117 protein-coding genes, 4 tRNA genes and 1 pseudogene (2 of these 122 cut by a window edge) are annotated in these 114,520 nt (G+C 43.8%); 81 read left to right on the top strand and 41 right to left on the bottom strand.

The window, feature by feature from the left end:
- On the bottom strand, positions 1-90 hold the beginning of the coding sequence (locus ASULF_RS02170; protein ID WP_015590060.1) for a phosphoribosyltransferase. Its footprint begins 609 nt before the window's first position; only the first 90 of its 699 coding nucleotides appear in the window; the start codon lies at positions 88-90; its stop codon lies off the left edge, out of view.
- A gap of 55 nt (positions 91-145) precedes the next feature.
- The gene (locus tag ASULF_RS02165) at positions 146-1,105 is read right to left on the bottom strand and encodes a phosphate signaling complex PhoU family protein (protein ID WP_015590059.1); all 960 of its coding nucleotides are present in this window, start codon (positions 1,103-1,105) and stop codon (positions 146-148) included.
- Positions 1,106-1,259: 154 nt separating this feature from the next.
- Between ASULF_RS02165 and pstS the strand changes: the two genes are divergently transcribed.
- The 4 genes from pstS to ASULF_RS02145 are packed head-to-tail and all read left to right on the top strand — an operon-like array spanning position 1,260 to position 4,837.
- The gene (pstS, locus tag ASULF_RS02160) at positions 1,260-2,306 is read left to right on the top strand and encodes a phosphate ABC transporter substrate-binding protein PstS (RefSeq protein WP_048098272.1); all 1,047 of its coding nucleotides are present in this window, start codon (positions 1,260-1,262) and stop codon (positions 2,304-2,306) included.
- A 14-nt stretch (positions 2,307-2,320) separates the two neighbouring features.
- Entirely contained in the window at positions 2,321-3,223 is a 903-nt protein-coding gene (gene pstC, locus ASULF_RS02155; RefSeq protein WP_015590057.1) for a phosphate ABC transporter permease subunit PstC, read from the top strand.
- On the top strand, positions 3,216-4,088 hold the full coding sequence (gene pstA, locus ASULF_RS02150) for a phosphate ABC transporter permease PstA (RefSeq protein WP_015590056.1): 873 nt from the start codon (positions 3,216-3,218) through the stop codon (positions 4,086-4,088). The genes pstC and pstA overlap by 8 nt, the downstream gene beginning before the upstream one ends.
- Complete coding sequence (locus ASULF_RS02145; protein ID WP_015590055.1) at positions 4,085-4,837, top strand: phosphate ABC transporter ATP-binding protein; 753 nt, start codon at positions 4,085-4,087, stop codon at positions 4,835-4,837. Before pstA ends, ASULF_RS02145 begins: the two co-directional genes overlap by 4 nt.
- A gap of 147 nt (positions 4,838-4,984) precedes the next feature.
- Here ASULF_RS02145 and ASULF_RS02140 read toward each other — a convergent pair whose 3' ends face one another.
- Both ASULF_RS02140 and ASULF_RS02135 read right to left on the bottom strand, forming a co-directional pair.
- On the bottom strand, positions 4,985-6,001 hold the full coding sequence (locus tag ASULF_RS02140) for an AI-2E family transporter (protein WP_236609700.1): 1,017 nt from the start codon (positions 5,999-6,001) through the stop codon (positions 4,985-4,987).
- On the bottom strand, positions 5,982-6,701 hold the full coding sequence (locus ASULF_RS02135) for an RNA methyltransferase (protein WP_236609699.1): 720 nt from the start codon (positions 6,699-6,701) through the stop codon (positions 5,982-5,984). Before ASULF_RS02135 ends, ASULF_RS02140 begins: the two co-directional genes overlap by 20 nt.
- A gap of 202 nt (positions 6,702-6,903) precedes the next feature.
- On the opposite strand from ASULF_RS02135, the gene hisH reads away from it, so the two are divergent.
- Positions 6,904-7,497 carry an imidazole glycerol phosphate synthase subunit HisH gene (hisH, locus tag ASULF_RS02130; RefSeq protein WP_015590052.1) on the top strand — a complete coding sequence of 198 codons (594 nt, stop codon included), beginning with the start codon at positions 6,904-6,906 and terminating at the stop codon, positions 7,495-7,497.
- On the opposite strand, the gene ASULF_RS02125 is transcribed toward hisH, so the two are convergent.
- Positions 7,494-8,048 (bottom strand): ribbon-helix-helix protein, CopG family, encoded by a 555-nt coding sequence (locus ASULF_RS02125; protein WP_015590051.1) that lies wholly within the window; start codon positions 8,046-8,048, stop codon positions 7,494-7,496. The genes hisH and ASULF_RS02125 overlap by 4 nt on opposite strands.
- A gap of 127 nt (positions 8,049-8,175) precedes the next feature.
- On the opposite strand from ASULF_RS02125, the gene ASULF_RS02120 reads away from it, so the two are divergent.
- Positions 8,176-9,552, top strand: coding sequence for an NAD(P)-dependent malic enzyme (locus ASULF_RS02120; protein WP_015590050.1), 1,377 nt, complete (start codon positions 8,176-8,178; stop codon positions 9,550-9,552).
- Between the two features lie 41 nt (positions 9,553-9,593).
- Entirely contained in the window at positions 9,594-10,247 is a 654-nt protein-coding gene (gene npdG / locus ASULF_RS02115) for an NADPH-dependent F420 reductase (protein WP_015590049.1), read from the top strand.
- 154 nt (positions 10,248-10,401) lie between these two features.
- Here the strand turns inward: npdG and ASULF_RS02110 are convergent, their stop codons facing one another.
- Positions 10,402-11,532, bottom strand: coding sequence for a 4Fe-4S binding protein (locus tag ASULF_RS02110; protein ID WP_015590048.1), 1,131 nt, complete (start codon positions 11,530-11,532; stop codon positions 10,402-10,404).
- A 254-nt stretch (positions 11,533-11,786) separates the two neighbouring features.
- Here ASULF_RS02110 and ASULF_RS02105 point away from each other — a divergent pair, with 254 nt between their 5' ends.
- The 9 genes from ASULF_RS02105 to larE all read left to right on the top strand — a co-directional run bounded on the left by ASULF_RS02105 (position 11,787) and on the right by larE (position 22,112).
- The gene (locus ASULF_RS02105; protein ID WP_015590047.1) at positions 11,787-12,473 is read left to right on the top strand and encodes an FmdE family protein; all 687 of its coding nucleotides are present in this window, start codon (positions 11,787-11,789) and stop codon (positions 12,471-12,473) included.
- A gap of 61 nt (positions 12,474-12,534) precedes the next feature.
- Positions 12,535-12,888 (top strand): ABC transporter ATP-binding protein, encoded by a 354-nt coding sequence (locus tag ASULF_RS02100; protein ID WP_015590046.1) that lies wholly within the window; start codon positions 12,535-12,537, stop codon positions 12,886-12,888.
- A 1-nt stretch (position 12,889) separates the two neighbouring features.
- On the top strand, positions 12,890-13,909 hold the full coding sequence (locus tag ASULF_RS02095) for a methyltransferase (protein ID WP_015590045.1): 1,020 nt from the start codon (positions 12,890-12,892) through the stop codon (positions 13,907-13,909).
- 174 nt (positions 13,910-14,083) lie between these two features.
- Positions 14,084-15,097: a phosphoribosylaminoimidazolesuccinocarboxamide synthase gene (gene purC, locus ASULF_RS02090; RefSeq protein WP_015590044.1), complete on the top strand. Its 1,014-nt coding sequence runs from the start codon at positions 14,084-14,086 to the stop codon at positions 15,095-15,097.
- 9 nt (positions 15,098-15,106) lie between these two features.
- A complete protein-coding gene (gene carA / locus ASULF_RS02085) occupies positions 15,107-16,195 on the top strand; it encodes a glutamine-hydrolyzing carbamoyl-phosphate synthase small subunit (RefSeq protein WP_015590043.1) in 1,089 nt (362 codons plus the stop codon).
- A gap of 11 nt (positions 16,196-16,206) precedes the next feature.
- Positions 16,207-19,449 carry a carbamoyl-phosphate synthase large subunit gene (gene carB, locus ASULF_RS02080; protein WP_015590042.1) on the top strand — a complete coding sequence of 1,081 codons (3,243 nt, stop codon included), beginning with the start codon at positions 16,207-16,209 and terminating at the stop codon, positions 19,447-19,449.
- Positions 19,449-20,213 (top strand): nickel pincer cofactor biosynthesis protein LarB, encoded by a 765-nt coding sequence (larB, locus tag ASULF_RS02075; protein ID WP_015590041.1) that lies wholly within the window; start codon positions 19,449-19,451, stop codon positions 20,211-20,213. The genes carB and larB overlap by 1 nt, the downstream gene beginning before the upstream one ends.
- Positions 20,210-21,310: a formate--phosphoribosylaminoimidazolecarboxamide ligase gene (locus tag ASULF_RS02070; protein ID WP_015590040.1), complete on the top strand. Its 1,101-nt coding sequence runs from the start codon at positions 20,210-20,212 to the stop codon at positions 21,308-21,310. The genes larB and ASULF_RS02070 overlap by 4 nt, the downstream gene beginning before the upstream one ends.
- A gap of 25 nt (positions 21,311-21,335) precedes the next feature.
- Entirely contained in the window at positions 21,336-22,112 is a 777-nt protein-coding gene (gene larE, locus ASULF_RS02065) for an ATP-dependent sacrificial sulfur transferase LarE (protein WP_015590039.1), read from the top strand.
- A 440-nt stretch (positions 22,113-22,552) separates the two neighbouring features.
- On the opposite strand, the gene icd is transcribed toward larE, so the two are convergent.
- The 3 genes from icd to ASULF_RS02050 all read right to left on the bottom strand — a co-directional run bounded on the left by icd (position 22,553) and on the right by ASULF_RS02050 (position 25,550).
- On the bottom strand, positions 22,553-23,788 hold the full coding sequence (gene icd, locus ASULF_RS02060) for an isocitrate dehydrogenase (NADP(+)) (RefSeq protein WP_015590038.1): 1,236 nt from the start codon (positions 23,786-23,788) through the stop codon (positions 22,553-22,555).
- A gap of 83 nt (positions 23,789-23,871) precedes the next feature.
- A complete protein-coding gene (locus tag ASULF_RS02055) occupies positions 23,872-24,552 on the bottom strand; it encodes a TIGR00153 family protein (RefSeq protein WP_015590037.1) in 681 nt (226 codons plus the stop codon).
- On the bottom strand, positions 24,549-25,550 hold the full coding sequence (locus tag ASULF_RS02050) for an inorganic phosphate transporter (RefSeq protein ID WP_015590036.1): 1,002 nt from the start codon (positions 25,548-25,550) through the stop codon (positions 24,549-24,551). The genes ASULF_RS02055 and ASULF_RS02050 overlap by 4 nt, the downstream gene beginning before the upstream one ends.
- 230 nt (positions 25,551-25,780) lie before the next feature.
- On the opposite strand from ASULF_RS02050, the gene ASULF_RS02045 reads away from it, so the two are divergent.
- From ASULF_RS02045 to ASULF_RS02030, 4 genes are all read left to right on the top strand, one after another.
- Positions 25,781-26,677 carry an ABC transporter ATP-binding protein gene (locus ASULF_RS02045; RefSeq protein WP_015590035.1) on the top strand — a complete coding sequence of 299 codons (897 nt, stop codon included), beginning with the start codon at positions 25,781-25,783 and terminating at the stop codon, positions 26,675-26,677.
- The gene (locus ASULF_RS02040; RefSeq protein ID WP_015590034.1) at positions 26,674-27,591 is read left to right on the top strand and encodes an ABC transporter permease; all 918 of its coding nucleotides are present in this window, start codon (positions 26,674-26,676) and stop codon (positions 27,589-27,591) included. Before ASULF_RS02045 ends, ASULF_RS02040 begins: the two co-directional genes overlap by 4 nt.
- On the top strand, positions 27,588-29,270 hold the full coding sequence (locus ASULF_RS02035) for a COG1470 family protein (RefSeq protein WP_015590033.1): 1,683 nt from the start codon (positions 27,588-27,590) through the stop codon (positions 29,268-29,270). Before ASULF_RS02040 ends, ASULF_RS02035 begins: the two co-directional genes overlap by 4 nt.
- A gap of 1,167 nt (positions 29,271-30,437) precedes the next feature.
- Positions 30,438-30,650 carry a hypothetical protein gene (locus tag ASULF_RS02030; RefSeq protein ID WP_144060467.1) on the top strand — a complete coding sequence of 71 codons (213 nt, stop codon included), beginning with the start codon at positions 30,438-30,440 and terminating at the stop codon, positions 30,648-30,650.
- A gap of 288 nt (positions 30,651-30,938) precedes the next feature.
- On the opposite strand, the gene ASULF_RS02025 is transcribed toward ASULF_RS02030, so the two are convergent.
- Genes ASULF_RS02025 through ASULF_RS02000 form a run of 6 tightly spaced genes read right to left on the bottom strand, consistent with a single transcriptional unit; the run spans position 30,939 to position 33,956 of the window.
- Positions 30,939-31,829, bottom strand: coding sequence for an ATP-binding protein (locus ASULF_RS02025; protein ID WP_015590032.1), 891 nt, complete (start codon positions 31,827-31,829; stop codon positions 30,939-30,941).
- Between the two features lie 4 nt (positions 31,830-31,833).
- Positions 31,834-32,622, bottom strand: a complete 789-nt coding sequence (locus tag ASULF_RS02020; protein WP_015590031.1) for a nucleotide-binding protein — start codon at positions 32,620-32,622, stop codon at positions 31,834-31,836.
- Positions 32,619-32,912: a hypothetical protein gene (locus tag ASULF_RS02015; protein ID WP_015590030.1), complete on the bottom strand. Its 294-nt coding sequence runs from the start codon at positions 32,910-32,912 to the stop codon at positions 32,619-32,621. Before ASULF_RS02015 ends, ASULF_RS02020 begins: the two co-directional genes overlap by 4 nt.
- Positions 32,872-33,297 carry a NifB/NifX family molybdenum-iron cluster-binding protein gene (locus ASULF_RS02010; RefSeq protein ID WP_015590029.1) on the bottom strand — a complete coding sequence of 142 codons (426 nt, stop codon included), beginning with the start codon at positions 33,295-33,297 and terminating at the stop codon, positions 32,872-32,874. The genes ASULF_RS02015 and ASULF_RS02010 overlap by 41 nt, the downstream gene beginning before the upstream one ends.
- 29 nt (positions 33,298-33,326) lie before the next feature.
- On the bottom strand, positions 33,327-33,674 hold the full coding sequence (locus tag ASULF_RS02005) for a NifB/NifX family molybdenum-iron cluster-binding protein (protein WP_015590028.1): 348 nt from the start codon (positions 33,672-33,674) through the stop codon (positions 33,327-33,329).
- A 60-nt stretch (positions 33,675-33,734) separates the two neighbouring features.
- Positions 33,735-33,956: a hypothetical protein gene (locus ASULF_RS02000; protein ID WP_015590027.1), complete on the bottom strand. Its 222-nt coding sequence runs from the start codon at positions 33,954-33,956 to the stop codon at positions 33,735-33,737.
- A 1,251-nt stretch (positions 33,957-35,207) separates the two neighbouring features.
- Here ASULF_RS02000 and ASULF_RS01995 point away from each other — a divergent pair.
- From ASULF_RS01995 to ASULF_RS11840, 3 genes are all read left to right on the top strand, one after another.
- Positions 35,208-36,635 carry a sulfite exporter TauE/SafE family protein gene (locus ASULF_RS01995; RefSeq protein ID WP_015590026.1) on the top strand — a complete coding sequence of 476 codons (1,428 nt, stop codon included), beginning with the start codon at positions 35,208-35,210 and terminating at the stop codon, positions 36,633-36,635.
- 62 nt (positions 36,636-36,697) lie between these two features.
- Positions 36,698-37,180, top strand: a complete 483-nt coding sequence (locus ASULF_RS01990) for a DUF22 domain-containing protein (protein WP_015590025.1) — start codon at positions 36,698-36,700, stop codon at positions 37,178-37,180.
- A 163-nt stretch (positions 37,181-37,343) separates the two neighbouring features.
- On the top strand, positions 37,344-37,484 hold the full coding sequence (locus tag ASULF_RS11840; RefSeq protein ID WP_169336378.1) for a hypothetical protein: 141 nt from the start codon (positions 37,344-37,346) through the stop codon (positions 37,482-37,484).
- A gap of 267 nt (positions 37,485-37,751) precedes the next feature.
- On the opposite strand, the gene ASULF_RS01985 is transcribed toward ASULF_RS11840, so the two are convergent.
- Positions 37,752-38,228, bottom strand: a complete 477-nt coding sequence (locus tag ASULF_RS01985; RefSeq protein WP_015590023.1) for a DUF22 domain-containing protein — start codon at positions 38,226-38,228, stop codon at positions 37,752-37,754.
- A gap of 110 nt (positions 38,229-38,338) precedes the next feature.
- Between ASULF_RS01985 and ASULF_RS01980 the strand changes: the two genes are divergently transcribed.
- From ASULF_RS01980 to ASULF_RS01935, 13 genes and pseudogenes are all read left to right on the top strand, one after another.
- Positions 38,339-38,524, top strand: a complete 186-nt coding sequence (locus tag ASULF_RS01980) for a hypothetical protein (protein WP_015590022.1) — start codon at positions 38,339-38,341, stop codon at positions 38,522-38,524.
- A gap of 163 nt (positions 38,525-38,687) precedes the next feature.
- Positions 38,688-38,990 carry a hypothetical protein gene (locus tag ASULF_RS01975; RefSeq protein WP_015590021.1) on the top strand — a complete coding sequence of 101 codons (303 nt, stop codon included), beginning with the start codon at positions 38,688-38,690 and terminating at the stop codon, positions 38,988-38,990.
- Positions 38,991-39,134: 144 nt separating this feature from the next.
- Positions 39,135-39,677 (top strand): ribbon-helix-helix domain-containing protein, encoded by a 543-nt coding sequence (locus ASULF_RS01970; RefSeq protein WP_015590020.1) that lies wholly within the window; start codon positions 39,135-39,137, stop codon positions 39,675-39,677.
- Between the two features lie 40 nt (positions 39,678-39,717).
- Positions 39,718-40,941, top strand: a complete 1,224-nt coding sequence (locus tag ASULF_RS01965; protein ID WP_015590019.1) for a DHH family phosphoesterase — start codon at positions 39,718-39,720, stop codon at positions 40,939-40,941.
- The gene (locus tag ASULF_RS11665; protein ID WP_144060568.1) at positions 40,922-41,077 is read left to right on the top strand and encodes a 4Fe-4S binding protein; all 156 of its coding nucleotides are present in this window, start codon (positions 40,922-40,924) and stop codon (positions 41,075-41,077) included. Before ASULF_RS01965 ends, ASULF_RS11665 begins: the two co-directional genes overlap by 20 nt.
- 21 nt (positions 41,078-41,098) lie before the next feature.
- A pseudogene (locus ASULF_RS12385) lies at positions 41,099-41,254 on the top strand (hypothetical protein); the annotation flags it as partial.
- A gap of 32 nt (positions 41,255-41,286) precedes the next feature.
- On the top strand, positions 41,287-41,430 hold the full coding sequence (locus ASULF_RS12155) for a hypothetical protein (RefSeq protein ID WP_236609698.1): 144 nt from the start codon (positions 41,287-41,289) through the stop codon (positions 41,428-41,430).
- A 66-nt stretch (positions 41,431-41,496) separates the two neighbouring features.
- Complete coding sequence (locus ASULF_RS11255) at positions 41,497-41,715, top strand: hypothetical protein (RefSeq protein ID WP_052312073.1); 219 nt, start codon at positions 41,497-41,499, stop codon at positions 41,713-41,715.
- Between the two features lie 107 nt (positions 41,716-41,822).
- A complete protein-coding gene (locus ASULF_RS01955) occupies positions 41,823-43,922 on the top strand; it encodes an ABC transporter substrate-binding protein (RefSeq protein ID WP_015590016.1) in 2,100 nt (699 codons plus the stop codon).
- Between the two features lie 252 nt (positions 43,923-44,174).
- Positions 44,175-45,176 carry an ABC transporter permease gene (locus ASULF_RS01950; RefSeq protein ID WP_015590015.1) on the top strand — a complete coding sequence of 334 codons (1,002 nt, stop codon included), beginning with the start codon at positions 44,175-44,177 and terminating at the stop codon, positions 45,174-45,176.
- Positions 45,177-45,200: 24 nt separating this feature from the next.
- The gene (locus ASULF_RS01945) at positions 45,201-46,337 is read left to right on the top strand and encodes an ABC transporter permease (protein WP_015590014.1); all 1,137 of its coding nucleotides are present in this window, start codon (positions 45,201-45,203) and stop codon (positions 46,335-46,337) included.
- Positions 46,334-47,314, top strand: a complete 981-nt coding sequence (locus tag ASULF_RS01940) for an ABC transporter ATP-binding protein (protein WP_015590013.1) — start codon at positions 46,334-46,336, stop codon at positions 47,312-47,314. The genes ASULF_RS01945 and ASULF_RS01940 overlap by 4 nt, the downstream gene beginning before the upstream one ends.
- A 5-nt stretch (positions 47,315-47,319) precedes the next feature.
- The gene (locus ASULF_RS01935) at positions 47,320-48,288 is read left to right on the top strand and encodes an ABC transporter ATP-binding protein (protein WP_015590012.1); all 969 of its coding nucleotides are present in this window, start codon (positions 47,320-47,322) and stop codon (positions 48,286-48,288) included.
- Here ASULF_RS01935 and ASULF_RS01930 read toward each other — a convergent pair.
- A complete protein-coding gene (locus ASULF_RS01930) occupies positions 48,282-48,824 on the bottom strand; it encodes a hypothetical protein (protein ID WP_015590011.1) in 543 nt (180 codons plus the stop codon). The two genes, ASULF_RS01935 and ASULF_RS01930, sit on opposite strands and share 7 nt — an antisense overlap.
- Before the next feature lie 101 nt (positions 48,825-48,925).
- On the opposite strand from ASULF_RS01930, the gene argJ reads away from it, so the two are divergent.
- The 5 genes from argJ to ASULF_RS01905 all read left to right on the top strand — a co-directional run bounded on the left by argJ (position 48,926) and on the right by ASULF_RS01905 (position 52,164).
- Entirely contained in the window at positions 48,926-50,089 is a 1,164-nt protein-coding gene (gene argJ, locus ASULF_RS01925; RefSeq protein ID WP_015590010.1) for a bifunctional ornithine acetyltransferase/N-acetylglutamate synthase, read from the top strand.
- Complete coding sequence (locus ASULF_RS01920) at positions 50,086-51,327, top strand: NAD(P)/FAD-dependent oxidoreductase (protein WP_015590009.1); 1,242 nt, start codon at positions 50,086-50,088, stop codon at positions 51,325-51,327. The genes argJ and ASULF_RS01920 overlap by 4 nt, the downstream gene beginning before the upstream one ends.
- A 64-nt stretch (positions 51,328-51,391) precedes the next feature.
- Positions 51,392-51,464, top strand: a tRNA-Val gene (locus ASULF_RS01915).
- Between the two features lie 365 nt (positions 51,465-51,829).
- Positions 51,830-51,903: transfer RNA gene (locus tag ASULF_RS01910), tRNA-Phe, on the top strand.
- Positions 51,904-51,984: 81 nt separating this feature from the next.
- The gene (locus tag ASULF_RS01905) at positions 51,985-52,164 is read left to right on the top strand and encodes a hypothetical protein (RefSeq protein ID WP_048098083.1); all 180 of its coding nucleotides are present in this window, start codon (positions 51,985-51,987) and stop codon (positions 52,162-52,164) included.
- 384 nt (positions 52,165-52,548) lie between these two features.
- Here ASULF_RS01905 and ASULF_RS01900 read toward each other — a convergent pair whose 3' ends face one another.
- A complete protein-coding gene (locus ASULF_RS01900) occupies positions 52,549-52,848 on the bottom strand; it encodes a hypothetical protein (RefSeq protein ID WP_015590008.1) in 300 nt (99 codons plus the stop codon).
- Positions 52,820-53,281 (bottom strand): radical SAM protein, encoded by a 462-nt coding sequence (locus ASULF_RS01895; protein WP_048098082.1) that lies wholly within the window; start codon positions 53,279-53,281, stop codon positions 52,820-52,822. The genes ASULF_RS01900 and ASULF_RS01895 overlap by 29 nt, the downstream gene beginning before the upstream one ends.
- 183 nt (positions 53,282-53,464) lie before the next feature.
- On the opposite strand from ASULF_RS01895, the gene ASULF_RS01890 reads away from it, so the two are divergent.
- The 7 genes from ASULF_RS01890 to ASULF_RS01860 all read left to right on the top strand — a co-directional run bounded on the left by ASULF_RS01890 (position 53,465) and on the right by ASULF_RS01860 (position 59,786).
- Positions 53,465-54,349 carry a dihydroorotate dehydrogenase gene (locus tag ASULF_RS01890; RefSeq protein ID WP_015590006.1) on the top strand — a complete coding sequence of 295 codons (885 nt, stop codon included), beginning with the start codon at positions 53,465-53,467 and terminating at the stop codon, positions 54,347-54,349.
- A 10-nt stretch (positions 54,350-54,359) separates the two neighbouring features.
- The gene (locus ASULF_RS01885; protein WP_015590005.1) at positions 54,360-55,070 is read left to right on the top strand and encodes a dihydroorotate dehydrogenase electron transfer subunit; all 711 of its coding nucleotides are present in this window, start codon (positions 54,360-54,362) and stop codon (positions 55,068-55,070) included.
- 109 nt (positions 55,071-55,179) lie between these two features.
- Positions 55,180-56,118 (top strand): NOL1/NOP2/sun family putative RNA methylase, encoded by a 939-nt coding sequence (locus tag ASULF_RS01880; protein ID WP_015590004.1) that lies wholly within the window; start codon positions 55,180-55,182, stop codon positions 56,116-56,118.
- A gap of 1 nt (position 56,119) precedes the next feature.
- Positions 56,120-56,530 (top strand): methyltransferase RsmF C-terminal domain-like protein, encoded by a 411-nt coding sequence (locus ASULF_RS01875; RefSeq protein WP_015590003.1) that lies wholly within the window; start codon positions 56,120-56,122, stop codon positions 56,528-56,530.
- Between the two features lie 95 nt (positions 56,531-56,625).
- Positions 56,626-57,978, top strand: a complete 1,353-nt coding sequence (locus ASULF_RS01870; protein WP_015590002.1) for a COG1361 family protein — start codon at positions 56,626-56,628, stop codon at positions 57,976-57,978.
- A 3-nt stretch (positions 57,979-57,981) separates the two neighbouring features.
- On the top strand, positions 57,982-58,650 hold the full coding sequence (locus ASULF_RS01865) for an ABC transporter ATP-binding protein (RefSeq protein ID WP_015590001.1): 669 nt from the start codon (positions 57,982-57,984) through the stop codon (positions 58,648-58,650).
- A gap of 8 nt (positions 58,651-58,658) precedes the next feature.
- The gene (locus ASULF_RS01860) at positions 58,659-59,786 is read left to right on the top strand and encodes an ABC transporter permease (protein ID WP_015590000.1); all 1,128 of its coding nucleotides are present in this window, start codon (positions 58,659-58,661) and stop codon (positions 59,784-59,786) included.
- Between the two features lie 2 nt (positions 59,787-59,788).
- On the opposite strand, the gene ASULF_RS01855 is transcribed toward ASULF_RS01860, so the two are convergent.
- The 5 genes from ASULF_RS01855 to ASULF_RS01835 are packed head-to-tail and all read right to left on the bottom strand — an operon-like array spanning position 59,789 to position 66,692.
- A complete protein-coding gene (locus ASULF_RS01855) occupies positions 59,789-61,351 on the bottom strand; it encodes an ATP-binding protein (RefSeq protein ID WP_015589999.1) in 1,563 nt (520 codons plus the stop codon).
- Positions 61,352-61,377: 26 nt separating this feature from the next.
- A complete protein-coding gene (locus ASULF_RS01850) occupies positions 61,378-61,848 on the bottom strand; it encodes a hypothetical protein (protein ID WP_015589998.1) in 471 nt (156 codons plus the stop codon).
- A gap of 4 nt (positions 61,849-61,852) precedes the next feature.
- Positions 61,853-62,728, bottom strand: coding sequence for a DNA double-strand break repair nuclease NurA (locus ASULF_RS01845; protein ID WP_015589997.1), 876 nt, complete (start codon positions 62,726-62,728; stop codon positions 61,853-61,855).
- A gap of 7 nt (positions 62,729-62,735) precedes the next feature.
- On the bottom strand, positions 62,736-65,390 hold the full coding sequence (locus tag ASULF_RS01840) for an AAA family ATPase (protein ID WP_015589996.1): 2,655 nt from the start codon (positions 65,388-65,390) through the stop codon (positions 62,736-62,738).
- 12 nt (positions 65,391-65,402) lie between these two features.
- The gene (locus ASULF_RS01835) at positions 65,403-66,692 is read right to left on the bottom strand and encodes a metallophosphoesterase family protein (protein ID WP_015589995.1); all 1,290 of its coding nucleotides are present in this window, start codon (positions 66,690-66,692) and stop codon (positions 65,403-65,405) included.
- Positions 66,693-66,790: 98 nt separating this feature from the next.
- Between ASULF_RS01835 and ASULF_RS01830 the strand changes: the two genes are divergently transcribed.
- Complete coding sequence (locus ASULF_RS01830; protein WP_015589994.1) at positions 66,791-67,660, top strand: LEA type 2 family protein; 870 nt, start codon at positions 66,791-66,793, stop codon at positions 67,658-67,660.
- 44 nt (positions 67,661-67,704) lie between these two features.
- Here the strand turns inward: ASULF_RS01830 and ASULF_RS01825 are convergent, their stop codons facing one another.
- From ASULF_RS01825 to ASULF_RS01805, 6 genes are all read right to left on the bottom strand, one after another.
- Positions 67,705-67,971 (bottom strand): elongation factor 1-beta, encoded by a 267-nt coding sequence (locus tag ASULF_RS01825; protein ID WP_015589993.1) that lies wholly within the window; start codon positions 67,969-67,971, stop codon positions 67,705-67,707.
- A gap of 24 nt (positions 67,972-67,995) precedes the next feature.
- Positions 67,996-68,157, bottom strand: coding sequence for an HVO_2753 family zinc finger protein (locus ASULF_RS11470; RefSeq protein WP_015589992.1), 162 nt, complete (start codon positions 68,155-68,157; stop codon positions 67,996-67,998).
- Positions 68,158-68,162: 5 nt separating this feature from the next.
- Positions 68,163-68,780 (bottom strand): amino acid kinase family protein, encoded by a 618-nt coding sequence (locus tag ASULF_RS01820; protein ID WP_015589991.1) that lies wholly within the window; start codon positions 68,778-68,780, stop codon positions 68,163-68,165.
- Complete coding sequence (locus tag ASULF_RS01815; RefSeq protein WP_015589990.1) at positions 68,777-69,739, bottom strand: hydantoinase/oxoprolinase family protein; 963 nt, start codon at positions 69,737-69,739, stop codon at positions 68,777-68,779. The genes ASULF_RS01820 and ASULF_RS01815 overlap by 4 nt, the downstream gene beginning before the upstream one ends.
- 126 nt (positions 69,740-69,865) lie before the next feature.
- Positions 69,866-70,651, bottom strand: coding sequence for an MEMO1 family protein (locus ASULF_RS01810; RefSeq protein WP_015589989.1), 786 nt, complete (start codon positions 70,649-70,651; stop codon positions 69,866-69,868).
- Positions 70,652-71,926: 1,275 nt separating this feature from the next.
- On the bottom strand, positions 71,927-72,406 hold the full coding sequence (locus ASULF_RS01805) for a helix-turn-helix domain-containing protein (protein ID WP_015589988.1): 480 nt from the start codon (positions 72,404-72,406) through the stop codon (positions 71,927-71,929).
- 111 nt (positions 72,407-72,517) lie between these two features.
- On the opposite strand from ASULF_RS01805, the gene ASULF_RS01800 reads away from it, so the two are divergent.
- From ASULF_RS01800 to ASULF_RS01760, 8 genes are all read left to right on the top strand, one after another.
- Positions 72,518-73,495: an ABC transporter substrate-binding protein gene (locus ASULF_RS01800; RefSeq protein WP_015589987.1), complete on the top strand. Its 978-nt coding sequence runs from the start codon at positions 72,518-72,520 to the stop codon at positions 73,493-73,495.
- A 33-nt stretch (positions 73,496-73,528) separates the two neighbouring features.
- Positions 73,529-74,284 carry an ABC transporter permease gene (locus ASULF_RS01795; protein WP_015589986.1) on the top strand — a complete coding sequence of 252 codons (756 nt, stop codon included), beginning with the start codon at positions 73,529-73,531 and terminating at the stop codon, positions 74,282-74,284.
- Positions 74,275-74,994, top strand: coding sequence for an ABC transporter ATP-binding protein (locus ASULF_RS01790; protein WP_048098080.1), 720 nt, complete (start codon positions 74,275-74,277; stop codon positions 74,992-74,994). Before ASULF_RS01795 ends, ASULF_RS01790 begins: the two co-directional genes overlap by 10 nt.
- Before the next feature lie 51 nt (positions 74,995-75,045).
- Complete coding sequence (locus ASULF_RS01785; RefSeq protein WP_015589984.1) at positions 75,046-75,378, top strand: hypothetical protein; 333 nt, start codon at positions 75,046-75,048, stop codon at positions 75,376-75,378.
- Between the two features lie 368 nt (positions 75,379-75,746).
- Positions 75,747-76,706, top strand: a complete 960-nt coding sequence (locus ASULF_RS01775) for a putative sulfate exporter family transporter (protein ID WP_015589983.1) — start codon at positions 75,747-75,749, stop codon at positions 76,704-76,706.
- A complete protein-coding gene (locus ASULF_RS01770; RefSeq protein ID WP_015589982.1) occupies positions 76,703-78,919 on the top strand; it encodes a PAS domain S-box protein in 2,217 nt (738 codons plus the stop codon). Before ASULF_RS01775 ends, ASULF_RS01770 begins: the two co-directional genes overlap by 4 nt.
- Positions 78,920-79,016: 97 nt before the next feature.
- Positions 79,017-80,483: a YeiH family protein gene (locus ASULF_RS01765; protein WP_015589981.1), complete on the top strand. Its 1,467-nt coding sequence runs from the start codon at positions 79,017-79,019 to the stop codon at positions 80,481-80,483.
- Between the two features lie 48 nt (positions 80,484-80,531).
- Positions 80,532-81,371, top strand: a complete 840-nt coding sequence (locus ASULF_RS01760) for an outer membrane protein assembly factor BamB family protein (RefSeq protein ID WP_015589980.1) — start codon at positions 80,532-80,534, stop codon at positions 81,369-81,371.
- Between the two features lie 23 nt (positions 81,372-81,394).
- Here the strand turns inward: ASULF_RS01760 and ASULF_RS11660 are convergent, their stop codons facing one another.
- A complete protein-coding gene (locus ASULF_RS11660) occupies positions 81,395-81,580 on the bottom strand; it encodes a hypothetical protein (protein ID WP_144060466.1) in 186 nt (61 codons plus the stop codon).
- A 241-nt stretch (positions 81,581-81,821) separates the two neighbouring features.
- Positions 81,822-83,087 carry an amidohydrolase gene (locus ASULF_RS01750; RefSeq protein WP_015589978.1) on the bottom strand — a complete coding sequence of 422 codons (1,266 nt, stop codon included), beginning with the start codon at positions 83,085-83,087 and terminating at the stop codon, positions 81,822-81,824.
- A gap of 166 nt (positions 83,088-83,253) precedes the next feature.
- Between ASULF_RS01750 and ASULF_RS01745 the strand changes: the two genes are divergently transcribed.
- The 6 genes from ASULF_RS01745 to ASULF_RS01720 all read left to right on the top strand — a co-directional run bounded on the left by ASULF_RS01745 (position 83,254) and on the right by ASULF_RS01720 (position 86,632).
- Positions 83,254-84,222: a tyrosine--tRNA ligase gene (locus tag ASULF_RS01745; RefSeq protein WP_015589977.1), complete on the top strand. Its 969-nt coding sequence runs from the start codon at positions 83,254-83,256 to the stop codon at positions 84,220-84,222.
- A gap of 78 nt (positions 84,223-84,300) precedes the next feature.
- Positions 84,301-84,537 (top strand): translation initiation factor eIF-1A, encoded by a 237-nt coding sequence (gene eif1A / locus ASULF_RS01740; protein ID WP_015589976.1) that lies wholly within the window; start codon positions 84,301-84,303, stop codon positions 84,535-84,537.
- A 63-nt stretch (positions 84,538-84,600) separates the two neighbouring features.
- Positions 84,601-85,410, top strand: coding sequence for a serine protein kinase RIO (locus ASULF_RS01735; protein WP_015589975.1), 810 nt, complete (start codon positions 84,601-84,603; stop codon positions 85,408-85,410).
- Positions 85,411-85,415: 5 nt separating this feature from the next.
- On the top strand, positions 85,416-85,970 hold the full coding sequence (locus ASULF_RS01730; protein ID WP_015589974.1) for a KH domain-containing protein: 555 nt from the start codon (positions 85,416-85,418) through the stop codon (positions 85,968-85,970).
- Between the two features lie 371 nt (positions 85,971-86,341).
- Positions 86,342-86,425 (top strand) — tRNA-Leu (locus ASULF_RS01725).
- Positions 86,426-86,496: 71 nt separating this feature from the next.
- A tRNA-Trp gene (locus ASULF_RS01720) sits at positions 86,497-86,632 on the top strand.
- Positions 86,633-86,725: 93 nt separating this feature from the next.
- Here the strand turns inward: ASULF_RS01720 and ASULF_RS01715 are convergent.
- Complete coding sequence (locus tag ASULF_RS01715; protein WP_015589973.1) at positions 86,726-87,022, bottom strand: hypothetical protein; 297 nt, start codon at positions 87,020-87,022, stop codon at positions 86,726-86,728.
- A 176-nt stretch (positions 87,023-87,198) separates the two neighbouring features.
- Here ASULF_RS01715 and ASULF_RS01710 point away from each other — a divergent pair, with 176 nt between their 5' ends.
- Genes ASULF_RS01710 through ASULF_RS01700 form a run of 3 tightly spaced genes read left to right on the top strand, consistent with a single transcriptional unit; the run spans position 87,199 to position 91,537 of the window.
- Positions 87,199-88,854 (top strand): DUF2070 family protein, encoded by a 1,656-nt coding sequence (locus ASULF_RS01710; protein ID WP_015589972.1) that lies wholly within the window; start codon positions 87,199-87,201, stop codon positions 88,852-88,854.
- A 50-nt stretch (positions 88,855-88,904) separates the two neighbouring features.
- Entirely contained in the window at positions 88,905-90,377 is a 1,473-nt protein-coding gene (locus tag ASULF_RS01705; RefSeq protein WP_015589971.1) for a 2-isopropylmalate synthase, read from the top strand.
- Positions 90,378-90,415: 38 nt separating this feature from the next.
- Positions 90,416-91,537, top strand: a complete 1,122-nt coding sequence (locus ASULF_RS01700; protein ID WP_048098078.1) for a formate--phosphoribosylaminoimidazolecarboxamide ligase family protein — start codon at positions 90,416-90,418, stop codon at positions 91,535-91,537.
- A 337-nt stretch (positions 91,538-91,874) separates the two neighbouring features.
- On the opposite strand, the gene ASULF_RS01695 is transcribed toward ASULF_RS01700, so the two are convergent.
- Positions 91,875-92,252 carry a 30S ribosomal protein S8e gene (locus tag ASULF_RS01695; RefSeq protein WP_015589969.1) on the bottom strand — a complete coding sequence of 126 codons (378 nt, stop codon included), beginning with the start codon at positions 92,250-92,252 and terminating at the stop codon, positions 91,875-91,877.
- Positions 92,253-92,427: 175 nt separating this feature from the next.
- Here ASULF_RS01695 and ASULF_RS01690 point away from each other — a divergent pair, with 175 nt between their 5' ends.
- Entirely contained in the window at positions 92,428-92,877 is a 450-nt protein-coding gene (locus ASULF_RS01690) for a VOC family protein (RefSeq protein WP_015589968.1), read from the top strand.
- Positions 92,878-92,916: 39 nt separating this feature from the next.
- Here the strand turns inward: ASULF_RS01690 and ASULF_RS01685 are convergent, their stop codons facing one another.
- The 3 genes from ASULF_RS01685 to dnaG all read right to left on the bottom strand — a co-directional run bounded on the left by ASULF_RS01685 (position 92,917) and on the right by dnaG (position 95,858).
- A complete protein-coding gene (locus ASULF_RS01685) occupies positions 92,917-93,357 on the bottom strand; it encodes a DUF1634 domain-containing protein (protein ID WP_015589967.1) in 441 nt (146 codons plus the stop codon).
- A gap of 9 nt (positions 93,358-93,366) precedes the next feature.
- Positions 93,367-94,377 carry a sulfite exporter TauE/SafE family protein gene (locus tag ASULF_RS01680; protein WP_015589966.1) on the bottom strand — a complete coding sequence of 337 codons (1,011 nt, stop codon included), beginning with the start codon at positions 94,375-94,377 and terminating at the stop codon, positions 93,367-93,369.
- A gap of 218 nt (positions 94,378-94,595) precedes the next feature.
- Positions 94,596-95,858 (bottom strand): DNA primase DnaG, encoded by a 1,263-nt coding sequence (gene dnaG / locus ASULF_RS01675; RefSeq protein ID WP_015589965.1) that lies wholly within the window; start codon positions 95,856-95,858, stop codon positions 94,596-94,598.
- A 226-nt stretch (positions 95,859-96,084) separates the two neighbouring features.
- Between dnaG and tfe the strand changes: the two genes are divergently transcribed.
- On the top strand, positions 96,085-96,612 hold the full coding sequence (tfe, locus tag ASULF_RS01670) for a transcription factor E (RefSeq protein WP_015589964.1): 528 nt from the start codon (positions 96,085-96,087) through the stop codon (positions 96,610-96,612).
- A 1-nt stretch (position 96,613) separates the two neighbouring features.
- On the opposite strand, the gene serB is transcribed toward tfe, so the two are convergent.
- A complete protein-coding gene (gene serB / locus ASULF_RS01665) occupies positions 96,614-97,771 on the bottom strand; it encodes a phosphoserine phosphatase SerB (protein ID WP_015589963.1) in 1,158 nt (385 codons plus the stop codon).
- An 85-nt stretch (positions 97,772-97,856) separates the two neighbouring features.
- Here serB and hdrA2 point away from each other — a divergent pair, with 85 nt between their 5' ends.
- Genes hdrA2 through ASULF_RS01645 form a run of 4 tightly spaced genes read left to right on the top strand, consistent with a single transcriptional unit; the run spans position 97,857 to position 103,488 of the window.
- Positions 97,857-100,202 carry a CoB-CoM heterodisulfide reductase HdrA2 gene (hdrA2, locus tag ASULF_RS01660; protein ID WP_015589962.1) on the top strand — a complete coding sequence of 782 codons (2,346 nt, stop codon included), beginning with the start codon at positions 97,857-97,859 and terminating at the stop codon, positions 100,200-100,202.
- Positions 100,192-101,508 carry a 4Fe-4S binding protein gene (locus ASULF_RS01655; protein WP_015589961.1) on the top strand — a complete coding sequence of 439 codons (1,317 nt, stop codon included), beginning with the start codon at positions 100,192-100,194 and terminating at the stop codon, positions 101,506-101,508. The genes hdrA2 and ASULF_RS01655 overlap by 11 nt, the downstream gene beginning before the upstream one ends.
- Complete coding sequence (gene coaBC / locus ASULF_RS01650) at positions 101,465-102,667, top strand: bifunctional phosphopantothenoylcysteine decarboxylase/phosphopantothenate--cysteine ligase CoaBC (protein ID WP_015589960.1); 1,203 nt, start codon at positions 101,465-101,467, stop codon at positions 102,665-102,667. The genes ASULF_RS01655 and coaBC overlap by 44 nt, the downstream gene beginning before the upstream one ends.
- Positions 102,664-103,488, top strand: coding sequence for a pantoate kinase (locus tag ASULF_RS01645; RefSeq protein ID WP_015589959.1), 825 nt, complete (start codon positions 102,664-102,666; stop codon positions 103,486-103,488). Before coaBC ends, ASULF_RS01645 begins: the two co-directional genes overlap by 4 nt.
- 26 nt (positions 103,489-103,514) lie before the next feature.
- Here ASULF_RS01645 and cysS read toward each other — a convergent pair whose 3' ends face one another.
- Both cysS and hxlA read right to left on the bottom strand, forming a co-directional pair.
- The gene (gene cysS, locus ASULF_RS01640; RefSeq protein ID WP_015589958.1) at positions 103,515-104,957 is read right to left on the bottom strand and encodes a cysteine--tRNA ligase; all 1,443 of its coding nucleotides are present in this window, start codon (positions 104,955-104,957) and stop codon (positions 103,515-103,517) included.
- Between the two features lie 20 nt (positions 104,958-104,977).
- Entirely contained in the window at positions 104,978-106,279 is a 1,302-nt protein-coding gene (gene hxlA, locus ASULF_RS01635; RefSeq protein WP_015589957.1) for a 3-hexulose-6-phosphate synthase, read from the bottom strand.
- 92 nt (positions 106,280-106,371) lie between these two features.
- On the opposite strand from hxlA, the gene ASULF_RS01630 reads away from it, so the two are divergent.
- The 7 genes from ASULF_RS01630 to ASULF_RS01600 all read left to right on the top strand — a co-directional run bounded on the left by ASULF_RS01630 (position 106,372) and on the right by ASULF_RS01600 (position 111,874).
- Positions 106,372-107,184 (top strand): hypothetical protein, encoded by an 813-nt coding sequence (locus ASULF_RS01630; protein WP_015589956.1) that lies wholly within the window; start codon positions 106,372-106,374, stop codon positions 107,182-107,184.
- 57 nt (positions 107,185-107,241) lie between these two features.
- On the top strand, positions 107,242-107,811 hold the full coding sequence (locus tag ASULF_RS01625; RefSeq protein ID WP_015589955.1) for a pyruvate ferredoxin oxidoreductase subunit gamma: 570 nt from the start codon (positions 107,242-107,244) through the stop codon (positions 107,809-107,811).
- A complete protein-coding gene (locus ASULF_RS01620) occupies positions 107,805-108,095 on the top strand; it encodes a 4Fe-4S binding protein (RefSeq protein WP_015589954.1) in 291 nt (96 codons plus the stop codon). The genes ASULF_RS01625 and ASULF_RS01620 overlap by 7 nt, the downstream gene beginning before the upstream one ends.
- A 12-nt stretch (positions 108,096-108,107) precedes the next feature.
- Positions 108,108-109,283, top strand: a complete 1,176-nt coding sequence (locus tag ASULF_RS01615; protein ID WP_015589953.1) for a transketolase C-terminal domain-containing protein — start codon at positions 108,108-108,110, stop codon at positions 109,281-109,283.
- Positions 109,280-110,155, top strand: coding sequence for a thiamine pyrophosphate-dependent enzyme (locus ASULF_RS01610; protein WP_015589952.1), 876 nt, complete (start codon positions 109,280-109,282; stop codon positions 110,153-110,155). The genes ASULF_RS01615 and ASULF_RS01610 overlap by 4 nt, the downstream gene beginning before the upstream one ends.
- A gap of 151 nt (positions 110,156-110,306) precedes the next feature.
- Positions 110,307-111,086, top strand: coding sequence for an inositol monophosphatase family protein (locus ASULF_RS01605; RefSeq protein WP_015589951.1), 780 nt, complete (start codon positions 110,307-110,309; stop codon positions 111,084-111,086).
- Between the two features lie 8 nt (positions 111,087-111,094).
- A complete protein-coding gene (locus tag ASULF_RS01600; RefSeq protein WP_015589950.1) occupies positions 111,095-111,874 on the top strand; it encodes an NAD(+)/NADH kinase in 780 nt (259 codons plus the stop codon).
- On the opposite strand, the gene ASULF_RS01595 is transcribed toward ASULF_RS01600, so the two are convergent.
- Positions 111,875-112,342, bottom strand: a complete 468-nt coding sequence (locus ASULF_RS01595; RefSeq protein ID WP_015589949.1) for a hypothetical protein — start codon at positions 112,340-112,342, stop codon at positions 111,875-111,877.
- A gap of 114 nt (positions 112,343-112,456) precedes the next feature.
- Here ASULF_RS01595 and ASULF_RS01590 point away from each other — a divergent pair, with 114 nt between their 5' ends.
- Positions 112,457-112,759, top strand: coding sequence for a hypothetical protein (locus ASULF_RS01590; protein WP_015589948.1), 303 nt, complete (start codon positions 112,457-112,459; stop codon positions 112,757-112,759).
- A 76-nt stretch (positions 112,760-112,835) separates the two neighbouring features.
- A protein-coding gene (locus ASULF_RS01585; protein WP_015589947.1) for a 2-oxoacid:ferredoxin oxidoreductase subunit alpha crosses the window boundary here: on the top strand, positions 112,836-114,520 show its 5' portion. The gene runs 157 nt beyond the window's last position; only the first 1,685 of its 1,842 coding nucleotides appear in the window; it begins with the start codon at positions 112,836-112,838; its stop codon lies beyond the right edge, outside the window.

Genomic DNA, 114,520 nt, shown 5'->3' with positions numbered 1-114,520 from the left:
ATCCTCTTTTACCTGCTCTGCAACTCTTCTGCAGAGAATGTCCATGTAATTCCAGTTCGTCACAACACATTTGAACTTATCTGGAAGCATACCACCCACCATTCGTTGGAGGAATTTTTCAGATTTAAGGGTTTCTAATCTCTAATCAGGCACTCAGATTTATCGCAACTTCTGCGATGTCAGCAGAGTAGTTGAGAATTCTGAAGAAACTGTCGAGTATCGTTTTCATGAGCAGAGCCTCTCTGACCTCCATGTCCAGAATTTTTTCATAGTAGCTCTTCTCCTTTTCCATGTACTTGGATACCATGCTGAGAGTTTCCTCTGCAAGCTCCGCATCCTCTCTGTGGAGAGAGAAGATGGCCATCTGAACCGTCTCTCTGGCAAAGTTGGCAATCTCACACATCTCTGGAACGGGTTTTTTAAGTAACAAAAGCGATTCAGCGATTATTGCTGAGTGGTCAGCTATCCTCTCAAGAGCCCTCACAACAGTCCTGTATTCCATTGTCTTACCGTCCAGCTGGAACTTTTCCTTTAGATCAGAATAGTTTTCTGCAAGCTTTAGAAGCCTTAAAGCAAGAAAGTGTAGCTTATCTGTCTCGTTCTCTCTCGCTATTATGGTGGTGCAGATGTACTTATCGAAGTTCTCAAATGCCAAGCAGAAATCCGAAAATATACTTTGACAGATCTTTGTTATCCTGTCTATTATCTCTATCGGCCTGAGCCTCTCCGTATCGAGAAAAACCTCAATCTGTATTTCACTTCCCAAATCTTCCATTATCTCAACACCTATAAGGATTTCAGAGGCTATGGATATCGCATTTCTCTGCTCGTTGCTGTATATCTTCACAGAGATGGAGTCGTACCCGGCAACATAGTAAGAGATTATCCGCCTTATCAGCGAGTCCATGTTCGCCTCTCTCAGATCTATGCTTGCATACTTTCTTGCTCTTACTGCCTCTTTTGGATATATTACTATTCTCTCACTACCAACATCCATGAAAACCTGATCTCCAGCCTTCAGCCCATTGGAGACTATCCAGTCTTTCGGCAGCGTGATGAGGTAACTGCTCTTACCGCTTGAGAATATCTTCCTGACCTCAACCATGATGTTCCGTCAACCCGATTATATTTAATCAATTTGGTATATACCAGTATATATTGTCTAACCAGTATATGCCAATATATAGTTTGACTATCTTATATTGAATATTGAGACAATGGATATGTATCCAACTCATGAGGGCTTTTCGGGGATAGACATGAGGAGAATCGAGAAAATAGTTATCCTAGTTCTGATATCAATCACAATTGCCGGGTGCACAAGCACCAATGAAGTTACCATAATAGGGAGTGGAGCAACTTTTCCTCAGCCACAGATCGAGAAATGGATTGACTCATACAAAAATGTCAGAATCGAATATACTGGAAAAGGGAGTGGTGGAGGTCAGAACGACTTCAAAAATGGGCTTGTTGACTTTGCATGCAGTGACCCACCTCTAAAAGAGAGCTTATGGAGGGAGCTTGAGAGCAAGGGTCAACCACTTCAGTTTCCGATAATCGTCGGTGCGGTTGTGGTTGTGCACAACATTCCGGGAGTTGACGAGCTGAAGCTAACGGGAGATGTTGTTGCAGACATATTCATGGGCAGGATAGAGTACTGGGACGATGAAAGGATAGTGTCCCTGAATCCATCAGCAAACCTGCCACACGAGAGGATCATTGTCGTGCATAGGAGTGACAGCAGCGGAACGACATCAGTTTTCACAGAGTACCTGAGCCTTTCAAGCGATGACTGGGCTGAGAAGGTGGGTTCCGGAAAGACTGTAGAGTGGCCCGTTGATGAAACTGGTAGAGGAATAGGTGGAAAGGGCAATCAGGGAGTCGTTACAGCAATCAAGAACAACAGGTACTCCATAGGATACACTGAGCTTGCGTATGTTTACAAAGAGAATCTCAAAACAGTTGCACTGAAAAACAAGGCTGGAAAGTTCGTTACAGCCTCAGAAGAGACGATAAAATCTGCAGTTTCGAGAGTTAGCTACAGCATACCCTCTGTAAGAGAGGGCTACAAAGAAAACCTCAGAGCTATGCTCAATGCAGATGGCGAGAAATCTTACCCCATAGTTGCGTTCAGCCACATGATAATATGGGACAGCTACATCGACAAAGCGAAAGAGAGGGCTATCAAGGATTTCGTAAAGTGGATTCTCACCGACGGGCAGAAAGACGAGAACATCGTCACCGGATATGTTGGTTTGCCGAACGAGCTTGCTGAAAGGTTGCTCGAAGAGCTAAATTTAACTTAAATTTTTGGGAGCATATGGAGAGGTTCAAGCTGGGCTTGCTACCCTTTACAGCCATAATTTTCGGAATATTTGTGCTGATGCTATCAGTATATATCATAAACTCAGTAGAGGTCTTCCACAGACAGGGACTGAGCATCTACACAACAAATCAGTGGGTAGCTTCAGAGGATCCAGAGAAAGAAAGGTACGGTGTCCTATCAGCAATATATGGAAGCCTTTACACATCAATCCTCGCCGTCATCTTCTCACTTCCACTCTCCATATCCTTCGCTGTCTTCGTTATAGATTACGCTCCAGAGAGGCTCAAAGAGTGGCTCATTATAATGAACGATATCATGGCCGGGATGCCAACAGTGATATACGGAATATGGGGGGCTTTTATACTCATTCCATTTCTCAGGGACTTCATAATGTATCCGCTGTACAGACTGTTGTCATTCATACCTCTTTTCTCCTTCGAGCCACTGTCGGGATACAGCTATCTGTCAGCGGGAATACTGCTTGGAATTATGGTCACACCCTTCGCGTCCTCAATCATAAGGGAGGCATACAGAATGGTACCATTCACATACAGGGAAGCTGCATTCAGCCTCGGAGCCACGAGGTATGAAGCTACAAAGATTCTGCTCGGATACATCAAGCCAGCAATTGTGGCTGGAATCATCCTCGCTTTCGGAAGGGCTATTGGGGAGACCGTGGCTGTTAGTCTGGTGGTTGGAAACACATTCAACATACATCCGAGCCTTTTCGCTCCCGGATACACGATATCATCTCTGATAGCAAATCAGTTCGGAAATGCGTTCATTTACAGGTATATGACGAGTGCGCTGTTTTCTGCAGGTTTATCGCTTTTCTTGATAGGCCTAGCAGTCAACATACTCGGAATGTATATGCTGAAGAGGTGGAAGCATGGATAGCCCAAAAAATGCAACAAACAGTCTAACAAACAGCCTAACAATCAGAATCATCAAAGAGAAGATTTTCCTCATCAGCATAGCCGTGTTCACCGCTGCAGCAATAATACCTCTTTTCCACATAATCTACAGCGTAATCGTGAGGGGCATTCCTGCTCTGAGCATAGAGTTTCTTCTGGGTTCACTACCCGCACCAAACGATGGGCTCGGTGGGATAGGCCCCGCAATAGCTGGAACCTTCGTCCTCGTATTCCTCTCATCGCTAATAGGTTTGCCCATAGCAATTCTTGCAGGAATATACTCTGCCGAATATCCCAACAGCATTCTTGGCAGGCTGACAAAAACCCTCTTACAGATCATGCTTGAGTTTCCGACGATACTTGTTGGTGTTTTTGTGATGCAGGTTGTTGTGATTCCAATGGGATCTTACTCAGCATTAGCTGGAGCTTTTGCCCTTGCAATCGTCATGATGCCGTATGTTGCTATCTCAACTGAGGAAGCTTTGAAAGAAATTCCGTTCACCTACAGAGAGGCCGGATTTAGCCTAGGACTGTCGAGATTCAAGGTTGTCTTTCATATACTGATGAAGATGGCAAGAAAGGGTATCCTAACAGGAGTTCTGATCGGAATGGCAAAGGTTGCTGGAGAGACCGCTCCTCTGCTGTTCTCCGCTGGGGGCTCGAGCAGGATATACTTTGCTGGTTTGGATAAACCTGTTGGAGCGATTCCACTGCTAATCTACAATCTAATCCAGCAACCCTACGAAAATTACCACCAGATCGCATGGGGGGCTGCCTTAGTGCTCATGTTAATCTTCCTTGGGATCTTCATCCCGATAAGGTTGAAGATTAAGGAGGTTAAGCTATGAACGCAATAGTTACCGAAAATCTTCACATCTATTACAGGAGTAGCCATGTGATAAAGGAAATAAATCTCAAGATTCCTGAGAAAAGGGTATTTGCGATAATGGGCCCAAGTGGGTGTGGAAAATCTACCTTTCTAAGGGCATTAAACAGACTGCTCGAGTTGAATGAATCTGCAAGGGTAAAAGGAGATATCAGGCTTTATGGTAAGAGTATCTTTGAAATGAATCCAGTTGAGGTAAGAAAGAGAATAGGTATGGTTTTTCAGCAAGTAAACCCTTTTCCTCACCTGAGCGTTTTCGACAATGTTGCAATAGGATTGAGGCTAAACAGGGTTTTAAAGTCTAAGAAAGAAATCATGGAGCGAGTTAAGTGGGCTTTGAAAAAATCTGCACTTTGGGATGAGGTCAAAGATAGGTTAGAAGCTCCTGCAACATCTCTAAGCGGTGGGCAACAGCAGAGATTGTGTATTGCAAGAGCCTTGGCTTTAAAACCTGAAGTAATCTTAATGGATGAACCTACAGCCAATCTCGATCCAGTAGCTACAGAAAAAATCGAGGATTTGATATACGAACTGAAAAGAGATTATACGATTGTTATTGTAACACATTCTCCTTCACAGGCTGCAAGAGTGTCCGATTATGTCGCCTTCTTGTATATGGGAGAGCTCATAGAAGTCGGAGAGGTTGAACAGATCTTTGAGAATCCAAGAGAAAAACTAACGGAGAGGTATCTAACTGGAAGAATTGGTTAAGTAGGGTGAAGGTTATAAAAGGCTTGAAAGAAGGTTGAATGAAGTTATGGAAGTCGCACGCAATGCATGACCTCGGCAAGAAAAGGCTGATATCCATTGAACAGGGCAAGAGGTCTGGGTAAAGTAAGAAAAAGTGAGATGAAAAAGCTATCTCGTGTAGATGTTGTATATTGCTGTAACCAAACCGGCTATCATCGGGGCTAAGAAGAAACCCGTTACTCCAGCAACCATACCTCCCCCAATGAAAGACAGGAGGATTATCAGAGGATGAATTCTTGATGTGTATGACAAAAGGTATGGCCTGAGAATGAGCTCCGGAAGTATGTAAAGAAAGATCGCACCCAGAACAATGAACCATATCGCAGCATGCACGCTCTGCAGGGCTATGTAGATCGTAACCGGAATTAAAACCATCCACTCAGCGAAAACCGGTATCAAAGCTGCGAGGAAAATCAAGCCAGATAGGAGGGCAGTGTATGGAATGTTGAATGCCAGGAAGAAAGGTATGCTTGCTATACCTATCAAAACGGCAACAGCGAAATTCCCAAACCACAAGCCCAGAAAAACGTTGTCAACTTCCTCTATGAAGTTGCCGAACTTGGTTCTGTACTCATCCGGGATTATTCTCAGGGATTTTTTGATGAAGGTGTCTCCATCAGCAAGGGCATAAAAGCAAACGACCATCGAGATGAAGAAGTTCATGACAAATGAGATTATCTTGAAAGTGAGGTCTATCGCGCTCATTTGCAAAATGTTCTTGGAAATGAAGGAAAGTATATTCGGTATGAAGGACTCGATCTGCTTTATATAGTACTCGCTCAGGCCAGAGTCCTTGAGGATGTCTATTATCTGATCCTGAAATTCTTTCTGGTGGGTTATGATGTTCGCAGCCTGCATTATTCCCTGAAATATTCCATAAAAGAGCAGAATTGAAACAGGGACGAGAATAATCAGGGTTGCTATGAGGGATGATACGTTTTTGTTCATTTTAGTGTCCAGCTTCTTTTTGATCGGCTTCGCAACATAAGAGAAAGCTACTCCCATCAGTATTCCATCTAGCAAGGGGGAGAAGAAGTACACCATCAGTGAGAGGGTTGCGACTATCCCGATAAAGAGCATCAAAATCCATTTGTCCGGCTTGATCCTATCGCTTCTCATTTCCATCGAATCTTCCCAATTTTTCAATGTATTCTTTAATCTTCCTCACAACACCCAGGTAGGTTGTATATTCGTTTTTGGTCATCAAAGCCCTTGAATTCACTCTCTTCAGCATCAGCAGCGTTCTCGGTATTCTGTGCTTCGGATACCTCACAACATTGAGTAAATCTTCGAAGTATGATATAAGCCTGTCTATCTCGGCATTTTTAACATAGCATTTCTCCTCGATCTTATAAGCTTCTCCCCTTAGCTCATAAAGAAGCACGGCCACAGCATGACTCACATTCATGACCGGGTATTCCGGGCTGGTTGGAACTGAAACCAGCACATCACACAGCTTTATCTCCTCATTGTAAAGCCCATAGTCCTCCCTGCCAAAAAGAATCGATATTGATGGTGCCTTACCCTTCAAATGCTCTGATAGCTCATCCGGATAGAAAACCGGTTTTCTTAGATATGTTTCATCGCTTAAAGTTGTTATTCCAGTGGTTCCAACAACGAGGCTCTTTTCCGATAGATAATCCTCCAAGTTTTCCACAATCAGAGCATTCTCAAGCACATCTTTCGCGTGGCTTGCGGTGATGTATGACTCATCGGAGACGTTGCAGTTGTACAGCACCAGATTCTTGAAGCCGAAATTTTTCATAACCCTCGCTACAAAGCCTATGTTTTCCGGGGTTTTCAGTTCAACGAGGCAGACATCCATGACCATCTGAATAGCTTTATCGCAACAATATTTTTGATTTTTGTTGTAGAACTGCTATTTGTTACGGGTATTGCCTTTGATCCACTTTGGTTGTTCTGGTGTGTTGCCTTAGCTTACGCTGGTTCTGTTGGCTAAAGTTATTTCATAATAGTCCCAGCACCTTCCCGAAATTTTTTTAAGTCTCCGAAATCTCTTCTCTAAAGTGATCTCGATTGTTGATTATGGTGTAGGGAATCTAAAGAGTATAAAAAAAGCCCTTGAGATGGTCGGGGCAAAAACGAAGATAACAAGAGATTTGGAAGATCTGAAGAACTCTTCTGGAATCGTTCTGCCCGGTGTGGGTGCTGTTAGGCCGGCAATGGAGAAACTAAAAGAATTGAAGGAATTCATAAAAAGCACGGATGTACCTGTGCTGGGAATCTGCCTTGGAATGCAGTTGTTCGCAACCCTTAGCTATGAAGGCGGAGAGGTTGAATGTCTGAACATAATTCCCGGAGTCGTTAGGAAATTCCAGGATGATGTTGGAAAGATCCCGCACATGGGGTGGAATCAGATCGAGATCGTTAAGGATAATGAACTACTGCATGGAATAGAGAGTGGAACATTCTTCTATTTCGTCCATTCCTACTTCCTTGAAACTGAAAAAAGCTTCATTTTAACAGAAACAGATTACGGCATTTCCTTTGCCTCAGCAGTAAGCAAGGACAATTACTATGGTGTACAGTTCCATCCGGAAAAGAGTGGAGATGACGGAATTAAGCTCCTCGAGAACTTCTACAGGATCTGCAGGGCTTAATCCTTCTTTCTAACTTTAACGATTCTCAATTTTCCATATCCTTCATAGATCTCAACCGGATTATTCTGAGCTTTAAAGAGATTCTCGAGAAAGACTTTGAGGAACTTTTGAGATGTGTGCGTGGATAAAACGAGCGTGTAGCATCCCTCTCCGTCTATCTTGAGTCTGAACCAGTTGCCAACCTCCATGTATCTTAAGATATCATAAACATCGGTCATGCCCTTGTTCAGATACTGTATCCCATGCTCATAGCCTATCCTCTCCATAATTTCCCAGAATTCTTCCGATGAGTTCCTGTTCAACTCCTCCCACATCGCAGTCCAGTGCTCTATATCGACAATACAGTGCTCTCCATCGGAGAGAAAGTCCGTGTATATCTTTGTCACATCCGGTGTAATTCTTGTTGTCGCATTCTCAAGTTCGAAATATGTATTTATGGCTCTTCTTATAATTTCAGAAACAGTTGTGTTCTTTTTTCGGACGAGTATATTGAGCATCTCTTCCGTCTTTTTGTCAAGAGCTACCGAAACTCTCGTGTACTTTTTGCTCATTAGAGTTTTCCTGAGATATATAGTTAATAAAGTTTATGCATAACGCGTACAATTTTCGATACTTTATTAAAAAATTCGGGAAAGCGTTATTTAGTTAATAATAAAACATTGTAAATAGGTGGAAGATATGAAGGTTACAGTCGAAGAATTGCTGGAAAAAGCTAAACTTCCTGAAAAAATCTCAAGCTCATGGCATAAACACTACAGAGGTAAAATAGAGATTGTTCCGAAATGTGCTATCAGAGACCTAGGAGATTTCAGTGTGTGGTATACTCCCGGAGTTGCGAAACCTTGCTTGGAAATAGCAGAGGATCCTGAGAAGGTGTACGATTACACGAACAAATGGAATACTGTTGCAATCGTCACAGATGGCACAAGAGTTCTCGGTCTCGGAGATATTGGACCTAAAGCTGCCCTTCCAGTTATGGAGGGAAAGGCATTGCTGTTCAAGTATCTGGGTGGGGTTGATGCGATTCCTATTGTTCTGGATGAAAAGGATCCTGACAGGTTTATCGAGGTAGTCAAGGCTATCTCTCCAACATTTGGAGGTATCAACCTGGAGGATATATCCAAGCCAAAGTGCTTTTACATCCTCGACAGGCTCAGAGAGGAGCTTGACATCCCGGTATGGCATGATGATCAGCAGGGTACAGCCACAGCAACTCTCGCAGCAACACTTGGAGCCTTGAAGGTTGTTGGTAAGAAACTTTCAGAAGTTTACATATCAGTAATAGGTGTTGGAGCCGCAAATGTCGCAGCCGTGAGGCTTCTGATAAAGGCTGGAGCGGATCCAAAGAAGATATTCATAGTTGACAGCAAGGGAATTCTGCATCCAAACAGAAAGGATATCGAGGCCGGGAAAGATAAAGATCCATACAAGTGGAGATACTGCCTCGAAACGAACGGCGAGGGCAGAGAGGGAGGGATGGCAGAGGCAATTGAGGGGACGGATGTGCTGATTGCAGCGAGCAAACCGGGCCCAGGAGTTATCAGGAAGGAATGGGTCGAGAAGATGAATGATGATGCCATCGTTTTCCTTGAGGCGAATCCAATACCAGAGATGTGGCCGTGGGAGGCTAAGGAAGCTGGAGCGAGGATAGTCGGGACTGGTAGAAGTGACTTTCCGAATCAGGTGAACAATTCCTTGGTGTTCCCAGCAGTTTTCAGGGGTGTTCTGGAAGTCAGGGCGAGAACGATAACCGATGAGATGGCAATCGAGGCTGCAAAAGCCCTTGTGGCTTATGCGGAGAGAAAGGGTTTGAGCGAAGATTATGTGATACCAAAAATGTCAGAGCCAGATGTCTTTCCAGAAGTTGCCACAGCCACAGCAATGAAGGCTATCGAGCAGGGAGTTGCAAGGCTGAAGCTTTCGAAAGAAGATGTTTATGAAAGAGCAAAAGACATAATACTCACAACCGAAGAAAAAATAAAAATGTTGATGGAAAAGGGTTTCATTAGTAAGCCCCCGAACGGGGTTGAACTCAACCTGTCCGTGATAGAATAATTTGAGAGACCAAAGCCAACCAAAACCATATCGGTGGTTCAATGAAGATAGCCCTGATAGGAGGTACTGGGCATTTAGGAAGAGGTTTGGCCATTCGCTTGGCCATGAACGGCTACGATGTTATAATTGGATCCAGAGGGCTTGAAAAGGCGAAGAGGGTTGCTGAGGAGTACAACAGCGTACTCCATAAAATCAGTTCCGCAAGAGTCAGGGGGCTGGCCAATGAGGATGCCGCTGAAGAGTGCGAGATAGCCATTTTCGCCATCCCATGGAGGCACGCTTTCTCAACCGCTGAAAAGCTGAGGGGCAAGCTTAAAGGTAAGATTGTGATCTCACCGCTCGTGCCAATGGAAAAGGATGGAGATGTCATGAGAATTTCCAAACTTCCCGAGGGGTCTGCAGCACAGAAGCTCGCTTCAATCCTTAAGGACAGCACTGTTATCTGCGCGTTCAACAATGTCCCGGCAGAGAGGTTTGCAGATCTGAATTCAAAGTTCGACTGGAGCGTTGCTGTTTGTGGAGACGACGATGATGCGAAGAAGAAGGTAATTGAGATCATAAACTCAATAGACGGGCTTGAAGCATTTGATGCTGGGCCTTTATCCATATCCTCATTCGTGGAGGGTATAACTCCACTCCTGATCAACATCATGCTCAGAAACAAGAAGAAAGGATTGGGTGTTAAGTTTTCATGATATTTTCATAATCATTTCCTTTGGAGCCATTGACAAATTTATTTGATTCTATATTAAGTTCATTTGATGAACGCGGCAATATGGCTAACAGCCATGGAAGTTCTGAAAAAGAAAAAACCTGAAATGGTTGAGGAATTCGAAAACTAGAAAAAATTCAAGTTTTTACCTCCCTTATTGTTATTGCTCCCGCAGGGCAGTTGGATGAGCATACTCCACACGCCGTGCAGGCTGATGAATCTACAACCACAGCCTTCCCGTGAGCGAGGTCAATCGTCAATCCTCCCTTGATTAACGGGCATAGAGAACTGCATATCCCGCAACCAAAGCAGTTATCGTTAACAGCTATAACAGATTTCTTGTTTACCTTCTTTCCATTCAGATGAATCTCAAGCAGATTTACATCATCGCTCAGTTCTCTCTCGATCTCTATGGCTCCAGCAGGACAGGAGTTCTCACAGACACCACAGAAGTTGCATCTATCAAGGAAGATAACCTCTTTTTCAGGTGTGTATCTGTACTGAATGGCCAGATTCGGGCATATCTCTTTGCAGATTGAGCAGTCAAGCCCGTAGCATTTCTCAGCCTTGAAGTGCTGTCTACCCTTGAACAGCCTGTTAACCCTTATCGCATTCTCTGGACAAACCTCTGCACAGATCCCGCATGTCGCACATCTGCTTTCATCAACCTCAACACGCCCTTCAAGAACATTACTTGCCTGGAGTCTGCATGAATCGCAGTGTACAGAGATAACATCCTTCGGGCAAACAGCAGAGCAGATCTCACAGTATATGCACCTATCCTCATTAATTTCAGGCCTGTCAGATACAGAAATTGCCTTCGTCGGGCAGAACATCACGCACAACCTGCAGTTGATACATCCATCCCTGATTTCGATCTTTCCTCCCCTTATCTTCCCGATGTTCAGCTTTCTCTTAACCGATATGGCATCATGTGGGCAGTTCTGCATGCACAACCCACAGTAGGTGCATTTGCTGTCATCTACACTTACCTTCTCGAATTCAAGCTCTTTTTTAAGGATTTCCGTAAAGATTCCCTTCTTTCCATCTCGCTTAACTGCCAGAGCCCCATACGGGCAGAAATCAGAGCATGTTCCGCAGAGGTTGCAGTTATCGCCTACTTCCGCAGTAAATCCCCCATCATCCCTGAAAACAGATATCGCGTTTCTTGGGCAAACAGATGTGCATATCTGACACCCCCTGCAGAGTTCGCCACTGAAGTATAGCTCTGAATTTGATTTCCTGTTGAGAAGTTCAGTTTGCACCATTACGCAACCGTGCAGTTATGCAATTTAAAAATTTAATCCGGTAATTATAAATGATTCACAACCAGCGAGGGTTTAATAAATACTGTAATTAAAATTAATGTTAATTGACTACCCTTTTTCATCGATTGTGTAAACCAAATTAGAAATATTACATCAAGCACAAATGCAACACCAATTTTGATACTAAATCATGGTAATTTTATGACTCCGTAGCAAAACATAAAACTTTTTTAATACCAAATTCAACTTAGGGTATGGGAAAAGATGATGATGTATACAGACTCATAGAAACTGCAAAGCAATTTCACGGCCATATCTGTCCATTTCTGGTTCTCGGGATTAAAGCATCAGTTATAGCTCTAAATAAGCTTGGAATAGATAGAGCCGAATATAAAGAGAGCGTTGGAGAGGAAATACTGGCTATTGTTGAATGTAACAACTGTTTTGCTGATGGTGTTCAGATAGCTACCGGCTGCACATTCGGGAACAACAGCCTGATCTACGCTGATATTGGAAAGAATGCCGTTACTGTTGTTAAAAGAGGAGAGTGGAAGGGTATCAGGGTTTATGTTGATGCTGAAAACATCAGGAGCAAGTACTTCCCAAAAGATGTACTGGAGCTGTTTGATAGGGTCATCGTCAGAAGAGAGGGAGACGAAAAAGAGCTAGAGGAATTCAGACAACTGTGGGAGGATATCGGGAGAGAGCTTGCTGGAGTTCCTGAGGAGGATTTCTGGATTAAGGAAGTTAATGTGAAACCAATAGAGAGGGCTCCAATTTTCAACAGTCTGAGGTGTTCAGTCTGTGGAGAGCTTGTAATGGAGACAAAAACAAGGAAAGACAGGGATGGGAAGGTTTTCTGCCTCGCCTGCCTGGATCATGTTCACAGCGTTGTTGGAAGGGGTATTGAACATTTCAACCCATTTGAGGTGATGAAATGAAGAGGTTATTGCTTGTTTTGCTCATTCTCTCGGTTGTAATGCTTGGCTGAAAATTAATGAGTTGAGTGGAGGAGAGCTGCAGAAAGTTGTTATAGCAAGAGCTTTAGCTCAGGAGCCGAAGATTCTCCTGCTCGACGAGCCGACAAACAACCTCGATCTCAAAAACCAGATCGAGCTTATGGATATTCTCAGAAGGATTGCTGAGGAGAGAAAAATTTCGGCAATTCTGACCATGCATGATCTCAACCTCGCTTCCATATACGCTGACAGAATAATCATGGTCAAAAATGGGAGGATTGTCGCAAATGGTGGGAGCGAGGTTCTGAATGAGAAGAATATAAGGCAGGTTTATGGGATCTCTGTTTCCGTTTTTGAAAAAGATGGAAAGAGGTTGATAGTTCCTGTGAGGTGTTAGAATGGAAGCCGTATATCGCTTTAACGAGCTTTTTATGGAACCTCCTGAAGAATTTGAGCCTTTCTTTGAGGACATTCTGAATGGGTTCAGGAAGTTCTTCCTGTTCAAAAGTGCCGTCGATGTAGGAATATTCGACATGCTTAAAGAACCAAAAACCCTGCACGAAATTGAATCGAAGACAGGATTCAACAACAAGATCCTCTTCCTGTTTCTTGAGAACCTTGTTAAGCTCGGGTTGTTGAGGAAAGATGGCGACAGATATGTGAACAGCGAGATGGCCGATAAGTTCCTGACAGATTCTCCATACTCCCAGCTGTACTATGTCAGGAATGCCATGGAGAGTTCGCTGATATGGCTCAACTTACCCAAAGCCCTGAAAGGTGAGCAGACAAGATTCAACATCGAGAACTTCTTTTCCCAGAGAATCATACACTCATTAGCACAGAACTCATTGCTCGGTGAGTTGCAGAGCACTGTTAAACTCATCTCTTCACTAAATTTCTTCAGAAAGGCAAGAAAGCTCCTAGATCTCGGAGGAGGGCATGGGCTTTATTCAATAGCGTTTACAATGCTGAATGAGAATCTGAAAGCTTATGTTTTCGATCTGCCAGATGTTGTAGAGGAGACAAAGAAGTACATAAGGAAGTACAATGCCAGAAGGGTTGATGTTATACCCGGAAACTTCTTCACGGATGAGCTCGGAGAGGATTACGACATCGTGTTCTCATCCTACAATCCAGGAGGGAAAAGGGCTGAACTGATTCCAAAGATATGGAGATGCTTGAAGAATGGAGGAATTTACATAAACCGGCAGTGTTTTCCCGAGTCCGACATAGATCTCGCAGATCTGCACTGGAATCTGTGGAACTTCGGAATAGAGAAGGGTCTGAAGGCCTATACATTTGAAGGAGATCTGAGCCTTGAGGGATATATAAACGCTTTAGAGGATACCGGCTTTGAAATACTGAATGTTTTCAAGATGAAAGATGATGTGAAGATGATCGTTGCGAGGAAGCTATAGACTTTTCTTTTTAAATTTTTATCTCGAATTCCAGAAAATTCCAGAAATTTTTAAGAAATGGGTAGCCAGTAGCCAATCAGATCAGCTAAAGAACAGTAAACATAAAACTGGTAAACATAAAACCCACCGATAATGGAAAAACATTTATTAAACAATTCACAGCAATCAATCTGGATGGGCAGTGTGAAAGATTTAAGGGTTATAGAGCATCCAGACGGTGAAAAAGCTGGAGTTGGAGTCTTCACTTTTTCAGATAGATACTCAGTTTTCGATTATGGAGAGATGCCCGACAAAATCGATGGAAAAGGTGCATCTCTCTGCCTGATCTCAGCCTACTTCTTCGAGAGGCTTGAAGAAGAGGGGATCGAGACGCATTATTTAGGACTGCTTGACGGAGAGAAGGTAAAGAGAATAGACGAGATTGAAAAGCCAGTAAATGAGATGAAAGTCAAGCTCTTCAGAGTTATAAAACCTCATAAGAACAATGGATACGACTACTCAGCCTTTAAGGAGGGTTTGAAGAACTATCTGATCCCGCTTGAGGTTATCTACAGAAACAAACTTCCTGAGGGTTCGAGTGTGTTCAGGAGACTTGAGAGAGGAGAGTTAAAGCTTGAGGATCTCGGCTTGAAGGAGAAGCCCGTTCCGGGCATGAAGTTAGAGCGACCAATAATCGACTTCAGCACCAAACTTGAAGATGAAGATCGATACCTCTCAGTTCAGGAAGCCAAAGAGATTTCCGGACTTGGAGAGAACCTTGAGAAGCTGATAGATTTAACGATGAAGATAAATGATATTATCACCAGGAGAATGGTCGAGATAGGCATCGAGAATGAGGATGGAAAGGTTGAGTTTGCTGTTGATGAGAAGGGCAGCATAGTTCTCGTTGATGCTGTCGGTACACCTGATGAGTGCAGGTTCAGCTACGATGGTTTCGAGCTGAGTAAGGAGATACTGAGAAGGCATTACAGAAAAACATACTGGTACAAGAGGCTGAGAGTTACAAAGGGAACCGAGAACTGGAGAAAGGTTATGGGAAGACCGCCCAACCTGCCCGAAAATCTCAGGGTTGCGGTATCGAACATGTACAAGGCCATCGCAAACGAGGTCATTGGCAGAAAGATATTCGATTGTCCAAGCCTGAAAGAGGTTGTGAAAGAGCTAAAGGAGATAAAGGAGTCCACTTAGGGTGATTCGATGAGTGATGAAATGAAGGGTGCCCTTGCACTCGAAGATGGAACCTTCATCGAAGGTTATGGTTTTGGAGCTGAAGGCTATGTTGAGGGTGAGCTCGTTTTCAACACCAGCATGACCGGTTATGTTGAAGCCCTTACAGATCCAAGCTACGCCGGGCAGATTTTGATGATGACATATCCGCTGATAGGCAACTACGGTGTCTGCGAGGAGGACTTTGAGAGCGATGGCATAAAGGTTGAGGGCTTTGTGATAAGAGAACTCTGCAGAGTTCCCAGCAATTGGAGGTGCAGAAAAAGCCTTGATGATTTTCTAAAGGAGTACAGCATTCCGGGGCTTGAGGGTGTTGACACAAGGGCTTTAACGAGAAAGACGAGAGTATATGGAGCGATGAAGGCTGTTCTCGCAGTTGGAGATTACGATAAGGATCAGATGCTCAAAAGGGCTGTTGAACAGCCATCTATAACCGAAGTAGATTTGGTTGACAGGGTATGCGTCAAAGAGCCAAAAAGGATTGAGGCTGATGGTAAGCTGGAGGTCGTTCTGGTTGATTGTGGCATAAAGAACAGCATAATAAGACAGCTTGTAAAGCGCGGGATTAACCTGACCGTGGTTCCATACAATTATCCTGCCGAGAAGATTAAGGAGCTTAATCCCGATGGTGTTTTCATCTCCAATGGTCCGGGAGATCCAATGAGGGTTAAGCCAACGATTGAGACGATAAGAAAGCTCGCAGGAGAATTTCCGATGGCGGGTATATGCCTCGGCAATCAGCTTGTGGCCTTAGCTCTGGGAGCCAAAACCTTCAAGCTCAAGTTTGGCCACAGAGGTGCCAACCAGCCCGTTAAGGATTATGAGACCGGGAGGGTTTTCATCTCAAGTCAGAATCACGGTTTTGCTGTGGATGAGAAAAGCCTTGATGGGACTGGCTTGGAAGTTACCCAGCTCAACTTAAACGATATGACCGTAGAGGGCATGAGGCATAAGGAATATCCACTCATCACGGTACAGTACCATCCCGAAGCTGGTCCCGGGCCACATGACACATACTTTTTCTTTGACAACTTCCACAGGCTTTTAAAGGAGTATTGAGAGGGAGAGCGATGCCTAAAAGAGAGGATTTGAGAAAAATAATGGTTATCGGTTCAGGACCAATTATAATAGGTCAGGCTGCAGAGTTCGACTATTCCGGAAGTCAGGCCTGCAAGGCTCTGAAGGAAGAAGGCTATGAGGTCGTGCTCGTGAACTCGAATCCAGCAACGATAATGACCGATCCGGAGATGGCAGATAAAACCTATATCGAGCCCATAACCGCTGATTTTGTTGCCAAGATTATCGAAAGGGAGGTTCCGGATGCCATTCTTCCAACACTCGGAGGACAGACAGCACTGAATGTTGCCGTTCAGCTTGGGGAGCTTGGTGTGCTCGACAGGTACGGCATAGAGCTGATAGGAGCGAAGCTTTCTGCTATAAAAAAGGCTGAGGACAGAGAGCTGTTCAAGAAGTCCATGGAGAAGATTGGGCTTGAGGTTCCCAAAAGCGACACGGCAAACAGTGTTGATGAGGCGCTGTCGATAGCAGAGGAAATTGGATATCCGGTTGTTATAAGACCTGCTTTCACGCTTGGTGGAACTGGCGGAGGGATAGCTTTCAACAGAGAGGAGCTGAAGGATATCGCTGAGAGAGGCCTTGAGATGTCGATGATCAACCAGATCCTAATTGAAGAAGGAGTTATTGGATGGAAAGAGTACGAGTTGGAGGTCATGAGGGATCTGGCCGACAATGTCGTGATAATATGCTCAATCGAGAACTTCGATCCGATGGGAGTCCACACGGGAGACAGCATAACGGTTGCTCCTGCCCAAACTCTCACGGATGTCGAGTATCAGTATCTCAGGGACTCGGCAATCAAGATCATAAGGGAGATTGGAGTTGAGACCGGAGGCAGCAACATCCAGTTCGCTGTGAATCCTGACAACGGCAGGGTTGTTGCGATAGAGATGAATCCGAGAGTTAGCCGATCATCTGCTCTGGCTTCGAAGGCAACCGGATTTCCGATAGCCAAGATTGCCGCAAAGCTTGCTATTGGATATACGCTCGATGAGATACCGAACGATATAACGAAGGAGACGCCAGCCAGCTTCGAGCCCACAATAGACTATGTTGTCGTCAAAATCCCGAGATTCGCTTTTGACAAGTTCCCAACAGCCGATCCAACCTTGGGCAGCCAGATGAAGAGCGTTGGAGAGGTCATGGCAATCGGAAGAACTTTTGAGGAGGCTCTGCAGAAGGCCCTGCGGAGCCTTGAGATTAGGAGATACGGAATCGGATGTGATGGTAGGGACAAGGATCCGAGCATGGATCACATACTGAAGAGGCTCGCCTCTCCTCACCCAAGCAGGATATTTTACATAAGATATGCCCTCCTGAAGGGTCTGAGCGTTGAAGAGATTTCAAGGCTGACGAAAATTGACCCATGGTTCATAACCAAGATAAAGAACATACTCGACCTTGAAAATGAGCTTAAAGAACTCTCGAAGAAGTACACGATAGAGGATTTGCCGAGGAAATACCTGCTGAAAGCGAAGAGATTTGGCTTCTCAGATGTGCAGCTCGCGTACATCTTCAAAACAACGGAGATGGAAGTGAGAAAGAGAAGGAAAGAGCTTGGAATCAATGCAGTTTACAAGATGGTCGATACTTGTGCTGCAGAGTTCGAGGCTAAAACTCCATACTACTACTCAACATATGAGGATGAGAATGAGGCCATACCGAGCAACAAAAAGAAGATCATGATCCTTGGTTCAGGCCCTAACAGGATAGGACAGGGAATAGAGTTCGATTATACCTGCGTTCACGGTGTTTTCAGCCTCAAAGAAGATGGTTATGAAACCATAATGGTAAACTGCAATCCTGAGACAGTTTCAACAGATTACGATACCTCTGACAGACTTTATTTCGAGCCAATAACCTTCGAGGATGTTTTGAACATATACGAAAATGAGGGAGCTGAAGGTATCATCGTCCAGTTCGGCGGGCAGACACCACTCAACATCACAAAAAATCTTGAGAAGGCTGGTGTCAGGATTCTCGGAACATCTCCGGACTCCATAGATATTGCTGAAGATAGAGAGAGGTTTTCAGACCTCATAGAGAGACTAGGTATTCCTCAACCTCCCAACGGAATTGCGTTCAGCCTTGAAGAGGCGAGGGAGATCGTCAAAAAGATAGGCTTCCCTGTTCTCGTCAGGCCATCGTATGTGCTTGGAGGCAGAGCAATGGTCATCGTCTATGACGAGCAGAGCTTCGAGAACTATGTTGCCGAGGCTTTCGATGTCAGCGAGGACAAGCCCGTGCTGATAGACAAATTCCTAGAGGATGCGATCGAGGTTGAGGTTGATGCCCTCTGCGATGGCGAGGATGTGCTGATTGGGGGCATAATGGAGCATGTCGAGGAGGCTGGAATCCACAGCGGTGACTCCGCTTGCGTTTTACCACCAATATCCCTCACTAATGAGCATATAGAGACGATCAAAGACTACACGAGGAAAATAGCCCTGGCTCTAAACGTGATTGGCCTGCTGAACATACAGTACGCGATAAAAGATAAGGTTTATGTGCTTGAAGTCAACCCGAGAGCGAGTAGGACAGTTCCCTTTGTCAGCAAAGCCACAGGAATTCCGCTTGCGAAAATAGCGGCAAAGCTCATGACAGGCAAGAAGCTCAGGGAGCTTGGAGTTAAGGAAGTTACTCCAAAACATGTTGCTGTGAAGGAGGCAGTGTTCCCATTCAATAAACTGCCAGGAGTTGATCCAATACTCGGACCTGAAATGAAAGCTACTGGAGAGGTTATGGGCATAGACTACGACTTCGGGCTTGCTTACTACAAGGCCGAGCTTGCAGCAGGTATGAGGCTGCCAACCGAGGGGACGGTTTTCATAAGCGTTAAGGAGGCTGACAGAGCCAAGATCCTTGAGGTTGCGAGAAAACTGAAGGAGATGGGATTCAGGATCCTCGCAACATCCGGAACTGCCACCTATCTGAGAGACAACGGTGTTGATGCCGAGGTTGTGCTGAAGGTCAGTGAGGGCAGACCAAATGTCATCGATGCGATCATAAACAGGAAGATCGACTTCATAATCAACACTCCTTCAGGAAAGAGGGGCAAGACTGAGGGATTTCTGATCAGAAGGGCTGCAGTCGATCACAACATTCCATACATAACCACGATAAGCGGTGCCAAGGCCGTTGTCAGGGCGATAGAGTCCATAAAGAGGAAAGGCTTTGAGGAAGTTATCGTTAAATCGATTCAGGAATACCACGAGGAGATAAGAGAGGGAATGTGATGGACATCAAAGAATTCAGGAGAATCCTTGAGATCGCAAAAGGCAAGCCAGATTTTATGGATGAACTTAACAGATTCTTCTACGAGCAGATAGAGGATTTCGCCAAGCTCGATCACCTCAGAATAGAGAGGGCCGGAAAGCCTGAAGCAATCTATGCTGAAGGGAAAAGCCCTGAAGAGGTCGTGAAGATAATAAAAAACGCCCTCAAACACCTGAAGGGTGTTCTGGTTACGAGAGCAAGCAAGGAGCAGATTGAGGAGATAAAGAAGGAGTTCAGAGACCGCAAGCTTGACATCTCTGAGAGATCAGGAACTGTTATTGTCGGAGAGAAGAGGGAGGTTATAGGAAAGGTCGCCATCATCTCCGCCGGAACATCTGACATTCCTGTTGCTGAGGAGGCTGTCAAGACATGCGAGTTTCTCGGGCTGGAGGTTAAGAAGTACTACGATGCCGGAGTTGCTGGAATACACAGGCTGATAAAACCCATCAAAGAGATAAACAGCGATAGTGTTGATTCCGTTATAGTGGTAGCAGGTATGGAGGGTGCTCTGCCATCGGTTGTTGCAGGACTTGTTGATGTTCCTGTAATTGCTGTTCCAACCTCGATTGGATATGGTGTTAGTTTAGGCGGTTTAACCGCTCTCTTCTCAATGCTCCAGAGCTGTTCCTCCGGAGTTGCGGTTGTCAATATAGATAACGGTTTTGGAGCGGGTGTTTTCGCTTATCTTATAAGCAGAACAATTCGTAAAAGGTTGAAATCATGAAAGAGCTTGATAGGTTAAGGAAAGAAATACTGGATGTTTTGAACTCGTATGATCACGAGAAGATAGCAATAGCAACCCTCGGCAGCCATTCAGCCCTGAACATACTTAAAGGAGCTAAGGAGGAGGGTTTCAGAACCGTATGCATTTGCAGAGAGAAGGAAAGGATAATTTACGAAAGCTTTGGTGTTGCTGATGAGATAATTGAAATAGATGATTATTCAGATTTACTCAGAAAAGACCTGCAAAGAGAGATTGCAGACATGAACGGAATTCTGATCCCTCATGGATCATTCAACGCATACATAGGGAAACTGGATGAGCTCAAGCTTCCGATATTCGGCAACAGGGAGCTTATGTACTGGGAGACCGTGAGGGAGATGCAGGACAGATGGCTGAACTCTGCCCTGAGTTCTGCCGGATTGAGGACTCCGAGGATAATTGAAAGGCCGGAGGATATCGATGGTTTGTGTATAGTCAAGTTTCCGGGAGCGAAAGGCGGCAAGGGATACTTTCTTGCCACAGGATATGATGATTTCCTCCAGAAATCCGAACAGATGCTTAAGCAGGGTTTGATAGAGGAGAAAGATCTGAAAGAGGTTTTCATTCAGGAGTACATAGTTGGAGCGAATGTCTATTTCTCTTACTTTTACTCTCCAGTTTTCAGCAGGGTGGAGCTTATAGCAGTCGATAGGAGATACGAGTCAAATGTGGATGGACTTGGAAGAATTCCGGCTGAGATTCAGATGAAAATGGAATTTTCACCAACATATACGGTTGTAGGAAACTATCCCGTTGTGCTGAGGGAGAGCCTGCTCTCTCAGGTTCTTAGGGCTGGAGAGGCTGTGGTTGAGGTTTCAAAGGAGATAGCCTATCCTGGGATGGTTGGGCCTTTCTGCTTGGAGGCTGTGTTCAACGAGAACGCTGAGATGATCGTTTTCGAGATATCAGCAAGAATCGTTGCTGGAACCAATGTTGGAATTCCAGCATCTCCATATTCCTACATACTGTTCGGAGAGAACATGTACATGGGCAAGAGAATAGCTAGAGAGATAAAGCTTGCTTTAGAGCAAGATATGCTTGAGGAGCTGATATTTTAGTGGTTAAGGTCCTGAGAGGTCTAAGATGAATCCGGAAAAAGAGATAGCAAAAATCAGGGAGGAGATTGCAAGCTTAGAGGGAAAAAAGGTTGTTGCATTCAGTGGAGGGGCTGATTCAACCTTGGTTGCGTACATATGCAAGATGGTTGATGAGGACAGCGTTGCGGTGACGATAAAGGGGGAAGCCATTCCAGAAAGGGAGATAGAGTACGCAAAGATGCTTGCAGAAAAGCTTGGCCTGAACCACAGAATTCTGGAGCTTTCACAGCTTAAAATACCCGGATTCATGCAGAATCCACCAGAGAGGTGTTACTACTGCAAGAAGGCCATGATCTACCGAACCATGGTCGAGTTCCCGAAGGCTAAGATACTGGACGGCAGCAACGCAAGCGATTTCTCCGACTACAGACCGGGGATAAAGGCTATAAAGGATTTGGGCGTCATAAGTCCCTTAAAGAACTACACCAAAGAGCAGGTCAGGGAGCTTGCAAAACAGTTAAAGCTTCCAAACTGGGATAAGCCTCCAGCCTCATGCACGGCTACGAGAGTTCAGTTCAACCACCAGATAACCAAGGATCTGCTCAGCAGGATCGAAAGAGCCGAGGACAGGTTGCTGGAGCTGGGATTCAGGGTTGTCAGGGTTAGAGTTTACCAGACATTCAATGGAGATGATGTCAGGCTACAGGTTGCTGAGGATGAGGTGAGCAGAGCATTTGAGATAAGAAAGGAGATAGCAAGCATTCTCAGGGAGTTTGGTTTCAGCCGTGTGGCTCTGGATGTGGAGGGTTACAGGGTTCTGTGATTTGGACTGTAATGGATTTCCGTGATTAAAAAATTCCCTCATGCTTTAGTTATTTTTTCAAGAATCGTCGGTTTTATCTCAGGACTCTTCTCCTTGCCAGAGGAGTTCATATAAGCTACTCCTCATGCCAGCCATCTCTTTCCAGATGTGTGAGCCCCTTTCAATAAACTCCGAACTGTTCTTAATGTCTTTCATGAATTACTCAAGAGACAAACCTTCTTTTTAATCCCCAAGCTCTTCAGTTTAGATGTCCTCTACTTCCAATTCGAAGAATGCCCATTGCTTCCAGACTCAGCGAGGATGTTCAGATTGTCCTCATTCCATCCCATATCTTTCTTTCAGCTCTTTCAAAAGTCAAGTTTATGAATCTTATAATAGATAGCGCGTGAAGCGGTAGATAAAACAAAACTCAGCAAGCAAACAAAAACCAAAATAAGAATTTAAAGGTTCTGAAGGTTCTTCACAACCTCCGCAGCGAATTCCCTCGTTCCAACGAGGTTGCCTCCAATGTGCCTGTGAATGTCGTAAGTCACGATACCGCTCTGAATAGTTTTTTCCACAGCCTTTTTGATCATCTCACTCGCTTCCTTCCATCCGAGGTACTCGAACATCAAAGCTCCTGTGAGGATTTCAGCAGTTGGATTAACTTTGTTCTGTCCCGCATACTTCGGAGCGGATCCATGTATTGGCTCAAAAACACCGATTCCATCACCTATGTTGGATCCCGGAGCTATGCCAAGTCCTCCAACCATCGCAGCGGCTGCATCGCTCATGTAATCTCCATTGAGATTCGGCATCGCAAGCACATCGTACTCGTCTGTTCTTGTAAGGATTTGCTGGAACATGTTGTCCGCTATTCTGTCTTTTATCACGATCTTGCCCTTAGCCTCACCGCCATAATTCTCCCACAGCTCTGTTTCTGTTATCGTTACATCCCCAAATTCCTCTCTTGCCACCTCATAGCCCCAGTCCCTGAAGGCTCCCTCGGTGTACTTCATTATATTTCCCTTATGAACCAAGGTAACGCTCTCTCTATTGTTGTCTATTGCATACTGTATCGCCATCCTCACGAGCCTTTTGGTTGCGAACTCACTTATCGGCTTTATTCCTATTCCAGAATCCTCCCTTATATTCACTCCAAGCTCATCAGCCAGAAATTTTATAACCTTGAGTGCTCCCTCACTTCCTCTAGGCCACTCCACACCGGAATAGACATCCTCCGTGTTCTCCCTGAAGATGACCATATCAACCTTCTCAGGATGTCTTATCGGACTTGGAACGCCGTTCAGATAGTAGATTGGCCTTACATTCGCATACAGGTCGAGCATCTGTCTTATCGTTACATTCAGGCTCCTGAATCCTCCGCCCACGGGAGTTGTCAGCGGTCCTTTCAAAGCAACCCTGAACTCCCTTATCGCATTTATCGTATCATCCGGCAGGTACTTCCCGTAAAGCCTGTAAGCATCCTCTCCAGCATAAACCTTAAACCATGAAATTTCTTTGCCATAAAGTTTCGCAGCTTCATCCAGAACCATTATAGCTGCGGGAACAACATCCTTTCCAATTCCATCTCCCTCGAAATAAGGTATAATCGGATTATCTGGAACCTTGAGCTTTCCGTCCTCGTACTCAATTTTTTCTCCCTGTTCTGGTGGCTTAACTTTCTCGTACTCCATATAGATTCCTCCCCGTTCAAATCCAAAAAATAAAGAGTTATAAAACTTTTTATTATAACGATAAAAAATTCAAAATCATTTAACTATCTTCCGAGAACCATCGTCCTCAACGAATCTGAGGCTCTTGCCGTGCTGTTGGCTATCTCTCCGAGGTGTATCACTATGTTCCTGAGCAGAATTATGTCAAGAAACTCCATATCGCTGTTGAAAAGCTTCTTGTGCAGAGCTATTTGCACTTTATCACACTCATGCTCTGTTTTTTCAATTTTGTCAACCTTTTCAAGTATCCCCCCGATCTCCTTTTTGCTGAGCGACCTCGCGATCCATTCCAGCATGTCATCGATCATCTCTTCATACAGGCAAACGATTTCGTTGAGCTTGTAGAGCAGATTTCTCAGCTTCTTCTCCACATCCTTATCCATGTTCTCCACGATCTTGTATGTGAACATGTGGCAGACATGCTCCGTATAGTTAATTATCTCGTCCTGAAATGCCAAAAATGTCAGAAGGTCCTGTCTATCGACCGGAAGTCTCAGGGATTTCGTAACATGAGTTCTGACTTCAGCTTTCAGCTTATCTGCCTCATGCTCGAGCGTGTCTATCTCCATTTCAATTTTCTCGACGGAAGCCATATCTCCCATTACAAAGGCTTCAAACTGATCGAGCAAATGATCGATCGCTACAACACAGTACTCACTGTGCTTGTGAATCGTCTTAAAGGGTGAGTATCCAAACACATCGGTGATAGATCTTATGAACCTCATATGAACACCACCATTAGCGTATATATCGTTATCGTGAGGGTTGCTGCTGCTGGAATTGTTAGTACCCAAGAGTATATAATTCTTTTAACCACACTTATGTCAACACTTGCCAATCCTCCAGCAAATCCAACTCCCAGAACGCTCCCCACAAGAGTATGGGTCGTGGAGATCGGCATTCCGAAGTATGAGGCTGACAGAACCGTAGTTGCGGTTGCGAATTCCGCTGAAAAACCTCTTGTAGGAGTTAACTCAGTTATTCTCTTTCCAACCGTCTCGATAACCCTGTAACCCCATGTAGCAACTCCGATGGCTATACCCAAGCCTCCAAGAGCCAAAATCCATGAAGGTGTTTCTGAGAAGCCAAAGGTCGCCGATATGGGCCCAACAGCATTGGCAACATCGTTGCTACCATGAGCAAAAGCGACATAGCATGCGGTTAAAACCTGAAGATACCTGAAAACACCTTCAACCTTATCAACATCCATATTAGACAAAATGAAAATCCTTATAAGAGAGAATATTATAAAAGCCAGTAAAGCTCCAGTAAGAGGAGATACAACCCAGCTCAAAGCTATTTTATACAGAACTCCCCACTTGATGCTCTCAAGAGGTATCAGATCCTCTGCAACCGCGGCAAAGCCAAATCCAAGCATAGCACCAACAATTGAGTGAGATGTTGACACAGGAAGATGATAGTATGTCGCGATCGTTATCCAGAGCCCCGCAGACAGAATGGCCGATAAAGCACCAATCGTAACTATTGTGGGATCAAGATGCTCTATTGGAACTATACCCTTTCCAACAGTCTTCGTTACCCTGCTACCGAACAGAAAAGCTCCAGAAAATTCCAGAATTCCAGCGATGATTATTATCTGCCTCAGCGTTAAAGCTCCACTTCCGTAAGATGTTGCCATCGAGTTCGCAGCGTCATTGGCGCCTATGTTCCAGGCCATATATATTGATACGAGCAGTGTGACGATGAACAGCGTTTCGATCATAACATCTCTCCTGTTCAGGTTTGTTCTGCTTTAACCTATAACCATTAATAAAATTAACTATTTCTTGATATCCCGAACATAATCAATTTTTTATAATGCACTTGCCGCAAAATACTTTCAATTTTAACATCCTCTCATTTTCAGTCTTTTTGAATGTATAAAATAATAAGATAGAATTGATAAAATAGGACAAAAACAAAATTTTTAAATTTAGATGTATTGCTCAAGTCATGATGATAGTTATCCAAAACCTAACAAAAATTTTTGGCAAATTTAAAGCTCTCGATAATTTAAATCTGGAAATTGATGATAACGAGGTTTTCGGATTTTTAGGCCCGAATGGTGCTGGAAAGACCACAACGATAAACATACTAATGGGCATGCTCCAGCCAACCTCTGGCAGAGTTGAGATATCCGGTATAGATGTTGTGAGAAATCCCTTTGAAGTTAAGAAAATCTGCGGGTATTTGCCAGAAAGAGTGGGATTCTACGATAACATGACTGCCCGACAAAACCTGCTGTACTTTTCAGAATTCTACAAAATTCCGAAAAACGAGGCTCTCAAGGAGATCGATGACTTGCTTGAGCTTGTTGGCCTTGCGGATTCTGCGGACAAAAAGGTTGGAGAGTTCAGCAAGGGTATGAAGCAGAGGCTAGGAATGGCCAACGCCCTCCTGAACGATCCCGAAGTTATATTTCTTGATGAGCCGACATCCGGTCTCGATCCGAAGGGTTCCGCAGATTTCAGGAAGATAATAAAGATGAAAAAGAAGGAAGGAAAGACAATATTCTTCTCATCCCACATTCTATCGGAAGTTAAAGAGGTCTGCGAGGTTGTCGGAATAATCTCGAAAGGCAGGCTAATTGCCAAAGGCAGGATCGATGAACTCGGCAAGGATAATGTGAGGATCCTGGTTGAGGCTGATCCAAAGCCCGATCCTTCCATATTCGAGGATTTTGGGGAAGTTAAAGCTGAAAATGACAGATTCTGGATAATTTCTGATAGAGATTGCAGAACTGAGATCTCAAAAAAGCTTTTTGAGGAGGGTTACCTAATAAAAGAACTCCATCTTGAGGAGCAAAATCTCGAGGAGATCTACCTTAGCCTTGTGGAGGGAGAGGCGTGAGTGTTGTTACGGTGGCGAAAAAAGAGTTCGTGGATCACATAACGAGCAAGAGATTTCTAATGTTTCTGGCAATAATACTGCTCCTTACAGTATTCTCTTTCCTCCAGGGGATTGGAGACTACAGAGCCACAAGAATATCGGTAATGGAATTTTTTGGATTCAGTGGTACGATCGGCCTATCATCTTTCGGATCTCTGCTCGGCCTTGCCATGGGATTCGACCTGATCTCAAAGGAGAGGGAGGGCGGCTCACTCAAGACCCTGCTATCCCATCCAGTTTACAGAGATCAGATAATCAACGGAAAGGCTCTGGGAGCTTTGATGGCTATAACACTGGTTGTTTTTCTCAACACTGTAATTGGATTAGGAATCGTGCTGATCAAAGGATTTACTCCAACGATAGATGATATGATAGCGATAGTAAAGTTCGCTTTGCTGACAATAGCATACATCTTCACATTCTTCTCGATCAGCCTGCTAACCTCAACAACCTCAAAAAACTCTGGAAGTTCACTTGTCAAAGCCATTGCCATTTTTATAGTCCTATCCTTCGTGATACCGTTCATAGGCTCGATCGTCTCAAACTACATCGTGGGTCCACCTCCAGATGTTTATACCCATGAGGTTCCCATCAGGGTTGGAGATGACAAAGCAAAGTATGAGGAAATTCAGAGAAAAATGGAGGAGCGAGAGAGGATTTTAAACGAGTACTACAAAAAGAAGAGAGCTATCAGTGAGCTATTCGAGATCTTCTCTCCCGGAATGAATTATATGAAGCTTATATCAAAAATATCAGAAAGTAACATGTTTTTTGAGAGTGAAGATGTAACAAAGAATTTCGTCGGCTTTGTTGTTCTGCCAGTAGTCATGTTCACTTTAAGCTATATCAGGTTCTTAAGGAGTGAGATAACATGACCAAAAAGAAGTACCTGTTTGTGGGAGTTTTGATATTGGCTCTGCTGACAGTTGGTTCGCTTCAAACATCGATTAAGAGCATAAATGCAATTCCCGGGCAGACAGTAACCTTTGATCTAACTATCCGAAACGATGGAGAGAGCACAAGAGACTATATGCTTTCATATAATGCACCTTCAGGATTTAACGGGAGGTTTCTCGTAAATGGTGTTGAGGTAAAGGAAATCTCTCTGAGCCCGTATTCCTCCATAACCGTCCAGTTCGAAGTGGATGTGCCAGATGATTTAAATGAGGGCATATACAACATCTGGGTCTCTGCTGGAGGGCAGGAGAGGCTTGAGATCAACATAGTGAATGTCGAAAAGCCTCTCAGAATAACCTCATCGATTACAGGCATAAAAGTTGAAGCGGGAGATGAGGTTTCCTTCCCGTTAAATGTCGAGAACAGACTGAATGCATACTATCCTGTTGATCTTAGCTGCAAGGTTCCAGAAAAATGGGAGTGCAGATTCTTCTATGGAGATAATCAGGTTTACAAAATAGTTCTTGGCCCAAAAGAAACCAGAACGATCTATTTCAGGGTTGAAAGTGATAGCTCTGCTGATGTTGGAGAATATGCCGTAAAGCCCATTCTCGGCAAGCAATCAATCACCCTGAATATCGAAATAACAAAGACCCACAAGGGCGAGAACGGTGTGCTGATACTGAAAGTATCAGATAAGGATGGAAAACCCGTCACCAACGCTGAAGTGAAGATCAACAACGAGACCTTCTACACATCAGGAGATGGTTCCGCACTGATAGAGGTTCCTGATGGATCGTACAAAGTCAAAATCAGTAAAGATGGATATTACGATAAAGAGGTCGATGTTGAAATAAAAGCCGGTAAGGAGATTGAGAAGTCCGTGCTTTTGGAGAAGAAAGCATACTTTGTTGAGATCTCAGTCAGCAATCCAAAAATAACATCAATAATTGGATATGAAAATCCGATGTTCAGGCTTAAAATAGAAAACATAGGCTACGCTGACGGAACATATACACTATCTGTTTCCGGACTGCCAGAGAACTTCTATGCCAGATTCAAAGAGAGTGCAGATTCTCCAGAGAGTATTTCAGAAGTTTTCATTAAGGGAGGGGAATCAAAGGATGTCTATCTGGAAGTTATCGTTCCTCCAAGAGCAAAAGTCGGTACCTACAATCTTACTGTACATGTCGAGGGTTACTGCTCTGCAACGAAAAATCTAACTCTAAACCTGAAAGGAGAGTACAGAGTATATTTCGAACCTGTTGGAGGCAGATATCTGATAATCTCCGAGCCGGGAGCGGAGGTTAAATATCAAGGGCTTCTAAGAAACACAGGTATAGGAGCAGATATAACAAACATAGAGATCTCAGTAGATGCTCCTGAGGGTTGGAAGGTAAATGTTGATCCTTCATCCTCTCCTGCCCTGAAAGCCGGAGACTTTCTGCCCATAAATATTCAGGCTAAGATCCCACCCAACACGATTCCAAGCGAGTACAAGCTTAAGCTCAAAATAAAGTCAGATCAGTTAGAGGAAACTGAGGAGATCAAGGTCGTTGTAAGGGAGAAGAGTTTCTCATGGATAATAGGTGGCATAGTAATCCTGAGTGCTGTAGTGCTGCTTGTGGTGATATTCAGAAAGTTCGGACGGAGATGAGCCATAGGCTATAAACCATGGTAAAACTCTTTTTTAAATTTTTTAGGTCTTTAAAAAGGAAATCTGTTGTCCTAGCACATATGATCACATACCGCTACAGTATGCTGTGCAACTGTGACTACTGGAGGGTTTGGTTACCTCTCATGCTATGCTGAACCGAGCCTGCTCTTCACAGATTTTGGTGCTTTCAAATTCCTTTGCAAAGTGGTTAGCTTTAATTTTAACGATTTTTAATTTTTAACGATTCCTCCCACCCCTTTATTTCCTGTGGAAACCATATACCTAGATAAGGTTTTAGATTTGTTGCCTTACTACCGTTGAGAGTATTGTCCTGATCAAAACTATTTATACTAAAACATAAAATCAGACTCATAAGCAGAAAGTTTACGAAGTTGTAAAGCACTTTGCTAGCAGAAGAGCTCGATCGTAAGGGTTATTGCAGGATATTTCGATGTTTAGCCAATTCATGTTGGGTGGAGTTAATGCTCACTCCTTTGAAACTTCCACCTTTGTTATTACAGTATTTGTCATTACAGAACAAAACATTAGCAGCTTTATTATACTTCCTCCTTGGACTCCCTTGAGAGAGACAAGCAACCTCATATCTCTGTTAGAATTTACAACTACAGACTTAAGAAGTCATAAACCCTCTTAAAAAAGAAGAAAAAATTCAGGGTCTCTTTTTAACTCCCGTCACAAAGTCAATAATTACAAGACATCAATCTGTGATTGGAGTGAAAAACCATAGTTGAATTTGGAGATACAAAGTAGATCTCAAGAAAAATTGTCAAGAAGCTTGAGAAAAAGAAGTAAAGGAAGCTCTATCCAGAAATAGAATTGTTCCTGTTGATGAAGCTGTTACCATGCTAAAAAGTTGTCTTACTTCGTTGGAGAGTTAAAGAAAAGGAGAGAATCGAGAAAGCTATTAAATTAGAAGTTTTAGATATTAGAAATCCACTCCTTCACAGTTAAACTGAAGAAAAAAATTCCTAAAAGAAGGGCTAATAAGTGGATGATGCTACAGGGACCTGAGCAAACAGAAACACAGGAAATGGGAGGATTCAACAGCAAGTTCTTTTTGGACATCCAAACTTGCATTGCTACGGATTGCAAGACAAAAAGCTTTTGTTGTTTTTAATCTATCCTGCAAATACTAGCGGTTGTCAGATGTTCGAGGATATCCTAGATAATCTTAAAAGGAAAGGGCTACTAAAAGCAGGAGCAGTTATGATGGTTGACAGGGAATTTTGCTATTATCACGAATGTTGCTTTAAAAAGGTAGTTCCAGTAATCTTGTTGAAGGAAAACATGAGCTTGAGCAAGTTATTAAGCATGATCTCAACCCCTCTGACTTATTTCATCGAAAATAAAATTAAATAAATAATCTTCCTCAAAAACCCGTAAAAATACTCATCGATTATTTGAAGAGAGAAGATGAGCTTAAAGCTGAAAGATCAGAAGTAGAAGATTTGTTTAAATTAGGGAAATGTGAACTCTTTATGGACAAAATACATCGATTTACGAAGAGTTCTGTTGCAAAATCCGTCTATGCTAACGTGACACTCTAATACTTCTTCTAGCAAACTTACACGGTTGGAGGTTTAAGGAGAAAGAAGGTGTTTGCAAAGGGTAGCTGAAGTCTCTCAAAACATCGTGAGAGCAAATGTCCTACAACAACCTTCCCCTGACAGTTTTCCAGCACTCAGACATCTTTTCTGCGGCTGTACCATCAAACGGATATTTTAGATTTGAAACTTGCTCAATTAAATCTTTATCAAAAGGAATGAACCCTAAAAACTCCACTTCCCTACTCTCACAATAATCTCTAATTTTCAAAGCCATCGACTCATTTAAGTCATATTTGTTCACGGTAACAAAGGCCTTAACCCCGAAGTGATCGCAAAGATCGAGAATTCTCTTCAAATCATTCAAACCCGAGAGTGTAGGCTCTGAAATTACTATTGCAACGTCTACATCGGTAAGTGATGCCATCACAGGGCATCCAACTCCTGGAGGTGCATCCACAATGACAAACTCAAAGTTCATATCCTCAGCGATCTTCTTTGCCCTTTGCCTAACTTCTGTAACAAGCCTCCCCGTATTCTCCTCCCCGGCTTTCAGTAAAGCGTGAACGAAGTGACCATATCTCGTTTTGGATTTGTATATCTCTCCCGTTTTCACAGTTTCCATCACAATAGCTTTTTCCGGACATGCACTGTAGCAAAATCCACAACCTTCACATCTTTTATCGTTGACTGTATATGGATTATCGAAAATCGCATTGAATCTACACACTTCATAACACAATCCACATGAGGAGCATTTATCCTGCAGTATTCTGGCTTTCTTGCTTGCATAATATTCCTCAACTTCCAAAATCTCCGGATTTAGGAGTATGTGAAGGTTCGGAGCATCTACATCACAATCTGCAATTACACAACCTTCAATGCTGTGTATCAATGCGGAGAAGGTCGTCTTCCCCGTTCCACCCTTTCCACTGATTATCGCAATCTGTTTTGGCTCTGAATTTGCTGACTCGGGATTCGAAATTGAAGACATCAGATCACCCCAGAATTCCATACAGTTCAATAAAGAAATCCCTCATATCATCTATCAATTTCCCCTTAGAGTACTTTTTCGCGATCTCAGCACTGAAGGGTATTTTTCCGATGATTTCGATACCCTCGGATTTGCAGTACTTCTCAACACCATCGAAGGGCAAACCATACTTGTTTATTAAAACTCCAAAATCGAGATTTAGATCGGAAACGACGTTCACAGCAATCTTGAGATCGTGCAAGCTGAATGGTGTTGGTTCAGCAACAAGAATAACATAATCTGAATCAATCACACTCTCAACCATCGGACATGTGGTGCCGGGGGGTGAATCTATAATCGCATTTTTGCCCATTAATTGCTTGACATGTTTTATCAGAAAAACAGGTGAAGCTTCTCCAACTGTAAGCTCACCATAGGTTAACTTGATATCCCCTTCTACCGTTACAACCTTTCCTGTCTGGTAGTCAACCTCTTTTATTGCTTTCTCCGGGCAGAGATAGCTGCAAGCCCCACAACTATGGCAAAGCTCCGGGATCGGATAAGCTCTATCTATGACATATATCGCAGAGAACTGACAGACATCTCTGCAAACACCACATCCATTGCAGCAATCATTTACCTCAGGAACCTTACGGAAAACTAAGTTTTCTTTCTTATTACCTTTAATAAAAATATGGTCATTGGGCTCCTCAACATCCAGATCGAATAAATCAACTGAGTTGAAAAACGCTAAATTCACCGAAACTGTTGTTTTTCCCGTTCCACCCTTACCTGAAGCAACGGCTATCCTCATAAGTCGATCTCCTCGACAACAAAATCCTCTCCAGCTTTTCTGATTCTCACTCTGACCTCTTTATTTCCATCGAATCCCATTTTTCTTAACCTGCTGAAGTTGGCTTTTTTCAGGAACTCTACCAATAGCTCGAGTTCTTTCTCTTTCTCTGTGTTATCCTCTTTAAGCAAGTCCCTAACTAACTCTTCGTACCTTTTTTTAGCTTCCGTCTCTATGCAGCGATTGCTTAAATGGAGGATGAGTTCCATGTCAGTTCCATCCTCCACTTCTTCCCTTGCCTCCTCTTCCACCTCTTCCAGCTTTGCCCTGTTTGGGTCCCATACTGCCAGTCTTTATTTCCTCAAGTTCTCCTTTTGTGAAAGCATCGACTGCATACTTAACATTCATTCCTTCAGCATTGTATACCTTCACACCAGCAGATTTCAGAACTTTCATGGCTTTTGGTCCTATCTTGCCAGTAAGTAAAATCTCAACTCCAAGGTCGATTATAAGCTGCGATGCTGCTATTCCAGCACCGCTGGGTTGAGACTTTGCCTTGTTATCGACAACCTCTACAGCCTTAATTTCTTTCATTTCTTTATCAAAATCAACAATTGTGAATTTCTCAGTTCTCCCAAACTGAGGGGTTACATTATCTTCCAGACCACCTTTTGAGGTTGTTGCAGCAATTTTCATTTAAATCACACTCACCACACGCCCAATACTCAGTGTATACATCCCATACTCACATCGGCCTCACGAAGTTCTCCAGCGAGAAACTGATCTATCGCATCCTTTACTTTACCAGAAGCTCCCATGAACACCTTTATTCCATAGCTCTTGAACAACGCTATAGCTTTAGCGCCCATTCCACCGCATATAACAACATCAACATTTTTAGCTCTGATAAGTTCAGGTGGCCTTCCAAAACCACCAAAATGCTCACTCGTGTTTCTGATGACCTCTACTTCCTTGCTTTCGGTGTCGTATATTGTGAAAGTTTCAGCCTTGCCGAAGTGGTCGCAGACATAGTCATCCAAGCCACCATTATAGCTTGGTACACAAATTCTCATGTCTATACCTCCATTTTTAACTCTCTACTTCTCCCCTTTTATTTCTCTTTGCCGTTCTCTTTATCTCCTTCTCAGCTCATCAATTCTTCTTCTAATATCCTCAAGTTCTAATTCCAGATTTCTTTTGATTCTCTCAAGCACATCCAGATCGTCTCTGAATTCATCTTGGTATCTTAAACCTCTGTATCTTAGATATCCGAAACATCTGTAATCCCCTCTCATCCATCCAGGCTTACCAGTAGCTTTGTACCACCATCTCCACCCCCTGCAATGCCTTGGCAAACTCATCACCTCCTGTTAGAGTGATTTTACCATCATATCTTTCCAATTCCAAGACATTTAAATTTTTCGGCTAACCTAAAATTAGTTATAATTTCATCTTTACAATCTAGCATTTAGCTGAGATTAATGGAAAATATGGAAAAACTTGGCTTTTTATCATAAATGTCAGAAATTACCGAGAACACAAGCAATGAAGAAGTGAAGTAAAAAGATGGGCTATTGTGAGGATATGTTTTTGAGGAAATGGGACATGTAAAAAGCAATAAAACCTTGAACATTTATCCTTTGCAGACTATCTTTTGAGGATATCTCAGGATATGCACTATCTTTGACTCTGACATTCGTATCGGAAGAAGTTGTGGGTTTAGCAGTACTCGTACTGTTCATTTTATTGAAAGTTCGTAAAAATCCCTCGAGTATCCAGATAGAATTTAACGGGGGTTTTAGCATCATATTGGAGTTTGACTGTTGTGCTGTGGGAATATGAATGCCGTGGTATATTTCTATCAATCTTTCCAGTGTTATAGGCTAATCCTGCATTTCTCATAGGCATTCAGTACTCTTCCGTTTCCTTTTTGGTTGTTTTAGTTCTGTAATCTCTCCTATTTCTTTATATTATTTTCTTGGCGAATAGATTTTGATGTTACTCTCATCATAGGGTTGGAAGAGTTATGGTCTGTATTTGTTTGCAACTCATTTATTCTCTAATTGCTGACAGCCATTGCACTACAGCAAAGTTCCACAGGAAATAAAGGGGGTGGGGTTGATTAATCGTTATAGATTAAGGTTCCGTGTTGCTGCGCTTATTGAAAAACCTTTACACTCTGAAACCGCATCTATGTTCTTTAGTACATTCTTTAATGGAGTATGTTAGACCATACATTCTATTCTAATCTTTAGAGTCCATTTATAAATTGAAATTCCTTGAATAAGTCTCCTGTCCGGCATTCCAGTAATTTCCGCCCCTTTTCGAATTTATAGTTGTAGAGTAACTGGTAGTGTTTGACATTAAACAACCATAAAAAAACATAAAAATTAGTGAATTATCTTAAAAAAAAGCAAACCTTCACAAAAACCTTTATTTTCATCTAGTTTTGATATATACTGTAGAAAGTGGAAATCCCGTTAAAACAAATTATGAAAAAGTAATGAATAATAAGGAAGGTTTAAGGGGGGTTGGAAGGTTAGAGAGGGGATTTCCAATTTGAGTTTGCGTTAATAAAAATGTTTCATAATGGGGGTGAATATTGAATGGGTGGTTTTGCTGAAGGGGGCTCAGCAATGACCCCCGATATGTTCATACATATCGGGGTCAACGAAGCTTTGTTTCTGCTAGCTCTCGGATTTTTTGGAGGTATGCTTAGTGGGTTCATTGGAAGTGGTGGAGCCTTTGTGCTCACACCCGGAATGATGTCCATTGGCGTGCCTGGACCTATAGCAGTAGCATCGAACATGTGCCACAAGTTCCCCAAGGCAATGATAGGAGCTTGGAGAAGGAAAAAAGTTGGGCATCTTGACGTTAAACTTGCAATATTGATGGCTTTCTCAGCCATATTGGGTGTTCAGGTTGGAATTCAGGTTCAGAAGTATATACTTGAGCAGCTAGGCCCTACAGGAACGAACTTGTATGTAACTATCGCATTCTTGATAGTCTTACCATCAGTTGCTGCTCTACTGATAAGAGACGTTTTTAAGGCTAAGAAATACGGTATTGAAGACACGGAACCAGAATTTGCAAAGAAGCTTGAGAAGAAATTCAGGATACCACCAATGATCAAGTTCGATGTCGCTGGCAGAACTCAGTCGCTCTGGCTAACCATCCCTCTGGGTTTTGCCACCGGATTCCTTGCAGCAACAATTGCAGTAGGTGGATTTATTGGAGTTCCATCGATGATCTATGTGATTGGGGCATCAAGTGCGGTTGCGAGTGGAACCGAGCTTGGAATAGCATTCGTTATGGGCTCAACAGGAACATTCACATGGGCTTACCTGCTTGGAGCAGTTGATTTCAGGCTCACGACTTTGATTCTCGCCACCTCACTAATCGGTGTGCAGATTGGTGCTGTGGGAACGACTTATGTTAGGCAGTACTATATCAAGCTTGCAATGGCTGTTGTGATGCTCCTCGTTACTGTTAGCAGAGCGTTTGCAGTACCGGGATATCTTGTAGAACTCGGATGGCTATCGCTTGATCCCGGATTGGTGGAAACTTTCAACTCACTTGTATTTCCAATTATGATTGTAGCAATGGTGTCAGTTACTCCAATAGTGATTGTTCCGATGTTGAATGTTAGGAAAGAGCTATCGAAGATGGGCTTGCTTGAGAGGGCAGTAGCTAAAGCGGAACATAAAACTGGTGGGCTTGTTAAGAGAATGATAATATTCGGAATCCTGACAGGAATTAACTACTACTTCCTGTTCAGAGATCCAAATGCATGGCCTTACTTCATCACACAGATCCCGCACATGGGAACTTTCGGTGCGATAGCCTACACGCTGGGAGTCATTGCACTGGCAATTTACTGGTCTATTGTACATGGTAGTTTTGCTCACAACTTCTTGGATCTAATAAACATCACAGCTTTGAAGGATGAGGTGGCGAAGAGGATAGCAACCGAAGGTTATGATGGCTTGAGGAGCTGGGCTGCAAGCGTAAAAGGCGTAAAAACTGAGGTTTAAACTTCTATTTCTTTTTTATTTTCTCTCAAAACTTTTATATAGTTAGGTTCTAATATATATTTATGGAAGTAACAATTTCTTACCGAAAAGATTCAGAGGTCGTTTACGAGAAGGCCAATGTTGAGGAAGCAGGCTATTTTCTCGGGCCTGTAGCGTACTTCGTTAATATTGTAGCCGATGAGGATGTGGAAGTCAAAGCAAATCGTGTTAAAGTGATAAAAGTTCAGGAATTCAAAATCTCTGGAAACGAGAGGCTGACTCTCCTTGACAGATACAGGCATGCCTTGGGAACTCTTGTTGCTGTGGTGGAGGACGGAAAGCCTGAAAGGATTGATGTGCCATCGAGGGTTAAATATGTTGTTTTCTATCCAATAGCGGATGGAAAGATCTTAAAGGGTTCGCTTATTGGAGTGGGTGTTGTTACAACAGTGAAAAAGGAGGCCAAAGAGGCTATAGTTGAAAAGCTTCGTGAAGTTGATAAAGCAATCTCAATAGACCCAGAAGTGTTCGTAAAGTCGGACTGGCCCTATCTATGGAAGAAATAACCTTTTTTGTAATATAGATTATGCTGTGTATCATTTATTAAGCAACAAATATCATTCAACTCACTAACATTGAATACACTTCTCTAACTTCCAATCTCCGATAGTGCTACCCAATAAAATATCATAACAAGATTAATATAATAAATGCACATATGATTTAGCGGTGAAAGTTATGCAGGCTGTGGTATCCAGAGAAGGATACTTGAGTAAAGTAATAAGGCTACTCAAGAAGATCGATCAAGCAATCTCAATAGACCCAGAAGTGTTCGTAAAGTCGGACTGGCCCTATTTATGGAAGAAATAATTATCTAATTATTTTATTCTGAGTTGTTTTAGGTTCTCCTTTCGTCGCTAATCCCCGCGACTTCCACAAGATACACGATGAAACGTATATTTGTCCTTACATACACGCCTGCATCCAAAGGCAGGATCGACCTGCGGGGGCCGCTGTGACCCGGTCCGAAGAGTGGATGATGGGGTTGAAGAGACCCTGAACACAACCTCTCTCCTGGGGTTAAACTCCAGCCGTGCTGGAGGATACTCTCCATTTCAATGGAGAGAGGAGGTCACGTTACTCCCATCTTATTCCACCGATATCTTCAGCCCATTTGGCCTTTTCAGCCCATTCTGATAGCATTTTGGAGATCTTGTTGAGTGTACTGGTTTTAACATATCTTATGTTTATAACTCCAATTAGCTCGCCTTTTCGTATTTTTCCACTCATTACTGGAAGGAAGATCGCTTGGGTTATCTTCTTACTCTCCTCAACCTTTTTCAACTTTCCGGGAACATATACATCCAGCAGAACACCGAGAGCGTGCCTCATTATTGGAAGAGGGGAAACTATCGCATTCTCCGGAACATCTATCGGCTCAACATCGATAGCACAAACCTTACTTTCTTCAACTTCCTTATCTTCTGCTGAAATGAGAATTCTCCATTCGGCAATTGGGCTGAGCTGAAATCCGTATGGCTCAACATTTATCTTATCGCTTTTGAGGCTCCCATTAATTCTGTCGTCCCAATAAACTATCTCAACTGAAGCCATGATGTTAATTTGATTTTATAATTAAAAACTCTTTTGCATCAATGTAGTTTTAGAAACTCTTAAATATTATCATTCACTACTTGGTAGTGTAATTTAGTGGGGTGGATTAAATGTTAGTAAACATTAATAATAAGGTAACCTCGCTTATAAAGAGCCTAGTTGACTGGGAGGCTCTGGCAGACTTTATGGAGCCGTTGGACACTGTTAACATTTTCGAACCAATTAATGAACCCACATTGGAGCATCTGGAGAGGATGTATCTGAGGGATCCGAACGGAATCTACAACCCTGTTTAACTCTTTTAATTGTCTTAAAACTCGATCATTTAAGTCATTTGATATTTTTGATTATTAAATGTTTATAATTAAATCGCAAAGGATAAATAGTATTAAAATTACATACTTTTGAACAACATTGAATAAATTGAATTAATGTATGTGAAAAGGAGGGGTGGTGGGCATGAACTTAGGTTGTGAACAGCTTTTATCTCATGAGGAGGGATACTGGATTAAGGTTTATATCCCAAGGCGTTGGATGAGGTTCATCGAAGAGTATGCTGAGTACAGGGGGTATAAGGACTCGGAAAGCAAGGAAAGGTACATTCTTGTAGAGCTTCAGTCGAGCATAAGGGACTTCATATTTGCTGCGCTAGATGATATGAAAAAAAGCGATGCTGAGATGTGGAAATATTTTGTTGAGAAATACGGGCTGGAGGAGGATGTAAGGATCAGCTCTAACAGGGTGTATCTACCGGAGGAGTGAATAGATTATTCGCTAATTATTCAAAATCTCCTATTTTTAACTCGTCTGGCTATAATATTTAGTTTTCGATATTACATATCCATAAATTTTAATTTTTGTTAGTTTGACAATAAAGTTTTTATGCTATTAAACTAACATTGATTAATGTCTCTAAAAACGAGGCGCCTGTCAATTGCTGTGGATAATTACACTTACAAGGTGCTTGAGGACATAGTTAAGAAGGAACAGAAGTCGATGAGCGAGGTAGTGAGAAACTCCATAAGAATTTTGTCGAAATTGTCCAGAAATGGAAATCTCGAGTCTCTTGAAAATGCTCTGGTTTATTCTGAGCTTTTGTCGTGTAGAGAGCATGTTATAGTCGATATAGAAATCTGGTCCGCAATTCTTGAGATAATAGATGAGAAAAAGAAGGAAGAATTTTTTGAGATTGTAAGGAAAGTTGGTTTTGAACACGGGATTCAGTATAGGGAGAGAGGGTTGAGGACGGTTGAGGAGATTCTGAAGTACATGGAGTATGAAAACTGGTTCAGGCTCAAGGTAAACTCTGATAAAACTTACACGCTGGTTTTGTCAGCTAAAAGCGAGCAGAAAATACTGGAAGTCTTTCTTAGAGGGGTCTTTGATGCGATGAAGCTAAATACGGAGATAAAGGACTATTACCGAAAGCTGATAATCGTTGAAAACTGAAGCCCAAAACTTTTATTTTGTTAAATCATTAACATTAGTCATGGAGGAATATCTCAATAAGGAATTTTTTGAATGGGTGGATTGTGTAGCGGGCATTTTGAAGGATGCTGAAAAGCAGGCAACTATAGTTTATCACAACGATGCGGATGGTATATGCTCATCAGCCATACTTTCAAGGGTTTGCGAATATTTTGGGTTGAAGACTGAACTAATCTGCATAGAGAAAGTCAACCCTGATATCATTGAGATAATTCACGCTGACAGAGATGGAATAATAATATACACAGATCTTGCAGGCTTGGCCGCAGAAGCCATCGACAGAATAAATGCTGGCAGGGGGAAGGTAATTATAATTGACCATCATCCAGCAAAAGAGATAGAGAGCGATAGCGTTTTCGTTCTAAATCCAGAGCTTTCAGGCATATCTGGTGACATCTTCGTTTCAGCTTCAACGCTCAACTACATATTCTTCCGTGCTATTGCAGGTGATGAGGCGGAGAAATGTGCCTATCTCGCAGTGGTCGGGAGCGTTGGGGACTACCATGACAGGTACGGTGGCGTTCTGGGGTTCGATAGATTCGCGTTAAATGAGGCGATGCGCATGAAACAGGTTAAGATTATGATTGATGGGATGAAGGAGAGGTACTATATCGACTTTTTTGGAGAGTATGCTGATGTGGTGGCAGAACGTCTAACGACTCTTGGCGCTGTTGGTTATGAGGAGAAAGGCTATCAGTTGGGACTTAAGGCCTGCTTTGAAGGTTTCAACGGTGCTACGATGGAGATTGTAAAAAGACTGGAAAGGATAAGGGAAGAGAAATTTGAAAAGATGGTTGAATTCCTGAAAACCAATTTGAAGCAGGAGAAACATGTTCAGTGGTTTCATATTGGGGACTCATTCTCTCCGATGGGGGTTAAGGTTGTTGGAGAGTTCTGTGAGCTGATAAAAGACATGACATTTGTTGATGACAGCAAGTACCTCATAGGCTTCCAGAGCATGCCGAAGGTGGTTCCCGATCTGGGTGAGATAGACTGGAATGTCGTCAAGATGAGCGGAAGGGTTCCGACACCCCTTGAAAGAAAAATTTTCAAAGGGGAAGCTCCGGGACTGGACTATCTCGTGCCGAAAGCCAGTGAAATTGTTGGAGCCTTTGCCGATGCAACTCATAAGATTGCTGCGGCAACTATTGTTGATGGGGGCAAGGAGGAGGAATTCATTGAAGCTTTTGAGAGGCTGGTGGAGAATGAAGTGTCTGGCGGTTAAGGACATCGAGAAGTGTGTTGGATGCGGGTTATGCGTGTACGCCTGCTCGAGAAAGTTTGCTAAAAATCCGGAGCTCTTGGACCGATGCTGGGCATTGGTAACAGAGGTGGACTGCTCAGGCTATACACAGGGTTGAAAGGTATGGACTGGAGTATATCTGGTATGGGCTACGGAGGCTTTTAACCGAGGAATTCTGAATGAAGGAGACACTCTGTTGAAGCTGGAGCTTGGTAATGTTGATGCATATCTCTATGGACTACATCTATGGCAGCCGAGCAAGTTCCACAGGTATCTTGCAATGGGAGTTGAGCAAGTCTCGAGTAAATATGGAGGAAAGGAATTCGCGTGGCTTTTGGTGGGAATGAGATGCCCGGATACCATACGGGCAGGTTATCTGATTGGGCTGAGGCACAGCCATCTCGTGGGGCAGGATTCAGCATGGATCAGAAAGTTAGGGACTACACACCTCAGGAAGTTGTTGACATCTGATAGCTGAGGAGTGCTGGAAGCAGATGCTCTCAAGCCTTGTGGTCTGCACTTTGCGAGAGGGATATATTGGGAACTCATATCAAGCCAGATGAGCTAAAAAGAAAAGGTGAGAAAATCTACAGGGAGAAACTGAAGCTGAAGGTTGATATGGGATTCGATAAATCGAAATTGAAGCCACAAAAAAGAGTTTTTGAGGTTGAGACATTTCGTGGAAAGCTAGATGAGAGATTCATTAGAGAGACTATCGGTTACTACCGGAAGAGGGTCGATTGTATGATTACCTGAGGTTTTGAGGATTATCTGATTTGATGTCAATTTGATGTCAATGGGTGTTAAAAAGATATTTAAATGTGGAAACGAACATACCTTGAAAAAAATTCTGGGGGGTTATAATGAGGAAAGTATGGCTATATATATTGATGGTAGGAATCCTTGCAGTTACATTCGCAGGTTGTGCACAGCAGGAAAAACCAGAGGCTACACCAACACCAACGGTTGCTGAAACACCAGCACCAACACCTACGCAGCCAGCCACCGTTATTGAAACCGATACCTCTGTGGTCGTGGTTGGAGAGAAAGGAAAGGTCGAGACCGTTGAAGTACCATCAGGAAAGAAAGTTATCAGGGTGAGCTATGTTGTCGATGAAGAAAACACAAAGCCGATTGAGAAGCTAATGGATGAAGGGCAGGGATTCGGAGCGATAAACCCTGCTTTCTGGAGGAATACGGACTTTGACGCTCTTGTCAAGGCAGCTAGGTTTGAGACGAATCCGGATGTAAGGACCGAGTTGTTCAAGGCAATGTACATAATAGCCAACAAAGAAGTTCCGTTAGTAGTCTTTGGACAGAACAAGATGATGAGGACATACTGGGACTGGGTTGAAGGCAGATACTACCATCCAACATTCACCGAGAGATACGACCTGATATGGGAGAATCCGAACGCTCCGACAGTTGACATAGGAATCAAGGACTACAAGAACGACCCGAGCACACTTGTAATCGGTACCATCGGATGGCCGGAGTCATTCGATCCTGCAACGACCTATGAAACATTTGGATGGGAGATCTGGCATCAGGTTGGAGACACCCTAGTCACATACTGGAAAGAGGAAACCGAGAAAGTCTCACCCGATCTGGCTGTAGCATGGGCTCACAATGCTGATGGTACTGAATGGTATTTCGTCATAAGAGGTGGTGTTGTAGCATACGATCCATGGAATGACAAGACTTATCCGATAGACGCAACTGATGTTGCATTCAGCTTCTGGAGAGTACACAGAATCGGACACAGCGTTAGCTGGATGCTCGATTTCACAGATCTTAACAAGTCAATAGCAATGACAGAGGATGAGTTCAAGGAGGTTCTTGCGAAAGGAGGAATCTACGCGGAGTATGAAGGAAAATCCGGAGAAGTCAAGTCGATGGATGAATTGCTTAAGATGTTTGGATACAGTGGCAGCACTGCTGGAGTTTACAAGCTTGTCCTTCCACAACCCTACGCTCCAATTCTTGGAGTTATAACAGATCCGTTTCTGTCAATACTGCCAATGGAGTACCTGCTTGGAGACAAGTATGAGGAGGCTTTGGCAGCATCTCAGAATGGAAAGGATCCATCTGTCTGGAACGCTTATGTCAGCGAGGGCAAGGAGGATGCAACCCATCAGCTCATGCATCAGAAGCCCGTCTGCACTGGGCCATATTACATAGCAGAGTACGAGGAGAACAGCTACATCGTTGCGAAGATGAACCCGTACTACTGGGGCAAGTCGCTCTGGGATGAGATGTACTCTGATGGAACAAAGGCCAAGCATGAGACGGTTATATGGATAATCAACAATGATGCAGTCTCCAGAATTAACCTGTTCCAGACAGGCACGGTTGACTTCGTTGTTGCACCACCTGAGAGAATTGATGATGTCAAGGGTCTGACATTCCAGGGATTCAACTCGGTTGTGCAGACCGATCTGCTTGAGCCCACGATTACATACGGAGTCTTCAACACCTACAAGGAACCATTCAACAACCCGAAGGTCAGGCAGGCTCTGGCCTATGCCGTGCCTTATGATCAGATAATCGAACAGGTATATTCAGGTAACCTTGAGAGGAACTACGCAGCAATCCCGATTGGCTGGCCCGGATATACCGAATATGGCATTGAGAAATACGAGTTCAACATGGCAAAAGCCAAGAAGCTCATCGAAGAGTCAGGAATTGATCCATCGAAGTACACGATAGAGATCACATACAACGCGGGTAACTCAGCTAGAGAGAAGATTTCAGCTCTGCTGCAGAACACCTGGAGCCAGCTTGGGTTCAAGTGCACTGTGAGCAGTCTCGAATGGCCGGTGTATCTCAGCAAGGGTGAACACGGACAGTATGACTACTACACAATCGGATGGGTGCCTGACTACCTCGACACCGACAACTGGGTTGGTCCACTTTACTATGGAGCAACGGAATTCAAGGAAGTTAATGTTGCAGTAGAATAATTTTTTTCTATTTTATTTTTAGTTATTTTAGTTTATCTCTTGCTTCGTTTAGGTTTAGCATAGGCTTAATTCTTAATCTGCGATCCTTCGGATAAGTTATCGGTTTCTCTCTGGATAAGGTCAGATTGAATGTTGTTAGAGGCTAAAAGAAGCCTAAAATTAGTTATTTGGTTTTATTATAATAAATTTTAGAAAAACGATCTCCAGAAACATATTTAAACCAATTACACTTTTACACTCCGGGGTGAGTCTGTGGCGGAGCTAAAGAAGTTCCTGATAAGGCGAATGCTAACATTCATCCCAACGATAATCGGTATCACCCTGATAGTTTTTGCAATAGCCTACCTGATCCCGGCAGATCCAGCAAGAGCATGGGCTGGAGGAGAGAAAGCAAGCCAGAAAGCAATCGAGATAATTAAAGAGAAATATCATATGGATGATCCATGGTATGACCAATATATATTTCTCATTTCTGGATTATTAAAAAATGAGATAATAGACCCCAGAACATCGAATCCCGTTATGGATGATGTGGGTAAAAGATTCCCTGTTACATTTCAGCTTGCCCTGTTTGCCTACTTTTTCGTTCTTTTAATTGGCATACCCCTCGGCCTTATCTCCGCTCTGAAAAGGGATAGTGCCATTGATACCTTCGTCAGAATTTTTGCCCTTATAGGTGTATCAACACCCGTTTTCTGGCTCGGTTACATTCTGATATACATATTCTTTGTCAACTTCAGGATCATCAACCTCGCAGGAGTTCCTCCGTCTCCAGAGGTTGCTATAACCCATGTTCCCGTGATAGATGCGTTGCTGAATGGTGATTTTGAGCTGTTCAGACAGCATGTTGCAAGATTCTGGCTTCCCGGATTCGTTTTGGGATTTATGGGTGCTGGAGTTGTGGCAAGATTCGTCAGAAACTCCTTCCTTGAGGCTATGGGAGGGGATTACATAGAATTTCTGAAGGCTAAGGGAGTGCCCAAGTTGGGGATATACAGGCATGCGATGAAGAATTCCTTGGTGCCGATCATGACCGTTCTTGGTTTGCAGTTTGGTGGACTGCTAAGTGGTGCACCGATAACGGAAACTGTATTCGGCTTACCGGGGATAGGGCTTTACGCCATATTTTCAATCCGTACACTTGACTTTCCAGCAATCGTTGCGGTGACATTCGTATTCGCTCTTGTTTATGTAATTGCGAACCTAATAGTTGATATCTTCTACGCGGTAGTCGATCCAAGAGTTAGATACTAGAGTTAGATGCTGAGGGGAGGTTCGATGCAGGAGAGTCGGGAGATACAGGAAACACAAAAAGAGGAGGAATATCAGAGGAGCATACTTGACAGAATCTCCGATCTCTTCATTGAGGTGGTAGTGTCCATAATATCTCTTGTGAGGAAGGACTGGAGAGAAAAAAATCGTTCGAGAATTGCAGAGTGGAAGTTGATGTTTTATGCCCTCAACAGATCTCCACCGGGGATAATAGGACTTTTTTTGGTTACAATGTTCGTTTTACTTGGAATATTCGGTCCTTATCTCGCTCCCTATAAGTATAATTATTTCCCGATATTCGAAAATGGTAGAACATATCTCTCTCCGCCCGGAGAGTTCTTCCCGCTTGGAGCGGATCACTTTGGCAGGGATCTTGTAAGCCTTCTGCTTCAGGGGGCTAGAACCTCGCTGGTCATATCGATTATAGTTATACTTCTCGGAGTTCCGCTGGGGATAATTCTTGGACTTGTTGCTGGATATTTTGGCGGGAAAGTTGATGAGATTATAATGCGTATAACCGATATGTTTCTCGCCTTTCCACCGCTCATACTTGCAATAGCCTTTGCAGCAGTCCTGCCTGAAAGGATAACCGGTCTGATAGACAGCAGCCCACTACTGCAGCAAATCCTTCTCTGGCTTTTTGCTCTCGATACGAGAGAAGCTGGAAATCTTGGAAGACTTCTCGCAGTTATGATCGCTATGGCTGTTGTCTGGTGGCCAGGATATGCGAGGATTACGAGAGGTTCAACTCTAACAGAGAGAGAGGTGTTGTATGTAGAATCAGCAAAGGCTATTGGGCTATCATCCACCACGATCATGGCAAGACACATACTCCCCAACATTATCGGGCCAATCCTCGTTTACATCACACTTGACTTTGGCAGCGTTGTTCTGACCGAAGCTGGACTGAGCTTCCTCGGGCTTGGAGCAACACCACCCATAGCGGACTGGGGAAGAATAGTTTACGACGGCTCTCAGTTCTTCCCGAAGGCGTGGTGGCTCATAGTCTTTCCGGGCTTAATTGTGCTGTTAGATGTTCTCGGATGGAACCTGCTTGGAGACTCGCTCAGAGATGTTCTGGATCCAAAACTGAGAAGGAGCATCGAGTTTAAGGTAAAGAAGAAAAAGGGTGAACAGGAATGAAGAGCAAGGTGCTCGAGGTAAGGGATCTGACAGTACACTTTTACACCTATGCCGGGATAGTCAAGGCGATTGAGAAAGTCTCGTTTGATGTATATATGGGAGAAACATTCGCCCTCGTTGGTGAAACGGGTTGCGGTAAAAGTGTTACTGCAAGGGCTTTAACCCAGCTCATCGAATCTCCCGGCAGGATTGTTGGTGGGGAGGTTTATTATACATCCGATAAGGGGAGAGTGGATCTTTTAAAGCTCTCTGAGGAGGAAATACGAAAGATAAGGGGTAGCGAAATCGCATACATATTTCAAGATCCTCAATCATCCCTAGATCCGTTATATACGATAGGTTATCAGATATCGGAAGCATTGTATGTTCACAAGAGGGTTGAAAACTTGAAGGATGGGATAAAGAAGGCGGTTGAGATACTGAGAACGGTTTTGATGCCCGATCCCGAGAAGAGGGTGAGCAATTACCCCCATGAAATGAGTGGGGGGATGAAGCAGAGGGCCACGATTGGCATAGGGATATCAAACAACCCGAAGTTGCTGATTGCTGATGAGCCAACCACAGCTTTGGATGTTACGGTTCAGACACAGATCCTTGATCTGATAAAGGATATGAAGGAAAGATACGGGGCGACTGTGATACTCATAACCCACGATATGGGTGTGGTTGCAGGCATGGCTGATAGAGTTGGAGTGATGTATGCGGGGAAAATCGTTGAGCTTGGAGATGTGTATGCGATATTCAAAAAACCTCTCCACCCATACACTCAGGGGTTGCTCAGGGCGGTTCCAAACCCGCTTGTTAAAATCGAAAGGCTGGAAACTATTCCCGGAACTGTGCCCAGCCTGATAAACCCACCAGAAGGCTGCAGGTTCAGTCCGAGATGCCCTCTGGCTTCCAGTATATGCAGAGAGAAAACTCCAGAGCTTGTTGAGCTGGAAGATGGGCACTTTGTTGCATGCCATAATGTCGGGTGATCTGGATGCAAAGCACGAAGTACATCCTTCAGGTAAGGAACCTCAAAAAATACTTCCCTGTAAAGGGTCTGTTCTTCACGAAAGGCTATGTTAAGGCTGTCGATGGAGTATCTTTTGAGATACTCAGGGGAGAGACTTTCGGTTTGGTTGGAGAAAGCGGATGTGGAAAGACAACAGTTGGAAGAACGATTCTCAGGCTTATTGAACCAACAGACGGTCAGATCCTTTTTGAAGGAAAGGACATAATGAAATTCAGCAAGAAGGACATCAACCGGTTCAGGAGAAAAGCTCAGATAATGTTTCAGGATCCGTATTCGTCCCTTAATCCAAGGCAGACGGTTTTTCAGATCGTGATGGAGCCGGTCAGGCATCACGGCATTGAGGTGGATGATCCCGAGGCTTTCGTCATCGATCTGCTTGAGAGGGTTGGACTGAACGAGAGCCATCTCTATCGTTACCCTCACGAGTTCAGTGGTGGTCAGAGGCAAAGGATTGCGATGGCAAGGATTCTATCTTTAAAGCCAGAGTTTGTTGTGCTGGATGAACCGACTTCGGCTTTGGACGTCTCTGTTCAGGCGAACATACTGAATACGCTGAAAGACATTCAGGATGAGTACAAGCTGACATACTTATTCATAAGCCACGATCTTGCCATTGTGAAGTACATGAGTCACAGGATTGGGGTGATGTATCTCGGTAAGCTTGCTGAGGTTGGTAACTCTGAGAGCATATTTGAAGAGCCTTTGCATCCATACACAAAGGCTCTGTTCTCAGCAATTCCAATTCCCGATCCGGATATTGAGAAAAAGAAGGAGAGAATAAAGGTTATTGGAGAACCACCCAGTCCAATAAACCCACCAGAAGGCTGCAGGTTCAATCCGAGATGTCAGTATGCGAAGGATATTTGCAGGGAAAAGGAACCAGAGCTTAAAAAGGTGGATAGCGATAGGTTTGTTGCCTGTTGGCTTTACTGAAATTTCTTACTAACTTCATCAAATTCCTTTCTGAAACCCTCATCCAGCTCATACAGCCTTCTGTAGATCTTATCCTCTGGCAGGCCATCCTTAATTTTGATTGAGATATATCCTGTGTCTCCTAGTACGGTGCAATCTGACACAGCCCTTAGAATCTCCGCTGACTGCATCAGTTCTATTTGCATTTTGGATAACCTCTCATCCTGACTGAGGTTTTTTGAGTGGCCAAAAGGCAGAAAGAGGGTTCGGAAAAAAGACCATCTTCCGAATCTTTTCCCTCTTTCTATTTTGACAAGCTTGAGCTTCCTCTCAACCTCAGTCAGGATTTCGGAAAATGTTCTGGCAAGTTCATCCTTGCTAAGGATTGCATCGAGTTTGAGAGCACTATTTACATAGCTTCTCTCAACACTCTCCCTTATAAGTCCCGCAATCCTGAACCTCTCGTCAAGCTTTGCAGAGAAGTAAGCATCCACCCAGAGTCTTTTTCCAGTCCTCAGTTGGAATGAAATGTACGGGATGAATATCTCCGACATCATCTTTGGAGACTTGGGTTGATCTCTTAAATCTTTGCCCCTAGATGATGAACTCAAATAAAATCCACAATAAAAATTTATAGCGATGGGCAGAGGTTTCAGGGATGGTGGAGATTTTGAGGTTGAACGACTCAATCAATGCCATAACCGGACTTGAGTGTTATGGTGTGAAGGAGGGAAAGAACGGCCTTGGGATTGTTAAGTGCAGAGGTAGGGTTGCTGGGGTTTTTACCGAGAACAGGATAAAAGCTGCACCGGTTATGGTCACATCTGAACACATAAAGAATGGATGGGTTGAGGGTATAATCGTAAACAGCGGGAATGCCAATGCCTATACTGGAGAGGAGGGAATTAAAAACGCGAAGAGGATGGCAGAATTGCTTGCGGAGAAGATTGGCTGTGATGCAGAGAAGGTTGCGGTCTGTTCCACTGGAGTTATAGGCAGGCAGCTCGATATGGAATGGATAGAAAAAAAGGTTGATGAGGTGTATAGCAGGCTATCAGCATCCAGAAAGTCTGCGGAAGAGTTTGCAAAATCGATAATGACGACTGATCGCTACCCAAAGGAGTTTGCAGTTAAGTTCGGTGATTGTATTGTTGCTGGAGTTGCCAAGGGAGCGGGGATGATAGCTCCCAATATGGCAACGATGCTTGCATTCATATTCACGAACGCAAAGGTTGAGAACCTGTATGACTGCTTGGGATATGCCGTAGATAGATCGTTCAATGTGATGACCGTTGATGGAGATACATCCACGAATGATACAGTTCTCCTGATCTCAACTGATGAGGTGGAGGTGGATGAAGAGACCTTCAAGCTTGCTTTGAAGGAGGTCTGCTTCAACCTCGCAAAGATGATAGTCAGGGATGGAGAGGGAGCTACAAAGGTCTTTGAAGTGCATGTTCATGGGGCGAAGAGTGATGAAGATGCCTTCAACCTCGCAAAATCTGTTGCAAGCTCTTTGCTGGTAAAGACGGCAGTATTTGGATGCGATCCAAACTGGGGAAGGATAATAGCTGCCCTTGGCTATGCCGGGGTGGACATATCAGAGGATATAACCCTGATTTTCGAGAATGATGATGAATCCATAGCACTGCTCGATGAAGGTAAGCAGACAGGCAGAGAAAGTGAAGCGGAGGAGTTCATGAGAAAGAATGACGACTTCAGGATTGCTGTCAGGCTGAAGCTGGGAGATGGCTATGGGTATGCGATAGGCTGTGACCTGACATACGACTATGTGAAACTAAATGCGGAATACACAACATGAGGGTTGCTGTAATCGGTGCCGGACTTACTGGACTCACATGTGCAAGGCTGCTTGGCGAGTATGCGGATGTGAAGGTTTTCGAGAGCGAGAGCGCCGGAGGGCTTTTGTCCTCATACTACAACTCAGAGAGGGGATACTGGATAGAGAAGTTCTACCATCACTGCTTTAGAAATGATGAACATCTGATTGAGCTTATTCGTGATCTCAGGCTCTCAGGAAAACTTGTCTGGAGGATTGCGAGGACGGGTGTTGCTGTTGATGGCAGAATATATCCGCTGAACACACCTTTTGAGATACTCAGATACCCATATATGAGGCTAATGGATAAAGTAAGGCTTGCGAGGTTTACACTCAGAGCCAAGAAGAGAAATTTCATAGATTTTGATGATGTTGGGGTGGTGGAAGGAATAAGGGACGAGCTTGGAGACGAGCTACTCAATGATTTCTTCCTCCCCCTTCTGAAGAGCAAGTTCGGGGAGAATTATGAGAGAGTGAGTTATGCATGGCTTCTGGCAAGGGTATCAATAAGGAGCAACAGGAGGTATAGCGGTGAGGAGCTGGGATATCTTAAGGGAGGATTTCAGCAGCTTGTTGAGAGGTTAGCTGAGGGTGTAGACATAGCTTTCTCCAAGGCTGCAATAGCGAAGGCCGGAGAGAAATTCGCTGTAATGGGTGAGAGGTTCGATGCGGTGGTATACACTGCCCCGCTTCCAGCACTCGATAGAGAGCTTAGAAGGGCTGCTGGACTTCCTGAGACTAAGTACCAGAGTTCCGTATGTGCGCTGATCGGGGCTGAAGAGGGGATAACAGAGGATATTTACTGGATAAACCTGAAGAATCCGAGTATTTTTGGAGCGATAATAGAGCACACGAACTTTATGGATTTTGAGGACTATGGCGAGCATGTAATATATCTCGCAAGCTACTCAACTCCTGAGGGGCAATTGTTCAACACATCTAACGATAAACTTGAGAAGCTGTACATGAAAGAGCTTGAGAGGTTTGGCATTGGTAGCGAGTCAATAAACTGGATCAGGGTGTTTAAAGCCAGATTCAGCGGGCCTATATATGAGAAGGGTTATTTGCGGAAGATAACGGATTACAGAACAAGGGTTAAGGGATTTTATGTGGCAGGGATGACATCAAGGCACAACTATCCGGAGAGGAGCATGAACGGGAGCATAAGGTCTGGAATTGAGGTGGCCAAGGTTGTGATGGAAGATTTTGGTTTGGTTTAATGTAGAGTGCTGGAAGTTAAAGTTACCAAAATATTCAAATATTTTTGGTTAGTAGGTAATCTGGGGGCTCGTAGTCTAGTGGTTATGACGCCTGCCTCACACGCAGGAGGTCCCCGGTTCGAATCCGGGCGAGCCCATTTAAATTCTTTTGTGGGGGGTGCTGCAACAAGTAAAACAGAAATTCTAGGTTTTATGGCGGTCTTGTCGTCCTTGCCGGGGATAAATTATTTCTTTCATTAAATAATAATTTAATCAGTTGGTGGATTGATCTTTCTTGCGTTGGCGCAGTAGCCTTCCTCATTTCAGGTTTGAAGGCGCTAGCGACATAGAAGTGGGAATGACTGTAACTGGTGTCTCCAGTTCCATATGTATTTTTCAATTTTGTTGAATAGGTTATGACTTTGAGGTCTTGAACAACTAATAGATATTTTTAAATGCCAAAATTAACAATGTTAAACTCAACAGAAAACCTTAAAAGCACAATTGGAATATGTACGAACATGCCCGGGTAGCTCAGCCTGGGAGAGCGTGCGGCTGAAGACCGCATAGTCGCCGGTTCAAATCCGGCTCCGGGCATCCTTTTTTCGAGTTCTAATCCCTACCATAACTTTTAGAGTGGCGTGTAAAGCTATAAGCTCTTCTCTTTCCAATTAGTCCATGCTGGATTTGGGAACTGGAAGACCCATACTGAATGAACAGAGTTTGAATCAAGAAAGACTCAGAGAGTGGCTTGAAAGCATTTCGGAGGTTGCGAGGGATTCCAGCTTGAAGTGTTCAAAGAGCAGGAGAAGAGAGAAGACAAGAACTGGAAAAACACGATATCGTAATTACGGATAGAATCATCTACGACAACTTCTTCTTCGCAATCTTCTACCACGACGATATCAAGGGTGTTGCATAGGTTGGCTTAGAGTTAGCTTGAGAAGGACCCTAAACTCTAGATACTTCAAAACCATTTTGATGTTTTTAACTAATGCGGGCGGGAAGTCCCCTTTCCGCAAGGGAGGGGATGATAGCCCGCAAATTATTTATATCTTCTCTACCGTATATTTCCTTGCTACCGCAAGGTAGCCTAGGGCTGGGACAGCCCGAAGTTACGCCTGTGGACACCGAACCTCTGCCTAGGTCGGCTGAAAGAGCTACCGATGATGGTAGTTCGGTGATAGAAGCAGGAAGCTCCTTGCGTGAGCAGGGGGGTAGTTCACATCTCCCTTATCTTTTTCAACGAACCTCAGGACCACCCCTTCTACTCTCAGTCCTCCTCAAAACATCCTCCAGAGCCTCTTTGGATGCTTTAACCTTGACCAAGTTCTGTGATACTATTTGGTATATGGGTTCACCTATTGGACTGAAATCGTCAAGCCTGACAACATCTACCAATACAAGCTTAACATATAGCTTTGAGCCATCTTCTAGCTCATATTCATTCCATTCTTCTCTTACTGGTTTGAAATTCATCTTTTTTGCAGAAACGATCCTTCCATCAGGCATTCTAATTTTTAGTTCTCCCTCTTCGCTCATAATCGAGAGAGATTGGTGGAAATATAAGAACATTTTGTAGTTTCATGGCATTCTCAAACCCATCATACTCTCTGATCTTCGTGTATCCCTCTCTGCTTATAGAGTCGAGCGATATGTTGATCTGGCTGAACATGCTGAGTTTGCTGTAGTTTTTAGATATCTCATTCACCAGAAAGCCGTTTGTTGTTAGGTTTACGACAAGACCGCAGTCTTCAGCAAACTTCGCAATCTCAAAGAAATCTTTCCTGTACAGCGGTTTCTCCACCTCCATGCTTGAGATTATTGAGATCAGCCTCAGAAACTCCTTTTTGCTCATCTCGTTTCTCCGAGTAGTGTAGCAGTAGCTGCACTCAAGCGGACACCTCGATGTAACATCAACATGAACACTTCTAGGGCTGAGAGGAAACCAAGTTCGGGAAATTCTGTATCCCAAGTTTTTAGTTCAAATAGTCATGACAATAATAACTTGAAACATTTAAATTTTTTTAATTTTGTTAGAATAATTAATTTTATCAAATTCGATACGATCTGTGTTAACGGCATGTAACAATCATTACCTATGGAATATCATACACCTCTAAGTAAAGGTTATATAAACCCCAAGCCACATTTTAGCATGCTTGAAGTTCAGATCTCATCGCTAACTCTACAAAATCCACTCATTCTGGCGAGTGGAATTCTTGGCAGTTATTCTTCTTCCCTTAACCGGCTATCCGAGCATGCTGGGGCTTTGGTGGCGAAAAGTGTAGGGATTGAGGAAAGAGAGGGTTACAGAAATCCTGTTGTGGTCAACACTCCCCATGGCTTACTCAATGCCGTGGGTTTATCCTCTCCCGGAGCTGAAAAGTTCGCTTTAGAGCTGGAAAATTATCGAGGTGATGCTAAGCTTATAGTCAGCCTCTTCGCATCAAATCCCGACGAATTTGTGGAAATTGCCAGATATTTCGACATGGCGGATGCGTTTGAGCTGAATCTGAGCTGTCCTCATGTTAAAGGTCTCGGCTTAACGGTTGGAAACGATCCAGAACTGGTTGGGGATATCGTAAGGAGACTGAAAAAAGAGACATCGAGGCCGATTTTTGCCAAGATATCTGCTTTCTCCAGCTATATCGAGGTTGCCAAGTCTGCTGAGGAGGCTGGAGTGGATGGTGTTGTTGCTATAAACACCCTTAAGGGAATGGCGATAGATATCGGATCTAAAAAACCCATCCTGTCCAATGTCAGTGGTGGATACAGTGGGGAGGCTGTTAAACCAGTTGCAATGAAGGTTGTGTGGGATCTTTATGAGGAGCTTGACATCCCGATAATCGCATCCGGTGGGGCTACAAGCTGGAAGGATGTTGTGGAGTTCATGCTCGCTGGAGCGAGTGCTGTTCAGATAGGCTCGGCATTCTTCTACAGCTACAGGATATTCTACAGCCTGAAGGAGAGCCTCAAGGCATATGCGAGGAAGGAAAAGATTCGGCTTGAGGAAATTATCGGGCTGGCTCATAAAAAATGAAGGTGGTTGAATGTTCAGCTTGAAGGTTGACAAGATAATAAAGCATTCAGAAACGGTATCAACGATATTCTTCAATTCAAAGCTCAGGTCGTATCCAGGGCAGTTCGTAATGCTGAACCTTTTTGACTATGAAGAGATCCCGCTGAGCCTCTCCTCTCCGTACTCTGTGACTGTTAAGGCTGTTGGAACGACTACTGAAGCTCTTGTGAGGATAAGAACTGGAGAGCTAGTAGGCATAAGAGGGCCTTTTGGGAAGCCATTTACACCAACTAATGGAAAGGCTCTGCTTGTGGCAGGGGGTATAGGCTCGGCACCGCTTTACTACCTCCATGATTACCTTAAAAACCTTGGTGCGGAAGTCCATGTGATATTTGGAGGCAAAACCTCTGCAGATCTGATATGGAAGGATCGATTCGAAAGTGTTGAACTCTCAACCGAAGATGGATCGGAAGGATATGAGGGAACTGTAATCGATCTAATGAGAGGCAAGGATCTTGAAGGGTTCGACAAGATATACATCTGCGGGCCGGAAGGTATGTTGATTGCGGCATATAGGATTCTGAAGGAAAGGAATCTGCTGAGCAAGGCAGAATTTTCCTTGGAAAGTTACATGAAGTGCGGCATTGGGGTTTGTGGAACATGTGTGCTGAAGGATGGATCGAGAGTTTGTGTAGAAGGACCGGTTTTCAGCGGAGAAGAGCTGGAGGATGCTTTTGATTAGGTTTGGGGTAGTTGAGCAACTCTTGGCGGAAGGCCACTAGGAGTTTTTTAGCTAATCTATTAGCTAATGGGCCACAGACTATTAAAATCATGTCAGCTTAAACTCTACCATGGTTCAGGATAATGTATTCAAATTGAATCCGGAGTTTTTTGAAAGATACTCCCTCATAGATTCATCCGATGAGTTTATCGATTACATGCTAAAGCCCCTGAGAAAGAGCATCAGGGTCAACACCTTAAAGGCTGATGTTGATGTGGTAGTAAATAACCTGAAAAGGAACTTCAGGCTTGAACGGGTTCCTTGGTGCAGAGAAGGCTTTTTCGTTGAAGGTGAGATTGAAGGTGAGATGGAAATAACGAAGACAATGGAACATCAGCTCGGCCTAATATTCTCACAGGAAGCAAGTTCCATGATCCCTCCAGTGGTTCTCGATGTCAGGCAGGGAATGATGGTTCTGGATATGGCAGCCTCTCCGGGAGGGAAGACAACGCAGATAGCGAGCTACATGGAAAATACCGGTTGTATTATAGCCAACGATGTCAAGTTCTCAAGGGTCAACATCCTGATCTCCAACATCCAGAAGTGCGGTGTGACTAATGCGATCGTTACGATGATGGATGGCAGGGCTTTTGGTAGGTTTGAGAACACATTTGATCGAGTTTTGCTTGATGCACCGTGCAGTAATGTCGGGATGATCAGAAAGAACTTTAAGTATCTCAAGATCTGGAAACAGAGGGATGTTATCGCTTTATCAAGACTTCAGAAACAGCTGATCAGGTCTGCGTATAAAGCTTTGAAGGAAGGTGGAGTTCTTGTTTACTCCACTTGCACACTTGATCCTGAGGAGAACGAGGCTGTGATTGACAGCCTGCTGAAAACAACTTCTGCGAGGGTGGAAAAAATAGATCTGCCGGTGAAGAGAACCAGATGCTTCAGGGAGTTTGATGGTGTTGAGTTCGATGATAGCGTAAAGCACTGTCTGAGGATACACCCGCAGGATAATGATACGGAAGGATTTTTTGTTGCGAAAATTGTCAAGGAGGGTTGACATGGAAAGCGAGATTGGTAGAAAAATTAACGAAGCACTGAAAGAGAGATGGGGTGTGACATTAAACCTGAGCTTCTACGAGAGGGGCAAGAGGAGGATCTATGCGTATTCATGCGGGAACCTTGGAGTTAGAGCGGTGTCAAAGGGACTGTACTTTGCAACAATTGAGAAAGATGGCCTAAGACTATCCATGGAAGGGTCTTTCATTGTTGGAAAAGTGGCGAAGAAAAATGTTGTTGAGGTTGATGAGGAGAAGGCACTAAGATGGATGAGGGGAGAAGCTATCGAGATTAACCAGACTGATGTCTCAGAGGGTTATGTCATTCTGAAGTATGGCTCCTATTTTATCGGCTGTGGAAAGCTCAGGAATGGAAAAATAATCAACTTCGTTCCCAAAGACAGAAGGCTGTAGAGTCTTAAAAGAAATCTAATACAGGAAAATAATTTGAAAACTACATAAAAAATTTAACTCAAAAAATTTTTATATTTAGCTAATCATTTCAGGTTATGAGATTTATTAGATCCATTGCTCTCGGCATTTTAATATTATCGCTGATGCTGATTTCAAAAACTGGAGCTATTGAGGTTACGAAGGTGGAGATCAATCCTGAGATCCTGCTTCCCGGAGATGTAGCTGATTGCAAGATAACGCTTTACGCAACCACCGATGAAAAGATCAGCCTGATATCTTTTGATTCAGATCTCGAAATAAATCCAAAACTCGTTTTGGGTATTGGAGAGATAAGCAGAGGGAGCAGCTATGAGCTTCCAATAACGATTAAAGCCAAGAAGGCGGGAACATACAAGGTTGAGATGACGATTGTTGGAAATACGACAAAAAAGCAGATCTTCAATGTTGTTGTCTTGGACAAATATCCCTCCATAATCCTCAAGAAGACAAAAATCATGCTGAATGAGGTAAACGAAATTGGAATCACAGTTGAGAGTTATATAGACATCAGGAAGATAAAGATTCAGCCGCTATTTGAGGCTGAACCCTCAGCCCTTTACTCTGAAAGCAGCACAATCGATGGTTCCTTCAAGTTCCTGGCTAAGGAAGCAAAACCGCTCAAGTTCAGGATATCATTCTACAATGGCAGGAACTATCACGAAATAGTCCAGACGGTTAATGTTGATTACAAGGAAAGCAAGGGAGTTTTTGTCTATCCGGAAGCGAACTATTCCGTTCTGGCGATAGGGGATGTGACACCCATCACTCTGAAGCTAACCAATTTGAGAGAGGATACAATCTACCGGATAGTTGCCACAGCCACCTCGGACTCGTACAGGGAGGTTAAGGAGCTGGCAATTCTGGAGCCAAAGCAAACTGCGATTCTGACATACAGGTTCTCACCTTCAAAAGCTGGAGAGAATGAGATAACCTTCTCGATAACATTCGATGACGATCTCGGGAATAGCTATTCGATCTCAAAGCGCATTACTGTCAGGGCCTTAGACGAGAAGGCTGTTGGGATAAGCAATCTGGAAGTCGAGAGGGAACTCGATGGTGGCTTGAAGGTGACTGGGGACATAACCAATGGGGGCAGAAGTGATGTCAGCGATGTTGTGATCGAGGTTGTGGCTGGAAACGATACAAAGGATTTCTTTGTTGGAAAGCTTGAATCCGGGGACTTTTACACATTCGAATTTAGGATTAATGCAGAGAAGGGTGTTGTTAGGGTACTCTGGTCAAATGGCATAGGGCAGAAGTTCGAGCTTGAGCGACCTTTCGAGGCTAAAATCAATGCTGTGAAAGTGGAAAGCAAAGAGGGTTTTCCGTATGCTGTTATTGCTGCTGTAGTGGTTATCGCATTTATAGCGATAGCGGTGATAAATGCATGGAAGAAGAGAAATCGATAGAATATGAAGGTTATAGAGCTAATAGATGTCTATAAAATCTACAAAATTGGTGGAGAGGAAGTTTACGCCCTGAATGGAGTATCGATGGAGGTAAAGAGGGGAGAGTTCATAGCTATAATGGGGCCGTCTGGAAGCGGAAAGTCAACCCTGCTCAACATGATAGGCTGTCTTGACAAGCCAACAAAAGGCAAGGTTATCATAAACGGTGTTGAAACCTCGGGTCTTGATGACGATACCCTCACAAGGCTGAGGCGGGATACGGTGGGATTCGTTTTTCAGCAGTACAACCTGATACCAACCCTTACAGCGATAGAGAATGTCGAGCTACCCATGATTTTCAAGGGCATAAGTAAGCGAGAGAGGGAAAAAAAGGCTTTTGAACTTCTCAACCTCGTTGGACTGGAAAAGGAAGCAAAGCGGAAGCCAAATGAGATGAGCGGTGGGCAGCAGCAGAGGGTTGCTATTGCGAGGGCACTGGCGAACAACCCTGAGATACTGCTCTGCGATGAACCGACAGGAAACCTCGACACAAAAAGCGGGGAGAAAATAATGCAGATCCTGTCAGAGCTAAATGAGAGGGGAGTTACGCTGATAATCGTAACCCACGATCCGTCCATTGCAGAGTATGCGAACAAAACCGTCAGAATACTGGATGGAAGCATCGTAGGATAGGTGATCGCATGTACTTCGAACTCGCCAAGAGAAACCTGATGAGAACGAGGGTCAGAAGCGTTCTGGCCATCATAGGGATTGTGATCGGTGTTATGGCGATAGCATCGATAGGCATTTTTGGAGAGGGGCTGAAGCTCTCGGTTCTCAAAAACTTTCAGGATGTTGCGAACGAGGTTATAATCACCCCATCCTACACTCACGGCTACACGAAGATAGACAGAGATTCGGTCAAGAAAATTGAGAAGCTGACATTCCTGGAAAGCGTGACTCCGATAAAAATGAAGTCTGGGGTTGTGCAGTACAAGAACAAGAAGACCTACACCACCATTTACGGGATGGGCAGGAAAGACATAGAGGAGATGTTCAAGGCTGAAAAGGGATCGATAAAGCTCTCAGGTAGCTGTGTTGTTGGTAACTACCTTGCAGAGAAACTCAATCTGAGGGTTGGAGTCAAACTGTCGATCGAGGGAGAAGTCTTCAGAGTCTCCGGGATACTGGAGGAGGAGGGAGCCAGATTTGATATAAATCCAAACAACGCGATATTCATATCAGAGAAGGATTTTGAGAACTTATTCAACGAGAAAGATTATTCGATGGTAATCGTTAGGGTTGAAAAGATAGAGAACATAGAAGAGCTGAAGGATGCGGTAGATAAGCTTATAAACTCCAGGGAAACCAAGGTCAGAGTTTTCGAGATGAAAACCATAATTGAGAGGATAACCGAAGCCTTCAACCAGATCAACCTCTTTTTGCTGGCAATAGCGGGAATCTCCCTGCTTGTAGCGGGAGTCAGCATCCTGAACATAATGCTCATATCAACCATCGAGAGAACCAGAGAGATCGGGGTTATGAGGGCTGTTGGAGCTAGCAGACAGACGATTATGAGAGTTTTCCTTTATGAGGCGTTAATTCTTGGAGCAATCGGAAGTGTTATTGGCGGGATCCTGAGCATCTTTGCGGGATTCCTGATAGAGGCCGGAATGCTTCACACAGTGGAGTATCTGTTCGTTCCATCAACATTCTTTGCAATTGCCAAGGGAATCTTCTTTGGTATGATCACAGCGGTTATCAGTGGATTCTACCCGGCATGGAAGGCATCGAATCTCGAGCCGATAGAAGCTTTGAGGTATGAATAAGGTCATTCCTCCCAGAAGAGTCTCCTCTGTTTTGCCGGAATTCTTATCTCTTCAGTCTTTTCGCTGTAACCATGGCCTTGGCTGTATCTCCTCCAGATCTCCGGAGCGTTCTTGCTCGCACCTCCATGAGATGTTAGCCTCTTTCTCGCCCTGATCAGCACGGGTGTGTTGAGAGCAACTCCTGCAACAAGTGCCTGACCCTTTGTCAGTCCTGGAAGCTCACTTATCAGATCCTTTCCTATGCTCTCAACAGAGTCCCTGATGTTGTCCTGATCTGCTGGATTGACGATCCTCATAATGATCTGGGTCATGCACTGGCTCAGTATGTCAGAATCAATTTTCGAGGGTCTCTGGCTGATCAGGCAAACTCCCACACCGAACTTTCTACCCTCTGACAGTATTGTTTTTAGAACCTCAAAGCTCTTGGAGTCTCTGGAGGCGAACCTGTGTGCCTCCTCAACGATAACAAAAACTGGATACTCTATTTTCTCCCCGCTCAGACCTTTTTCGGCATTTATTCTGGCATTCAGAATCCTCTTCAGGATTACTGAGGTCAAAAGCTGCTGATCAAGGTCTCCCATATCTGACATCTGAATTACCGTCGCCATTCCTGGCCTCAGGATGTCTTTGAGGGATATGTGAATGTAGTCATCTATTATCTCAACATTCTCGATGTATCTTCTTATTCTCCAGGATAGTGCCCTTGCAGTAACATCCCTCTCATCTTCTGCTCTCCGCTGTATCGCATCGATTAGATCGTTGGATGTGAACTTCGTCCCTTCAAGCTCCCTGTAAACGGAGTTGAGAATAGCCTCCATCTTGTCGGTGAGGTTCGGCAGGATGTTCAGCAGTTCATCGTATTCCAGCTCGGAAAGCCTGATCTTGATCTCATCCTTCTCGAGTATCTTTACCCTTGCCGAGTATCCTTCATCTCTGAATTCATCAAGCCCCTCAATCTCCTTAAGCGTGTGGTACTCTCCATGTGGATCAAGTATTAACACTGAAGCGGAATTGTGGGGCTTTAAAAGCTCTTCAACCAGCACTCCAGCAAGATAGCTCTTTCCACTCCCGGTTGAGGCGAGAATGCACATGTGCTCGCTTACTATTGATGATGTCTCAAGCACGGCGGGAACGTCATCATCTCTATTCAGCAGGTAGCCGATGTGTATCGATCCAACCTCACCCAGCTTTTTTTTGAAAAGTGTTTCAGAGATGACCTCTTCCTCAGCAAGATAAACCTTCTGACCGGGTTTCGGGATAACTCGAGGATTAACGAATCCCAGATTTCTGTCGTAGTAGCCGATAATGCTCGCGGTAACCTCGAAAAGCTCAAACTCAGTTTTATTTATTCCCATAATCTTTATTATCCTTTCAGGATCGATGCTCGGCTTTGAGAGGTATATGTCGGGATACAGCCTGAGAGGAGACTTCTTCACAACCCTGCAGATAACCTTCCTATCGTTGTAGATGTAGTAAACGAACTCACCGTTTCTTAGCTTGTCATCCGGAGTTACGAATTTGAACTCCAAACCCTCTCCGGACTTGACGAGACCTATCGCCTTCATATCAGGTCACCTCTTAATTCCCACCCTCAAACCTCCACATCCCTGAGCATGCTGTACTCCACTTCCGACTTTATGATCTCGATAACATCCCTCTCCTCGGGAATCGCTCTCATCAGCCTCTCCAGATAGTCCCTGACTATCCACATTCTGTCTCTGCATTTCCTCATCATCTGAACAAGATATGGCATGGAGAACTCCCCATCCACCAGATGAGCTTTTTTAAGCTCGGAATCATCAACTATCTCAGCATCAGCACCTATCTCTGGCACAAAATCCTTCTTTATGGAAAGACACCTCGCTATCCTTCTACCAAGATTGATGTCGGGAAGATAACTCCTGATCTCGCCTTCATTGTGAAGATACCTCAAAAGCTCAGACTCTTCGTGATAGATCTTTATGACAATCGCATAGCAATCTCCAACCCTGACAACATCTCCCTCTTTCAGATCTCCATCGATCTCAAACTCGTCCTGACTCAGGATCCTGATAACCTTCATAAACTCACCTTCTGAGATACTTTGCCATCCACTTATATGATATCTCCCTTCCAATCATCTTGCCGATTATCTCCCTCTCCCTCTCACTGATTACAGCGTACATGTGAGCCCTCTCGAGCACATACGGATACTGTCTGGTGCTGCCGAGCAGACATTCAGCGACAACATATCTCATGAACACATCATGCATTCCAGCCATCCACTTCGGGAACTCGACCCTCACTACAGAGTTTCCAATCTTGAGGTACGAGAAGAAAACATCATTCAATTCCGTACAGGGCATTGGCTCTGTGTACTCAAAGTTCCTCAGATAGTTTTTGAGGATAAAGCTATCGTATGGTCTGAATAAGTCTTTCGAGTAGCTTCTGTCAATGAAACCGACAACAAAAGCCCTGTTTTTGCTCTTCTCCAGGAACTCGCTTATGAGCTGGAAGTATCTGTCCCTTATATCCTTTCTGTACTGGTTTGCAAAGGAAACTGAAAAGCTGCCATCGAAGAACAGAATATCGCTCTCAAGCTCCTCAAGCATCGTTTTTAGCTCAAGCTCAAACCTCTCGAGATCCAGGCTCTTATCACTCTCCACCCACTTCGTTCTGTAGTCTACTCGGTATTCCCCTTTCCCGTGAATAAGAATCAGTTTGGCAACCTGTACGGCACCGAACGGCACTCCGAACTCCTTGAGGTATCTGAGCTGGCTGCCGTCAACCCCAACAACCCTCACATCCCTGAGAACCTCGAACTTCCAGTTCTCTGAGTCAACCTCCACTCTGAGTCTCTCGATTTCAGGCTTTACATCTTCATAGGACTCGCTGTCCAGAAACCTCTTCACTTCGTAAACCGTTTCAATAACCCTTGAGTTCAGAACCCTGTCAAACGGCATATGATCATCACACAACTCTGGAGATACCATTCTCCTTAACGATTTTTATCGCGTTCTCGACCATTTCCTCAAAGGTATCGTCATGGGTTATCACGAATATCTGCCTGAATCCCTTTATTTTTGAAAGCTGTATGGCAAGGTTCTTTCTTCTGACCTCGTCCATATTCTGGGTTGGTTCATCGAAAAAGGCAACCTTCATGTTCGAGAGAACCGTCATCAGGGCAAGCCTTATCGCTATCGCAGCACACATCTGCTCTCCACCGCTCATCTGTGCAAAGCTTATCTCCCTTCCTCTGTACCTTGCTTTGATTCCGAAATCCTCTGTCCACTCAATTTCCCAATTGTAGTCATCCATAAGCTCACAGAAGAACCTGTTCGCTATCTCAGATACTGCAGAGACATAAGCTTTCGTTATTTCAGGCACTGCAAGATTGAAGATCTCTCTCAATGCCCTGATAAACTCGAGCTTTCTTTTCAACCTGTCCATCTCATCTTTAAGTCTCAAATACTCCTTTTCTCTCTCCTTAAGCTCGGCCAAGCTGGACTCCAGCTTCTCTATGCTCTCGCTCACACCTTTAATCTCCCCCTCAACCTTCCCCTTCTCGCTCATGATTTCAAGCATCTTCTGAGATAGGCTCTCGAACTCCTCACTGTTGAATTTCTCTTCGAGAGATTTTAGCTGAACTTCCATGGACACGATTTCCTGTTTTAGCCTGTTAATTCCTCCTTCAAGTTCGGAAATCCTGTTTTTTAGCTCATCCTTTTTCTTGATTTGAGGGGCTAATGAGAGGTAGCTATCGTATGCTGGCCTCAAAATCTTCAGTCTTTTCGCGATCTTCTCGATCTCCTCTTTTACACTTGTGTACTTCGATTTAGATGGCTCTAGATCCTTTGCAATACTGTTTAGATGCTCAAGCCTGTTCTCCAGATTTTTTAGCTCCTCGATCAGATCAGATTTTTTGCCAATCTCGGATTCAAGTATCTTCAATCTCTCAAGGCTCCCCTTAACTCTCTCGAACTCCTGAATTATATTCTCCTTTTGCTCAAGTTTGGAGTCGATCTCCTTTGTTCTACTCTCAATCTCATTTCTGGTCTTTATTTTTTCTTTTATCTCATTTTCGATCTCCTCTTTCTGCTTCAGTTCAGCCTTCAATTTTGATATTGCACTCTCAAGTCTGTTCTTCACCTCTACGGCTTTTTTTGCTGCGTTCATTTTTTTGTCAACTTCCTCAAGCCTCTCCTCAACAACCCTTAACTTTCTCTCCAGATCATCTATCTTCTGATGTATTCTATCACACTTTTCATCCAGAATGGGGCATAGATTTGTTTTGACAGCTTTTATGTTCTCGATAATGGATTTCCTGTCTTCAGAAAGCCTGACCGAGAGCTTTAGAAGTTTTTCATACTTTTCCTCAATGTTTGAGAGCTTTTCCAGTTTCTCCATAGCCTCTCTGAACTTCTCTTCTCTTCTCTTAAGCTCTTCCAGCTTGATGGATTTCTGTTCGATGTCCTTGGTGATATCCCTGAGCCTCTTTTTCAGCTGATCTCTCTCCACAGATAGCAACTCTATTGCTGAAATCTCTTTCAGCAACACCTCCTCTCTTCTCGCATCTTCTTTGATCCCATCAATTTCCTTCTCTTTTTCTTCTATCTCTTTTAGAGCTTTTTTTGTCGAACTTATCTGAGTTTTCAGCTTCTCGATTTCCACTGAAACCTCAGAAAGCTCATCCAACTTTTTCGACAGATCTCTCTCTTCAGCGTCAAGTTCCTCTAACCTATTCTCAAGGTCGAGGTATTCCCTATATGACGCCTCCAACTCTTTAGTTTTCTTTTCTATCTCAAGGATTTTACTTAATTCCTGCTTGAGCTTGGAGAGATCCTCTTTCTCAGAGCTCAGTTTGTCCTGTTTTCTGGAGATTTTTTGCTTTAAATCATCAATCTTATCTTTTATCTCAGAAAGCTCATCATGTTTTTTCTTCAGAGCATTCAGCTCTTTTAGAATTATCTTTTTCTTTTTGATCAGAGAATCTTTCTTAGCTTTAAGCTTTTTGAGATCCTGCTCAACGCTACTCTTCAGCTCAACATCTTTCTTGAGAGAGATGATCTTCTTCTCACCATCGTGAATTTTATCTGATAGGAAGTTCTCGTACTCTCTGCTTCTTTCATACGCTTTCTTGTAGCTTTCAACCCCGATTATCGGAGAGAATATCCTGTTCCTCACGCTTGGAGATTCAAGGAATTGAGAGGTCATCTTTCCCTGTAAAACTCCTATAGCATTCTCAAAGAAGGTTTTTTGGTCGCCATCTATCCCGAAGGCTAACTTTATGAACTCGAGAACGTCTTTCCCTTCAGCAACCCTGCCCGCTTCGAGATCGTTTATGTAGTATTCCGATGTTCCGCTTTCTGTTATTTTTCTTACAACCTCGTAATCCCTGCCATCGAGCGAGGTGAATCTAACTCTAACGAGCCCCTTTTTCGCTCCCCTCCTCAGAAAATCGGATATCTTGTATGCTATTGAGTCGAAAAGTGCGAAGCCTATCGCTTCAAGAATCGTTGTCTTTCCAGCACCGTTCTCACCAATTATCGCATTCAATCCTTCGCTGAACTCGATCCTCTCAAACTCGTAGCTCTTGATGTTCTCAAGCACAACCTCCCGTATCATATTTACACCCTGCTATTTTCCTTTGCTGACAGCACTCCTCCAGTCCCAGACTTCAGAATCCTCTTCGGAATCCTCGTTTTTACTGTCATCTTCGATTTTACTTTCATAATCCTTTTCATCATCCTTTCCGGACTCAAACAGAATGTCCTCAACCATCCTGTCGACCATCTTCAGATTGAAGGAAGAGTTGAATATCCTCTTCAAATCAAGAACCTCGCTGGATATGTCTCCATAGCTATAGTTTTCGAGAAGCTGTTTTATCACGGACTTCTCAATACTCTCTCTCGCTTCTCCATCTAGGTTGATTGGAGTAAAGTAACCACCAACATTCCAGTGGATTCTTGTGAGCAGCGGGTTGCAGGCTCTCTCAACAATCTTCCTTACCTCTTCCTCGTTAATCTTGAGCCTCATCTCCCTTTCAACATCAATCGTGAGATCAACAACAGGCCTGTTCAGATTCCTGGCTCTCTCTCTCAAAAATTTCGAGAAATCATCGAAGCTTCTATCCTTGAATCGATACTTTGCAATCAGAAAATCTCTTGGTTTGTAGAACTCGTTTCTCAGGCTGTATCTGACCTCTCCATCGAACTCAACGATGAAAACCCCCCTGTCGTAATCAACCTCCGATATGTCACATATCTCAAGGCTTCCAGGATTGAAAATGAAGTCATCCTCAACAAAAGCCTTGTGAACATGACCCAGTGCTATGTAGTCAACCCTGCCCCTCAGCCTGTGAAGCTTGGATGAGCCTATACATCCATACATGTTCTTGACATACCCCTCAACACCTATGTGCGAGACGAATATCGTGAATCCTGATCTTTTAATTTTTTTCGCATATTCATCCAGTATCCTCTCAGTAAGGGAGCCGTAGTACTTCATTCCGTATATTCTTACCCCATCTAGATCTATGTATGCACCTTCCCCATCCCATTCCTCAACAACAAGCCCGTCATCGAAACTGGGCTTGAGGTTTATCAGCAGATCACTTCCAGCAAGATAGTCCAGCCACGTGTAGTTCTCTCTGAAGTATGTGGAGTCATGGTTTCCTTCCACAGCGATAACGGGTATTTCAGCTTTTTTTGGTATCTCAAGCACCTTCTTAACCTGAAGTAATGTCAGCGGATCGATTTCGGATTTTTTGTGGAATAGATCTCCGGAAATGATGATGAAATCTACCTTTTCAGAAACGCAAAACTTTATCGCATTTAAAAAAGCCTGAGCAAAATCCATCTGCCTTTCATAACTGCCGTACTGCCTGTTGCCAACATGAACATCTGCAAGATGGGCGAATTTAATCACATCTTAATCTTTCCTGAAATTTCATATTATGCTTTCGGTCAATTTATTAAGTTCTTCTCAAGCCAAATTTTTAATAGTATTATTCGCTACCATAAATTATGAAAAAGCTGGCAGTTTTGATTATAATCGGTTTCATAATCGCCGGATGCAGTCAGGTGAAGCTTGGAAAGCCGGAGATCAGGAGCATTGAAAATCACTGGGGTGGGATCCATGAGGATTACTCTGAGGTCATAACCAACATCAAGGTTTACAATCCCAATCCAGTACCCATCCCGCTGAAGGATGTTGAGACCAAGATTTACATGAACTCCATAGAGATGGGTCATGGCTCAGCATTGAAATCAGAGATAGCTGCAAACACCGAATCAACCATAGAGCTATCAACGAAGATAGACAACTCCAAAATCCCTGAGTGGTGGGTAAGCCACATCAAAAACGGAGAGAAATCAACGATGCTCTTCGAGGGAGATCTCGTATTCGATTTGAAGGTGACGGAATTCAAGTACCCGATCAAGCTAACGAGAACAGTCGAGACCAACATCCTTTCAGGATTTAAGCTGGACAAACCGGAAGAGATAAGATTCAATGGCATAAAGGTGAGGATCCTGTCACTGGATACGAGATGGGGGGAGGTCACGAAGGACTACACCGAGATAATCGCGACAGCCGAGATCGAGAGCAACCTGAAGGTTATGCTGGAGAAGATAAGCTATACAATAGAGATGAACGGCATAAAGGTTGGGGAGGGAGAGAGCAATATCTTGCAAGAAGTAGGTGGCAAAACAAAGGTCGAGTTCATAACGAAGATAGATAACAACAAGCTCACAGAGTGGTGGATCAGCCATCTGAAGAATGGTGAGAGAACAGAGGTCAGGCTGAACGCTAAAGGCATCGTTTCTGTGCATGATGAAAAAGAAGAGATAACCCTGATAGACCAGGTAATAGCGTTCCAGACGAACTTTGGCTAATTAGTTATTAATCTTCATTATTTATAAATAATAGGGTAGAGAATTTAGAGAAGCTCCACAGATTCGATCTCTACGCTCTCAACACCCTCAATTTTTTTGATAGCTTCTACGAACTCATCTCCAATAGATCCCTCATCAGGCATTACGGCCATAAGCAACAGAGCTTTAAGGCCGAACGCGATGGGCTGGATCTTCTTATCTCTCAGGCTTATTTTCTCGCTTTTGATTTTCTCTATCTCCGAGTAGATCTTTTCGAGATCCACATTAACATCTGCTGGCATTACCTTGATTTTCATTACAACATCGCCCATATGACTCCCTCCTTGGTTTATGATTTATGGCCCAACAAATCCACATGATGGGCATTTATACAGATTTGCGAGCTTTCTACACCTCTTACAGCGATATATACTCTCATTACAGTTAGGACACGGGAACTTCACGTAGTTCATTCCTATCAGGTTCTCCCCACATGATATACATTTGTGAACTTCCATGACAATTACCTCCCTTTTATGAGTGTTCCAAAAGGCTTATCTCTCAATATATAATCTTTTACCCTCTCAGGTTTGTTGCCATTGCAGATAAAGACATCGATACCGTAATGCCCTATCAGCTTTGGAGAGTACTCATCCAGACATGTTTTAAAGTTTAACTCTTCAGCCCTTATTTCATTGATCAGAATACCATCCCTGTATATCCCATCGACATCTGTGATTTTGATCATCTTTTCAGCATTTAGCTCTCCAGCGACCCATATTGCTATTGAGTCAGAAGTTACGGACCATGAATGCGGTAAAGGATCTTTGCTGATCATCAGCATGTATGGCAGCAGAACGCCAACCCCCTCGAAGCTCATCTCGTCAACGCTTTTCACAGCGATCTTTTTCAGCTCAGGAGACATTGACAGGAGATGGTAACTGTTTATCTCCATGCAGGCTATTGCCATCCAGTGAGAGTTCTCGTCATCAACATTCATTTTCCTCACAATATCTGCCAGTTCCCCTCCACCCGTTATGATCAGGATGCTTTCTCCCTTAACTCTCCACACTGAAATTAGAGTATCTGTCAGGGTTTTCCAGTTGTTCTTTACGCTACCACCAAGCTTCACGACGATCATTCTCTCATCTCTTTTACAAGATTTGCCATCGCAAAGGCTGGGAAGAAGTCGGAGCTCTCACCGTATTTCTCCTTAAGTGATATGTATTCCAAATCATAATCCAGCCTTTCAAAAGCCTCTCGTATCAGAAATTCTCCAATACCACACGCTATGATCCTGTCAAGGCTGTATCTGCTCACATGTCTTTCAATAGCCTCCTTCACCTCAGAGATCATTTTTTCCCTGCATGAAGCTGCAAAATTCCTGATAAAGTCCTTGCCTACCTCATCCAAATCTGCACAGAAAACCCTCGAAATCCTCTGCATGCATTCATGCAAGCTCTTTCCTCTCCCGTCTGGAGTCTCAACCGTGTAATCCTTTTCTTTTATGTCACCGCAGACGAGGAATATGTCTGCAGTTATAGAGAAGAACTCGGAAGAAACTCTGAAGCCTGAGTAAAAGGGCATTATAAACGATACCGGAGTCCTCAACACTCCAAAGTATATCAGCTCAAACTCTTTCATCCTGAGAAAGTCTGTCCTGTTTGCGAGGATTTCTTCCTTAGCAGGGATCAAATCGGTGGTTGTTGAGCCAATATCGACAAAAAGGAAGTTATCATAGGTTTTCTTTAAAAATAGGGTTGAGGCAACCCAGTTGCTTGCAGAGAACAGCTCAGGATCGTCTATTTCCTTTTTCAAGTTGCCGTTAACATCCAGAAAGTAAACTTCATCGAAGACATCTCTGCAAATGCCGGAAATTATCTCAATTCCTTCAGCCTTCGATCTGAAGGCATCAGACAGTTCCGCAGTGATCACAACTCCGGCAGCATCAGGACTTGTGAACCCCTTAATCTCAATGAGTTTCTTCTTCAGTTCAGCATGTTTTTTCCACATAGGGAAGTATATAACCTCTCCATTTCCTTCTGGATCGGAATATTTCAGATTTGCTCCTCCGATGTCGATTCCCAGGAACTTATCCATGTCCTCCTCTCTGCGGGGGAATTTTTAAAAGTTTGGAAATGTATGGGTTAGGATTGACTCAGTTAAATGAGGCTTTTATGTAATCTCTGAGGGGAAAAATTAAAGCCGGTATCCTGTCGATGTGAATTAGACATTAAAAACTATCCCGGCATAGCCAACGACATTAGACCTGTTTGCCACCTCACCGCTCGTGGCATACGCCACCAAATTAGCCTTGGCATTGTAATGCCTCGCAAAGTTCATTGCAACGGCTATAACACCATATCCACAAACGCTTGCCTGAAGCCGGCATATTGTCGAGAAATACTTTCTCACATCCATTTCCTCTATAGCTTTTATAACCTCTTCATCAAGTCGTCTGCACCTCTCATCTGGCAGATAGTGGTGCATATCGCTTGAGGCTATCACAACCACCTCTCTTCCAAGTTTCTCCTTCGCAGCTATTATCTCCTGAGCGATCTCGTATGCAGTCTCATCGTCCTGCATTCCCACACATATTGGAACTATCTTGAAGTCCTTATGCAGATACTGCAGAAACGGAACCTGAACTTCAATGGAGTGTTCCTCTCTGTGGGCTATCTCATCGATGTCTATGATTCTGTGGGGCATCGCTTTTACGAACTCCACATCAACCTCAACAACACCGAGAGGGGTCTCCCACTCATCGACCGATACAGCGATGGGGGATCCATACCCTGTATGGTTCGGGCCGATAATCACATATGTTTCAACATCGGGCAGAAGGGAATGAACCCTTCCAGCTACCCTTCCCGAGTACATATAACCCGCATGAGGTGAAACACATGCAATGACGGAATCATCAGGATTTTTTGATGTGTATTCCGCAATCTGAGCTTTCAGGGATTCAGAATCTGAGGGGTAAAAAAGCCCCGCTACAACACTCCTCCTCATGATTGGTATTAGATCTGGATTTTACTTAAAGCTTGTGGGGTCTGTTTGTTGGTGTCGCCGTTTCGAGTTGGCTGGTGCAGAGGATTAAAACTTTAAAAATTTGCTGTTACACCACGTTGTTACATCACCAAAATTTAAAACCACAGTTTTTTTTGACTTCAGGTACTTATCCTCGCATACGTTATCCAGAACATTAACTGAGACGCTCAAACCGATGCGCTAAGACAAACACTAACAAACCAAAATCTTCCAATCTTCAACACCAACATCACCTCTTACGGGGTTTTTTCACTGAAGCCTCCGAAGCTCGCTCATTGGGCTGCTCTATAACTGCTTCATTTCATGCTTCGGCTTATTTTTGCAACAACTCTTTTTGGCAACTCGTCTCACTTTGTCAATTCCTTTCTATTGAAAAATCCAACCGGATGACTATTTAAAGAAAATTTGTGATAAAAGGAGCATATAAAGGTTGGAAAAGTGGATATAGAAATTGAATCAACGAACCTCAGGTTCTTTTTTACTCTCAGTCCTCCTCAAACCTCTAATTGAAAAACAGCCAGGTGAGAGGCGTCGTCAATACGGTTTTGACAATGGATGGCTAATCCACCCTCAGTTATTCCTCAAGTAAATTCCGTCAGTTACTCAAGGCCTCTAACAGGATGGCACACTATATAACACTTCTGACAACTTAATTTTACATTGTTGTCAATAATACTTTCCTAGGATTGAAAAAGTGTATGAGAGAGTTTCTTTGACCAGGTTTTGTAAAAGATTGGAGAAAAATGTCTCAGTTTTGCAGTAACTCCGTTTTCGTTGAACAATTACCCGAAAAGTAGTTATATGTCCTTTTCGTGGAATAATTCATAGAACTCGAAACACATATGAGAAATACTGAGGAAAATGCCAGAGCAGGAGTATTAGTGTATGGTTGGAAGCTTCCTTTCACATGAACAATCAACTTCTCCACTACCTCAAAATTGTTCAGCTCTTTCTGTATCTACCATATTTGGTGTTTTATAACTTAATCTTTCCATTTTAGAGAGTAGTAGAATGTACTCTATTTACTGGGTGTATCGGGGAAAATGCTCGTCAGTTAAAAAGCACAAAAGGAGAAAGTTATTGTACTCTAAAGCCGAATTGAGTATTACGGAAATAGATTTACGCTGTGTTTAATAGCAATGAAGTTGCAATGTAAGCATCTCCGGACTGCTCATACCTATATGCGGGAGATAAATATAATCTTAGCTGTATAGCTAATAGAGATCTAATTAATGTCTAAATCCTTTTCATCGCATCCTCAACAGCCTTTATCAAGCTATATTTTGGCCTCATCGTGAACACGGGAACATCCACAATTTTTTCAATTGTTGAGCTAAGTATAGGAGCGACTATTATCGCCCTTGCACCCTCCTTTTCGGCCCTGACTGCATTGACTATTGCCTCTTCGAAGTTGTTGGCAGAGTAAGTCCTGACATTCGGAAATTTTTTTGCTAGACTGCTCTCCTCGAGGATGTATCTGGTTGCTATTATCGCTATGAACTCTTCATCCCTCTTGAAAGCTCTGAGTATCTTTCGGAGTGTGGTTGCTGTGGGTTTTCTCTCTCCTCTGACTATCTTGTACAGCGTTGGATATGGAACACCGCAGATCTCTGAAAAGTGCTTCAGATCCATTCCCGATTCGTGTATGACTCTTTCAAGCTCTCTGCTGAACGCTTCATCTCCCTTAATGAGTGCGTTTACAAGTTTATCAATCATACTTTCTAGATGTATTTTTAAGAACATAAATTTTTCCAGATGTATCTAAATTTTTGTCTTTGTGGAAAGATTAATAGAAAGGTTTTTCAACATTTTTCAAGAGCATCACACATGAAAAAGATCGCTGTACTGTTTATCGCTCTGCTATTCATCGGATGCACGCAGAATGCGATCTATGTTGTCAGACTCTCTCCTCCGGATATGGTTGAGCAGTTCAAGCTGAAGCAGATAGATGGTTATGTTGCATGGGAACCTTTCGTTTCAAAAGGTGCAAAATATGGGAAGGTATTGCTGACATCACATGAGATATGGAGTAACCACCCCTGCTGTGTTGTGGCTAGCGGAGATATAAACGAGTCAGCTTTGAATGCTGTTGTATGGGCCCACATCAAGGCTACCAGCTTCATAAAAAACCCTGAAAACAGAGAGAAAGTCGTAGAATACGCATCCGAGTTTACCGGGCTTGAAAGGGACGTTGTGGAGAATGCCTTGAAGAACATCAAATTTACAACATATCCTGATGAGAAAGCGTTCAGGAAGTACTTCAAGTTTTTGAGGGATAAGGGACTTGTCAGGGATGTTAACACAATCGGGTTTGAGAATGAAGATGAATTCTTCTCGAACTTTCTCAGGAAAGATGTCTATGAGGAAGCGATGAAGATGGTTGAGATGAATCAGACTCCCAGAACCAGTGAACACATCAGAATTGGATATCTTACAGCTGATCTGCATCAGCTTGCCCTTTACATAGCCGTAAAGGAGGGTTATCTCGATCAGACCGGGTTGAGATATGAGCTTAAGCAGTACAAAAATGGAGTAGCTGTCATGGATGCGTTCAGGGTTAACGAGATCGATGTTGCATATCTTGGCGGAGCCCCGGCAACCCTGAAGAGAATAAATGATAACACGAAAATAAGGATAGTAGCAGGAGCGAACAATGAGGGTAGTGCAATAGTCGTTCAGGACTACATAAACTCGGTAGAGGATCTGAAGGGGAGGAAGATAGCGATTCCAGGTTATGGGACAGTTCAGGACTTTCTGCTGAGGATCGTGGCTGAGGAGCATGGTCTGAAAGTTGTATCGAAGTGAATGATGAATTATAAATGGATGATATGGAGTGATATGAGAAACAGGATTGCGGCATTTCTAACTTTCATATTCCTCTGGTATCTCATAGTGATAGCTGGAGTGATGGTTCCCTACCCTCATTCAGTTCTCAAAAAGTTCATCTTTCTGCTGATATATCCAGAGCCGGTACTGGGCAAAAACCTGATCGAGCATTCAGCCTTCAGCCTCATGAGGGTCATCGCAGGAAGCTCGATAGCCTTCATGATCGCCATACCTCTTGGAATAGTCATGGGATGGAACCGTGGCATTGATGAGTTTCTTTCAACATTCACGGAAATATTCAGGCCGATACCACCCCTCGCATGGATACCTCTGAGCTACATATTATTTGCATCTTTCTCAAACCCTGTTCAGACGGCACAGATTTTCATCGTGTTCGTTGGAGCTTTCTTCCCATGCCTGCTATCTGTAAGGGAATTTGCAAGATCCACCGACAGAAACCTAATTGAGATGGCAAAAGCCTTCAACGCCAGCGATTCTGAGATTCTGAAGAAGATAGTAATACCTTCCTCAATTCCCGGAATGCTCTCCGGGATAAGAATCGGTCTGGGAGTTGGATGGATGACGATAGTCGCTGCCGAGATGCTCGCAACCTCAGGTTCGGGGCTTGGATATTTCATCATGGTAATGTACGAGGTAGGCGGGAGGACTGAGGAGATACTGAGCGGAATGCTCGCAATAGGTATAATTGGATATCTCATGAGCACTCTGGTTGTTAGGGTTGAGAGTAAGCTTCTGAGGTGGAGGTAGTTCCGGTGCTCGAGGTGGATGTCAGCAAGAGCTTCAACGGAAAGAAGGTAATTGATAGGATAAGATTCAAAGCTGAAGAAGGCTCATTCGTCTGCATACTGGGCGAGAGCGGTTGCGGTAAGACAACCCTTTTGAGAATAATAGCCGGGCTTGAGAGCTTTGAGGGGACGATTAAGTATAGGGGGAGAGAAATAGACAGGGAGAAGATAGGCTTTGTCTTCCAGGATGACCGGCTAATTCCATGGAGGACAGCACTTGAAAATGTGACCTTCCCGCTAGAACTCAGAGGAATTGAAGATGCAGAAAGGGCTTTGAAGGCTCTTGAGATGGTTGGTCTTAAAGGATACGAGAGCTACTACCCCAAGCATTTGTCTGGAGGGATGAGGCAGAGGATCGGGATTGCCAGAGCTTTAGTTATCAATCCTGAAATACTGCTGATGGATGAGCCGTTTGCGTCACTGGATGAGTTAACGAGGGCTAAGATGCAAATGGAGTTGCTGAGGATATGGATGGAGAACAGGGTTACAATCCTTTTTGTGACACACTCGATAGAGGAGGCGGTATTTCTTGCAGATAAGGTTGTAGTTCTATCGCGAAAACCATCCAGAGTTGCTGGAGAGGTTTTCATAGACCTAAAGAGGCCAAGAAACAGGACGGATCAGAGATTCAACGAATACCGAAAGGAGCTAATGCGTCTTTTGATAGCTTAAAGATAAATTAAAGATAAAAAACTCTTTAAATACGAACGGTGAAGCTTGTTCATGGAGTACATAAACTCTTATCTCGATAGGCTGAGGGAATTTTTGGTAAATAAGGATCAGAAGATGGCAGATCAGCTAATTAGCGAGGCAAAAATTGAAAAGATGTTTATCGATGATGTAAAGAATGTTTATGAGAAATACAGAAAAAACGAAATTGCTGAGGTTGATGCGAAGAAAAATCTCGATCTGCTCAAGGTTTTTGTTGTTACCCAACTAAACAATAAGAGGAAGGATGTAATGGAGTCAGTTGGAAAGCAGCCAGAAGACATCGACGGGGAGGTTGTTAAGAGGATCGTTGAGTTCATCGAGGATGCAATAGAAAGAATAGAGTGAATCACCCCTCGATCGCAAGATCCCTTGCGAGCGATCTTGCGAGCAGAGAAAAGATAAAATTATAGGGATATCGTGGGGGAGATACTCTCAGCCTTAGCTCTCTTGTTGGTGAGACCTGTACTCAACATTGTACTCAGGTATAGGTTTCCTGATAACGCCTTGGACTCTTGATATTCATTTACCCCAGCGTTCTGACTACAACACTCGTGTTGTTCGTACTTCTCTACTTTATTAAGGTATCTATGTTTCAACTTGTGGATTGCCCGCATATTAACTTGCACCTCTCGCACCGCAATTTTTATTTAGAAATCGAAAAAGGGCAGGTTTGGTTTAAGATAGCTGGCATATAAACTGCTGGAGGATGTCTGATGGTTGGAAAAAAGCTTTCAGAATGTAAAATGTTTGGCGCAATGATGATTACGATTCCCGGGATTGTGTCTTATTTCGTGAGTAGTTTCTATCCTGCTCTGGATGCGCTTTTTCTGGCTCTGATATTTGGGATAACTATTGGAAGTTTCCTGAATAGTTCAAAAATAAGGTATCTCGCAGAAGAATCTCTCGCTGTAACACTCCCACTTGGAATCGTGCTGTATGGTGCAAAAATCAAAATCCCATATCCAAGCGATTTTCCGACCCAGGTCATAGTCTTGACAATTTTTTCAACCTTGCTCATGGGTACTGCAGTTTTTCTCTTTGCAAAAACGTTCAGAGTAAGTGAAAAACTCTCGTTGTTGCTGGCATGTGGCACAGCCATATGTGGTGTATCTGCCATAACGATAGTCTCTTCAATTGTTAAGCCAAGGAAAGAGGAATTTTCTGCGGCGATTATCGTGATAACTGTGGTTGGACTAACTGGGGCCATACTCTATCCGTTTCTGGGTTACCACTTGGGACTGTCTCCGGAATGCTATGCAATTTTAAGCGGAGCCACCCTTCATCAGACCAGCCTTGTAGAAATAGCATCATTACCGTTTGGAAATTATGTTATGCAGGAGGGTCTGGCCGTTAAGGGTATACGCATTGCACTGATTTCTGTAGCCACTCTTTTGATTTCTTTCATCTATGCGGAGAACAGATTTTACGTTCCATGGTATGTTGTGGCGTTCCTCATTGTAGCATTTCTATCCAGTTTCGTATTAACACCTGAAATTGTAAGGGTGATAGAGCCACTCTCTACAATAGCTTTTTCAATTACGCTGGCATCTATTGGTCTCTCAGTTAACATAAGAGACATCCAGAGAGTTCATCTCAGCCCTCTGATTGCTGCTTATGGCGGGTGGTTTGCCTCACTGGCTATATTCTTGGTAGTAATGGGGTGGTTGCTGTGAGGTTGCCTATTTTCTTTAAATTAGTTGCAATCGCGCTCTTCTTTGCGTTGCTCTCTCTTGCCCTGTTCACAGTTACCTCTAACGAACCATCTGGATTGATATATGTCTATTACAGTTACATGTTCATAATAATTCTTGGAATATCTTTTTTCGTTGCAGGGAGCATAACAGAACCTCTGGAGAGACTCAGAAACGGATTTGAAAACATTATGCGCGGAGAAAGCGCTTATATAGAGGTAAATACGGGTGATGAGCTTGAAGACCTTGCGAAAGCGTTTAACTACATGGTAGATGTGCTGACGAAGCAAAAGGACATGCTGAAAAAGAGTGAGGATAAGTACAGGAGTCTCATAGAAGATGTGAACGACTGGGTTTTTGAGGTTGACGAGAACTTCGTTTACACTTATTCAAGCCCCAAGGTCAGGGATATTCTTGGATACGAACCTGAGGAAGTCGTAGGCAAAAAACCCTTTGACTTTATGCCAGAGGATGAGAGAAAGAAGGCTGTAGAAGAGTTCGAAGTAATAAAAAGAGATAAAATTCCGTTCTGTGGCTTAGAGAACGTGTTCATGCGAAAGGATGGTAGCCATGTAATACTTGAAACGTGCGGCAGACCATTCTTTGATGAAAAGGGAAACCTGCGTGGTTACAGGGGTGTCAGCAGAGACATAACTGCAAGAAAGCATGCTGAGGAGAAACTGGCATACTTGGCGAGCATCACAGATCATACTGTTGATGCCATAGTTTCTCTGGACCTCGACAGTCGCATCGTATCTTGGAATAAAGGTGCAGAGATGATGTTTGGATACAAGGAATCTGAAGTTATTGGCAAGCCTCTGGCAACTCTTATGCCAGAGGAAAACTGGGATTCATGCAGAGTAAACTTCAAGAAAGCAATTTTCGAGGGTTATGCCAGAGATATCGAGACTGTAAGAATAACGAAAGACGGCAGAAGGATACTTGTGGATCAGACTCTAACAACAATTTACGATTCAAATGGAGAGCACATGGGATTCGTTGCGATAATGAGGGATATTACCAAGCGTAAGGAGGCTGAAGAGGAACTCAAAAGGGCTTATAGGCAGTTAGAAGAAAAAACACAGGAGTTGTTAAAGTCGCAGAAGGAACTCGAGTACCTTGCAAACATTCTGGAGAACTCTAACGACGCAATATATTCCGTTAATCTAGATGGTGTTATTACGAGCTGGAACAAGACTGCAGAGAAACTGTTTGGCTGGACAAAAAAAGAAGCCCTCGGAATGCCTGCAGATGTATTGTTGCCGGATGAAATCAAAAACGAGACATCGTTCCTTATTCAGAAAATAAAAAAAGGTGTCAGGTACATATCTTATGAAACGAGAAGGCTGACTAAGGATGGCGAAATAATTGATGTGGACCTGACGGTATCTCCTATACTGGACGAAGAGGGTAAACCCGCTGGTTTTTCGGTAATTACAAGGGATATATCCTGGAAGATTAAGGCAGAAGAGGGAATGCTAAAGAGAATTTTGAAATTTGACGTTGATAGGGGTAAAGTTTACCTGATAAAAGAGTCTGCTCCGGATCTTGCTCTGGAAGTGTTCAATGATCTGGTCAAATGTGGTTACTCTGGGACAATAATAACAAGAAAACTTCCTGATGAATTAAAAGTAGAGAACAACTCAACGCATTTCTGGCTCTCTGAGAAAAAGGGTAAAAACACATTGTCACCGGATATCTCTGAAATTGAGGCTACAATTATGAATCTTCCAAACTGGAATAATGCAGTACTCTTGGAGCTGGATTATATCATTCTGAAGAACGGATTTGACGAAACATTTAGATTCATTCAAAGGTTAAAGGAAGCCTTCTATCTCCTCAAGAAAGGAATTGTGTTGCTCACACTTGATCCTGACATTCTGGATGAGAGGCAAATAAAACTCCTAAGAAAAGAATGCAGCAGTGTCAAACCAAAACATCATGACATCCCCTCGGAAGTTTACGAGATATTCAGATACGTTTACATGCGAAATAGGGTTGGAGAAAGACCCCCGGTCAGGGACATCATGGCCAAGTTCAATATTGCAAGAAACACAGCCAAAAAGCGAATAAGATATCTCGAGGAAAAAGGACTATTAAAAGTCCTCAGGGATGGCAGGATAAAAGTAGTAGAGGTTACAGAAAAAGGTAAAGAATTTTTTTATTTGTCTGAAGACAATATTGTGCAACCTTAGCTGACACTTTTGACCACTTTCTTGACAACATCGATATGTACCTTGTCTCCGACATATGCTGTTTCCGTAAAACAAACTCTACGGAGGTGGCAGAAACTTGTCGGATAGTGAACATGTAGAGGTTGTTAGAGGTGTAAAGACACTATGGAAAACAGAGGACTGGTGGGCAGTGTGGATGGCATTTATTGTGATACTGCTGGCAACGGCACTGTACTTCAGTGGCTCAACGCTGAAACCGCTTGCAGTATATCCACCAAAATGGAGCTTTACCCCTGAAGGCTATGCAAAACTCGCAGAACACTTTGCTACCAATGCAGGATGGTACCTTGCAAACTTCTTGTTCTGGCTGGCAATGTTCACGGGTAGCAGCAAGCTCCTTGGATTCAAGCCGAGTGAATTCGTACCATCGTTTGTATTCGTATACATAGCATCAGTATTAATAGCAGTGTTCTCAGCAAACGAGACGGCCCACCACTACAACTTGGAAGCACCACTGTTTGCGCTTCTTGTCGGATTGCTGATAAGCAACACGATAAAACTGCCAAAATGGATGGACGCAGGTTTCAGAGTTGAGTATTACATAAAAACAGGAATAGTCATGCTCGGTGCAACACTGCCGTTTACACTGATACTCTACGCTGGACCAGTAGCATTTATACAGGCCACAATTATAGCGGTGTCAACATTCCTGACGATCTACTTCGTTGGTACGAAAGTGCTTGGAATGGACAGGCGTTTTGCCTCTGTTCTCGGTGCTGGAGGAGCTGTTTGCGGTGTTTCAGCATCGATTGCAATGGCTGCAGCAGTAAGGGCTAAAAAAGAGCACGTGGCAATGGGTATAACGACGGTCATTGTCTGGGCAATAATCATGATATTCGCTATACCTCTGATAAGCAAAGCACTTGTTCTGCATCCGGGTGTTGCCGGAGCGTGGGTAGGCACATCTGAATTCGCTGACGCTGCAGGATTCGCAGCGGCTGCCGCATACGGTAGCATGTTTGCAAACCTACCACCAGACGCAATTGTGTTCGGAACGGGTAAGACTGTAGCGCAGGTTATAGCGGAGGCAAAGGCAGTGGGTGTTGACATTGACGACATAGCGGTTCGTACATTTACGCTGATGAAGGTCATCGGCAGAGACATCTGGATTGGACTGTGGGCATTCGTTATGGCAATTATAGCAACGACAAGGTGGGAGGTTGAGGAAACCGGAACCAAACCATCAGCGAAGGAGATCTGGTGGAGATTCCCCAAGTTCGTTCTTGGATTCTTCGCAGCCTCGCTGTTTATCTCTATACTCACGGCAGGAGTTCCGCTTTCAGAGTACTTGCAGCACATGAAGCCGTTGCTCGTAGGTCCGATCAAGACTATGAGAACATGGACATTCATATTCACATTCTTCAGCATCGGTCTGACAACGAGATTCAGAGAGTTGACTGCAGCAGGTTCCAAGCCATGGATCGCATTCTCATCTGGAGCAATAGTGAACGCCATACTCGGAGCACTGATGTCGATATTCGTGCTCGGTACATACTGGGCAACCCAGGGATGGGGAGGCCTTTAAAAACCCCACCTAAATTTTTTATTATTTTAATTTGCCTGAGTGGTTACCATGAAGAGTCTCTGGAGTTACAGGCCTGACAGTGAAGTTGAAAACGTTTCCTTCGATGAGGATTACCTGGTTTTCAGTTCAGGAAGCAGCCTGTACTGCCTAAACACCAACACGGGAAAAATTATCTGGAAGAAAAGAATGACTACAACTTTCTATAGAGATCCGTTCTCAGATGTGTCGATAACGGCACTCGATGCTAAGGGTCCAATGATTGCAGCAGGAACAAACTTTATGGACGGAAAAATATACCTGTTTACGAAGACCGGAAAACTGCTCTGGGAGCATCAGTTTGCCACCATTGCGAGTCTGGGATGGAGGCCTGAAGATGTCACGGCAGTTGGCATAGGTGACAACTTCGTGGCAGTTGGGACAGAGTTTATTGGCGAATATATCTACGTTTACACTTTTAAAAGAGAGAGGATGTTTCAGAAGAGAGTGGATGGCACGGTAAGGGCAATAGCAGCTAATAGATGTCTTGCGGTTGGGACTGATAAGAAACTGTATGTATTTGAACTCGATGGCAGAGAGAGGTTCAGCATTACTGCACAGGTTACAGATGTCAAAATTACCGAAACAGGCATCATCACTAGTTCTGGAAACAGAGTTTACATGTTCTCGAGCAACGGGAAAGAGCTTTGGCATAAAAACTTTGATTGTGAGATTAAGCAGTTGTACTGCAACGGCAGAGTTTACGCTATTGCGGGAAAGAGAGTCGTGGTGATGTCTGAAAACGGAGATGTTCTGAAAGATGTTGAGCTGGAGAGCGACCCGGTCGGGATAGGTGGATCAGGGATTCTTACGCTTTATGACAACACGCTTAAAATGTATCCTCTGCTGTGATTTGGGTATAATACAGGATAAGATTATATATTTCTCTGCGTGCAGGGGAGTTCGTGATAATCGACAACTCGAGAAAGCTGATCTTCGATGACAAATTCAGATTTTCTTGCCACAAGGAAATTGTGTGTTTCAACAGGTGCTGTCACGATCTCAACATTTTCTTGATGCCTCACAACATACTCGGGATACGAGAAACCTTGACCTTTCATCAAGCGAATTTCTGGAAAAGATAAGGGAAGAATCCAGATAAATCCATTATCGTCATTCTGGATAACTTTAGATCTTACTGGGCAAATAAAAGCATAAAGCGAGAGCCGTCTCCTCTGATGATAAAAACTTTGGATGAGTTGAAAAGGATTATTGAGAGTTGTTTTAACCGGTTTAGCAAGAGTTTGAGTTTCGCAAGGAAGTGGATTAGTGAATTCTTGATTAGTTTGAGTTATGTCCAAATCAGATTGTGGCAAATTTCTCTATTATCTTCTCAACCTTATCTCTGATCCTGTCCTCATCGACTGTTAGCAGCTCTTTATCCTCCATCAGAATCTTCCCGTCGACTATTGTATGGGTCACCTCGCAGCCAGTAGTGGAATACACTATGCTGTAAACTGGATTGTATGCTGGGATGAAGTTCAGCCTTTTCGAGTCAAGAATTATTATGTCTGCAAGCTTTCCCTCCTTAATCTCCCCTCCATCAATGCCATACGCTCTGTAACCGTTCTTACAGGCCATATCCAGAGCATCTCTTGCCTTCAAAGCATCAGCTTTCATAAGCTTGATCTTTTGCAGCAGAGAGGTCAGCTTGATCTCCTCAAAGAGGTTGTATGTGTTGTTGGATGCTGCTCCATCGGTTCCCAGACAAACATTCACACCAGCTTTCACCATGTCAACAACCCTGGCGATCCCTGAAGCCAGCTTCAGATTGCTTACGGGGTTGTGGGCTACGCTAACCTTTCTTTTCGCCAGTATATCGATCTCTTTATCATTAAGCCATATACCGTGGGCTATGACAACATCTTCCTTCAAAAATCCGATCTCATCAAGCTTCTCCACGGGTGGTTTGGAATTGGCTTTGATGAAGTTCTCAACCTCCTCTTTCGTCTCGGAAACATGGATGTGTATTCCTACATTCAGCTCGTCAGCTCTCTCCCTTATCTGGCTTAAAAACTCCAGAGAGCAGGTGTATGGGGCATGAGGACCAAACACAGCCTTTATTTTCTCACCATTCCACCTCTCTATGAACTTCTCACCTATCTTCAGCTCTTCCTTAGCTCTTTCCTCGCTCCCTCTATCTGCCATTCCGTAGCAGAGGACAGCCCTCATCCCGCTTTCCTCACACGCTCTGGCAACCTCGTCCATGTGGATGTACAGATCGGAGAAGCATGTTGTGCCGGTTTTTATCATCTCGGCAATACCAAGCATAGATCCCCAGTAAACATCTTTCGGCTCGAGCAACCTTTCAACCTTCCATATCTTGGTCTTGAGCCACTCTAGCAGGGGCATATCCTCAGCAAAACCCCTGAAAAGGCTCATCGCAAGATGAGTGTGAGCGTTGAAAAGTCCAGGAAGAACGAAAGAGCCTCTGGCTTTTATCTCAACCTCTCCATGTATGTTATCTGATCCGACATAAGTGATTCTGTTTTCTGTTATACCTATGTTGGCCCTTTTGAACTCTCCGTTGATGTAGCACAGGCCATCTTTTATCGCCAGATCGTACATGGGGTTAGTTTTCAGCATGGTTGGATAAATAATTTTGGTTAATCTGTAATATGGCAGATACGGTTTGAAACAGAAGCCAGAGGTTCCGGGAATTGTCTGAGATCCGCATCAGTAAAAATCAGGGGCTTTCAAAAACTTTTAAAAACCCTCTCCTTAACCCACCCTTATGGATCTTGAATCAAGATTACATCTCATCAGGAGAAATCTCGAGGAGGTCGTTACAGAGGAGGATTTAGTTTCAGCTTTATCGAGTGGTAAGAAGCTGAGGGCTTATGTTGGTTATGAGCCAAGCGGAGAGATACATCTCGGGCATGTCATGACCGTAAACAAGCTGATGGATCTCCAGAATGCAGGTATTGATATAGTCGTCCTCCTCGCTGATGTTCACGCATACCTGAATGAGAAGGGAGACTTCGATGAGATCAGGGAGATCGCGGAGTACAACAGAAGAGCCTTTATAGCCCTCGGGCTTGAGGAATCAAAGGTTGAATTCGTTCTGGGCAGTGATTTTCAGCTTGAGAGAGATTACATACTCGATGTTTTGAAAATGGCGAGAATAACAACGCTCAAAAGAGCGAGAAGGAGTATGGATGAAGTTAGCAGGAGAAAAGAAGATCCGATGGTCTCCCAGATGGTCTATCCGCTGATGCAGGCTCTGGACATAGCCCATCTGAGGGTTGATCTGGCTGTTGGAGGGATAGACCAGAGGAAAATACACATGCTCGCGAGAGAGAACCTCCCGAGGCTTGGATATCCATCACCGATATGCCTGCACACTCCGATACTGCTCGGCCTTGATGGAGAGAAGATGAGTTCGTCAAAAGGAAACTATATATCGGTTAGAGATTCAGAGGAGGATGTCAGAAGGAAAATAAGGAAAGCTTTCTGCCCAGAAAAGCAGATTGAAAACAATCCTGTAATTCAGATAGCTCAGTACCACATCTTTCCGAGATTCGAGAAGGTTGTTATAGAAAGGGATGAGAGGTTTGGCGGGGATGTGGAGTACTTGAGTTTTGAGGAGTTGAGAAAGGATTATATGGAGGGGAAACTGCATCCGATGGATCTAAAAATGTCAATAGCAAATTATTTAAACAAAATCCTTGATAATACAAGAAAAAAGTTAAATCAAACTTAGTTAACAACTTTATGGGGTGATTGTCTGAGCGAGGAAGGAGTAATCAGAGTAAGACTCCCGGATAGGAACAAAAATGAGATGTTCGCGATAGTTGACTCGATGCTCGGAGCAGGCCACATCAAGGTTAGGTGTGAGGATGGTGAGGAGAGACTTGCGAGAATTCCGGGCAAGATGAGGAAGAAGATATGGATCAGGGAAGGAGACATCGTTATAATCGTCCCCTGGCCCTTCCAGAAGTCAAGGGCTGACATTGTGTGGAGATACACGATTCCTCAGGTAGAATGGCTTGAGAAGAACGGGTATCTTAAATTCTGATCTGTAATCTGATTTATCGGACCATCTAAAGCATTTATATATGTTCTTGTTCATCTCGATTCTATGAAAGGATTTGATGATAAAGAGCTAAAAAATATTGAGAGGTATCTCGATAAGCTCAGGATCAAGGAAAGAGATCAGGATGACAGGAAAATTTTTGCAGAAGTTCTTGATAAGAGGACACTTATAACTCTTTACAAGTTATCAAAGAAGTACATTCAGGCTTTAGGTGGAGTTGTCAGCACGGGAAAGGAGGCCAATGTGTTCTATGCTGATGGTCTGGTTGATGGAGAGGAGATGCCTCTTGCAGTAAAGATATACAGAATCGAAACGAGCGAGTTTCACAAGATGGAAGATTACCTCTTCGGAGATAAGAGGTTCGATATGAAAAAAATCTCGAAGAAGACTATAATCTATATATGGGCTGAGAAGGAATTCAGAAATCTGCAGAAAGCCTATCAGGAGGGAGTAAATGTCCCGAGGCCAGTTCATTACCTCAAGAACATACTGCTCATGGAGTTTCTTGGAGAAGATGAGATACCCTCGCCATCCCTCTTTGATTTAAGGAAAAACCTAGCAGATTTCGTAAATCCAAAGGATCTGCTGGAGGAGATTCTGGAGAATGTGGAGAGACTCGTTGTATCTGCCGAACTTGTTCATGCGGATCTGAGCGAGTACAACATCCTCTTGCATAATGGTAAGCCGTACTTCATAGATATGGGCCAGGCGGTACTTCTGGATCATCCCAACTCGATCAGCTTTCTTGAGAGGGATCTGAAAAACATCTCAAGATTTTTTGAAAAGTTCGGGCTGAAATTCGATGCTGGAGAGTTTTTGTCCGAATTGATGAACAAAATTGAGGTGGAGAGGTGAAGAAAATGTACAGGCATCAGACCGAAATAAGGGTTCCCGAGAGCAGAGTGGGTGTTATTGTTGGAAAAGACGGGGAGACGAAGAAGGAAATAGAAGAGAAGACTGGCTGTGAGATGATTGTGAGAAAGGATGGGGCCATAACCCTTATCTGTGAGGATACGATAGGTTTTCTGAAGGCGCAGAACATCATAAAGGCTATTGCAAATGGTTTTTCTCCTTCAACGGCTTTCAAGCTTTTGAATGATTTTGTGACTCTAGAGATTATAGACATATCCGAGTATGTTCCTGAAAACGCTGTGAAACGCATTATGGGCAGGATAATCGGAAAAGATGGCAAGATGAAGAAGACCATAGAGGAGACACTTGAAGTTAATCTGTCTATAAGGGATAAGAGTGTTGCCATAATAGGGGATGTGGAGAATGTCGGTGTTGCGAGAGAGGCTATTATGATGCTCATCGATGGCTCAACACACTCTACGGTTATGAAATTCATGGAGAGGAGGAAGAGGGACATCAAATCAAAAACACTTGACTGGAGAGAAACCATAGATGGGTTGTGATAGTTAATGTATAATCCGGATCAGTGTTATATATTCATAAGTAATAGGATAGATTGCCCCCTGGTGGAAGATGGACAAAACTATTCTGCCCATCCACCACCCCCCTTTCCTTTTTACTAAATTCTTGTTGAGGTTAAAAATTTTGCTGGAAGTTTGCTGACTGGTTATGCTGACTATCAATCATCGAAACTTTGGGGTGATTGATAAAGGTTGATAAAGGCTGAACTTGAAAAATCGGAAAAGTAAAAAACAGTTGTTGATGAACTTGAGGTTGTAGAATTAAACCCCAAAGCTTCAACCGTAAGTAATATAACTTGACAATAAACATAAATACAGCCTGAAATGTAGAACTCCCATAAACTGTTTCAGGTGCGGGGGTTGCCGAGTCAGGAAAAGGCGCCAGATTCAGGGTCTGGTCCCGGAGGGGTCCGAGGGTTCAAATCCCTCCCCCCGCATGTTTGCTTGTCAAAAAGATCCAGAAGTTATCAAAAAAGTTATATCTCAAAATATGCTAATCTGGTATTGAGGGGTCGTGGCGTAGCCAGGAAGCGCGGCGGGCTCCAGCGGTGTGATGAATGATGGGTCTGCTGAGCTGTGATGACCCGTTGGAGCGCTGACCCGAAGAGACCCGCCAGTCGTGGGTTCAAATCCCACCGACCCCACTATTGTTTTTTCTGTTTATATTGGCAAATGGGGATTACTAAATCCTGCTTACGACTTTCTAAATAATGATAAAACAGCATAATAAAGCTGACCTAAAAAACCCCCTTCCATTGCCTGACAACATCCACGACAAGACATTTTGAATAACCAACTCTCTCCCAGATCTTCCCACCGAGAAACTGCCCGGAGAAGAATACCAAGAAGAATATCGGGATATGTGTTAACGGGGCTCTCGAAAAAATTCTCATCAGGAACACAAATGGTACTGGAAGGTGTATCGAGAGAAACCACTCAAGCGAGAATTTTTTCGTATTTTTGCGCCAGTATCCAAACGGAAGGTTGAGGAAAAAGGTTGCGAATAAAGCAACGAGTTCAAGCTCAAATGACATAATACAACTTGTTCATGGAAGTATAAAATTTTTTTCCTGATTTTTTAGAATTTTATTGGAATTTTGCGGAAATTTTATCTAATCCTTAAATCTAGCTTGACTGTTCAAATGCTCAGGCTGGAAACCCTGAACATGACACCCGAAAAAGTTTAAATCCTCGAAACATAGCAGAACCAATGATTGATCAGAAAATCATCGAGAAATTCTACTCCAAGCTTTTCACGATCCCCCGAAAGAGGGTATCGGTCTTAATAGGTATTATCACAATAGTATTCGCATCCTTTCTGAACGGTACAGTTAGCAAGTCATTTTTCGCTCAGAGATATTTCTTTATCGGTTTATCCCTGATAATCTCATTGCTTATTGCATCCAAACTGCTGAAAATAGCTTTCAACAGCAGAAGGGTATTCTTTCTCGCACTGTTCATTCTGATATTCGTTGAGATATTTGATTCCATCGCAATCCACATCCTTCACAACTTCAATCTGATCATAATGGCTCCATCTGCCATGGCGACAGGCCTAACCCTGATTCTTTTCTTCACATCTGAAACCGAGGAATTTAAAGCATCATTGCTCTCTACAACCATTCTGCTATCCATTTATCCAATAGACTATGCTTTCTCGTTTGAAGCCCCCCACAGATTTACGGGGTATGTTGCAGCAACGGTAATAGGCGTTTCGCTAGCTTTACTCTTCATAAAGTTTATTGACAGGAATTACGGGAGATTTAACTCCAAAAGATTGCTCAGGAACTTCATACTATTTTGGCTCACATCAGATCCATCTTTCTTCGAAAGAGAGCTTGAAAGGATCTCTGAGACAAAGGAAGGTTTTGTCAAGTGTCTTAAGATCAACGATGTCCATCTCGTTACAACATCCTTCCATCCTGGGCCAATAAGGAATATTGGTGGGGCTTTGCTGGTTGAAAAGCTCCTCGATGAGAACAGGATTTACCTTCACTCCCTGGTAAAGCACGACAGCAACCCTTCTACATCCAGGGATGTTGAGGAGATCGTAAGAAAAGCTAAGAACCTATCCAGCTTTATTTCTCTGAAGTGTTTTAAGCCGGTTTCGGTTGAAGGAGAGAGATTCAAATTAATGGCCTTTCCCTTTGACAAGTTAACACTCATCTTCATCTCCGGGAAAAAGGCAATTGATGATATTCCGGAGAGCATAAACAGATTTGCGGAAAAGATTTTTGGAGAATGCATCGTGGTTGACTGCCATAATTGCCACTCACAGGGCTATGAAATGTCATCCGGGGATATCATAGAGATTCTGGAGCTGATGGAGGCTTTGAAAGAAAAGATCGATTTTAGGGAAGTGAACAGGCTGAGGTACTCTTTAGCATCAGCAAGAATCGATGGAAAAAGCTGTGAAAGGGTTTCGATGCTAATTCTGGATTATGATGGGGAGAGATTTGTTCTGCTCATGCTCGATGGTAACAACATTAACTGCGAGTTCAAAAGTGAGTTGGAGAACTTTTTCCTGAAAAGTGGATTGCAACCTGTGATCTTCTCCACGGACAACCACTCAAAGACAGGGGTCTCTCCGAAGATAGGTTACATGCCAGTTGGCAGTGATGTGGCAGAGAGGAAGGCGATAATAGACTTCATAATGCGCAATCTCGGAAGAGAGCTTAAAGATGTTGGTGAAGTAGGTTACTCTCATGACACAGTTAAAGTCAGAGTTATGGGAGAGGACTTCTTCAAAGCAGTCGAGAAAATGTTCGTTGATCTGGGCGAGAAGGCAATATACATATTCATCTCAATCGTACTTATCCAGTTTTTCACATCGCTGATATTCGGAAACCTGATTCTTCTGCTCTGAAAATTCCTGATAAAATTTAAAAACAACTCCACTTTATCAACCGTGATAAGATGAAAGAGGTAAGGGTTTTTGATACAACGCTGAGGGACGGCGAACAGACTCCAGGAGTTTCACTGACGGTAGAGCAGAAGCTGATAATAGCCTCCGCACTGGATAAGCTGGGAGTGGATGTTATCGAAGCCGGAACGGCGATAGCATCTGAGGGAGACTTCAAGGCTATAAAGGAGATATCCAACGCTGGATTAAATGCTGAAATATGCAGTTTCTGCAGGATAAAGAAGGAGGACATAGATGCATCGGCTGATGCTGAAGCGGACTCAATCTTCATGGTAGCACCCTCTTCGGACATCCACATCAAGAGCAAGTTCCCGGACAAGGGGAGAGAGGATGTAATCGAGATGTCAGTCTCGGCTATAGAGTACGCGAAGGAGAGAGGGCTTATAGTGGAGTTTGGAGCAGAAGATGCTTCGAGGGCTGATCTGGAATTCATTGTTGAGCTGTTCAGGAATGCAGTATCTGCTAAGGCAGATAGACTAACATATGCCGATACTGTTGGAGTTCTAACTCCTGAGAAGGCGGAGAGCATAATGAAGAGGCTGACATCTGAGTTTAATGTCCCTATTGCGATACACTGCCACGATGATTTTGGTCTGGCAACGATCAACACGGTTTATGCAATAAAGGCTGGAGCCAGTGAATTTCACGCCACAGTAAACGGAATTGGTGAGAGAGCGGGAAATGCTGCTCTTGAAGAGATAGTAATGGCTCTGGAGTTTCATTATGGCTTTAAAACGAGCATAATCAAGGAGAACATATATGAGACCTCAAAGCTCGTGGAGAAGCTCACGAGAATAGTCATTCCGAAACACAAGCCGATAGTTGGTGAATACGCTTTCACGCATGAGAGTGGAATACACACATCTGCGATAATGAGAGATACCTCAACCTACGAGCCGATAACCCCTGAAATGGTTGGAAGGAAGAGGCAGCTCGTCCTCGGAAAGCATGCTGGAAGGGCAAGCATCGAAGAAATTATGAAAAAGCTTGGCTACAAGGCTGACAAGAATCAGATGAAGGAGATCCTTGTGAGAGTGAAAGAGCTTGGAGATAAGGGCAAGAGAGTTACCGATGCCGATGTCAAGACAATAATCGAGACAGTGCTGCAGATAAAGCAGGAGAAGAAGGTCAAGCTTGAGGATCTGTCGATAGTGAGCGGAATGCATATCATGCCAACAGCGAGCGTAAAGCTAAGGATCAATGGGCAGGAGATAATTGAGGCTGCAACTGGATTAGGACCAGTTGATGCTGCGATAAATGCGGTAAAGAAGGCTGTGTCTGAGTTTGCAGACATAAAGTTGGTCAGCTATCATGTCGATGCGATAACTGGCGGAACTGATGCACTTGTGGATGTGATAGTCCAGCTTTCAAGGGGAGATCAGATCGTCACTGCGAGGGGTGCAAGAACTGACATAATAATGGCCTCGGTCGAGGCTTTGCTCGAAGGTTTGAACATGCTCATCTAACCTTTATTTTTGGTGGTAGTTTTGGTGGTAATATGAGTATGATTACCGAGAAGATAAAAAAAATTGTAGAGGATTATGATGATATTACGGTAGGAATATTTGGTTCACATTCTGCGAAAGAAACTGGTATATCTGCCAAGAGTTTTGGTTTGAGAACCGTGGTTGTGGTTCAGAAGGGAAGGGATAGGCTATATACGGATTTCAACAGGCATCTGTATGATGAGGTTATAGTTCTCGACTCGTTTAAGGACCTCCTAAATAGAGAGGTTCAGGAGAAGCTTGTTGAGATGAACACGATCTTCATACCCAACAGAAGCTTTGCCGTGTATGTTGGATACGATGGCATCGAAAGCGAGTTTGAGGTTCCGATCTACGGCAACAGGTACATGCTCAGGGCTGAAGAGAGAAACTTCGAGAAGGGACAGTATTATCTGCTGGATAAGGCTGGCCTGAGATACCCCAAGGAGTTCTCCTCTCCCGATGAAATCGACAGGCTTGTGGTTGTCAAGGTTCAGCAGGCAAAGAACCCACTCGAAAGGGCATTTTTCTATGCTGATTCTCCAGAGGATTACTACAGGCAGGCTGAGGAGCTCATAAAGCAGGGCGTGATCACCGAGGAGGGGTTGAAGAAGGCGAGGATAGAGGAGTATGTTCTTGGAGCGAGGTTCAATGCTAACTTCCACTGCTATGCCCTGAAGGATGTGTTCGGGGATTTCGATTTCGTCGGTTTCTCGGACAGAAGGCAGGTTAACCTGCAGGGCTTCCTGAATCTTCCTGCAAGAGATCAGCTCAAGATAAATGTACCCGTTAAGAATGAGGAGATTGGGCACTATGGAGTTACGATGCGAGAGAGCAAGCAGCAGATGGTTTATGAGTATGCTGAGAAGTTCATAAGGACATGTGAGAAGGAATATCCGCCGGGTTTAATCGGCCTTTTCGGTCTGCAGGGAGCTATAGCCTATGATAATGATAGGCTGGAATTCTTCGTGTTCGATGTATCGCCGAGAGTTCCAGGTGATCCGGCCATAGGTCCCACATCTCCGGAGATGAGGAACCTGAGCATCAAGCACAAAAAGAGAATTGAGGATCCACTTGATCTGACGATGTTGGAGCTTATAAGTGCAAGGGAGCTTGGGAGACTGAAAGAGGTTGTTACTTAGTTGTGACTTGACTTGTAAGGCTTCGCTTCTTGCATATTTTTTAGATGATCTGAGCTGGAATTGTTTTTGCTAAGTCATGTATGGCTGTGTGAACTGAGATTGCCGGGATTGCTGATAAAATCTCACAACATGGGGTTGTTAGAGAAGTTAAAGTTCGTCTGTATGTAATGTATTGAAAGAGCTTTAGTAGTAGGGAGCTACGGGGAAAAATGTTCTGTAAACTTTTTAGAAGGATTATACAACTGGCTATATAACTAGCTATATAACTAGCCACAATTTTGAAGGGGAATATAAAATGAGAGGCACACAGATTAACACAGACTAGATCGATCGGGGTTTATTCAATTAAAATTGCGTTTATAACTCCTTCCTGTGAGGGTCTGTTTGTTACCTTTGCTTTTCCAAGGGATGTCTGAATTATAGCACCCTTTGTTATGACATTCTTTCTGGCGTAGTGAACATGAGCTCTGTTCTCAACAACATTGGTTACCTCTGCTCTCACGACCTTGCCCTCTGCTGGAACATAGACATTTGCGAACTTATCCCTGACAAGCTTGATCTTGATGTTTCCTCCTCTGCATCTTTCTTTCTTGATCTTTCTTTCGCCAATTAGGGTTTCTACCTGAGGTCTTCCCATCTCGTACTTCCTTTTTTTCCTTGCCGGTCTAATCAGCTTCCCGGTGTATGTTCTTCTACTCCTCCCCTGCCAAACCATTTGCATCACCTTTTGTGCTGAACTCCTTCATCTGCACTACTTAAATATTTTTTGACAGCCTAGTGGTGGGTTCTGGTGGTTGGTTCTGGAGAGTGTGGAAAATCTGGTTTAACGCACAAAAACGATGTGTGTGCAAAATAAATAAGTTTTTAAGGTTTGCATCGCTTTACCGCATATGGGCAGAGAAGTTGAAAAAATTGATCATGTGGTTGTTGCTGTGAAGGATGCAGAGAAAGCTATGAGGTTCTTCTCAGAGCTTCTGGGGATTGAATTTGATGAGATAGGGGAGGAAAGGAACTGGAAGTTTAAGAGCTACATGAGTCCTGAAGGCCTGGAGTTGCTCGTTCCAACAAGTGAAGATAGTGAGACTGCAAAGTTCATAGAAAAGAGGGGAGAGGGTTTGTTTGCCCTGTCCTTCAAGGTCAGTGATGCTGAAAAAATTGCTAAAAAGGCTGAGGAAATGGGAATCAGAATTATAGGAAAAATTGAGAGAGAGGGATTTAAGGAGATCTTTTTACATCCAAAGGATTGCTTTGGCATTCAGATCCTGCTAACAGAGTATAAGGATTATCATGGATGTACAGTAGCGTTGGCAATGGAGAGGAAGGAGGATAAATACATCTAATATTTTTTATAAATTATAAAAGTAAAAAGTAAATTGGGGTTAGTGTCCGGCGTTTATTATTCCCGTTGCACTTGCTGTGAGGATTATTGCAGTAACCAATGCGAATATGAAGAACAGGATCTCCTTATCCCTCAGCATTGCAAAGCTTGATGCCCATACACCTATTACCGCTGCGAGGCAGCTTAAAGCAATCCCAAGCATTGCAATTCCATCACCAGTGCTAAGACGGCTGAGGTACCAGTGACCTTCGGGATGCCCCCCAGCACACTTCTCCCATATTTCGGATGGCTTTTCCTTACCCCACAGCCCGCTCAGCAGGCAGTTGCTGTCGATGTAGTTGCTGTCTGTGGTGAGGATCATCATGACTCCTATCAGTGATATAATGGTGCCTATTAATACCACCCAGTAAGCTATTTCTCCATAAACCACTCCCGCCAGAGGCGGTTTGGGTTTTGAAGTGGTCTTATCAATTTCTCTCATAAACTCACCTCACATGTAGCCCAATATCGTTAGAGCCTGCTGTATCAGCCTCGCGCCGGACAGAAACATTATGACTATGATGATATATCTGATAAATCCAGCCTTAACCTTGAGCATTATTTTCGCACCGATCATCGTACCGAGTATCAGACCAATCATGCACGGCACAGCGAACAGCGGAAATATCGTACCCTGCATGATGTAGGGCCAGATCGCAGCGGTATCTCCTATCCCTATCAGCACCTTGCTGCTCGCAGCAGCCACTTTGAGCGGAGCCATCATGACGAGGTTCAGCACAGGAACCATGGCCCATCCAGCACCAAGCCCGAAGAGACCTGAAACCAGACCAACTCCTGCGAATAAGACCAAACCAAGCCATGATCTCGTAACCTCATACTGCACAACCCTGCCAAGGGACTCCTCCCAGTAAGCCATCGCAAGCCCTACTCTCCTTGTGAAACTGTCTACCTGCCTAACTTCCGGATACTCGATCCTGTTTCCTGCGAAAAGGAACAGTGATGCGATCAGCACAACGAGAATTCCGAGACCGAGCCTCACATAAGCCTCTCCTGTCTGCCCCATCGTTTGCTTTATGTAAACTGCGAGCAGTGCACCTATAACGGCAAAGGTCGCGTAGGGGACTGCCGAGAAGTAAAGCAACCTTATATTCGCAAGCCCTCTTTTCAGGAAAGGCCTTGCTGCAACCAATGCTCCCGTCATTGCGACGAAAAGTCCAGTACCCCTTACTATCAGACTGTCAATTGGAGTGAAGCCCAGCATGAGCGGTGTGAAGATAACCCCTCCTCCAACTCCAGCAAGTACAGCAATCATTCCTATAACCGTGGAAACTACGAGGAATATCAGAAAGAATATTGCAGGGCTAAGACCCATGGTATTGTCTGTACCTATTTCGGCAGCTGTCGCTGTGTTTGAGAATCCAATGATGACCGTTATGGCCAGTAAAGCCATCAACAGCTTTCTGGAGTGAAAGACTGTAATGAAAGATGATGTGCTATTCATATAATTCCACCCCCCTGTTGCGATTAATTTGTCTTAGTTTCCCTATATAAAACTTATGAAGAAAGAGTAAATCTGATTAATTCTTAATATTTTAATTTAATAAAGGCTAAGAAAAACTAAAAGATAATAACTCATTTGTAATAATTTATTATTGACTTTTCTAAACCAACAGCTAAGAATAGCTAAAATTTAGAAGTATAAAAAATAAAAATTAAGGGTTATATTTCATCAAATGTGATAACCCTGATACTGGTCGGGATTTTGACAACGCTACCCAGTCTAACTCCTACAAGGTAGCTTATATTTCTCATTACAGCCAGATCAATTACCCTCTGAGTTATGACACCATCAAAAACTATAGTATCTCCCTTTATGTTGTTCGTCTTCAGTGTCTTGACGAGATCTCTCACGGGAATCTCCTTAACGAGTGTGTCGTTTTCAAGAATCCTCGCTATAAGTTTTCCCTCTACCTCTCTCTTGTGCTTTCTGAACAGCTCCTTTGGATCAAAGAACTTCTTGCCCTCTTCTTTTTCCTCTTCGGCCTCTTCAGCCTTCTCTTTCTCCTCAGCCTCCCTCGTTTCCCGGATCTCCTTGATTTCCTTGACCTCATCCTTTTCTCTCTCCAGCCTTTTGGACTTGCTGTCCCTCATCTTTATGAGGTGAATCTGTTCGACTGGAACCTTGTTCCTCAAAGCCTTAACGATCTCTTTCTGGGTTAGATCCTCAACACCCTTTCCTTCAGGAGCTTTTGCGACATAGTCTATCTCTGCAACCTGTAGCAGTTCCTTGAGTATCAGGTCACCGCCTCTATCTCCATCAAGGAATGCGGTAACGGTCTTCTTCTTGCTAAGCTCTATTATCGTTTTGGGAACATTCGTTCCTTCTACAGCTATTACATTCCTTATACCACATTTAAGCAAATTCAAAACATCTGCTCTACCTTCAACAACTATAATTGCATCGGATTCATCAACAGAGGGGCCTGCAGGTAGCTTCTCCTCACCATACTCGGTAATCTCCTCAGCCCTCGCTGCTTGTCTCACAAGCTCTCCGATCTTCTCTGATTCTATCTCTGGTTCCTCGAACAAACTCTTCAGCATCTCCTTAGCCCTCTCGACTATTTTCTTCCTCTTCGTAGCCCTGACATCCTCTATCTTCTTTATCTTTATCTTCGCTGTGCACGGACCGACTCTCTCTATCGTCTCCAGAGCAGCGGCAAGTATGGCCGTCTCAACCTTATCTAGACTTGACGGGATCTTTATCTCACCAAAACTCTTTCCCCCCCTGCTCTCTATTTTCACTTCTATTCTTCCTATCCTTCCAGTTTTCTGAAGCTCTCTCAGATCCAGTTCATCGCCAAGTAGTCCTTCTGTCTGTCCGAATATAGCCCCGACCACATCAGGCCTCTCAACAACACCTTCAGCTGTGATTTCAGCATAAACAAGGTATTTTGTTGTATCACTCGGTGCCTTCACAGACATCACTCCCTTTTCATTTATTCAGATTCACTTGCCTCTCGCTCGACCAATGAGCAATTGAATATTCGCGATGGTATTATAAATAGTTATTCGTTCTTCAATTGTCTATCCAAATAATGTCCAGTCTTTTATCTATAGCAAAAATTATTTAGTAATTAGAGGGATCACTCCAACAATCCTCTTAACTTTCCGCAAAATTAAATAAGGATAAGTTAAATATGAAAGAATTGTGGAACTGCAGAGTGATGAGCTGATTGCAGAACTTATAGAAAGGGTTGCCGGAGAGGTAGGTCTTGTGGTTTATACTCTCCGCCCGCAGAGAGAGTTCACGGATGAAGAGATTTCTCAGGAACTTGGTATAGAGATCAATGAAGTCAGAAAAGCTCTGTTCTCTCTTTATGAGATTGGGATTGCAGAATACAGAAGGAAAAGGGATGAAGAGACCGGATGGATGGAGTACTACTGGAAAATCAACTATGATAGGGAGAGGGACATCGTGCTGAGAGAGCTTCTGAAGACAAAGAGAAAACTCGAAGCAAAGCTCGAGATGGAGGATTCTGCCGTCTATTACATCTGCATAAATGGGTGTGTGAAGGTTAAGTATGAAGCAGCGATGGAGATGAACTTTATGTGCCCCAGATGTGGAGCACCTCTCGACTACCTCGACAGCACGGTTGCGAAGGAGAAGCTCATGGAGGAGATAGAGAAAATAGACAAGATGATATCCTATTTAATGGAGAGCAAGAGTGTGAACTGATTTAAAACCTCTTCTTGAACTCGTTTTTCAGCTTTAACACACTGGCTATCCCTATCAGATTTTCTTTCGAGATGCTGCCATCAGCAACCTCTTTAAGGGCTTTTTTGGCGTTGAAGGCTATTCCCAGCCCGGCATTCTCGATCATTATCTTGTCGTTTGCCCCATCACCCACAGCCACTATGTTTTCCTTTGCAATCCCTTCTTTCTTCGCTATCTCCTCGATTATCCTTGCCTTCTCAACAGCATCTATTATTCTGCCCTTCAGCCTTCCCGTTAGCCTGCCATTCTCGATTTCAAGCTCATTTCCGAAGGCGTAATCCAAGCCAAGTTCCTCTTTCAGCCTGTCCGTGAAGTATGAAAAACCACCGCTGACCACTGCCACAACATATCCAGATTCCTTCAGGCTTTTTATCAGCTCTTTAGCCCCATCCGTGAGTTTTATTTCATTGTAAATTTTCTCAAGCACCTCCACAGGCAGACCTTTCAGAAGCTTGACCCTCTCCTTCAGGGCCGACTTGAAGTCAAGCTCCCCCTCCATTGCTTTGGCTGTGAGCCTTTTAACCTCTTCCTCCACCCCGGCAACCTTTGCAAGCTCGTCTATTATCTCGGCATCAACTATTGTCGAATCCATGTCGAAAACGATCAGCCTTTTGCTCTTTTCCTCCCTGTACGGCCTTATCACAACATCCATCCCTATACCCTCTATGAACTCCTTGATTTTCTTCTTTGCCCCCTCATCATCCAGATCCACAACGAAATCGATCGCTATCAGCTTATCTCTTGCAGTCAAATTGGTTCTCTCGATATTTATTCCCATCTCGTAGAAGAATGATGAAATTCTGTGGACTATGCCTACCTTGTCCTCGCCAAGCACAGTAACGATGTAGAGATTCTTTTTTTTCGTTTCAGGTCTTTTGAATGGTGAGACATCCACATTAACTCCCACTTCTCTGCCAGACTCTTTGAGCTGAGTAATTAGCTCGTCGAGATCAATCCTGCATCTGGAGACATCCGCGATCAGGAACATCGTAAATACTCCTTGCAGCACACTCTGTTCGATATCAACGATGTTCACATTGTTCTCTGCAAGCACACCGGATATGTTTTTCACTATTCCCTTCCTGTCGAGTCCATAAACGCTTATCGCAATCAATTCCACAAAAAAATTTAAACAGTTGTTATTTTAACTTTTGCTGGTTACCCAAAATGGTTGCCCAAAATGGCAGCATGCATATGGTGATACAATGCGAATAGGTGTTTTCATATGTCACTGTGGTCTGAACATTGCAAGGGTAATCGACATCGATGCCCTCGTAGATTATGCGAAAAAGCTCGATGGAGTTGTTTATTCTGCTGATATTAAGTATTCATGTTCCGATTCAGCTCAGGAAGAGATAATCAATGCGATTAAAGAACACAACCTTGACAGGATAGTTGTCTCAGCCTGCAGTCCGAAGCTGCATGAGCACACATTCAGAAATGTAGCGTTAAGAGCCGGAATAAACCCCTACATGGTCGTTATGGCGAACATAAGGGAGCAGTGCTCGTGGGTTCACTCCAGAACACCGCAGCTTGCAACGATAAAAGCAAAAGACCTGATAAGGATGGCGGTTGCGAAGGCGAGAGAGCTTAAGCCTCTGGAGAGAGTTGATAAGCCCGTAAAGAAATCCGCCCTTGTCATCGGTGGAGGTATTGCTGGCATAGAGGCTGCTCTGAACATAGCAGATTCTGGAATAAAGGTCTATCTTGTCGAAAAAAGACCAACCATTGGCGGCCACATGGCAACGCTGAATGAGGTATTTCCAACAAACGACTGCTCCATCTGCATTCTCGCCCCCAAGATGAGCGAGGTGTGGAACCACCCTAACATAGAGGTTATAACCAGTGCTGAAGTTAAGAGCGTAACGGGCAGTTCGGGAGATTTCAGGGTTAGCGTGATAAAGTATCCGAGGTATGTTGACACATCGAAATGCAAAGGCTGCATCGACGATTGCAGTTCAGTCTGCCCGGTGGAGGTTCCCAACGAGTTCGATTATACGATCGGGACGAGGAAAGCTATCTACATACCGATACCTCAGTCCACACCGCTTTACGCCTCAATAGACTGGGAGCACTGCATTGGATGCAGACTCTGCGAGAAAGCCTGTGAGCCTGAGGCAATTGACTTCAATCAGAAGGCTGAAGAGATTGAGATAAATGTCGGGACGATAATCGTGGCTACAGGCTTCAAAGCCTTCGATGCGAGAAAGAAGACCGAATATGGCTATGGCAGATACCCGAATGTGATAACCTCCCTTGAACTGGAAAGGCTTTTATCAGCCTCCGGGCCAACTCAGGGAATCCTTCTCAGGCCATCAGATTCGAAAATACCTAAGAGAATAGCGTTCATCCAGTGCGTTGGAAGCAGGGATGAGAACACGAACAGATACTGCAGCAGGGTTTGTTGCATGGCAACCCTGAAGAACGCTTTTACGATTAAGGAAAGGTATCCTGACTCGGAGATATATGTCTATTACATCGACATAAGAGCCTTTGGAAGGATGTATGAGGAGTTCTTCAGAAGGGTTCAGGAGAAAGGTGTGAGGTTCGTGAGAGCCAGAGTTGCAGACATTATCGAGGTTGAAGATGGCAACCTCCTGCTCAACTATGAAAACACTCTGTCTGGAGAGTATGAGGAGAAAGAGTTCGATCTGGTTGTGCTTGCAGTCGGGATGGAGGCCAACAACGAACTGGCGACAAAGCTTGGAATATCTGTCGGCGAGGATGGTTTTTATGAAGCCGTTCATCCAAAGCTCAGACCGAGCGAGACAAATGTGAGGGGGATATTTCTTGCCGGAACGAGCAGCGGGCCGAGAGATATTCAGGACTCAATCGCTTCAGCAGGACTTTCGGCATCGAAAGCAATCCATATGATGCTGAAAGGCTCAACAGAAATGGAACCGTATTTTGCCTTTGTTGACAGGGATAAATGCATTGGGTGTGGGATCTGCAGGAGAGTTTGCAGGTTCAACGCGATCTCGATGGTTGACAAGAAAGCGTTTGTTGACTCGAACTCATGTGTTATGTGTGGTATATGTGTTTCTGCATGCCCGGTTGATGCGATAGACATGGGATTCTTCAGCGATTCCCAGATCAAGGCTGAGATAATGGCTCTGGCTGAAGAGAAGTCGATATTCCCACTCATACTGGTGTTTGCATGCTGGTACTGCAGCTATGGTGCCATAGATCTTGCCGGAACGACAAAATTGCAGTATGAGCCAAACATACGGGTAATAAGGACTCTCTGCTCCGGTAGAGTCGATCCGGAGTGGATTCTCTTTGCACTCAAAAGCGGAATCGATGGAGTTATGGTTTCGGGATGCAGAATGGGAGAATGCCATTTCAAGTACGGAAACTATAAAGCATCTGACAGGGTTAATGCTATCAGGGAGGCTTTGAAGGAGGTTGGGATCAATCCAGACAGGGTTGCAACATCCTGGCACTCTGCTGGTGAGGCGAAGGAGATTGTCAGCGACTTCAACGATTTTGTAAGGAAAATTAGGGAGTTGGGAGCGATTGAGAAAGAGCTGGGGGATGGAGATGGAAGTTAAGAGGGATGTTGAGGTTAGTGATGAAACCTTCAGGTTCTTCCAGATTTGTGAAGATGAGGTTAGAGAACTCTTTTACCACTACAAGAAGTGCAATGGTTGTGGCATATGCGTTTATGCTTGCCCCGTTAACGCAATTGAACTCGGCCCGGTACACGACATAGCCCTCGGCTTGGATATACCTCCCGTGATTGTGGATCACACGAAATGTGCCTACTGCGGGATATGCTACTCATTCTGTCCATTCAACTGCTTTGAGTTCAGAATCGATGGTGTTGAGGTGGAGAAATCCTCACTGCCAATATCTTTCGTCAAGTACACATACAGGTTTGAGGATAAGTGTAAGGATTGTACTCTATGCTACAAAGCCTGTCCAACATCTGCGATAAAGAGGAATGTGATTATCACAAGGCAGGACATTCCCGTGAAAAATGAGGGGATAAGCGGGAAGGTCGAGATAGATTTCGAGAAGTGCAACTACTGCGGGATATGTGCAGAGTTTTGTGAAGTTTTCAACATGGTTGAAAAGGAGGTTCAGCCCTACGATATAATGCCGTATGAAGGCATACTAATCAATGAGGAAAAGTGCGATTACTGCAAGCTGTGCGAGCAGGTGTGTCCTGAGGATGCGATTAAGGTTGAAGGGAAGCTGATCGATTTTGAACTTCCTGAGAAAATAGCTGAGATTGAGATAGATCAGGAGCTATGCTCCCATTGCTCATACTGCGAGAAAATCTGCCCGTATGATGCTGCAAAAACAATCAAACCATTTGATGGCAAGCTATCGCTTTTTGAAGCGAGAATGTACAGATGCGATCCGGTGGGATGTTCTGCTTGCATTAAGATATGCAAGTACAACAGGGTGTGGTATGTTTCCAGAAACAAGTCGAGGGTGGAGTTCAATGAGGACTTCTGTGTTTACTGTGGAGCATGTGAGAACTCCTGCCCGTATGATTTAATAAATGTTGAAAGGAAGACGATTTTTTCGAAGGAGTTGAGCAAAAGACCTCCGTGGAGGGATTCATGGGAGAAGGCTGGAGAGAGGATTTTGAAGAAGGAAATTGTTGAAGAGCCGAGAAAATTCGTTATGGAGTTTGAAGAACCTGAGGTTGTTGAGGAAATCGAGTTCTTTGAGAGGGATGAGGGGAAGCTGGAAATGCTTAAGGACAGGATAAACAAAATAGAAGAAGTTTTAAAAAGACCTGCCTATAGGAGGGCAATTGAGACAGGCAATGTTGAGTCCTTTGTAAATGCGGTGAGAAAGTATGCATCTTCGAAAGATAAGAGGGATAAAGAACAGGAAGCTTGAGGGGAAGAGGATAGTCCTCGGAGTTACCGGAAGTATCGCAGCGGTTGAGACTGTAAAGCTTGCCAGAGAGCTAATCAGAAGGGGAGCAGAGGTTATTGCTGTCATGAGCGAATCTGCTCGGAAAATAATACATCCCTATGCTCTTGAGTTTGCTACAGATAACAGGGTGATTACCGAGATAACAGGAAAGGTTGAGCATGTTGAGTTGCTGGGAGAGAACGGGATTGCAGATCTGCTGCTCATAGCTCCAGCTACAGCGAATACCGTGTCTAAAATAGCGAACGGAATCGATGACACCCCTGTAACAACGATGGCCACAACAGCACTTGGCTCTGGAAAGCATATCATCATAGCTCCAGCGATGCACGAGAGCATGATAAAAAATGAGGCTGTGAGGAGGAACATAGAATATCTGAAAAACCTTGGTGTGGATTTTGTTGAACCTCGCTATGATGAATACAAGGCGAAATTCGCAGACATCGAAACGATCTGCCTCCATGTGGAGAGGAGGCTCTACGGCAAGGAGTTCTCGGGTAGAAAGGTTGTTGTCACCTCCGGCCCAACATTCGAGCAGATCGATCCGATAAGGTTCATCAGCAACAGAAGCTCAGGGATGATGGGCTATGAAATTGCCCTTGAACTCTGGAGGAGGGGGGCAGAGATAAAGATCATAACATCCAAGCCGAGAGGGTTGAGTCTCCCGGATTTTGAGGAGATTTTCGTCTGGAGCGTTGAGGAGATGCTCGAGAAGTCCCTTGAGTATGTCAGAGACTGTGATCTGTTTGTCTCGGCTGCAGCTGCAGCAGACTTCACGATCGAGATGGCTGAAAGCAAGATAAAAACTCAGGAAGAGCTTGTACTGCATCTAAAAGCCGCTCCGAAGATTCTCCATAAGGTCAGAGAGATATATGACGGAGAGGTGATAGGCTTTAAAGCAGAAACCGGTGTTGGAGAGGATAGGCTGTATAACATCGCCTACGAGAAGATGTTGGATGACAGGCTTTCGATGGTTGTGGCGAACGATGTCATATCCAAGGGCATGGGAACTGCGGATACGAAGGTTCTGGTTATAACGAAGAAGCGAAAGGAATGGTACGAGGGGCTAAAATCCGAGGTTGCGGAGAAGATTGTGAAAGCATATATTGAAGATGTTCTATGACATTTTTTGCCCCTGCAAGCATCACAGCTTTTTTCTCTCCAAAAATTTCCGATGATCCCTTAAAGTCTGGATCAACTGGAGTTGGGATAACCTTAAGCAAGGGTGTTAAGGCTGAACTATCCGATGACAGAATAAGGCTGAACGGCAGGGATTTCTCATTCCCGACCATCGAGCTTTTATTTGAGAAGCTTGGCTTGGAACTAAAACAGGGATTAAAGCTTGAATCCCAGATACCCGTTGGATGTGGATTCGGGTTCAGCGGTGCTGCATGCTTGGCAGCGGCATTCGAGATTAATAAAAAGATGAAACTCAAAAAAGGGTACTTCGAGCTTACCGACATCGTGCATGAGTGTGAGGTTGAGAGCAGAACCGGGCTTGGAGATGTGGTATGTCAGAGCTATGGTGGGGTGGTTGTTAGAAAGGTTGCAGGCTCACCATCCATGGTTAAAATCGAGAAATACCTCTTCAACGATGATCTTAGCTTTCTTGTGATTGGTGAGATACAGACCTCCAAAATCTTAAGGGATGATGAGATTGTCCAGAGAATAAACAGGTATGGTGAGGAAGCACTTAAAGCATTCCTGAGAAATCCCGAAATGGAGAATCTGTTCAGGATCTCAAAGGAATTTGCTGTGAAAACTGGGCTGATGGACGATGAGGTCCTTGAGATCATAAAAGACCTGGAGAGACAGGGTTATCTGGCTTCGATGGTGATGCTCGGAAAGGTCGTGTTCTCGAACTGCGATGTCGAAATCCTGAAGGAATATGGAGAAAAAACGCTGAAAGCCAGAATCTCTCAGGTTGGAGTTGTTGAGGTTTAATGATTCGGTTTTACCGGTTTACTGACTTATCCATTCCCACGGTAACTTCGATCAGTTTTCCACCTCGTCCCCCTCGGCGTGTCGATGAGGTGTATGCCCCTCTCTTTCAGCAAATCTCTTATTTCATCTGCTCGCCTGAAATTCTTCTCCTTTCTCGCCTGCTCTCTCTCCCTTATTAGATCAACAAATTCCTTAAGCTCCGGAACCCTCTCGTATTTCTCGAAAAGTCCAAGAACCCCACAAACTCTCTTGAAGGTCTCAAAAGCTGTCTCAAGAGTGTCTATCGACTGACATCGTGTGACAAGGTTGTTGATGTATGTCGAGAACTCATGCAGGATTGCCAAAACTTTTGGTGTATTCAGGTCATCATCCATGGCCTCTCTGAATCTGATCTCGAATTCCCTGATTTCTTTTTCCTCTTCAGCACCACAGTTTTTAGAGTAACTTTCGAATGTTTTGAGGGCTGAAATCTCCATATCGAGGTTCTCAAGTGCATTCTTTAGCGATTCATATGATTTACTTGCCCTCTCCATGGCTTTCTCAGAGTAATCGAGAGAGCTCCTGTAGTGGGCTGAGAGCAGGAAGTATCTCAGCACCTCCCCGCCATACTTCTCGATGACATCCCTTATCTTTATTATATTGCCAAGGCTCTTGCTCATCTTCTCTCCATTTATGGTGACGAAGTCGTTGTGTATCCAGTATCTCACAGGCTCGACATCGAATAGGGCATAGCTCTGAGCTCTCTCGTTCTCGTGATGTGGAAAGATGAGATCCTTACCACCTCCATGGATGTCAAAAGGAGCACCAAGAAACTTGGTCGCCAGAACCGAGCACTCGATGTGCCACCCCGGTCTGCCTTTTCCCCATGGAGAATCGAAAACGGATTCAGCTTTGATGTCCTCTTCCTTGGCTGCCTTCCACAGTGCGAAATCCTTAACATCCTTCTTTCTTGGATCGGGCTCTATCCTGTGTTTGTTCAGCTCCTCTAAGCTCATTCCTGACAGTTTACCGTATTCAGAGAAGCTCGGGACATGGAAGTAAACATCTTTGTTATTGTCTCCGACTTCATAAGCATATCCCTTCTCTATTATTTTCTTAACTGCTGCAATTATATCTGGAATGTTCTCGGTCACTTTCGGATGGTAATCAGCTGGAATAACATTCAGCTCAGCCATATCCTTCAGGTATTCTTCGATGAATCTCTCGGCAATCTCCTTCTGGGTTTTTCCCTCGCTTACAGCCCTTCTTATTATCTTGTCATCAACATCCGTGAAGTTCTGGACATATACAACCCTCTTTCCGAGGTACATCAGGTATCTCCTGAGCGTATCGAAAACTACCGCACTTCTCGCATGCCCTATGTGTGAGTAATCGTAGGCTGTGATGCCGCAAACATAAATTTTAACGGTATCAGATAGCTTTAGCTCTTCTTCCTGCTTTGTAAATGTGTTGTACATCCTCAGGGCCATTCCTATCCCCTTTAACGCCTCTAACTGACTTTCTCCCACTTGTAAAGCTCAACGATATCTGCTAAGGTTCTGCCCTTGTCCTCTATCTCTCCTCTAATTCTGTCCTCATGCTTCTTAACCTCAAGAGATCTCCTCGCTATCTCATAAGCCCTCTTTTTCGGTATGACCATAACCCCATTGTCATCAGCCACGATCCAGTCTCCGGGATTTACCTCAATCCCACCACAAACGATCTTTACATTTATTTCTCCAAATCCCTTTGGCTCTCCAGCGTTGGGAACCTCTCTTTTGGCGAAAACCGGATAGCCAAGCTTCCTTATATCATCAACATCTCTCACTGCTCCATCGATAATAACGCCCTCGATTCCCTTGTTAAGGCAACTCCTCGTCGCAAGCTCACCCCAGACTGCGGTCGTGTCTCCAGAGCATTTTATCACTATAACCTCTCCCATCCCGGCAACATCAATCGCCTCTACCGGCTTTGCCCAGTCACCATCCATCGTGCTAACTGTAACAGCCTTTCCAACGATTTTCTTGCCCCTGTTTACTGGATGAATATCCATCATAGCCCTGGCTCTGTGCATGGCATCGCTTATGTTTGGGGTTGAAACCTTCATGAAAAGCTCCCTGATCTCCTCATCCAGACTCTTCTTCTTTACTCCACTAACAGAACCTTTCTCCCAGGCCTCATCTATCGCCTTCCTGATCTTTCTTGCTGACTCTGTAACATTTCTGGATTTCACGATGTTGCTTCCGACGATAACAATCTTTGCACCCTTGGTTATACACAAAGCAGACTTTTCAGCGTTCAATCCACCAGCTCCGGCAACGGGTATGCTTACTGCTTTTGCAATCTCCTTAAGTAGCTCTATCGGGTCCATTCCCATCATCTGCTGGTCTATTCCGATATGACAGTTTATGTAGTCAACTCCAAGCTCTTCAAGCTCCTTAGCTCTCTCAACCGGGTTTGTTACATTGATCATATCGACCATGATCTCTGAACCATATTTCCTTGCAGCTCTTATGGCCTCCTCGATAGTTGAGTTATCGCTTGCAGCAAGTATTATGACAATATCTGCACCGCTCTTTGCTGCCATCTCAACCTCTATCGCGCCTGTATCTATCGTTTTCATGTCTGCAACGATTTTATGGTCTCTATACCTCTTTTTAAGCTCCCTTACAGCATCCATTCCCTCGCTTTTTATCAGTGGAGTGCCAACCTCAATCCAGTCAGCACCGCCTTCAATAGCTTCGCTTGCTATCTCAATAGCTCTCTTCAATTCGAGAAGGTCGAGGGCCACCTGTAGAATTGGTCGATCCATACTTCGACTATGACCGAACGGTAATAAAGTTTTCTTTTCGACAATCTCGTATTCTCCGCAGTTGTAGCTGAAAAAGCTATTGGGGTGTAGCCATGAGGTCGCATTTCAGAGCATTTCAGGAGCATCCCGAAATCAATAAAAAAGAATTAAATATCACAATGACTTTACTTGTGCTGACCATGAGAAACCTCGAAGATTTTGAAAGGGAACTGAAGGGTGTTCTCGATGAGAAGTTCATGAATAGGCTGATAAATCTCAAAAAAACCGGTAATATATTCTCTCCAATGTTCTACCTCATTTTTACGAGGCTCGTTGAGTTATCGAGCGTATTGAACGATATAGTGCTGCCAAACAGGATTGAGCTTGTTGAGATGTTCAGAACGAGGAAGGAGTTTTTGCAGATAGACTACAACACGATAAACGAGTTCATAAGAAGGCTGTGGTACTTCGAATCCAAACGGGAGAAGGGTTATTCTTTCAGTCAGAGTCTTGAGGACTTCATGTATATCGTCTACAGAATGAAGGATGTCCAGAATAAGATTGATCAGGTCATCCTGAAGAACATCAGAAAATGGGAGAAAGATGAGATTGCCAAAATGTATTTTATAATGATAAAAACTTTCATTGAAATCGATGAAGAGGCTAACAACACAGTGAACGAGAGTCTGAGGCTTGAGATATTCAAGAACATAATCCTGAACCTGTTCACGAAGAAAGAAGAGGTTGAAGAGCTTATTTCTGTAGAATCTGAAAGTGAGATGCTCAACATCTTTAAAGCGATTCTTGAAGGAGATTACAGCGACGAAAGGGTATCTAAGTTGAAGGATTTGATAGATAACCTTACTGTAAGCGAGAGACTGGCGATAATGAAAACGATTGAGGCTTTTTTGAACTATAACAAATAATTGTTTTAAATTATCTTGATAAAAGTTAAATACAAATGAAAAATAGATGAACAGGGGGTGTCAGATATTTTAGTTGAGGTTAGGTTTCACGGAAGAGGAGGACAGGGTGTAGTTACTGCTGCTGACATGCTTGCAGTAGCTGGATTCAAAGATGGATACTACACGCTTTCATTCCCAACTTTTGGTGCTGAGAAAAGAGGCACTCCGGTAGCATCTTTTCTCAGACTCTCGGATGAACCAATTGTAAGCAGGGATGAGATATACTACCCTGATTATGTTGTTGTGATGGATCCAACTGTTATCGGCCCGGTAAAGGTTGATGCTGGTATAAAAAGCGACGGAAAAATAATCGCCAACTATCCAAAGGGCCCTGAGGAGCTGAAAGAGAGTATGGGTGTGGATGTTGAGGTTTACACGATAAACGCCACAAGAATGGCAATGGAACACCTCGGGAGGCCAATCACAAACACAGCCATGGTAGGGGCTTTTGTGGGTGCTACGGGCATAATAAAGATAGATTCAGTATTGGAGACCGTGAGAGAATGGTTTAGTGGTGAGCTTGCGGAAAAAAATGCAAAGCTGATTACAGAAGCTTATAATTACATGAAGGAGGTCTGCAAATGGTAGTTCGAGTAACGCTCGGAGGAGTATCGAAACCACTCCTGTCAAAGAACATGAAAACTGGGGACTGGGGGACAGAATACCCGGTTGTTGATGAGGAGAAATGCACGGCATGCAAAACATGCGAGCATCTCTGTCCTGATGCCTGCATAGTTATTGTTGAGAAGGGCGATACCAAGGTTGCGGTTCCGGATTACGATTACTGCAAGGGATGTGGTGTTTGCTTCTCTGTATGTCCAGCGGATGCAATAAAGATGGAACTCAAGGAGATTTATAAAGTTGAGGATTGAGGGGTGTTTTGAATGAAAAAGGTTGTTAGAGGTTTTTATTCCATTGCACATGCTGTCAAGCTCTGCAAACCGAATGTTATTGCTGCATATCCGATAACTCCTCAGACTGAGATCGTTGAAAATCTGGCCAAAATGTATTCAAACGGTGAGCTTGAAGGTTGTGAGTATGTTACCGCTGAGTCAGAGTTTGGTGCGGCATCGATTCTGGTGGGAGCTTCTGCTGCTGGAGCGAGGACATTCACGGCAACATGCTCTCAGGGATTGATCCTGATGAGTGAGGTTCTGCTGAACGCTGCTGGCATGAGGTTGCCGATAGTTCTGGTAAACACGAACAGAGCTTTGTCTGCTCCGCTCAGCATCTGGAACGACCATCAGGACAGCATGGTTCTGAGAGATGGTGGACTGATTCAGATCCATGTTGAAACCAACCAGGAAGCACATGACATGGTACCATTAGCTTTCAAGGTGGCTGAGAACAGCAAGGTGATGCTTCCGTTCATGATCAACATGGATGGTTTCAAGCTCACACATGCATATGAGCCTGTGGATCTCCTCGATCAGGATACAGTTGATTCCTTCCTCCCACCATACAACCCACCCGTCTACATGACGACAAAGAATCCGCTAACATTTGGATGCTATGCTCCACCACACTGCTACACCGAGTTCAGGGTTGTGATGCAGAGGGCCATGATGAGAGCTCTGGATGTTCTGGAGGAAACTTACAGAGAATGGGCTGAGGTTACTGGAAGGGACTGGGGCGGACATGTGGTTGGAGAGTTCCTCGATGATGCTGAACTTGCGATAGTCTCCATGGGCTCTCTGACAGGGATGGTCAGGGATGTTGTCAAGGAACTCAGGAAGAATGGAGTGAAGGTTGGATTGCTAAAGATAAGAACCTTCAGACCGTTCCCAGCAAAGCAGGTAAAGGAGGCTTTGAAGAACGCGAACAAGATTCTCGTGTTTGAGAGGGCTGTATCCTTTGGATATGAGGGGCCGGTAGGTATTGAGGTCAAAAGTGCCCTGTTCGGGCTGAATCCTGAGTTCTACTCATTTGCTGTTGGACTCGGTGGGAGAGATGTGCCGAGAGAGGAGCTGATGAAGATAATTACCGATGTCTACGAGGGCAAGGTTGAGCAGGGATTCCATTTCGGAACGGTTAAGGAGTTCGAGGAGGTGATAGTTTGACCTACTTCGCCTCTGGACATGGAGCCTGCCCGGGATGTGGGCTTGCGATAGCCGTCAGAAATGTTCTCGATGCCCTTGAGGGCAAGTGCTTCGTTGCGAACTCTACTGGGTGCCTGGAGATCATAAGCTCTCAGTATGAGAGGAGCGCGTGGGGTGTGCCCTACATTCACTCACTGTTCGAGAATGCTGGAGCTGTTGCAGCCGGAATAGAGCTTGCCTTGAAGGCATTGAAGAGGACTGATGAGGGCAAGGTTGTGGTGTTCGCTGGAGATGGAGCTACTGCGGACATCGGAATAGGAACGCTCTCGGGAATGATGGACAGGAATCACGATGTGATATACATCTGTCTGGATAATGAGGCATATCAGAACACGGGCAATCAGCAGAGCGGGTTAACTCCGATGGGGTCGAACACAACAACAACTCCCGCTGGGGCAATCATGCTGGGCAAAACAGGAAGGAAGAAGGACATGATCTCGATAGCCGTTGCTCATGGTCTGCCGTATGTGGCTTCAGCAAGTGTGGCGTTCCATGCAGACATAAGGAGGAAGGTTAAGAAGGCTGCAGAGATAGAGGGGGCGAAGTACATCCAGATACACACACCGTGCGTTACGGGATGGGGAATTGATGGCAAGCAGACGATAACCTCTGCAAAGCTTGCTTATGAGACTGCTCTGTATCCAATAGTTGAGTTCGAGAATGGCGAGCTGACGAGGGTGAGAAAGATCAAGGAAAGGAAGCCCGTTGAGGAGTACCTGAAAATACAGAGGAGGTTCAGGCACCTCTTTAAGCATCCAAGGGGACAGGAGATAATAAACCTCATCCAGAAAATAGCCGATGAAAATGCCAAGAAGTACAATCTCGACCTGTAATTTTAACCTTTTTTATTAAAGCCTCCCGCATAAGTCCTGTGATTCGCTTTGCTTGGCTCCAGATAAACTCCATTTTTCTGTCTGAGTGAGGACCAGCAGTAGAACACCAAAAACCTCAATGTTTTTTAACCCTCTCACCCTAAGCCAGAACATGAAAGTTAATTTTTTAGAGCTTTGCAGAAGCATCAGAGATGAGGTAAAAAAGAAGATCGAAAAAATTCCCGATTTTGAGCTTAGAGATTATGTGGGTATGGGCAAAGATGGTACTCCCACAAAAAAGGTTGATAAGGTTGCGGAAGATGTAGCCATCTCAATCCTAAAAGAATACGATTTCAAAATTGTGAGCGAGGAGGCTGGAGTTGTTGGAGAAGGGGACATCTTTGTGGCCTTGGATCCCGTAGATGGGACATTCAATGCAACAAGAAAGATCCCTCTATACTGCATCTCCATGTGCTTCTCAAAATCTGACAGGTTGTCAGATGCATTTTTTGCATATGTATCAAACCTCGCAACCCTCGATGAGTACTATGCTGAGGGAGAATGGAGCAGTGGATTTGCATACAAAAATGAGCAGAAAATAAAGGTCTCGAATAAAGAAGACATATCTATCTGCAATGCTGTGTTCTACTACCCAGACAGAAACTACGGTTTCAAGAGGATCAGGATATTCGGAAGCTCAGCCATAGAGCTTTGCCTGGTTGCTGATTCAAGCATGGACTGCTTCATAGACACGAGGGGAAATGTTAAGGGTATGCTGAGGATATACGATGTCTCTGCAGGACTTTTCATTGCGAAGTCTGCAGGGGCAAAGGCAACGGATCTGCGTGGAAATCCACTGGATTCAAAGAGAATAAGCATGGATGAGAGGTTAACATTAGTGGTTGCAAACCCGGTTTTGCACACCAAAATTATAAATCTACTGGGAAGCTAGTTTGAACGATGAAGGTTGCCATCGTCTATAAATACGGATCGATAGGACTCGCAAGAGAAGTAGCAAGCTTTTTAGAAGACAATGGGGTTTACACCGATCTGTATCATCTTCCTGTTCGCGATCTGAGCGATTACGATTTCATCATCAGTATAGGTGGAGATGGCACGATCCTTCAAATCCTTCAGTCCCTTGAAAACCCTCCACCAATTTTCGGGATAAACAAGGGCAGAATTGGTATTTTGACCCATGCAGAGCCTGACAATTTCAGAGATGGGCTTAGAAGAATTCTCGATGGAGATATGAAGGTTGAGAGCTTTATGAGGCTCGATTGCATAATCAACAGCGAGAGGACACATACAGCCCTCAACGAGATTGCTGTGTTAAGCTCAGAGCCTGCAAGGCTCATTGGCATGCGTGTTCTTGTTGACGGTGTGGAAATTGAGGATCTCAGAGCAGATGGGATGCTCTTTTCAACTCCAATAGGATCGACAGCCTATGCATTATCCACTGGAGGGCCTATTGTTGATCCATACCTTTTCTCAATCCTGATAACGCCAATAGCTCCTTTCAAGCTTGGATGGAAGCCCTGGATAGTCAAAAGGGACAGCAGAATCTCAGTTGAACTCTATCCCGACAGAAATTCGCTGATAATAGCGGATGGACAGAAGAGGGTTGAGGTCTCTCCAGATGCGAAGATTGAGATAGTGGAATCTGAACATCCTGCAAGGTTCTTTGAGATAAAAAACAGATTGAAAAGAATTGCTGAGAAATTAAAATATATAAGATGATCAAACGGGTGTTTTTATCGCTTTAAATCCCTCTTTAATAGCTAAAACCCTTTTATGGGCATCTATTCTGTTATGACTCCTGTATATCTCCGATATTATTGTTGCCAGCGAGTATATGCCGAGCCTCGCAAGCGCTCCAAGCATTGGATACTCCTCACCGCACTCGAACTTTCTGGCAATCTTTCTGGCATCCACACAGAAGACATTTTTGCTTGAGTAAACCCTGTCATCAAAGAATCCGTTTATATATATGTCCGAGCTTTCATATGATGGTGGCGTTAGAGAGACGAATATTTTCTTGCAGCATTTCTCTCCAGTTCTGATCCGTATTATCAAAACCGTCCTCCCAAAAAGCTTTCTCATTGTTATGTCGTAGTCTAAGCCTTCCTTATACAGACACCTTCTCAGAGCATCCATGAATTCCGGGTTCTTAACATCTCCAAACACTATCTGGTACGATTTTATCACCTCTGTCTCTTTTTTAACTACAATGATAAATAATGATATTTATGTCTTTTGGTTGTGTGAGAGTTGTGGGGGTGTAGAAATGCATATATATTTTTCAAGACAAAGTGGTAGATAATGAGGGAAATTGATAAAATTTGCAAAAAATGTGCAAAATTTTCCGTTCATGAGATTTATTCCTACATAGGGTTCTGTGTTGAAAGAAAGGTGACAGTCAGATTTCACGATGTTTGTGAGGATTTCACACACTTCGATTTCGAGACGAAATCCCGGGAAATCTTTGAGAAAGGATGGGTTTACTGCATGACATGCAGGATGCCAATCTTCAGCGTAGAGGAGCTTGAAGAGCATGAGGATGACATAATTGTCAGGGAGTTCTTTCTGGAAGAAGTTCATGAGGAGCTGCACTCTGCTGATTAGCTGATTGTTAAACTGGTTGCAGGATTAATAATTGGTATTAATAAGCTTTTAATATTATACAGAAAAAAAGGATCTGATGGAATTAATTATTGCTGGAGCCCAAGGTTCTGGACTGGAGTCAGCGGGGACTATTCTTACCAGAGCTTTTGCACTGATGGGTTATTCTGTGCTGTCGAACAGGGAATACTATTCGAATATAAAGGGCAGGCACAGCTACATACATACAAAGGTCTCCGAAAACTCACTCTCGCTAAGTCTTCCGGTGGATCTGGTAGCGGTAATGGATGCGGAGAGTGTCTTTTTCCATTATAGCGATGTCAAAGAAGGTGGTTACTTCATATATGACCTCTCAACAAACGATAGAACATTAGATTCAATAAAAACGATGGGCAGGAAGGAAAGGGAAAGAACATCCAGAAAGCTGAAGGAACTGGGGCTTGATGATGTGGAATCCGTTATCGACTACATCGGAAAAAAGGTTAATGTGGTTGGGATAGATTTCAAAAAGGTATTTTTGGAGCTTAAATCAAAGTACAGTATTCAGCCAAAGAAAGCATCCAAGTATGTTAGCTCTATCCTAATAGGATCGATTGCAGGGATTACAGGCTTGGAAATGAGTGTGCTTGAAGAGTCCATAAAAGCCAGATTTAAAGGGGTGCTGGCTGAACACAACATATTCATTGTGGAGGAAATATCTGATGAGGTTAGGTCTGTTTTTGGTACACCTTTCAAGCTCGAAAGAAGGCAGAGTGATGAACGAATAGTTGCAAATGGGAACGAAATCGTTGCCATGGCGAAGATCGTGGCTGGCATGGATTTTCAGAGCTACTATCCCATAACTCCTGCAGGCGATGAGAGCCTGTTTCTGGAGAAGCACATGAGTAATGTGTATCAGATGGAGGATGAGATCTCTGCCATATGCTCTGCAATAGGCTCAGCCCTAACAGGGGCGAGAAGTTCCACCTCAACGAGTGGCCCGGGATTCAGCCTGATGGTAGAGGCTTTGGGATGGGCTGGAATGAACGAGGTGCCGGTAGTCATAACATACTATCAGCGAGCCGGGCCGAGTACGGGAATGCCGACAAGAGGATCACAGAGTGATCTCCTGTTTGCGCTATTTGCCTCGCATGGTGAATTTCCGAGAATAGTTATTGCGTCAGGAGATCATGAAGAAGCCTTCTACGACACGATCTCGGCTTTCAACCTTGCAGACAAGTATCAGCTTCCAGTTATTCACTTACTGGATAAACACCTTGCAAATTCGATTTCTACCATTTCCTTACCAGATATAAGCAAAATAGAGATAGATAGGGGTTTAATTGCTGAATCTGATGTTGAATCTGAAGAGGGCTATCAGAGGTTCTCGTTTGGGGATACATATCCAGTCTCGCCAAGATCGTTCATTGGCAAATCCGTGATGTGGTACACGGGAAGTGAGCACGATGAGTTCGGGCATGTAACTGAAGATCCAGAATTCAGAATCAGGATGTATGAGAAGAGGATGAAGAAACTCGAACTTATCGATAGAGAACTTGACGATGATTTTAAGGCGAGGGTGTATGGAGAGGGATCGGATTTGCTTTTGATCGGGTGGGGATTTACCAAAGGGGCGTGTGTTGATGCGGTAAAGGATTTAAAAGAAAAGGGGATTTCTGCAAGCTATCTCAGCATAAAACTTCTATCCCCTTTTCCTTCCAGATTGATCGAATCTGTAATCAGGGATTACAGCGAGGTCGTGCTTGTGGAGGAGAACTATCTCGC

Source organism: Archaeoglobus sulfaticallidus PM70-1, from assembly GCF_000385565.1.
Taxonomy (GTDB): Archaea; Halobacteriota; Archaeoglobi; order Archaeoglobales; family Archaeoglobaceae; genus Archaeoglobus_A; species Archaeoglobus_A sulfaticallidus.
The sequence above is the reverse complement of the archived record's forward strand: the minus strand, read 5'-3'. Positions and strand labels throughout refer to the sequence as shown.

Excerpts from the sequence above, each read along its gene's own strand:
- ASULF_RS02165 (WP_015590059.1), bottom strand. The coding sequence starts at position 1,105 with ATGGTTGAGGTCAGGAAGATATTCTCAAGCGGTAAGAGCAGTTACCTC.
- pstS (WP_048098272.1), top strand. The coding sequence starts at position 1,260 with ATGAGGAGAATCGAGAAAATAGTTATCCTAGTTCTGATATCAATCACA.
- pstC (WP_015590057.1), top strand. The coding sequence starts at position 2,321 with ATGGAGAGGTTCAAGCTGGGCTTGCTACCCTTTACAGCCATAATTTTC.
- pstA (WP_015590056.1), top strand. The coding sequence starts at position 3,216 with ATGGATAGCCCAAAAAATGCAACAAACAGTCTAACAAACAGCCTAACA.
- ASULF_RS02145 (WP_015590055.1), top strand. The coding sequence starts at position 4,085 with ATGAACGCAATAGTTACCGAAAATCTTCACATCTATTACAGGAGTAGC.
- ASULF_RS02140 (WP_236609700.1), bottom strand. The coding sequence starts at position 6,001 with ATGGAAATGAGAAGCGATAGGATCAAGCCGGACAAATGGATTTTGATG.
- ASULF_RS02135 (WP_236609699.1), bottom strand. The coding sequence starts at position 6,701 with ATGGATGTCTGCCTCGTTGAACTGAAAACCCCGGAAAACATAGGCTTT.
- ASULF_RS02125 (WP_015590051.1), bottom strand. The coding sequence starts at position 8,048 with ATGAGCAAAAAGTACACGAGAGTTTCGGTAGCTCTTGACAAAAAGACG.
- ASULF_RS02120 (WP_015590050.1), top strand. The coding sequence starts at position 8,176 with ATGAAGGTTACAGTCGAAGAATTGCTGGAAAAAGCTAAACTTCCTGAA.
- npdG (WP_015590049.1), top strand. The coding sequence starts at position 9,594 with ATGAAGATAGCCCTGATAGGAGGTACTGGGCATTTAGGAAGAGGTTTG.
- ASULF_RS02110 (WP_015590048.1), bottom strand. The coding sequence starts at position 11,532 with ATGGTGCAAACTGAACTTCTCAACAGGAAATCAAATTCAGAGCTATAC.
- ASULF_RS02105 (WP_015590047.1), top strand. The coding sequence starts at position 11,787 with ATGGGAAAAGATGATGATGTATACAGACTCATAGAAACTGCAAAGCAA.
- ASULF_RS02095 (WP_015590045.1), top strand. The coding sequence starts at position 12,890 with ATGGAAGCCGTATATCGCTTTAACGAGCTTTTTATGGAACCTCCTGAA.
- purC (WP_015590044.1), top strand. The coding sequence starts at position 14,084 with ATGGGCAGTGTGAAAGATTTAAGGGTTATAGAGCATCCAGACGGTGAA.
- carA (WP_015590043.1), top strand. The coding sequence starts at position 15,107 with ATGAGTGATGAAATGAAGGGTGCCCTTGCACTCGAAGATGGAACCTTC.
- carB (WP_015590042.1), top strand. The coding sequence starts at position 16,207 with ATGCCTAAAAGAGAGGATTTGAGAAAAATAATGGTTATCGGTTCAGGA.
- larB (WP_015590041.1), top strand. The coding sequence starts at position 19,449 with ATGGACATCAAAGAATTCAGGAGAATCCTTGAGATCGCAAAAGGCAAG.
- ASULF_RS02070 (WP_015590040.1), top strand. The coding sequence starts at position 20,210 with ATGAAAGAGCTTGATAGGTTAAGGAAAGAAATACTGGATGTTTTGAAC.
- larE (WP_015590039.1), top strand. The coding sequence starts at position 21,336 with ATGAATCCGGAAAAAGAGATAGCAAAAATCAGGGAGGAGATTGCAAGC.
- icd (WP_015590038.1), bottom strand. The coding sequence starts at position 23,788 with ATGGAGTACGAGAAAGTTAAGCCACCAGAACAGGGAGAAAAAATTGAG.
- ASULF_RS02055 (WP_015590037.1), bottom strand. The coding sequence starts at position 24,552 with ATGAGGTTCATAAGATCTATCACCGATGTGTTTGGATACTCACCCTTT.
- ASULF_RS02050 (WP_015590036.1), bottom strand. The coding sequence starts at position 25,550 with ATGATCGAAACGCTGTTCATCGTCACACTGCTCGTATCAATATATATG.
- ASULF_RS02045 (WP_015590035.1), top strand. The coding sequence starts at position 25,781 with ATGATGATAGTTATCCAAAACCTAACAAAAATTTTTGGCAAATTTAAA.
- ASULF_RS02035 (WP_015590033.1), top strand. The coding sequence starts at position 27,588 with ATGACCAAAAAGAAGTACCTGTTTGTGGGAGTTTTGATATTGGCTCTG.
- ASULF_RS02030 (WP_144060467.1), top strand. The coding sequence starts at position 30,438 with ATGTTCGAGGATATCCTAGATAATCTTAAAAGGAAAGGGCTACTAAAA.
- ASULF_RS02025 (WP_015590032.1), bottom strand. The coding sequence starts at position 31,829 with ATGTCTTCAATTTCGAATCCCGAGTCAGCAAATTCAGAGCCAAAACAG.
- ASULF_RS02020 (WP_015590031.1), bottom strand. The coding sequence starts at position 32,622 with ATGAGGATAGCCGTTGCTTCAGGTAAGGGTGGAACGGGAAAAACAACA.
- ASULF_RS02010 (WP_015590029.1), bottom strand. The coding sequence starts at position 33,297 with ATGAAAATTGCTGCAACAACCTCAAAAGGTGGTCTGGAAGATAATGTA.
- ASULF_RS02005 (WP_015590028.1), bottom strand. The coding sequence starts at position 33,674 with ATGAGAATTTGTGTACCAAGCTATAATGGTGGCTTGGATGACTATGTC.
- ASULF_RS01995 (WP_015590026.1), top strand. The coding sequence starts at position 35,208 with ATGGGTGGTTTTGCTGAAGGGGGCTCAGCAATGACCCCCGATATGTTC.
- ASULF_RS01990 (WP_015590025.1), top strand. The coding sequence starts at position 36,698 with ATGGAAGTAACAATTTCTTACCGAAAAGATTCAGAGGTCGTTTACGAG.
- ASULF_RS01985 (WP_015590023.1), bottom strand. The coding sequence starts at position 38,228 with ATGGCTTCAGTTGAGATAGTTTATTGGGACGACAGAATTAATGGGAGC.
- ASULF_RS01980 (WP_015590022.1), top strand. The coding sequence starts at position 38,339 with ATGTTAGTAAACATTAATAATAAGGTAACCTCGCTTATAAAGAGCCTA.
- ASULF_RS01975 (WP_015590021.1), top strand. The coding sequence starts at position 38,688 with ATGAACTTAGGTTGTGAACAGCTTTTATCTCATGAGGAGGGATACTGG.
- ASULF_RS01970 (WP_015590020.1), top strand. The coding sequence starts at position 39,135 with ATGTCTCTAAAAACGAGGCGCCTGTCAATTGCTGTGGATAATTACACT.
- ASULF_RS01965 (WP_015590019.1), top strand. The coding sequence starts at position 39,718 with ATGGAGGAATATCTCAATAAGGAATTTTTTGAATGGGTGGATTGTGTA.
- ASULF_RS11665 (WP_144060568.1), top strand. The coding sequence starts at position 40,922 with ATGAAGTGTCTGGCGGTTAAGGACATCGAGAAGTGTGTTGGATGCGGG.
- ASULF_RS01955 (WP_015590016.1), top strand. The coding sequence starts at position 41,823 with ATGAGGAAAGTATGGCTATATATATTGATGGTAGGAATCCTTGCAGTT.
- ASULF_RS01945 (WP_015590014.1), top strand. The coding sequence starts at position 45,201 with ATGCAGGAGAGTCGGGAGATACAGGAAACACAAAAAGAGGAGGAATAT.
- ASULF_RS01940 (WP_015590013.1), top strand. The coding sequence starts at position 46,334 with ATGAAGAGCAAGGTGCTCGAGGTAAGGGATCTGACAGTACACTTTTAC.
- ASULF_RS01935 (WP_015590012.1), top strand. The coding sequence starts at position 47,320 with ATGCAAAGCACGAAGTACATCCTTCAGGTAAGGAACCTCAAAAAATAC.
- ASULF_RS01930 (WP_015590011.1), bottom strand. The coding sequence starts at position 48,824 with ATGATGTCGGAGATATTCATCCCGTACATTTCATTCCAACTGAGGACT.
- argJ (WP_015590010.1), top strand. The coding sequence starts at position 48,926 with ATGGTGGAGATTTTGAGGTTGAACGACTCAATCAATGCCATAACCGGA.
- ASULF_RS01920 (WP_015590009.1), top strand. The coding sequence starts at position 50,086 with ATGAGGGTTGCTGTAATCGGTGCCGGACTTACTGGACTCACATGTGCA.
- ASULF_RS01905 (WP_048098083.1), top strand. The coding sequence starts at position 51,985 with ATGCTGGATTTGGGAACTGGAAGACCCATACTGAATGAACAGAGTTTG.
- ASULF_RS01900 (WP_015590008.1), bottom strand. The coding sequence starts at position 52,848 with ATGAGCGAAGAGGGAGAACTAAAAATTAGAATGCCTGATGGAAGGATC.
- ASULF_RS01890 (WP_015590006.1), top strand. The coding sequence starts at position 53,465 with ATGCTTGAAGTTCAGATCTCATCGCTAACTCTACAAAATCCACTCATT.
- ASULF_RS01885 (WP_015590005.1), top strand. The coding sequence starts at position 54,360 with ATGTTCAGCTTGAAGGTTGACAAGATAATAAAGCATTCAGAAACGGTA.
- ASULF_RS01880 (WP_015590004.1), top strand. The coding sequence starts at position 55,180 with ATGGTTCAGGATAATGTATTCAAATTGAATCCGGAGTTTTTTGAAAGA.
- ASULF_RS01875 (WP_015590003.1), top strand. The coding sequence starts at position 56,120 with ATGGAAAGCGAGATTGGTAGAAAAATTAACGAAGCACTGAAAGAGAGA.
- ASULF_RS01870 (WP_015590002.1), top strand. The coding sequence starts at position 56,626 with ATGAGATTTATTAGATCCATTGCTCTCGGCATTTTAATATTATCGCTG.
- ASULF_RS01865 (WP_015590001.1), top strand. The coding sequence starts at position 57,982 with ATGAAGGTTATAGAGCTAATAGATGTCTATAAAATCTACAAAATTGGT.
- ASULF_RS01860 (WP_015590000.1), top strand. The coding sequence starts at position 58,659 with ATGTACTTCGAACTCGCCAAGAGAAACCTGATGAGAACGAGGGTCAGA.
- ASULF_RS01855 (WP_015589999.1), bottom strand. The coding sequence starts at position 61,351 with ATGAAGGCGATAGGTCTCGTCAAGTCCGGAGAGGGTTTGGAGTTCAAA.
- ASULF_RS01850 (WP_015589998.1), bottom strand. The coding sequence starts at position 61,848 with ATGAAGGTTATCAGGATCCTGAGTCAGGACGAGTTTGAGATCGATGGA.
- ASULF_RS01845 (WP_015589997.1), bottom strand. The coding sequence starts at position 62,728 with ATGCCGTTTGACAGGGTTCTGAACTCAAGGGTTATTGAAACGGTTTAC.
- ASULF_RS01840 (WP_015589996.1), bottom strand. The coding sequence starts at position 65,390 with ATGATACGGGAGGTTGTGCTTGAGAACATCAAGAGCTACGAGTTTGAG.
- ASULF_RS01830 (WP_015589994.1), top strand. The coding sequence starts at position 66,791 with ATGAAAAAGCTGGCAGTTTTGATTATAATCGGTTTCATAATCGCCGGA.
- ASULF_RS01825 (WP_015589993.1), bottom strand. The coding sequence starts at position 67,971 with ATGGGCGATGTTGTAATGAAAATCAAGGTAATGCCAGCAGATGTTAAT.
- ASULF_RS11470 (WP_015589992.1), bottom strand. The coding sequence starts at position 68,157 with ATGGAAGTTCACAAATGTATATCATGTGGGGAGAACCTGATAGGAATG.
- ASULF_RS01820 (WP_015589991.1), bottom strand. The coding sequence starts at position 68,780 with ATGATCGTCGTGAAGCTTGGTGGTAGCGTAAAGAACAACTGGAAAACC.
- ASULF_RS01815 (WP_015589990.1), bottom strand. The coding sequence starts at position 69,739 with ATGGATAAGTTCCTGGGAATCGACATCGGAGGAGCAAATCTGAAATAT.
- ASULF_RS01810 (WP_015589989.1), bottom strand. The coding sequence starts at position 70,651 with ATGAGGAGGAGTGTTGTAGCGGGGCTTTTTTACCCCTCAGATTCTGAA.
- ASULF_RS01805 (WP_015589988.1), bottom strand. The coding sequence starts at position 72,406 with ATGATTGATAAACTTGTAAACGCACTCATTAAGGGAGATGAAGCGTTC.
- ASULF_RS01800 (WP_015589987.1), top strand. The coding sequence starts at position 72,518 with ATGAAAAAGATCGCTGTACTGTTTATCGCTCTGCTATTCATCGGATGC.
- ASULF_RS01795 (WP_015589986.1), top strand. The coding sequence starts at position 73,529 with ATGAGAAACAGGATTGCGGCATTTCTAACTTTCATATTCCTCTGGTAT.
- ASULF_RS01785 (WP_015589984.1), top strand. The coding sequence starts at position 75,046 with ATGGAGTACATAAACTCTTATCTCGATAGGCTGAGGGAATTTTTGGTA.
- ASULF_RS01775 (WP_015589983.1), top strand. The coding sequence starts at position 75,747 with ATGGTTGGAAAAAAGCTTTCAGAATGTAAAATGTTTGGCGCAATGATG.
- ASULF_RS01760 (WP_015589980.1), top strand. The coding sequence starts at position 80,532 with ATGAAGAGTCTCTGGAGTTACAGGCCTGACAGTGAAGTTGAAAACGTT.
- ASULF_RS11660 (WP_144060466.1), bottom strand. The coding sequence starts at position 81,580 with ATGAAAGGTCAAGGTTTCTCGTATCCCGAGTATGTTGTGAGGCATCAA.
- ASULF_RS01750 (WP_015589978.1), bottom strand. The coding sequence starts at position 83,087 with ATGTACGATCTGGCGATAAAAGATGGCCTGTGCTACATCAACGGAGAG.
- ASULF_RS01745 (WP_015589977.1), top strand. The coding sequence starts at position 83,254 with ATGGATCTTGAATCAAGATTACATCTCATCAGGAGAAATCTCGAGGAG.
- eif1A (WP_015589976.1), top strand. The coding sequence starts at position 84,301 with ATGTTCGCGATAGTTGACTCGATGCTCGGAGCAGGCCACATCAAGGTT.
- ASULF_RS01735 (WP_015589975.1), top strand. The coding sequence starts at position 84,601 with ATGAAAGGATTTGATGATAAAGAGCTAAAAAATATTGAGAGGTATCTC.
- ASULF_RS01730 (WP_015589974.1), top strand. The coding sequence starts at position 85,416 with ATGTACAGGCATCAGACCGAAATAAGGGTTCCCGAGAGCAGAGTGGGT.
- ASULF_RS01715 (WP_015589973.1), bottom strand. The coding sequence starts at position 87,022 with ATGTCATTTGAGCTTGAACTCGTTGCTTTATTCGCAACCTTTTTCCTC.
- ASULF_RS01710 (WP_015589972.1), top strand. The coding sequence starts at position 87,199 with ATGATTGATCAGAAAATCATCGAGAAATTCTACTCCAAGCTTTTCACG.
- ASULF_RS01705 (WP_015589971.1), top strand. The coding sequence starts at position 88,905 with ATGAAAGAGGTAAGGGTTTTTGATACAACGCTGAGGGACGGCGAACAG.
- ASULF_RS01700 (WP_048098078.1), top strand. The coding sequence starts at position 90,416 with ATGATTACCGAGAAGATAAAAAAAATTGTAGAGGATTATGATGATATT.
- ASULF_RS01695 (WP_015589969.1), bottom strand. The coding sequence starts at position 92,252 with ATGGTTTGGCAGGGGAGGAGTAGAAGAACATACACCGGGAAGCTGATT.
- ASULF_RS01690 (WP_015589968.1), top strand. The coding sequence starts at position 92,428 with ATGGGCAGAGAAGTTGAAAAAATTGATCATGTGGTTGTTGCTGTGAAG.
- ASULF_RS01685 (WP_015589967.1), bottom strand. The coding sequence starts at position 93,357 with ATGAGAGAAATTGATAAGACCACTTCAAAACCCAAACCGCCTCTGGCG.
- ASULF_RS01680 (WP_015589966.1), bottom strand. The coding sequence starts at position 94,377 with ATGAATAGCACATCATCTTTCATTACAGTCTTTCACTCCAGAAAGCTG.
- dnaG (WP_015589965.1), bottom strand. The coding sequence starts at position 95,858 with ATGTCTGTGAAGGCACCGAGTGATACAACAAAATACCTTGTTTATGCT.
- hdrA2 (WP_015589962.1), top strand. The coding sequence starts at position 97,857 with ATGCGAATAGGTGTTTTCATATGTCACTGTGGTCTGAACATTGCAAGG.
- ASULF_RS01655 (WP_015589961.1), top strand. The coding sequence starts at position 100,192 with ATGGAAGTTAAGAGGGATGTTGAGGTTAGTGATGAAACCTTCAGGTTC.
- coaBC (WP_015589960.1), top strand. The coding sequence starts at position 101,465 with ATGCATCTTCGAAAGATAAGAGGGATAAAGAACAGGAAGCTTGAGGGG.
- ASULF_RS01645 (WP_015589959.1), top strand. The coding sequence starts at position 102,664 with ATGACATTTTTTGCCCCTGCAAGCATCACAGCTTTTTTCTCTCCAAAA.
- cysS (WP_015589958.1), bottom strand. The coding sequence starts at position 104,957 with ATGGCCCTGAGGATGTACAACACATTTACAAAGCAGGAAGAAGAGCTA.
- hxlA (WP_015589957.1), bottom strand. The coding sequence starts at position 106,279 with ATGGATCGACCAATTCTACAGGTGGCCCTCGACCTTCTCGAATTGAAG.
- ASULF_RS01630 (WP_015589956.1), top strand. The coding sequence starts at position 106,372 with ATGAGGTCGCATTTCAGAGCATTTCAGGAGCATCCCGAAATCAATAAA.
- ASULF_RS01620 (WP_015589954.1), top strand. The coding sequence starts at position 107,805 with ATGGTAGTTCGAGTAACGCTCGGAGGAGTATCGAAACCACTCCTGTCA.
- ASULF_RS01615 (WP_015589953.1), top strand. The coding sequence starts at position 108,108 with ATGAAAAAGGTTGTTAGAGGTTTTTATTCCATTGCACATGCTGTCAAG.
- ASULF_RS01605 (WP_015589951.1), top strand. The coding sequence starts at position 110,307 with ATGAAAGTTAATTTTTTAGAGCTTTGCAGAAGCATCAGAGATGAGGTA.
- ASULF_RS01600 (WP_015589950.1), top strand. The coding sequence starts at position 111,095 with ATGAAGGTTGCCATCGTCTATAAATACGGATCGATAGGACTCGCAAGA.
- ASULF_RS01590 (WP_015589948.1), top strand. The coding sequence starts at position 112,457 with ATGAGGGAAATTGATAAAATTTGCAAAAAATGTGCAAAATTTTCCGTT.